102 protein-coding genes and 1 pseudogene (2 of these 103 running past the window's edge) are annotated in these 114,078 nt (G+C 72.4%); 52 read left to right on the top strand and 51 right to left on the bottom strand.

Annotation, left to right across the window (positions count from 1 at the left end):
- The 13 genes from AB0389_RS12120 to allB all read right to left on the bottom strand — a co-directional run.
- On the bottom strand, positions 1–487 hold the 5' portion of the coding sequence (locus tag AB0389_RS12120) for an MBL fold metallo-hydrolase (RefSeq protein ID WP_366395240.1). Its footprint begins 146 nt before the window's first position; only the first 487 of its 633 coding nucleotides appear in the window; the start codon lies at positions 485–487; its stop codon lies off the left edge, out of view.
- A 73-nt stretch (positions 488–560) separates the two neighbouring features.
- Positions 561–1,856, bottom strand: a complete 1,296-nt coding sequence (gene pcaC, locus AB0389_RS12115; RefSeq protein WP_366395239.1) for a 4-carboxymuconolactone decarboxylase — start codon at positions 1,854–1,856, stop codon at positions 561–563.
- A 65-nt stretch (positions 1,857–1,921) separates the two neighbouring features.
- Positions 1,922–2,416, bottom strand: coding sequence for a hypothetical protein (locus tag AB0389_RS12110; RefSeq protein WP_366395286.1), 495 nt, complete (start codon positions 2,414–2,416; stop codon positions 1,922–1,924).
- 152 nt (positions 2,417–2,568) lie between these two features.
- Positions 2,569–3,726 carry an ROK family glucokinase gene (locus AB0389_RS12105; RefSeq protein WP_366395238.1) on the bottom strand — a complete coding sequence of 386 codons (1,158 nt, stop codon included), beginning with the start codon at positions 3,724–3,726 and terminating at the stop codon, positions 2,569–2,571.
- A 297-nt stretch (positions 3,727–4,023) separates the two neighbouring features.
- A complete protein-coding gene (locus AB0389_RS12100; protein WP_366395237.1) occupies positions 4,024–4,869 on the bottom strand; it encodes an ATP-binding cassette domain-containing protein in 846 nt (281 codons plus the stop codon).
- The gene (locus AB0389_RS12095; protein WP_366395285.1) at positions 4,866–5,870 is read right to left on the bottom strand and encodes an ABC transporter permease; all 1,005 of its coding nucleotides are present in this window, start codon (positions 5,868–5,870) and stop codon (positions 4,866–4,868) included. The genes AB0389_RS12100 and AB0389_RS12095 overlap by 4 nt, the downstream gene beginning before the upstream one ends.
- A gap of 80 nt (positions 5,871–5,950) precedes the next feature.
- Entirely contained in the window at positions 5,951–6,967 is a 1,017-nt protein-coding gene (locus AB0389_RS12090) for a sugar ABC transporter substrate-binding protein (protein WP_366395236.1), read from the bottom strand.
- Positions 6,968–7,150: 183 nt separating this feature from the next.
- A complete protein-coding gene (locus AB0389_RS12085; protein WP_366395284.1) occupies positions 7,151–7,822 on the bottom strand; it encodes a GntR family transcriptional regulator in 672 nt (223 codons plus the stop codon).
- A 282-nt stretch (positions 7,823–8,104) separates the two neighbouring features.
- Positions 8,105–9,298, bottom strand: coding sequence for a cytochrome P450 (locus AB0389_RS12080; protein ID WP_366395235.1), 1,194 nt, complete (start codon positions 9,296–9,298; stop codon positions 8,105–8,107).
- A gap of 35 nt (positions 9,299–9,333) precedes the next feature.
- The gene (locus AB0389_RS12075) at positions 9,334–10,011 is read right to left on the bottom strand and encodes a response regulator transcription factor (protein ID WP_366395234.1); all 678 of its coding nucleotides are present in this window, start codon (positions 10,009–10,011) and stop codon (positions 9,334–9,336) included.
- A complete protein-coding gene (locus AB0389_RS12070; protein ID WP_366395233.1) occupies positions 10,008–11,234 on the bottom strand; it encodes a histidine kinase in 1,227 nt (408 codons plus the stop codon). The genes AB0389_RS12075 and AB0389_RS12070 overlap by 4 nt, the downstream gene beginning before the upstream one ends.
- A 101-nt stretch (positions 11,235–11,335) precedes the next feature.
- Positions 11,336–12,493, bottom strand: a complete 1,158-nt coding sequence (alc, locus tag AB0389_RS12065; RefSeq protein ID WP_366395283.1) for an allantoicase — start codon at positions 12,491–12,493, stop codon at positions 11,336–11,338.
- Between the two features lie 14 nt (positions 12,494–12,507).
- On the bottom strand, positions 12,508–13,851 hold the full coding sequence (gene allB, locus AB0389_RS12060; protein WP_366395232.1) for an allantoinase AllB: 1,344 nt from the start codon (positions 13,849–13,851) through the stop codon (positions 12,508–12,510).
- A 227-nt stretch (positions 13,852–14,078) separates the two neighbouring features.
- On the opposite strand from allB, the gene AB0389_RS12055 reads away from it, so the two are divergent.
- Positions 14,079–14,873, top strand: a complete 795-nt coding sequence (locus AB0389_RS12055) for an IclR family transcriptional regulator (RefSeq protein WP_366395231.1) — start codon at positions 14,079–14,081, stop codon at positions 14,871–14,873.
- A gap of 93 nt (positions 14,874–14,966) precedes the next feature.
- On the opposite strand, the gene AB0389_RS12050 is transcribed toward AB0389_RS12055, so the two are convergent.
- Complete coding sequence (locus tag AB0389_RS12050; RefSeq protein ID WP_366395230.1) at positions 14,967–15,287, bottom strand: DUF5955 family protein; 321 nt, start codon at positions 15,285–15,287, stop codon at positions 14,967–14,969.
- Between the two features lie 196 nt (positions 15,288–15,483).
- Between AB0389_RS12050 and AB0389_RS12045 the strand changes: the two genes are divergently transcribed.
- The 4 genes from AB0389_RS12045 (at position 15,484) to AB0389_RS12030 (ending at position 19,918) form a co-directional block, all read left to right on the top strand.
- A complete protein-coding gene (locus AB0389_RS12045; protein ID WP_366395229.1) occupies positions 15,484–16,170 on the top strand; it encodes a nucleotidyltransferase family protein in 687 nt (228 codons plus the stop codon).
- 62 nt (positions 16,171–16,232) lie between these two features.
- Positions 16,233–17,867: a malate synthase A gene (aceB, locus tag AB0389_RS12040; protein ID WP_366395228.1), complete on the top strand. Its 1,635-nt coding sequence runs from the start codon at positions 16,233–16,235 to the stop codon at positions 17,865–17,867.
- Between the two features lie 60 nt (positions 17,868–17,927).
- The gene (locus AB0389_RS12035; RefSeq protein ID WP_366395227.1) at positions 17,928–18,713 is read left to right on the top strand and encodes a MerR family transcriptional regulator; all 786 of its coding nucleotides are present in this window, start codon (positions 17,928–17,930) and stop codon (positions 18,711–18,713) included.
- On the top strand, positions 18,710–19,918 hold the full coding sequence (locus AB0389_RS12030) for a glycosyltransferase (protein WP_366395226.1): 1,209 nt from the start codon (positions 18,710–18,712) through the stop codon (positions 19,916–19,918). The genes AB0389_RS12035 and AB0389_RS12030 overlap by 4 nt, the downstream gene beginning before the upstream one ends.
- A gap of 24 nt (positions 19,919–19,942) precedes the next feature.
- Here the strand turns inward: AB0389_RS12030 and AB0389_RS12025 are convergent, their stop codons facing one another.
- Both AB0389_RS12025 and AB0389_RS12020 read right to left on the bottom strand, forming a co-directional pair.
- The gene (locus tag AB0389_RS12025) at positions 19,943–22,135 is read right to left on the bottom strand and encodes a hypothetical protein (RefSeq protein ID WP_366395225.1); all 2,193 of its coding nucleotides are present in this window, start codon (positions 22,133–22,135) and stop codon (positions 19,943–19,945) included.
- Between the two features lie 60 nt (positions 22,136–22,195).
- Positions 22,196–22,849 (bottom strand): XRE family transcriptional regulator, encoded by a 654-nt coding sequence (locus AB0389_RS12020; protein ID WP_366395224.1) that lies wholly within the window; start codon positions 22,847–22,849, stop codon positions 22,196–22,198.
- Positions 22,850–22,977: 128 nt separating this feature from the next.
- On the opposite strand from AB0389_RS12020, the gene AB0389_RS12015 reads away from it, so the two are divergent.
- Positions 22,978–23,781, top strand: coding sequence for a chitosanase (locus AB0389_RS12015; RefSeq protein WP_366395282.1), 804 nt, complete (start codon positions 22,978–22,980; stop codon positions 23,779–23,781).
- Between the two features lie 47 nt (positions 23,782–23,828).
- Here the strand turns inward: AB0389_RS12015 and AB0389_RS12010 are convergent, their stop codons facing one another.
- From AB0389_RS12010 to uraD, 3 genes are read right to left on the bottom strand one after another with little or no spacing between them, the layout of a single operon-like run.
- Positions 23,829–25,223, bottom strand: a complete 1,395-nt coding sequence (locus AB0389_RS12010) for an 8-oxoguanine deaminase (RefSeq protein WP_366395223.1) — start codon at positions 25,221–25,223, stop codon at positions 23,829–23,831.
- Positions 25,224–25,244: 21 nt separating this feature from the next.
- Positions 25,245–26,144, bottom strand: coding sequence for a factor-independent urate hydroxylase (gene pucL, locus AB0389_RS12005; RefSeq protein ID WP_366395222.1), 900 nt, complete (start codon positions 26,142–26,144; stop codon positions 25,245–25,247).
- 9 nt (positions 26,145–26,153) lie between these two features.
- Positions 26,154–27,101, bottom strand: a complete 948-nt coding sequence (uraD, locus tag AB0389_RS12000) for a 2-oxo-4-hydroxy-4-carboxy-5-ureidoimidazoline decarboxylase (RefSeq protein ID WP_366395221.1) — start codon at positions 27,099–27,101, stop codon at positions 26,154–26,156.
- Between the two features lie 1,021 nt (positions 27,102–28,122).
- Here uraD and AB0389_RS11995 point away from each other — a divergent pair.
- On the top strand, positions 28,123–29,142 hold the full coding sequence (locus tag AB0389_RS11995) for an LAETG motif-containing sortase-dependent surface protein (RefSeq protein WP_366395220.1): 1,020 nt from the start codon (positions 28,123–28,125) through the stop codon (positions 29,140–29,142).
- A 100-nt stretch (positions 29,143–29,242) separates the two neighbouring features.
- Here AB0389_RS11995 and AB0389_RS11990 read toward each other — a convergent pair whose 3' ends face one another.
- From AB0389_RS11990 to AB0389_RS11980, 3 genes are all read right to left on the bottom strand, one after another.
- The gene (locus AB0389_RS11990; RefSeq protein WP_366395281.1) at positions 29,243–29,590 is read right to left on the bottom strand and encodes a helix-turn-helix domain-containing protein; all 348 of its coding nucleotides are present in this window, start codon (positions 29,588–29,590) and stop codon (positions 29,243–29,245) included.
- A gap of 53 nt (positions 29,591–29,643) precedes the next feature.
- Positions 29,644–29,940: a hypothetical protein gene (locus tag AB0389_RS11985; RefSeq protein WP_366395219.1), complete on the bottom strand. Its 297-nt coding sequence runs from the start codon at positions 29,938–29,940 to the stop codon at positions 29,644–29,646.
- A gap of 114 nt (positions 29,941–30,054) precedes the next feature.
- A complete protein-coding gene (locus tag AB0389_RS11980; RefSeq protein WP_366395218.1) occupies positions 30,055–31,101 on the bottom strand; it encodes an amidohydrolase family protein in 1,047 nt (348 codons plus the stop codon).
- A 310-nt stretch (positions 31,102–31,411) separates the two neighbouring features.
- Here AB0389_RS11980 and AB0389_RS11975 point away from each other — a divergent pair, with 310 nt between their 5' ends.
- Entirely contained in the window at positions 31,412–32,566 is a 1,155-nt protein-coding gene (locus AB0389_RS11975; protein ID WP_366395217.1) for an oxygenase MpaB family protein, read from the top strand.
- 104 nt (positions 32,567–32,670) lie between these two features.
- On the opposite strand, the gene AB0389_RS11970 is transcribed toward AB0389_RS11975, so the two are convergent.
- Together AB0389_RS11970 and AB0389_RS11965 are read right to left on the bottom strand one after the other, a co-directional pair.
- Positions 32,671–32,949 (bottom strand): hypothetical protein, encoded by a 279-nt coding sequence (locus AB0389_RS11970; protein WP_366395216.1) that lies wholly within the window; start codon positions 32,947–32,949, stop codon positions 32,671–32,673.
- A gap of 155 nt (positions 32,950–33,104) precedes the next feature.
- Positions 33,105–37,226, bottom strand: coding sequence for an AAA family ATPase (locus AB0389_RS11965; protein WP_366395215.1), 4,122 nt, complete (start codon positions 37,224–37,226; stop codon positions 33,105–33,107).
- A gap of 211 nt (positions 37,227–37,437) precedes the next feature.
- On the opposite strand from AB0389_RS11965, the gene AB0389_RS11960 reads away from it, so the two are divergent.
- The 3 genes from AB0389_RS11960 to AB0389_RS11950 all read left to right on the top strand — a co-directional run bounded on the left by AB0389_RS11960 (position 37,438) and on the right by AB0389_RS11950 (position 40,768).
- On the top strand, positions 37,438–38,391 hold the full coding sequence (locus AB0389_RS11960; protein WP_366395214.1) for an aminoglycoside phosphotransferase family protein: 954 nt from the start codon (positions 37,438–37,440) through the stop codon (positions 38,389–38,391).
- A gap of 257 nt (positions 38,392–38,648) precedes the next feature.
- Positions 38,649–38,774 (top strand): hypothetical protein, encoded by a 126-nt coding sequence (locus AB0389_RS11955; protein WP_366395213.1) that lies wholly within the window; start codon positions 38,649–38,651, stop codon positions 38,772–38,774.
- Positions 38,775–38,890: 116 nt separating this feature from the next.
- Entirely contained in the window at positions 38,891–40,768 is a 1,878-nt protein-coding gene (locus AB0389_RS11950; RefSeq protein WP_366395280.1) for an ABC transporter ATP-binding protein, read from the top strand.
- A 72-nt stretch (positions 40,769–40,840) separates the two neighbouring features.
- Here AB0389_RS11950 and AB0389_RS11945 read toward each other — a convergent pair whose 3' ends face one another.
- Together AB0389_RS11945 and AB0389_RS11940 are read right to left on the bottom strand one after the other, a co-directional pair.
- Positions 40,841–42,010 carry an FAD-dependent oxidoreductase gene (locus tag AB0389_RS11945; RefSeq protein WP_366395279.1) on the bottom strand — a complete coding sequence of 390 codons (1,170 nt, stop codon included), beginning with the start codon at positions 42,008–42,010 and terminating at the stop codon, positions 40,841–40,843.
- A 35-nt stretch (positions 42,011–42,045) separates the two neighbouring features.
- The gene (locus tag AB0389_RS11940) at positions 42,046–42,366 is read right to left on the bottom strand and encodes a bifunctional 3-phenylpropionate/cinnamic acid dioxygenase ferredoxin subunit (RefSeq protein WP_366395278.1); all 321 of its coding nucleotides are present in this window, start codon (positions 42,364–42,366) and stop codon (positions 42,046–42,048) included.
- Positions 42,367–42,533: 167 nt separating this feature from the next.
- Here AB0389_RS11940 and AB0389_RS11935 point away from each other — a divergent pair, with 167 nt between their 5' ends.
- The 4 genes from AB0389_RS11935 (at position 42,534) to AB0389_RS11920 (ending at position 48,496) form a co-directional block, all read left to right on the top strand.
- Entirely contained in the window at positions 42,534–43,397 is an 864-nt protein-coding gene (locus tag AB0389_RS11935; RefSeq protein WP_366395212.1) for an IclR family transcriptional regulator, read from the top strand.
- Between the two features lie 323 nt (positions 43,398–43,720).
- Positions 43,721–44,821 carry an S-(hydroxymethyl)mycothiol dehydrogenase gene (locus AB0389_RS11930; RefSeq protein ID WP_366395211.1) on the top strand — a complete coding sequence of 367 codons (1,101 nt, stop codon included), beginning with the start codon at positions 43,721–43,723 and terminating at the stop codon, positions 44,819–44,821.
- Between the two features lie 43 nt (positions 44,822–44,864).
- Positions 44,865–47,333 carry an FAD-dependent oxidoreductase gene (locus AB0389_RS11925; protein ID WP_366395210.1) on the top strand — a complete coding sequence of 823 codons (2,469 nt, stop codon included), beginning with the start codon at positions 44,865–44,867 and terminating at the stop codon, positions 47,331–47,333.
- Positions 47,334–47,371: 38 nt separating this feature from the next.
- Positions 47,372–48,496 carry an aromatic ring-hydroxylating dioxygenase subunit alpha gene (locus AB0389_RS11920; protein WP_366395209.1) on the top strand — a complete coding sequence of 375 codons (1,125 nt, stop codon included), beginning with the start codon at positions 47,372–47,374 and terminating at the stop codon, positions 48,494–48,496.
- Positions 48,497–48,567: 71 nt separating this feature from the next.
- Here AB0389_RS11920 and AB0389_RS11915 read toward each other — a convergent pair whose 3' ends face one another.
- Together AB0389_RS11915 and AB0389_RS11910 are read right to left on the bottom strand one after the other, a co-directional pair.
- Positions 48,568–49,146 carry a hypothetical protein gene (locus AB0389_RS11915; protein ID WP_366395208.1) on the bottom strand — a complete coding sequence of 193 codons (579 nt, stop codon included), beginning with the start codon at positions 49,144–49,146 and terminating at the stop codon, positions 48,568–48,570.
- Between the two features lie 149 nt (positions 49,147–49,295).
- Positions 49,296–50,150: an intradiol ring-cleavage dioxygenase gene (locus AB0389_RS11910; RefSeq protein ID WP_366395207.1), complete on the bottom strand. Its 855-nt coding sequence runs from the start codon at positions 50,148–50,150 to the stop codon at positions 49,296–49,298.
- A 238-nt stretch (positions 50,151–50,388) separates the two neighbouring features.
- On the opposite strand from AB0389_RS11910, the gene AB0389_RS11905 reads away from it, so the two are divergent.
- Together AB0389_RS11905 and AB0389_RS11900 are read left to right on the top strand one after the other, a co-directional pair.
- The gene (locus tag AB0389_RS11905; RefSeq protein ID WP_366395206.1) at positions 50,389–51,234 is read left to right on the top strand and encodes a hypothetical protein; all 846 of its coding nucleotides are present in this window, start codon (positions 50,389–50,391) and stop codon (positions 51,232–51,234) included.
- Between the two features lie 60 nt (positions 51,235–51,294).
- Complete coding sequence (locus AB0389_RS11900; protein ID WP_366395205.1) at positions 51,295–51,804, top strand: GNAT family N-acetyltransferase; 510 nt, start codon at positions 51,295–51,297, stop codon at positions 51,802–51,804.
- On the opposite strand, the gene AB0389_RS11895 is transcribed toward AB0389_RS11900, so the two are convergent.
- A complete protein-coding gene (locus AB0389_RS11895) occupies positions 51,801–53,624 on the bottom strand; it encodes an AMP-binding protein (protein WP_366395204.1) in 1,824 nt (607 codons plus the stop codon). The genes AB0389_RS11900 and AB0389_RS11895 overlap by 4 nt on opposite strands.
- Positions 53,625–53,826: 202 nt before the next feature.
- Between AB0389_RS11895 and AB0389_RS11890 the strand changes: the two genes are divergently transcribed.
- Positions 53,827–54,654 (top strand): helix-turn-helix transcriptional regulator, encoded by an 828-nt coding sequence (locus AB0389_RS11890; RefSeq protein WP_366395203.1) that lies wholly within the window; start codon positions 53,827–53,829, stop codon positions 54,652–54,654.
- 96 nt (positions 54,655–54,750) lie between these two features.
- Complete coding sequence (locus AB0389_RS11885; protein ID WP_366395202.1) at positions 54,751–55,263, top strand: FBP domain-containing protein; 513 nt, start codon at positions 54,751–54,753, stop codon at positions 55,261–55,263.
- 107 nt (positions 55,264–55,370) lie between these two features.
- Here the strand turns inward: AB0389_RS11885 and AB0389_RS11880 are convergent, their stop codons facing one another.
- Positions 55,371–56,219, bottom strand: coding sequence for a hypothetical protein (locus tag AB0389_RS11880; protein WP_366395201.1), 849 nt, complete (start codon positions 56,217–56,219; stop codon positions 55,371–55,373).
- Positions 56,219–57,490, bottom strand: a complete 1,272-nt coding sequence (locus AB0389_RS11875) for a VWA domain-containing protein (RefSeq protein ID WP_366395200.1) — start codon at positions 57,488–57,490, stop codon at positions 56,219–56,221. The genes AB0389_RS11880 and AB0389_RS11875 overlap by 1 nt, the downstream gene beginning before the upstream one ends.
- 273 nt (positions 57,491–57,763) lie before the next feature.
- On the opposite strand from AB0389_RS11875, the gene AB0389_RS11870 reads away from it, so the two are divergent.
- A complete protein-coding gene (locus AB0389_RS11870) occupies positions 57,764–58,810 on the top strand; it encodes a LacI family DNA-binding transcriptional regulator (RefSeq protein ID WP_366395199.1) in 1,047 nt (348 codons plus the stop codon).
- Positions 58,811–59,416: 606 nt separating this feature from the next.
- Here the strand turns inward: AB0389_RS11870 and AB0389_RS11865 are convergent.
- The 4 genes from AB0389_RS11865 to AB0389_RS11850 are packed head-to-tail and all read right to left on the bottom strand — an operon-like array spanning position 59,417 to position 64,455.
- Positions 59,417–60,562, bottom strand: coding sequence for an XdhC/CoxI family protein (locus AB0389_RS11865; protein ID WP_366395198.1), 1,146 nt, complete (start codon positions 60,560–60,562; stop codon positions 59,417–59,419).
- A 19-nt stretch (positions 60,563–60,581) separates the two neighbouring features.
- A complete protein-coding gene (locus AB0389_RS11860) occupies positions 60,582–63,014 on the bottom strand; it encodes a molybdopterin cofactor-binding domain-containing protein (RefSeq protein ID WP_366395197.1) in 2,433 nt (810 codons plus the stop codon).
- Entirely contained in the window at positions 63,011–63,562 is a 552-nt protein-coding gene (locus AB0389_RS11855; protein ID WP_366395196.1) for a (2Fe-2S)-binding protein, read from the bottom strand. Before AB0389_RS11855 ends, AB0389_RS11860 begins: the two co-directional genes overlap by 4 nt.
- A 2-nt stretch (positions 63,563–63,564) precedes the next feature.
- Complete coding sequence (locus tag AB0389_RS11850) at positions 63,565–64,455, bottom strand: xanthine dehydrogenase family protein subunit M (RefSeq protein WP_366395195.1); 891 nt, start codon at positions 64,453–64,455, stop codon at positions 63,565–63,567.
- Between the two features lie 260 nt (positions 64,456–64,715).
- Between AB0389_RS11850 and AB0389_RS11845 the strand changes: the two genes are divergently transcribed.
- Entirely contained in the window at positions 64,716–66,515 is a 1,800-nt protein-coding gene (locus AB0389_RS11845) for a PucR family transcriptional regulator ligand-binding domain-containing protein (protein ID WP_366395194.1), read from the top strand.
- A gap of 312 nt (positions 66,516–66,827) precedes the next feature.
- The gene (locus tag AB0389_RS11840) at positions 66,828–67,610 is read left to right on the top strand and encodes a hypothetical protein (protein ID WP_366395193.1); all 783 of its coding nucleotides are present in this window, start codon (positions 66,828–66,830) and stop codon (positions 67,608–67,610) included.
- Between the two features lie 10 nt (positions 67,611–67,620).
- Here the strand turns inward: AB0389_RS11840 and AB0389_RS11835 are convergent, their stop codons facing one another.
- Positions 67,621–69,471, bottom strand: coding sequence for an ABC transporter ATP-binding protein (locus tag AB0389_RS11835; protein ID WP_366395192.1), 1,851 nt, complete (start codon positions 69,469–69,471; stop codon positions 67,621–67,623).
- A complete protein-coding gene (locus tag AB0389_RS11830; RefSeq protein WP_366395191.1) occupies positions 69,468–71,207 on the bottom strand; it encodes an ABC transporter ATP-binding protein in 1,740 nt (579 codons plus the stop codon). Before AB0389_RS11830 ends, AB0389_RS11835 begins: the two co-directional genes overlap by 4 nt.
- Before the next feature lie 626 nt (positions 71,208–71,833).
- On the opposite strand from AB0389_RS11830, the gene AB0389_RS11825 reads away from it, so the two are divergent.
- From AB0389_RS11825 to AB0389_RS11795, 7 genes are all read left to right on the top strand, one after another.
- Positions 71,834–72,982, top strand: coding sequence for an ATP-binding protein (locus tag AB0389_RS11825; protein WP_366395190.1), 1,149 nt, complete (start codon positions 71,834–71,836; stop codon positions 72,980–72,982).
- On the top strand, positions 72,979–73,389 hold the full coding sequence (locus AB0389_RS11820) for a roadblock/LC7 domain-containing protein (RefSeq protein ID WP_366395189.1): 411 nt from the start codon (positions 72,979–72,981) through the stop codon (positions 73,387–73,389). The genes AB0389_RS11825 and AB0389_RS11820 overlap by 4 nt, the downstream gene beginning before the upstream one ends.
- The gene (locus AB0389_RS11815; protein ID WP_366395188.1) at positions 73,386–73,766 is read left to right on the top strand and encodes a DUF742 domain-containing protein; all 381 of its coding nucleotides are present in this window, start codon (positions 73,386–73,388) and stop codon (positions 73,764–73,766) included. Before AB0389_RS11820 ends, AB0389_RS11815 begins: the two co-directional genes overlap by 4 nt.
- On the top strand, positions 73,741–74,331 hold the full coding sequence (locus tag AB0389_RS11810) for an ATP/GTP-binding protein (RefSeq protein WP_366395187.1): 591 nt from the start codon (positions 73,741–73,743) through the stop codon (positions 74,329–74,331). The genes AB0389_RS11815 and AB0389_RS11810 overlap by 26 nt, the downstream gene beginning before the upstream one ends.
- Before the next feature lie 11 nt (positions 74,332–74,342).
- Entirely contained in the window at positions 74,343–75,710 is a 1,368-nt protein-coding gene (locus AB0389_RS11805; RefSeq protein WP_366395186.1) for a cytochrome P450, read from the top strand.
- 99 nt (positions 75,711–75,809) lie between these two features.
- Positions 75,810–77,063 (top strand): cytochrome P450, encoded by a 1,254-nt coding sequence (locus AB0389_RS11800; protein ID WP_366395185.1) that lies wholly within the window; start codon positions 75,810–75,812, stop codon positions 77,061–77,063.
- 73 nt (positions 77,064–77,136) lie between these two features.
- Positions 77,137–77,544: an enoyl-CoA hydratase-related protein gene (locus tag AB0389_RS11795; RefSeq protein WP_366395184.1), complete on the top strand. Its 408-nt coding sequence runs from the start codon at positions 77,137–77,139 to the stop codon at positions 77,542–77,544.
- Between the two features lie 175 nt (positions 77,545–77,719).
- On the opposite strand, the gene AB0389_RS11790 is transcribed toward AB0389_RS11795, so the two are convergent.
- Positions 77,720–78,463 (bottom strand): GntR family transcriptional regulator, encoded by a 744-nt coding sequence (locus AB0389_RS11790; RefSeq protein ID WP_366395277.1) that lies wholly within the window; start codon positions 78,461–78,463, stop codon positions 77,720–77,722.
- 272 nt (positions 78,464–78,735) lie between these two features.
- On the opposite strand from AB0389_RS11790, the gene AB0389_RS11785 reads away from it, so the two are divergent.
- Positions 78,736–79,584, top strand: a complete 849-nt coding sequence (locus AB0389_RS11785) for a (2Fe-2S)-binding protein (RefSeq protein ID WP_366395183.1) — start codon at positions 78,736–78,738, stop codon at positions 79,582–79,584.
- A gap of 210 nt (positions 79,585–79,794) precedes the next feature.
- Positions 79,795–80,847 carry a DUF2637 domain-containing protein gene (locus tag AB0389_RS11780; RefSeq protein WP_366395182.1) on the top strand — a complete coding sequence of 351 codons (1,053 nt, stop codon included), beginning with the start codon at positions 79,795–79,797 and terminating at the stop codon, positions 80,845–80,847.
- Positions 80,848–81,016: 169 nt separating this feature from the next.
- On the opposite strand, the gene AB0389_RS11775 is transcribed toward AB0389_RS11780, so the two are convergent.
- The 3 genes and pseudogenes from AB0389_RS11775 to AB0389_RS11765 form a co-directional block, all read right to left on the bottom strand.
- On the bottom strand, positions 81,017–81,400 hold the full coding sequence (locus tag AB0389_RS11775; protein ID WP_366395276.1) for an ATP-binding protein: 384 nt from the start codon (positions 81,398–81,400) through the stop codon (positions 81,017–81,019).
- Between the two features lie 162 nt (positions 81,401–81,562).
- A pseudogene (locus AB0389_RS11770) lies at positions 81,563–82,132 on the bottom strand (thiamine pyrophosphate-dependent enzyme); the annotation flags it as partial.
- Between the two features lie 94 nt (positions 82,133–82,226).
- The gene (locus AB0389_RS11765) at positions 82,227–83,387 is read right to left on the bottom strand and encodes a protein phosphatase 2C domain-containing protein (protein WP_366395181.1); all 1,161 of its coding nucleotides are present in this window, start codon (positions 83,385–83,387) and stop codon (positions 82,227–82,229) included.
- A gap of 361 nt (positions 83,388–83,748) precedes the next feature.
- On the opposite strand from AB0389_RS11765, the gene AB0389_RS11760 reads away from it, so the two are divergent.
- The 3 genes from AB0389_RS11760 to AB0389_RS11750 all read left to right on the top strand — a co-directional run bounded on the left by AB0389_RS11760 (position 83,749) and on the right by AB0389_RS11750 (position 85,761).
- Positions 83,749–84,822, top strand: coding sequence for a helix-turn-helix domain-containing protein (locus AB0389_RS11760; protein ID WP_366395180.1), 1,074 nt, complete (start codon positions 83,749–83,751; stop codon positions 84,820–84,822).
- Positions 84,823–84,845: 23 nt separating this feature from the next.
- A complete protein-coding gene (locus AB0389_RS11755; protein WP_366395275.1) occupies positions 84,846–85,334 on the top strand; it encodes a DUF456 domain-containing protein in 489 nt (162 codons plus the stop codon).
- Between the two features lie 61 nt (positions 85,335–85,395).
- On the top strand, positions 85,396–85,761 hold the full coding sequence (locus AB0389_RS11750) for a PPOX class F420-dependent oxidoreductase (RefSeq protein ID WP_366395179.1): 366 nt from the start codon (positions 85,396–85,398) through the stop codon (positions 85,759–85,761).
- 48 nt (positions 85,762–85,809) lie between these two features.
- On the opposite strand, the gene rsgA is transcribed toward AB0389_RS11750, so the two are convergent.
- Complete coding sequence (gene rsgA / locus AB0389_RS11745; protein WP_366395178.1) at positions 85,810–86,916, bottom strand: ribosome small subunit-dependent GTPase A; 1,107 nt, start codon at positions 86,914–86,916, stop codon at positions 85,810–85,812.
- Positions 86,917–87,204: 288 nt separating this feature from the next.
- Positions 87,205–87,543, bottom strand: a complete 339-nt coding sequence (locus tag AB0389_RS11740; protein ID WP_366395177.1) for a hypothetical protein — start codon at positions 87,541–87,543, stop codon at positions 87,205–87,207.
- 199 nt (positions 87,544–87,742) lie between these two features.
- On the opposite strand from AB0389_RS11740, the gene sigJ reads away from it, so the two are divergent.
- A complete protein-coding gene (gene sigJ / locus AB0389_RS11735) occupies positions 87,743–88,714 on the top strand; it encodes an RNA polymerase sigma factor SigJ (RefSeq protein ID WP_366395176.1) in 972 nt (323 codons plus the stop codon).
- A 37-nt stretch (positions 88,715–88,751) separates the two neighbouring features.
- On the opposite strand, the gene AB0389_RS11730 is transcribed toward sigJ, so the two are convergent.
- The 3 genes from AB0389_RS11730 to AB0389_RS11720 all read right to left on the bottom strand — a co-directional run bounded on the left by AB0389_RS11730 (position 88,752) and on the right by AB0389_RS11720 (position 90,371).
- Positions 88,752–89,147, bottom strand: a complete 396-nt coding sequence (locus AB0389_RS11730; protein ID WP_366395175.1) for a GNAT family N-acetyltransferase — start codon at positions 89,145–89,147, stop codon at positions 88,752–88,754.
- 66 nt (positions 89,148–89,213) lie between these two features.
- Entirely contained in the window at positions 89,214–89,672 is a 459-nt protein-coding gene (locus AB0389_RS11725) for a PaaI family thioesterase (RefSeq protein WP_366395174.1), read from the bottom strand.
- Positions 89,673–89,753: 81 nt separating this feature from the next.
- Positions 89,754–90,371 carry a LysE family translocator gene (locus AB0389_RS11720; protein ID WP_366395173.1) on the bottom strand — a complete coding sequence of 206 codons (618 nt, stop codon included), beginning with the start codon at positions 90,369–90,371 and terminating at the stop codon, positions 89,754–89,756.
- A gap of 150 nt (positions 90,372–90,521) precedes the next feature.
- On the opposite strand from AB0389_RS11720, the gene AB0389_RS11715 reads away from it, so the two are divergent.
- The 5 genes from AB0389_RS11715 to AB0389_RS11695 all read left to right on the top strand — a co-directional run bounded on the left by AB0389_RS11715 (position 90,522) and on the right by AB0389_RS11695 (position 96,238).
- Entirely contained in the window at positions 90,522–90,974 is a 453-nt protein-coding gene (locus tag AB0389_RS11715) for an Lrp/AsnC family transcriptional regulator (RefSeq protein ID WP_366395172.1), read from the top strand.
- 139 nt (positions 90,975–91,113) lie between these two features.
- Positions 91,114–92,238, top strand: coding sequence for an SGNH/GDSL hydrolase family protein (locus tag AB0389_RS11710; RefSeq protein ID WP_366395171.1), 1,125 nt, complete (start codon positions 91,114–91,116; stop codon positions 92,236–92,238).
- A gap of 134 nt (positions 92,239–92,372) precedes the next feature.
- Positions 92,373–93,602, top strand: coding sequence for a cytochrome P450 (locus AB0389_RS11705; RefSeq protein WP_366395170.1), 1,230 nt, complete (start codon positions 92,373–92,375; stop codon positions 93,600–93,602).
- A gap of 133 nt (positions 93,603–93,735) precedes the next feature.
- Complete coding sequence (locus AB0389_RS11700; protein WP_366395169.1) at positions 93,736–94,395, top strand: helix-turn-helix domain-containing protein; 660 nt, start codon at positions 93,736–93,738, stop codon at positions 94,393–94,395.
- Positions 94,396–94,555: 160 nt separating this feature from the next.
- A complete protein-coding gene (locus AB0389_RS11695; RefSeq protein ID WP_366395168.1) occupies positions 94,556–96,238 on the top strand; it encodes a hypothetical protein in 1,683 nt (560 codons plus the stop codon).
- Between the two features lie 41 nt (positions 96,239–96,279).
- On the opposite strand, the gene AB0389_RS11690 is transcribed toward AB0389_RS11695, so the two are convergent.
- Together AB0389_RS11690 and AB0389_RS11685 are read right to left on the bottom strand one after the other, a co-directional pair.
- On the bottom strand, positions 96,280–97,479 hold the full coding sequence (locus AB0389_RS11690) for a S8 family peptidase (protein ID WP_366395167.1): 1,200 nt from the start codon (positions 97,477–97,479) through the stop codon (positions 96,280–96,282).
- Positions 97,480–97,635: 156 nt separating this feature from the next.
- Entirely contained in the window at positions 97,636–100,014 is a 2,379-nt protein-coding gene (locus AB0389_RS11685) for a M4 family metallopeptidase (protein WP_366395166.1), read from the bottom strand.
- Between the two features lie 371 nt (positions 100,015–100,385).
- Between AB0389_RS11685 and AB0389_RS11680 the strand changes: the two genes are divergently transcribed.
- Positions 100,386–100,730 carry a DUF805 domain-containing protein gene (locus AB0389_RS11680; RefSeq protein WP_366395165.1) on the top strand — a complete coding sequence of 115 codons (345 nt, stop codon included), beginning with the start codon at positions 100,386–100,388 and terminating at the stop codon, positions 100,728–100,730.
- Between the two features lie 69 nt (positions 100,731–100,799).
- Here the strand turns inward: AB0389_RS11680 and AB0389_RS11675 are convergent, their stop codons facing one another.
- From AB0389_RS11675 to AB0389_RS11665, 3 genes are all read right to left on the bottom strand, one after another.
- Positions 100,800–102,434 carry an alpha-amylase family glycosyl hydrolase gene (locus AB0389_RS11675; RefSeq protein ID WP_366395274.1) on the bottom strand — a complete coding sequence of 545 codons (1,635 nt, stop codon included), beginning with the start codon at positions 102,432–102,434 and terminating at the stop codon, positions 100,800–100,802.
- A gap of 209 nt (positions 102,435–102,643) precedes the next feature.
- Complete coding sequence (locus AB0389_RS11670; RefSeq protein WP_366395164.1) at positions 102,644–102,955, bottom strand: YkvA family protein; 312 nt, start codon at positions 102,953–102,955, stop codon at positions 102,644–102,646.
- Positions 102,956–103,042: 87 nt separating this feature from the next.
- Complete coding sequence (locus AB0389_RS11665) at positions 103,043–103,369, bottom strand: hypothetical protein (protein WP_366395163.1); 327 nt, start codon at positions 103,367–103,369, stop codon at positions 103,043–103,045.
- Between the two features lie 68 nt (positions 103,370–103,437).
- Here AB0389_RS11665 and AB0389_RS11660 point away from each other — a divergent pair, with 68 nt between their 5' ends.
- The 11 genes from AB0389_RS11660 to AB0389_RS11610 form a co-directional block, all read left to right on the top strand.
- Positions 103,438–103,950, top strand: a complete 513-nt coding sequence (locus AB0389_RS11660) for a CGNR zinc finger domain-containing protein (protein ID WP_366395162.1) — start codon at positions 103,438–103,440, stop codon at positions 103,948–103,950.
- A gap of 162 nt (positions 103,951–104,112) precedes the next feature.
- Positions 104,113–105,279, top strand: a complete 1,167-nt coding sequence (locus AB0389_RS11655; RefSeq protein ID WP_366395161.1) for a serine hydrolase domain-containing protein — start codon at positions 104,113–104,115, stop codon at positions 105,277–105,279.
- 658 nt (positions 105,280–105,937) lie between these two features.
- Entirely contained in the window at positions 105,938–106,858 is a 921-nt protein-coding gene (locus AB0389_RS11650; RefSeq protein ID WP_366395160.1) for a S1 family peptidase, read from the top strand.
- 169 nt (positions 106,859–107,027) lie between these two features.
- Positions 107,028–107,630 (top strand): sugar O-acetyltransferase, encoded by a 603-nt coding sequence (locus AB0389_RS11645; RefSeq protein WP_366395159.1) that lies wholly within the window; start codon positions 107,028–107,030, stop codon positions 107,628–107,630.
- Positions 107,631–107,656: 26 nt separating this feature from the next.
- Positions 107,657–108,550: a class A beta-lactamase gene (gene bla, locus AB0389_RS11640; protein ID WP_366395273.1), complete on the top strand. Its 894-nt coding sequence runs from the start codon at positions 107,657–107,659 to the stop codon at positions 108,548–108,550.
- 195 nt (positions 108,551–108,745) lie between these two features.
- Positions 108,746–108,937 (top strand): lysine biosynthesis protein LysW, encoded by a 192-nt coding sequence (locus AB0389_RS11635; protein WP_366395158.1) that lies wholly within the window; start codon positions 108,746–108,748, stop codon positions 108,935–108,937.
- The gene (locus tag AB0389_RS11630; protein ID WP_366395157.1) at positions 108,934–109,818 is read left to right on the top strand and encodes a RimK family alpha-L-glutamate ligase; all 885 of its coding nucleotides are present in this window, start codon (positions 108,934–108,936) and stop codon (positions 109,816–109,818) included. Before AB0389_RS11635 ends, AB0389_RS11630 begins: the two co-directional genes overlap by 4 nt.
- A 236-nt stretch (positions 109,819–110,054) precedes the next feature.
- A complete protein-coding gene (locus AB0389_RS11625; RefSeq protein WP_366395156.1) occupies positions 110,055–110,756 on the top strand; it encodes a DegT/DnrJ/EryC1/StrS family aminotransferase in 702 nt (233 codons plus the stop codon).
- Positions 110,753–112,072 carry a DegT/DnrJ/EryC1/StrS family aminotransferase gene (locus AB0389_RS11620; RefSeq protein ID WP_366395155.1) on the top strand — a complete coding sequence of 440 codons (1,320 nt, stop codon included), beginning with the start codon at positions 110,753–110,755 and terminating at the stop codon, positions 112,070–112,072. The genes AB0389_RS11625 and AB0389_RS11620 overlap by 4 nt, the downstream gene beginning before the upstream one ends.
- The gene (argC, locus tag AB0389_RS11615) at positions 112,065–113,105 is read left to right on the top strand and encodes an N-acetyl-gamma-glutamyl-phosphate reductase (RefSeq protein WP_366395154.1); all 1,041 of its coding nucleotides are present in this window, start codon (positions 112,065–112,067) and stop codon (positions 113,103–113,105) included. Before AB0389_RS11620 ends, argC begins: the two co-directional genes overlap by 8 nt.
- Positions 113,102–114,078, top strand: partial view of a M20/M25/M40 family metallo-hydrolase gene (locus AB0389_RS11610; protein ID WP_366395153.1) — the 5' portion only. 943 nt of this gene lie beyond the right edge of the window; the window shows 977 of its 1,920 coding nt (coding positions 1–977); its start codon is at positions 113,102–113,104; the stop codon falls past the right edge of the window. The genes argC and AB0389_RS11610 overlap by 4 nt, the downstream gene beginning before the upstream one ends.

Here is a 114,078-nt window from a genome sequence, read left to right as displayed (position 1 = left end):
CGTACTCGATCACCTCGGAGATCTTGCTCCAGGGCGCCTGTACGGGCAGCAGCAGCGTGTCCACCGGGTGATCGGGCACGGTCAGCGCGTCGCCCGGGTGGAAGACCGAGCCGTCAACGAGATAGCCGATGTTGGTGATCCGGGGGATGTCCGGGTGGATCACGGCGTGCAGTTCGCCGTAGACCCGTACGTCGAAACCGGCCGCCGAGAAGGCGTCGCCGTGGCCGACGGTGTGGACCCGGCCGGGGAACGCGGCGGAGAGCTGACCGGCGACGCTGCCCAGCGTCCAGAGTTCGGCGGCGGGACCGGCTTCGAGCGCGGCCCGCAGCCGGTCCTCGGCAAAGTGGTCGGCGTGCTCGTGGGTGACGAGGATGACGTCCGCGCCGATCGCGGCGTCCGCCTCGGTGAAGGCGCCCGGGTCGATGACGAGGGTGCGCCCGTCCTTCTCCAGCCGTACACAGGCGTGTGTCTTCTTCGTGAGCCTCATCGCCGCGCCCTTCTCTCGTTCCGTACCACTACTGCTACTGCTACCGCTGTCGCTGTCGCCCCCGTCCATCCTGCTACGTCTCCGGCGTCGTCTCCTCCCGGATCACGGCGCCCGCGACCCGGAACGCCGTGTTCGCGGCCGGTACCCCGCAGTAGACGGCCGTCTGGATCAGCACTTCGCGGATCTCGGTCGGGGTGAGGCCGTTGCGGAGCGCGGCCCTGGTGTGGAAGGCCAGCTCGTCCAGGTGTCCGCCGGCGATCAGCGCGGTCAGGGTCACCGCGCTGCGGGTGCGGCGGTCCAGACCGTCCCTGGTCCACACCTCGCCCCAGGCGTAGCGGGTGATCAGCTCCTGGAAGTCGCCGGAGAAGCCGTCGGCGGCGGCCGTGGCCCGGTCCACATGGGCATCGCCCAGCACCTCCCTGCGTACGCGCATGCCCGCGTCGTACGGGTCGGCGCGGCCGGTGGTGACCGCCTGCGGCTGTTCGGCGGCGGGGGCGATCTCGGCGACGGGTCCGGCCGGCGCGGAGGCCATCGGCCGGTCCATCCGGTCGGGCATCACCATCAGGCTCGTGGAGGTGTCGGAGGGGTTGAACCAGGCGGTGGCGAAGTGGTGCACGAGCAGATCAGTGACGGCGGCGGGCTGCTCGACCGGCGCCAGGTGGGAGGCGCCGGGGACCAGCGCGAGCCGGGCGTCCGGGATCCCGGCGACCAGCGTCCGCGCCTCGGCGGGCCCGGTGACCTGGTCCTCGGCGCCGACCAGCACGAGCGTCGGGACGGCGATACGGCCCAGCTCCGCCCGGATGTCGAAGGCGGCGAGCGCCTCGCAGGCGGCGATGTAGCAGCCGGGGTCGGTCGTCCTGACCATCTGCACGGCCCATTCGACGATGGCGGGCTGCGCGCCCGCGAAGCCCGGCGTGAACCAGCGCTCGGGCGCGGTACGGGCCATCGGGTCGAGGCCGTTGGCGCGGACTATCACCCCCCGCTGCCGGAACTCGTCGGCCGTACCGAACCGGGGCGAGGCCGCGACGAGCGCGAGCGAGGCGATCCGGTCCGGGCGGCGCAGCGCCAGTTCGGCGCCGATGGCCCCGGAGATGGAGCAGCCCACGTACCCGAAGCGCTGGACGCCGAGCATGTCGAGGGTGGCGAGCAGCCGCTCCGCCAGCTCGGACACGCTGGTCGCCGGGTGGGCGGGCGCGCCGCCGTGACCGGGGAGATCGAAGCGGAGCACGCGCCACTGCCGGGCCAGCTCGGGCACCTGGCGGTCCCACATGTGCCAGGTCGTGCCGAGGGAGGGGCCCAGAATCAGGATCGGCGCGTCTTCCGGCCCGTCCAAGCGGTACTGCAGGGTCTTTGTTGTCGTGTCGCTCACCTGCTCACGCTCCCATATCCGGCCCCGGGCCCGGCGCCCCACCCCGGCGCCCGGACCGCCGGTGGTCAGGGCGTGGTGGTCGAGACGACGAAGACCCGGGGGAATCCGGGGTCGGTCAGGTCCACGATGATGTCCTGGCTGGGACGCGGGGAGGGCTGGTGGTGGCTGGTGCCCGCCCAGGCGTGGCCGGGGATGTCGAAGTTCCAGCCGACGGCCGCCCGGTCGCGGGGCGGGATGGTGAGGGCGCCCGGCCTGAGCGCGGAGCGGTTGGTGCCCAGCTCGGTGAGGAACGTGTCGAGCCGTCCCGAGGTGACGTCGAACTGGACGTACAGCCGGCTGGTGCGCCAGTTGCTCGTCTCGTAGTAGCGCACGTCCGTGGCGCCCACCGGGACGGGCACCTCGAAGACGCGGCGCTTCATCTTGGACGGGCGCAGGTGCTGGAGGCCGGTGGCGGAGGACTCCACCTCCTTGTCCCGGCCGCTGTCGCGGCTCTGCGCGGCGGAGATCACCAGATAGCCGGCCGGGATGCCGATGAGCAGCACGATGACGATGGCCGTCAGCCAGCGGCGGCGGTTGCGGTGGCGCCGGTCCTCCGCCGGTCCCCCGCCGGGGCCGGGCGCGGAGCCCTGGCCCGGCACGGCCGGTGCGCCGGCGCCGCCGTCCCCCGTACCGGCGCCGCCGCCAGCGGTGAGGTGCGTGGTCGCGTTCCCGGTCACGACGGCGGGTCCTGGGGCGCTCGGGGGCTGCGGATGGCCTGCGCGTAGCGCTCGTACCGCTCGTACCGCTCCACGCGGCGGCGCTTGGCGCGGCGGAAGCGCCGGGCCACCAGCCGGGAGAGGTCGGCGGCGCCGACCATGCCGGCCTCGGGGCCGAGCTGCGCCTTGGCGATACGGGCCTCGGGACGGTAGCCGCGGCCGGTGAGGTTACGGCGGAACGCGTCGCGGGCCGGGCCGATGAGCAGATCGTCGGCGGCGCTGACCCCGCCGCCGATGACGAAGCAGGACGGGTCGAGCGCGGCGGCCAGATTGGCGATGCCGACGCCGAGCCACTGGCCGATGTCCTGGAAGAGCTCGATGCACATGGCGTCGCCCTCGCGGGCGAGTTCGGTGATGAGCGGGCCGGTGATCTCGTGGACGTTGCCCTTGACCCGGTCGATGATGTTGTACGCGACCGGGGAGTCGGCGGCGGCCAGTTCACGGGCCTCCCGGACGAGGGCGTTGCCGGAGCTGTACTGCTCCCAGCAGCCGCGGTTGCCGCACGGGCAGCGGTGGCCGCCCGGGACAACCTGCATATGGCCGAACTCGCCGGCCACGCCGAACTTGCCGCGCTTGACCTGGCCGTCCTCCAGTATGGCGCCGCCGATCCCGGTGCCGAGGGTGATCATCACCAGATGGTCCTCGCCGCGGCCGGCGCCGAAGCGCCACTCCGCCCAGGCGGCGGTGTTCGCGTCGTTGTCGACCATCACGGGCACCGCGAGCCGCGAGGAGAGCGCGTCCCTCAGGGGCTCGTCGCGCCAGGCGAGGTGCGGCGCGAAGAGGACCTTGGAGCGGTCGGCGTCGACCCAGCCGGCCGCGCCGATCCCGACGGCGTGCACATCGTGCCGGTCGGAGAGGTCCAGGACCAGCTCGACGATGGTGTCCTCGACGACCCGGGGGCTCTTGGACTTGTCGGGCGTCTCGGTCCTGAGCTTCTCCAGGATGTTGCCGTCCGGGTCGACGACGCCGGCCATCACCTTCGTACCGCCGATGTCGATACCGACGGTCGGTACGCGGGGGGCGGTGAGCAGGGAGCGGCGCTCACGGGTGCCGACGGTCCGCAGGACGGTGGCGCGGGCGGTGCCGCGGTGCGCGAAGTCGCGGTAGGTGCTCATCGGCCGGTCCCCCTCGTGTCCTTCGGCTCGGTCTGGCCGTACCGGGTGGGGCGGCGGCTGGGTGCTCGCACGAGTCGTGTCGTCCCTGCGGGGTCGGGGGCCGGCCGGCCCGGACGGGCGGCTGGCGGCGGACGGTGTCCACCCCGGCGATTGTGCCATCCGAGGAGGGCGGGGCGCCTGTGCGGCCCGGTGCGGGGCCGCGCAGCGCGTCGTCCGGGGCGGAAAGTGACGGCGGAAAGTGACGGCGGGAAGCGGAAAGCGGACAGGGCGGAGAGTTACGGGAGTCAGGACGCGGGATCAGGCTCCGGGGTTCCCCGCGCCGTCCGCGTCCCCGCCGTCCGCTGGGGCGGGCGCGGCCGGGGTCCGTGCCAGCTCGTGGCTCAGCTCCTCCAGCTCGGAGCCGCCCGCCATCTGGCGGGTCAGCTCGTCGAGGGTGACGGAGTCCTTGGTGTGGCTGCCGGCCATCGTGCCGCGCTTGAGCAGGACGAACCGGTCACCGACCAGATACGCGTGGTGCGGGTTGTGCGTGATGAGGACCACTCCGAGTCCCGCGTCGCGGGCGGCGGCCACGTACTTGAGCACCACCCCGGACTGCTTCACGCCGAGGGCGGCGGTCGGTTCGTCCAGGACGAGGACCCTGGCGCCGAAGTGCACGGCGCGGGCGATGGCCACGCACTGGCGCTCACCGCCGGAGAGCGTGCCGATCGGCTGGTCGACATCGCGCAGGTCGATGCCCATGCGCAGCAGCTCCGCGTGGGTGGTCGCGCGCATCCGGGCGACGTCGAGCCGCTTGAAGGGCCCGCGGCCGATCCTCGGCTCCGAGCCGAGGAAGAAGTTCCGCCAGACGGGCATCAGCGGGACGACCGCGAGGTCCTGGTAGACGGTGGCGATGCCGAGGTCGAGGGCCTCGCGCGGGGAGGAGAGGGCGACCGGCTCGCCCTCGATCAGGAACTCGCCCGCGTCGTGCTGGTGCAGACCGGCGATGATCTTGATGAGGGTGGACTTGCCGGCGCCGTTGTCGCCGAGGACGCAGCTGATCTCGCCCGCGTTGACCTCCAGCGACACGTCTTCGAGGGCGCGTACGTTGCCGTAGCGCTTGCTGATGCCGTCCAGCCGGATCAGGGAGTTCGTCGGATCCGTCATCGGGTCGCCTCCGCGCGCCTGCGCACCCACGCGTTGAGCAGGGTGGCCAGAAGGAGCATGGCGCCGAGGAAGAACTTGAACCAGTTCGGGTTCCACTCGGCGTACACGATGCCCTTGTCCGTCATACCGAAGATGAGCGCGCCGACCGCCGCGCCGATCGCGGAGCCGTAGCCGCCGGTGATCAGGCACCCGCCGATGACGGCGGCGACGATGTAGATCAGCTCCTTGCCGACGCCCTCGCCGGACTGCACCACGTCGAACGAGAACAGCAGGTGCTGGCCCGCGATCCAGGCGCTGAAGGCCACGCCCATGTAGAGCAGGATCTTGGTCCGGACGACCGGGACGCCGACCGCGCGGGCGGCGTCGGTGTTGCCGCCGACCGCGAAGATCCAGTTGCCGAAGCGGGTGCGCAGCAGGATCCAGGTGGCCACCGCGATCAGCACGGCCCACCAGAGGATCGTCACCTTCAGCTCGACGCCACCCAGGGTGAGCTGGGAGGCGAAGACCTTGCTCGCCGAGGGGAAGCCCTCCATGTCGGCGATGCTCTTGGTCGAGACGGTGCCGCTGATCTGCTTCGTCAGGCCCAGGTTGAGGCCGGTCAGCATCAGGAACGTGCCGAGCGTGATGATGAAGCTCGGCAGTTTCGTCCGGGTGAGCATCACCCCGTTGAAGGCCCCGATGGCGAGGGTGACCAGCAGCGACACCCCGACGCCGACCCAGACGTTCGCGGTCATCTGGAAGCTGAACATCGAGGAGATCAGCGCCGAGCTGGTGACCAGCACCCCGGCGGAGAGGTCGAACTCGCCGCCGATCATCAGCAGCGCCACCGGGACCGCCATGATCCCGATGGTGGAGGCCGCGTACAGAACGGTGCCGAAGCTGGCGGCGCGCAGGAACGAGTCGGCCGTCAGGGCGAAGAAGAGGAAGACCGCGGCGGCGCCGGCGACGGAGCCCAGCTCGGGCCGGCCGAGCAGTCTGCGCGGCAGGGAGGTACGGACCAGCCGCTCGTCGCCGCCGCCGCGCGGCCCGGGACCGCCGCCGTCCGCGGTGGGTGCGGCGGGTGCGGAGGACGCGGTCGGGGTCACCGGGTCCCCCGCTCGGTGTACTTCTCCAGCGCGCCGGCCTCGTCGCCGGTGATGATCTGCGGTCCGGTGAGCACCGGGCGCCCGCCGCCGAGCACATCGGCGTTGTAGCGGTAGAGCCAGAGCAGGTCGACCGCCTCGTACCCCTGGAGGTAGGGCTGCTGGTCGACGGCGAAGCCGAGGGTGCCGGCCTTGAGGGCGGCGGCGACCTTGGCGTTCAGGTCGAAGGTGTCGATCTCGGCCTTGCTGCCGGCGGACGCCTTGGCCTTGACTGCGGCGTCGGCGAAGGGGGCGCCCAGGGTGACGACGCTGTCGATGCTCTTGTCCGCCTGGAGCTTGGCCTCGATGGACGCCTGGACGTCGGGCATGCTCGTGCCGTCGACGTACAGGTTCTCCAGGCTGCCGCCGAAGGTCTTCTTCGCGCCCGCGCAGCGCGCCTCGTGGCCGACGTTGCCCTGCTCGTGGATGACGCAGAGGGCCTTCTTCCTGCCCCGCTTCTCCAGCTCGTCACCGACGGCCTCACCGGCGATGGTCTCGTCCTGGCCGATATGGGTGATCGCGCCGTACGCCTTGGACTCCTCCGTACCGGAGTTCACGGTGATCACCGGGATGCCGGCCTTGACGGCCTTCTCGACGACGGCCTTCATGGCGTCGGGCTTGGCGAGCGTGACGATCAGCCCGTCGACCTTCTTGTCGATGTAGGACTGGACGAGCTGCGCCTGCTGCTGTCCCTCGTCGCTGTAGGCGTACAGGAACTTGATGTTGTCCTTGACGGCCGCCTGCTTGGCGCCCTCCTGGACGATGTCCCAGAAGCTGTCGCCGTCGCCCGAGTGGGTGACCATGGCCACGGTCCACTCGGGGGTGTTCACCGCCGCCCTGCCCTGGGCGGCGGCGTCCCGGGCCCGATCCTCCGCGCGCTTGCCCCCGGTGCTGCTGCAGCCCGCGAGGGCCATCGCCCCGAGCGCCACCGCGAGCACCGCGCCTGTCGCGCGTACCCCTGTCCGAACCGTTGCCACGACGCCGTGCCTCTCGCTGTAAGTCCCTGGTGCGGCCGGTGGCGTTACGGAGAGTCGTGCAGACATGGCAGACAGACACTCGTGCGGACCCGGCCCGGCGCCCAAGTATCGGTCATGGACGACCATGACCGATTCATCGGGTACGGGAAGGGCAGCGGAGCGTGGCGGATAGGGATTAGGACGCTACGGGCGGACCAGGAGCTGGAACTCGAAGGCGTACCGCGAGGCGCGGTAGATGTGCGAGCCGAATTCCACGGCGCGGCCGGTGTCGTCGAAGGTCGTGCGCTCCATGGTGAGCAGCGGGGCGCCGAGGTGTTCGGTGAGCCGCTCGGCCTCCTCGGCGGACGCGGCGCGCGCGCCGACCTTCTGCCGGGCGCTGTGCAGGGTGATGCCGGCGGAGCGCATCATCCGGTAGAGGCCGGTGCTCTCCAGGCGTTCGGTGTCGCAGTCGAAGAGTCCGACGGGGAGCCGGTTGCGGAGGAAGGCCATCGGCTCGTCGTGCGCGTACCGGAGGCGTTCGACGAGGAGCACCTCGGCGCCCTGGGGGATCCCGAGCGCGGCGGCGACCTCGGCGGTGGCCGGTTCGACGGTGTTGCGCAGGACGCGGGTGGCGGGGCGCTGGCCGGCCGCCTCCAGGTCGTCGTAGAGGCTGCTCAGCTCCAGCGGGCGCTTGACCTGGCTGTGGACGACCTGGGTACCGACGCCGCGCCGGCGTACCAGCAGCCCCTTGTCGACGAGCGACTGGATGGCCTGGCGGACGGTGGGGCGGGACAGGCCCAGCCGGCCCGCCAGTTCGATCTCGTTGCCGAGCAGGCTGCCCGGCGCGAGTCCACCGCGTTCGATGGCCGCCTCCAACTGCTGGGCGAGCTGGAAATAGAGCGGGACCGGGCTGGTGCGGTCGACGCCGAGCTGGAGCTGCGGGGGCGAGGTCGGGGTCGGGGGCGGGGTCGGCGGGGCGCTGTCCGGCCGCTGGGCGCTTTCCGGCTGCTGAGAGGACACGTGCCGAGGGTAGTCGGCATGCCATGTTGACGGGAAGTCGGGAGGTTAGATTGTCCGGACAAATAATCGGCGGAGTGCGAGGCCGTCGACACGGCGGGCGGGCGGCGGGCGGACGCGGCGGGTGTTTCCACCACCGCTCTACCACCGTACGGGGAGCCCGCGCACCCCTCTGATCAGCAGGCCGGGCAGCCACTCGTAGGGGCCCGCGTCCGGGTCGAGGGCCAGGTCGGGGCAGCGCTCCAGCAGCGTACGGAGGGCGACGCGGGCCTCCAGCCGGGCCAGCGGGGCGCCCACGCAGAAGTGGATGCCGTGGCCGAAGGCGAGATGGCCGGGGCCGCGGCCCGCGGCGGCGGAGCGGCGGATGTCGAAGGTGTCCGCGCCGGGGAAGCGGGCCGGGTCGCGGTTGGCCGAGGCGATGCTGACCAGGACCGTCTCCCGCGCGGGTATCTCCACGTCCCCGTAGGAGACCGCTTCGCGGGCGAACCGTACGGTACTGGTCTCGACCGGGCCCTCGAAGCGCAGCACCTCCTCGACCGCGCTGTCGATCAGCCCGAGGTCGGCACGGAGCGCGGCCAGCTGTTCCGGGTGGCCGAGCAGGGTCCTGACCGCGTTGGCGATCAGGTTGACGGTCGTCTCGTGGCCGGCGATCAGCAGGATGTACGCCCAGGCGCGCAGCTCGGCGGCCGACAGTTGGTCGCCGTCCTCCGCGCGGGCGCGCAGCAGCGAGGAGAGCAGATCGTCGGCGGGACCCGCGGCGCGTTTGTCCTCGATGAGCGAGTCGAGATAGGCGACGAGTTCGACGGTGGCGCTGTGCGCCCCGGAGGGTGCGGTCGGGGCGACGATCTCGTTGGTCCAGGCGCGGAAGGTGTCGCGGTCGGCGAGCGGGACGCCGAGCAGCTCGGAGATGACCGTGATGGGCAGGGGAAAGGCCAGCGAGTCGACCAGATCGCCGCGGCCGGCCGGGATCATCGCGTCGAGGAGTCCGTCGGTGATGTGCTGGATACGCGGCAGCAGCCGCTCGGCGCGGCGCCCGGTGAACTCGGGGGCGACGAGCTTGCGCAGCCGGGTGTGGTCGGGCGGGTCGAGACCCAGGACGTGCGGGCCCACCACGAGATCGACCGGCGCGTCGCGGCCACGGGTGGCCACGTCCTTGGAGAACCGAGGATCGGCGAGCGCCTCGCGCGCCTCCTCGTATCCGACGATCAGCCAGAACCGCCAGCCGTCCCGGGCGATCACCTCGTGCACGGGGCCCGCCTCGCGCATCTTCGCGTAGTACGGGTAGGGGTTGACGTTGAAGTCCGGTCCGTAGTCTGCCAGTTCGATAGCCGCCATCGATTCAGCGTACGTCGCGGCCCGGACCGCCCCACCTATTCGCGCGGCCTCTGATTCGCGTCATGCACCAACAGGGCGATCTGGACCCGGTTGTTGAGGCCGAGCTTGGCGAGGATCCGGGAGACATGCGCCTTGACCGTGGGGACGCTCATGTAGAGGCGCGCGGCGATCTCCGCGTTGGAGCTGCCCTCGCCGACCGCGTGCGCGACCTCCCTTTCCCGCTCGGCGAGCGCGGCGAGCCGGTCCGCGGCGGCGTCCCCGCGCGCCGCCCCGACGGGCTCCTCCCCCGCCACATGGCCGATCAGCTGGCGCGTCACCGCGGGCGAGAGCACCGGATCGCCGGCCGCCACCCGCCGTACGGCCGCGACGATCTCGGCGGGCGGGGTGTCCTTGAGGACGAACCCGGCCGCGCCGGCGCGCAGCGCCCGCAGCACCTGCTCGTCGGCGTGGAAGGTGGTCAGTACGAGGACCTCGGGGGCGCCGGGGCGAGCCCGCAGCGCCTCGGTCGCGGTCAGTCCGTCCACGGCGGGCATCCGGATGTCCATGAGCACCACATCGGGCGCGACCCGCTCGACCAGCGCCGGCACCTCGGAGCCGTCGGCCGCCTCCCCCACGATCTCGATGTCCCCCGCGCCGCCGAGCATGAAGGTGAGCCCGGCACGGACGAGCGCGTCGTCGTCGACGATGATCAGTCGGATGGTCCTGGTGGTCATGGGGTCCACGGTAGCCAGGCCCGTACGGCGAATCCGCCGTCCCCCGTCGGGCCGTGCTCGAACCGGCCGCCGGCCAGCGCCGCCCGTTCGGTGAGCCCGATGAGCCCCTGCCCGGATCCCGGCACCTCGGTGACCTCGCCCGGGGGCGCGGCGTTGCGCACCTCGATGGTGAGGCCGTCGCCTGGACCGCCGCTCACCTCGACGGCCGCGCGGGCGCCGGGCGCGTGCTTGCGTGCGTTGGTCAGGCCCTCCTGGGCGACGCGGTACGCGGTACGGCCGGTGGCGGCGGTCACTGCGGCCGGGTCGCCGATCCGGCTGTCGAGCGTGACGTCCATGCCGGCCAGCCGGACCTCGTCGACCAGCGCGTCCAGGGTGGCCAGCGTGGGCTGCGGCCGGTCGCCCTCGTCGCCGTCCGGGGCCCGCAGCACCCCGATGATCATGCGCAGGTCCTGGAGCGCCTCGTGCGCGCTGTCCCGGATGACCCCGGCCGCCCGGGCGACCTCCGGGGCCGGTGCGTCGGGCCGGAATTCGAGCGCGCCGGCGTGCACGCTCAGCAGCGTCAGCCGGTGCGCCAGTACGTCGTGCATCTCGCGGGCGATGGCCTCGCGGGCGAGCCGCTGCGCCTGTTCCGCGCGGAGCCCGGCCTCGGCCTCGGCCCGCAGCGCCCGTTCGCGCAGCGCGACGACGAGCTGGCGGCGGGCCCGTACGAGCAGGCCCCAGCCGGTCGCGAGGAGGACCAGGATCACGGTCGCGATCAAGGCGGTGATCAGCGACTCGGAGGGATCGGGCCGGAAGACCGCCGCCACCACCCCGCACACCGTCATCAGCCCGGCCACGACGGCGACGGGCCGGTAGGAACGGTGGACGGCGACGCCGAACAGCGCCGCGAGCCCCGCCCCGCCTGCGGCCGGCGCCACCGCGTTCAGCAGCGCCAGCGCGACCGCGATCCCCACCGGCCAACGCCGGCGCGCCCACAGCGCGCAGCAGGCGAGCAGGCTCGCGACGAAGTCGAAGATCACGACGGCGTCCGTGTTGCCCGCCTGCTGGCCCGCCTCGACGGTGACCAGCGCGACCAGGACGGCGAACAGGAACATCAGTGTGTCGGTGATCCAGTCGCGCACGGTACGGCGGGGCCCGGCCCTGCCGCGGTCGCCGGGCAGCTCGGGCCCTCGGGGGCCGATCATCTCCGAGGGGAGCAGCCAGGGGTATTCCGTGCGTGTCATACCGCCCAAGCTACGCAGGCGGGAGGCGGCGCGGAGGGCCCCGCCGCCGGGCCGCTACCAAAGTCGCGGCATCGCCGACTTCGGTCCCCGGCGGGCGCCGTTCAGCCGCCCAGCTCCCGGTGGCGGGCGGCCAGCCGCTCCGCGCCCCGGCCGGTCAGGGAGCCGAAGAGCCGCAGCCGCGAGATCCCGCCGTCGGGGAAGATGTCGATCCGTACCTCCGACGCGACGACGGCGGCGGGCAGGACGAAGCGGTGGTTGGTGTCGGGCTGGAGGGCGGTCCTGGGCAGGATCTCGGTCCAGTCGCCGTCGCCGCCGTCGCCGTCTCCCTCCCGTACGAGCAGGGTGGCCCAGCCCGCCACGTTGCCCTTCAGATACGCGGTGTCGATCTCGACCGCGCGGATCTCGGACGTCTCCACCAGCCGGTAGCGGATCCAGTCGTGGCCCAGGTCGCGGCGGCGCCGGGTCTCCCAGCCGTCGTCCATCCGGCCTGAGCGGCCCGGCCTGATGGTGTTGGCGGCGGGCGAGTAGAAGCGGTCGGAGGCGTCCTCGACCCGGCCGCCGTTCTCCAGGGCGACGAGGTCGAACGTGCCGAGTGTGCCGAGCCACGCCGGGTCGGGCGCCACCTCCCCGTACACGCGGAGCCGGGCGATCCCGCCGTCGGGGTGCTGGTTGACCCGCAGATGGGTGAAGCGGCGCTCGGTGTCGACCGCGAAGCCGTTGGCGGCGTGGCCGCCGATGGCCGTACGGGGCACGAGGACCGTCCACTTCACCCCGTCGGCGAGGAGGTCCTCCGGGGACGGGGTGCCGGGCAGGGAGGTGGCCTCGACGGAGACGGCCCGCGGGTAGTTGCCGCGGAAGTGCGCGGTGTCGACGACGATGCCACGGATCACCCCGGGCGCGCCGAGCCGGACGAGCGCCCAGTCGTGGTCCTCGGCGGTGGGGTGGGGGCGCGCGGTGCCGGCGCCACGGCGGCGGCGGGTCTCCCAGCCGTCCATGATCTTGCCCTTGTGGCCGAACCGCTCCGGCTCGAAAGCGGCGGGCTCCGGGTTGAGCAGGTTCTCCCGCTCGGCGAAGAACTCGTCGTTGGCGGCCGTCACCCCGGCACCGAGGCGCCGGTCCGCGAGGTCGGTGAGGTGGGTGAAGGGGAAGTCGGTGGTGCGGTAGTCGGCGTACGGGTCGCCACCGCCGTACGGCCGGGCGTCGCCGGTGAACTGGGCGGCGGGGAGCCCGTCATGGACGGAGCGGGGGGCGTCGGACACGGTCGGATCGTCCTTCACGGTCGGTGGTTCCTTTCGAGCAGACGGCCGGACGGCGAGGCGAAGACGCCGTCCCGGACGACCGGGACACCGCGCAGCCAGGTCGACCGTACGACTCCGTACAGGGTGCGGCCCGCGTAGGCCGTCACCCGGTTGCGGTGCTGGAGTGCCGCCGGGTCCACCGTGAAGGACTCCTCGGGCGCGAGGACCGCGAAGTCCGCGTCGCGGCCTGCCTCGATGGCGCCCTTGCGGGTCAGTCCCGCCAGCGCGGCGGGGCCCGCCGACATCCAGCGGACGACGTCCTCCAGCGGCAGGCCGCGGCGGCGCGCCTCGGTCCACACGGCCGGGAGGCCGAGCTGGAGGGAGGAGATACCGCCCCAGGCGGTGGCGAAGTCGGGCGTCTTGAGATCGGTGGTGCAGGGCGAGTGGTCGGAGACCACGCAGTCGATCGTGCCGTCGGCGAGTCCCTGCCACAGCGCGTCCTGGTTGGCGGCCTCGCGGATCGGCGGGCAGCACTTGAACTCCGTGGCGCCGTCCGGGACTTCCTCGGCGGTGAGGGTGAGGAAGTGCGGGCAGGACTCGGCGGTGATCCGGACGCCCGCGCGCCGGGCGTCGGCGATGAGCGGCAGGGCGTCGGACGACGACAGATGCAGGACGTGCACGCGTGCGTCGAGCCGCTGCGCCTGTGCGACGAGGGCCGCGATCGCCGCGTTCTCGGCGCCGCGCGGCCTGGACGCGAGGAAGTCGGCGTAGGCGGGCCCGCCCCGCTGGGGCGCGGTGTCCAGGGTGTGCGGATCCTCGGCGTGCACGATCAGCAGTCCGCCGAAGCCCGCGATCTCGGCGAGCGAGCGGCCCAGCCGCGCCTGGTCCAGCTCGGGGAACTCCTCGACGCCGGACGGGGAGAGGAAGCACTTGAAGCCGAAGACCCCGGCGTCGTACAGCGGTCTGAGGTCCTTGACGTTGTCCGGGATCGCGCCGCCCCAGAAGCCGACGTCGACATGGACCTGACCGCGCGCGACATCCCGCTTGACGTCGAGATGAGCGACGGTCGTGGTGGGCGGCAGCGAGTTGAGGGGCATGTCGAGCAGCGTGGTGATCCCGCCGGCCGCGGCGGCTCGGGTGGCGGTCCAGAAGCCCTCCCACTCGGTCCTGCCGGGGTCGTTGATGTGCACGTGCGTGTCGACGAGACCGGGCAGTACGGCGTCGTCCCCGACGTCCTCCAGCCGGGCGCCGGGCGGTACGTCGGCCTCGTACGGCAGGACGGCCGCGACCGTGCCGCCGGAGACGGCGATGGAGGCGGGGCGCGTGCCGTCGGGGGTGAGGACGCGCGTCGAACGCAGGATCAGGCTCACATCGGACACGCGGGCCCCTTCTTCGCTCTTCGCTTGCTTCAGCTCTTCGCTTGACTTCAACGAACTGTTGAACGGACTGTTCGAGGAGTCTTCACTCCGGGCCGCGACCCCGTCAAGGGCACCCGGGGCCGACGCGCGTGGCCGGTAGGCTACGCGACGGCCGGTCACCGCCCCCCTGTCCCGCCGCCGCGCAACCCAGCACCACCCAGCACCACCCAGCCGAAAGGACCGTTGCCGTGCCGTCGTCCAGCGCCAGCGCCACCGACTCCGCCAAATCCGCCTCGGGCGGCGGCGTCCAGTCCCTGGAGCGCGCCTTCGACCTGCTCGAACGGATGGCGGACGCGGGCGGCGAGGTCGGCCTGAGCGAACTGTCGGCCAGCAGCGGTCTGCCACTGCCCACCATCCACCGGCTGATGCGCACCCTGGTCGTCTGCGGGTACGTACGCCAGCAGGCCAACCGGCGGTACGCGCTCGGGCCGCGCCTGATCCGGCTCGGCGAGTCGGCGTCGCGGCTGCTGGGCACCTGGGCGAAGCCGTATCTGGCGCGGCTGGTCGAGGAGACCGGCGAGACCGCGAACATGGCGCTGCTCGACGGCGACGAGGTCGTCTATGTCGCGCAGGTCCCGTCCAAGCACTCGATGCGGATGTTCACCGAGGTGGGCCGCCGGGTGCTGCCGCATTCGACGGGGGTGGGCAAGGCGCTGCTCGCCCATACGCCGCCGGAGGAGGTGCGCGCGCTGCTCGCCCGGACGGGCATGCCGGCCGCCACCGAGAAGACGATCACGACGCCCGACGGCTTTCTGGCGGCCCTGGAGCTGGTGCGCGGTTCGGGGTACGCGATCGACGACAACGAGCAGGAGATCGGCGTGCGCTGCCTGGCGGTCCCGGTCCCCGACTCCCCCACGGCCGCCGCGATCTCCATCTCGGGCCCGGCGGGGCGGGTGACGGAGGAGGCGACGGAGCGGATCGTGCCGGTGCTCCAGGAGGTGGCGCGGGAGCTGTCCGCGGCGCTGGCGAACACCACGGGCTGAGGTCCGGGGCCCGGCGCGACGGCGGCCCGATGGCGCGACGGCGGCCCAACGGCACCGCGGCCCGACGGGACCACGCCTCAACGGGACCGCGTCTCAACGGGACGGCGGCCGGTGCTCACCGAAGAGATCGACCGCGTTCCGTACGTCCATCAGCGGCTGCGCGAGCGCGCTGACCGAGCCGATCGAGCCCACGATCAGCAGCAGCGAGCGGCGCATCCTGGCGGCCTCCGGCGCACCGGCCGCCACCATCGCTGCGAGCGCCGCGAGTTCGTCCTCGGCGATCGCCCGGTCCCTGAACTCGGTCTGATACCCCGCGAGTTCACGCCGGAGCCGGGACACGGCGGCGCCCAGCTCCATGGTTCTCGGGTCCGCACCCTGTTCGGTCACCGACGTCTGCCCCACGCTCCGCAACACAGCTCTCCCCCTCACCCCTCCGCCCCGGACACGCCGTTGTGCCGGGTACGACTCCGCGCAGATATAGCGATTCCCTCTTGGACGATGGTCAATCGCCAAGGTTCGCGGGCAAGTTAACGCCATACCGGTCGGTACGCGCCACTCCGCGTCCCGGGGTGACGAGGCCGCGCGGCGCGGCGAGTGGTAAGCAGGGAGCATGGAAGGCACACCGCCGACGCCCCCCGGGGCCGCGTCTCCCGCCCCGCCCCGCCCGCCCGTGGCCGGGCTGCTGCTGGCGGCGGGCGGTGGCCGCAGGCTGGGCGGGCGCCCGAAGGCGCTGCTGCCGTACCGGGGGCGCCCCCTGGTCGAGCACGCGGCGCGGGTGCTGCGGGCGGGCGGCTGCGGTCCTGTGCATGTGGTGCTGGGCGCGGCGGCGCACGAGGTACGGGAGCGGGCCGCGCTGCCCGGCTGCGTACTGGTCGGCAATCCGCGGTGGGCGGAGGGCATGGGCTCGTCGCTCCGCGCGGGGCTGGACTCGCTGGCCGGTACGGACGCGCGGGCGGCGCTCGTCCTCCTGGTGGACCAGCCGGGGATCGGCGCGGCGGCGGTGGCCCGGGTCGTGGCCGCGTACCGCGACGCGAACGCGGACGCGGATTCACTCGTATCGGCGTCGTACGGCGGCCGGCGTGGCCATCCGGTGCTGTTCGGCGCCGGGCACTGGGCCGGGATCGCGGCGGCGGCGCACGGCGACCGGGGGGCGCGGGGCTATCTGGGGGCGCGCGAGGGGGAGATCACTCCGGTGGAGTGCGGGGATGTCGCGGAGGCGTTCGACATCGACACGGAGGAGGATCTGTGGCGCCTGGACCCGCCCTCGGGCCCTCCCTCCACTTCAACAAAGCATTGAACTTCCACCATGAGGAAACTACTATCCACGGGTCAGAAGCGTCCCTGAAGGAGTGACCGCTCATGTCCGCACCGGCGCCCACCCCGCTGGCCATCGTCGACGCCGAGCCCCTGCCCCGGCAGGAGGAGGTACTCACCGAGGCCGCGCTCGCCTTCGTGGCGGAGCTGCACCGGCGGTTCACCCCCCGCCGTGACGAGCTGCTGGCCCGCCGTGCCGAGCGCCGCGACGAGATCGCCCGTACCGCCGCCCTGGACTTCCTGCCGGAGACCGCCGCCGTACGGGACGACGGGAGCTGGCGCGTCGCGCCGGCGCCGGCCGCGCTGAACGACCGCCGCGTCGAGATCACCGGCCCCACCGACCGCAAGATGACCATCAACGCCCTCAACTCGGGCGCGCGGATCTGGCTGGCCGACTTCGAGGACGCCTCGGCCCCCACCTGGCGGAACGTGATCGGCGGCCAGCTCAACCTGCGCGACGCCTACCGCCGCCGTATCGACTTCACCGACCCGGGCTCCGGCAAGTCGTACGCGCTGAAGGACGCGGACGCGCTGGCCACCGTCGTGATGCGCCCGCGCGGCTGGCATCTGGCGGAGCGCCATCTCCAGCTGGACGGCGAGCAGGTGCCGGGGGCGCTGGTCGACTTCGGGCTGTACTTCTTCCACAACGCGAAGAAGCTGATCGAGCTGGGCAAGGGCCCGTACTTCTATCTCCCGAAGACGGAATCGCATCTGGAGGCGCGCCTCTGGAACGACGTCTTCGTCTTCGCCCAGGACTATGTGGGCATCCCGCAGGGCACCGTCCGCGCGACGGTGCTGATCGAGACGATCACCGCCGCGTACGAGATGGACGAGATCCTCTACGAGCTGCGCGACCACGCGTCCGGGCTCAACGCCGGCCGCTGGGACTATCTCTTCTCGATCGTGAAGAACTTCCGTGACGGCGGCCCCAAGTTCGTCCTGCCGGACCGCAACGCGGTGACAATGACGGCTCCCTTCATGCGCGCCTACACCGAACTCCTCGTCCGTACCTGCCACAAGCGCGGCGCGCACGCGATCGGCGGCATGGCGGCCTTCATCCCCTCCCGGCACGATGCCGACGCCAACCGAATCGCCTTCGAGAAGGTCAAGGCCGACAAGGACCGCGAGGCCGCCGACGGTTTCGACGGCTCCTGGGTCGCCCACCCGGGCCTCGTCCCCGTCGCGATGGCCTCCTTCGACGCGGTCCTGGGCGACCGCCCGAACCAGAAGGACCGCCTCCGCGAGGACGTCTCCGTCGCCCCCGGCGACCTCACCGCCATCGACTCCCTCGACGCCCGCCCCACCTACGAGGGCCTGCGCAACGCCGTCCAGGTCGGTATCCGCTACATCGAGGCCTGGCTGCGCGGCACGGGCGCCGTCGCGATCTTCAACCTCATGGAGGACGCGGCGACCGCCGAGATCTCCCGTTCCCAGATCTGGCAGTGGATCAACGCCGGCGTTGAATTCCCCTCCCCCGACGGCACCGACGTACGGGTCACCCCCGACCTCGCCCGCCGGCTGGCCGCCGAGGAACTCACCGCCCTCCGCGCCGAACTCGGCGAGGAAGCCTTCGCCGCCGGCCGCTGGCAGCAGGCCCACGACCTCCTGCTGACCGTGGCCCTGGACGACACCTACGCCGACTTCCTGACCCTCCCGGCGTACGAACAGCTCCGCGGCTGACCGCGCTTGACCCTCTCGTCACGTCAGGCCGGAGACTTGACGTGACGAGAGGTGGTTTCGATGAGCTACTCGGTCGGACAGGTCTCCGGCTTCGCGGGTGTCACGGTGCGTACGCTCCATTTCTACGACCGGTCCGGGCTGCTGACGCCCAGCGAGCGCAGCCCGGCGGGCTACCGGCTGTACAGCGACACGGATCTGGCCCGGCTGCGGCGGATTCTGTTCTACCGGGAGCTGGGGTTCCCGCTGGAGGAGATCGAAGCCATCCTGGACGATCCGCGGGAGAACGTGCTGGACCGGCTGCGTGAGCGGTCCCGGCAGCTCACCGCGCAGGTCGACCGGCTGCGCGAGCTGATCAGGATGGCCGAGCACGCGATCGAGGTGCGGCAGACCGGGGTACGGCTGTCCCCGGAGGATCGCTTCGAGATCTTCGGGAACGTCGAAGCCGACCTGAGCTACGCCACTGACGCCGACCTCAAGTGGGGGCATCTGGAGGGCCAACGGCGATCGATGGCGCGGGCCGCCGCGCACACCAAGGAGGACTGGCGGCAGCTGATGGCCGAGTCCGGCGAGTGGCGGCGGCGACTGATCGCGGCCTTCGACGAGCGGGAGCCGGCCGACGGCGAGCGGGCGGCGGCGCTCGCCGAGGAGCACCGGCAGCACATCGGCCGGTGGTTCACCCCCTGCTCGCCCGAGACGCACTGCCGGATCGCCGACGACTACGTCGAGGACGCCCGTGCCTTCGCGCTGGTCGTTCCGGCGGCCGAGCAGCGCCCGGGGCTGGCCGGGTTCCTGCGCGCCGCCGCGCACGCCAACGCCGCGCGCGGCCGGCTCCAGAACGCGTCATGAGGATCCTCGTCATGGCCGCCGGGTCCTACGGCGATGTCGCGCCGTACACGGGTCTCGGCGTACGGCTGCGGGAGGCCGGGCACGAGGTGGCGCTGGCCGCGCCCGAGACGTTCGCCGCCCTGGTCACGGGGTGCGGACTGGACTTCCGTCCGCTGCCCGCCGATCCGCGCACCCGGTCCGCCAGCGGCGGCGGGTCCCTGATGGGCCGGGCGGCGGCCTTCATCCAGCAGCTCGCGCGCGGGGTCGCCGACGCGGCGGAGCCCGGCGCGGATCTCCTGCTGCTCTCCGCCACCACCGCCCCGCTGGGCTGGCATGTCGCCGAGGCGCTGGCGGTCCCGAGCCTGGACGTCTATCTGCAACCCGTGGCACCCACGGGCGCGTTCCCGCCGGTCGTCGGCGCGCGGCGGTCGCTGGGCGGCTGGGGGAACCGGGCCGTCGGGAGGCTCGGCCTCCGGGTGGTGGACCGGCTGCACGCCGACGGGGTACGGCAGTTGCGCGCCCGGCTGGACCTGCCCGGCCTCGGCCCGCGTGCGGCCCGGCGCCGCCAGGAGGACGCCGGCTCGCGGGTCCTGCACGGCTTCAGCCCGGCCGTCGTACCGCGCCCCTGTGACTGGCGGGCCGGGCTGGACGTGGTCGGCAACTGGTGGCCCCATGTCCCCGCAGGCCAGGCGCTCCCCGCCGCGTTGGAGGACTTCCTGCGGGCCGGGCCGCCGCCCGTGTTCCTCGGCTTCGGCAGCATGGCGGGCTCCACCGGCGAGCGGATGAGCGAACTGGCCGCCGAGGCGCTGCGGCTGGCGGGCGTACGCGGGGTGGTGCAGGCCGGCTGGGCGGGGCTGGCGGTCTCCGGCGCGGACGTGCTGACCGTCGGTGAGGTACCGCACGCCCTGCTCTTCCCGCGTACGGCCGCGGTCGTGCACCACGCCGGGGCCGGCACGGCGGCGGCCGGACTGCGGGCCGGGGTGCCCGCGGTCCCCGTCCCGGTCATGGCCGACCAGCCGTTCTGGGCGGGCCGCCTCACGGATTTGGGCGCGGCCACCGCCCCGATCCCCTTCCGAGGGCTGACCGCCGAGCGGCTCGCCGACGCGATCCGCCGTGCGGTGACCGAGCCGTCCTACCGGCGGCGGGCCGCCGAGGTCGCCACGCTGCTCGCGGCGGAGGACGGCTCGGCGCGGGTGGTCGAGGCCGTGTCGGCCCTCGCCCGCTGAGCGGGAGCCGCGCTGAGAACCGCCTCAGGCCGTGCGGGTGCGCAGGAGGGTCTGCGCTGTCTCGCGGAAGTGGGCGTCGGCGTGGGCCGGGCGGGGTTCCATTGCGGTGATCAGGACGCGGCGGTCGCGGGTGGCGAGGTCGGTGAGGCGGTGGAGCTGGGGGGTGGTGAGGGCGTCGGCGCCCAGGGCGGTCAGGGCCTCCAGTGCGCCCATGGGGTCGGCGTTGGTCTCGGCGGAGGTCAGGAGTGCGTCGGCCAGGGCGGGGTGGGGTCCGTTCCGCTCGGGCGGGGTCGTGGCCGTTGCCAGGAGGGCCAGGGCCATGGCGGGGGCCATCTCCGGGTGGGCGAGGCCGCGTTCCAGGAGGGGGCGCAGGGGGGCGGCGGCCGGGCCGAGGAGGGCGGCGGCGCGGGCCGCGTGAACCGCCGGCCAGCGGATCCACTCGTCGTCCACCGCCGCCAGGACGCTCTCGATCACCGGCAGCGCCTCGGCCGGGTCGCCGGTCAGACGGTGCAGCGCCAGGACGATGGCAAGGTCGGCCTCCATCCTCGGATGGGTGGTGCGGTCCTCCGCCGTGCCCAGGGCCGCCCGCAGGTGCGGCAGTAGTACGGCGGCGGGCCCGCCCTCGGCATGGCCGAGCGCCTCGATGGCTTCCGCGGCCTGCCGCACTTGGTAGGTCTTGCCGGAGGCGAGGTCGGCCGTGATGGCCGTCAGCAGCGGTTCGGGGGTACCGGTGAGGCCGAAGAGCGCGCGGGCCGCGGGAAGCCGGGCCGCCTCCGGCCCGCTGACAGCCGTCCCGGTCAGCGGGCCCACGGCCCACTCGGGGCTGAGGGACGCCAGCGCGGGGGCCACGGAGAGGGCGAACCCGTCCAGGTACAGAGCCAGTTCGGGCGCCGCCGCCGCGGCCCGCTCGCCCCAGGGGGTGAGCAGCAGCGCGAGGTGGATCGGCTCGTTGCCGTCGAGATCCGGCGTGGTCAGCCGGGCGCGTACGGCCGTCAGCAGATCCTCGTCGAACGGAAGCGGGGCCTGGGCCGGTGTCCGGCCGCCGAGGAATCCGACCGCCGCGCCCAGGGCGTGGGGACGGTCGCCCAGGTCGCGGGCGAGCAGGGGTGCGGCCTGCGCGGGAGCCAGTCGGACCAGGGCCTTCAGCGCGAGATCCGCGAGGGCGCCCTGGTGGGAGGTGAGCGCCACCAGCTCGGGAACGGCAGGGCCGGCGAGCGGGCCGAGCTTGTCGAGGACTCCCAGGGCGGAGCGCGCCGAGGCCCGGTCCGCCAGCAGCGCGATCACCGCGTCCGCGAGCCGCGCCGGGGCGGCCCGCGAGAGCAGGCACGCCTGCTCGGCCGCCCACAGCGCCTCCGCGCGGGCCTCGGTGTCCGTCGTCCTCAGCGCGGCGTCGAGCAGATCGAGGGCCGCTTCGCGGTCGGCGGGCGTACCGCGGCGGAGCAGGGCGTCGGTGACGCACTGGAGCGGTTCCGTGCGTTCGGTGTCGAGCCGGCCGGCGACCAGCCGGTCGGCGGGGAGCAGCGCCAGGACCGTGTCGTGGTGCGCGCCGGTCCACGGCAGGCCGAGGTCGAGACAGCCGAGGACCGCGGCGATCCGCAGCTCGGCGGGCTCCTCGCCGTCGAGCGACGCCGTCGCGAGCGTCCGCGCGGTCTCCGCCGCGCCCATGCTCGCGTCGGCCAGTCTCACCAGCCCCGCCAGCAGCTCCGCCCGTACGAGCGGCTCCTTCTCCCGGGTCCAGCGGCCCGCCAGCGCGGGAAACACCGCTTCCGCGGCTCCCGTGCACGCCGCCGTCCAGGCCGCCGCCTGCCGTACGTCCACCGCGTCGGACTCGATCAGCGGCAGGATCAGCCGGAGTTGTGCCACGGCCGCCGCCTGGCAGTCGCCGGGCGGCGTCCCGTCGTACACGCCGTCCCCCTCGGCTATGCCGCCGACGAAAGCGACCAGTTCGGCGGTGCGCACGCCGGCCGCGGCCAGTCCGGCGAGATACCGCACGGCGCACGCCGACGCGCTGTACACCGACCCCTGGTGGAGGATGCTGCCGTACAGCTCGCCGATGGCCTCCTCCGCGTCGGCCGCGTCCTCGCTCGCCAACGCCCGCAGCAGGTCCGGCACATCGTCGGCGTCGCCGTAGGCGTGGTCCAGCTCGGCCCACGGGCGGTCGTCCAGATCGGCGAAGACCTGGGCGACGGACGGGACGTCACTCTGTGTGAGATTCATGTTCCGGATACTGCCATGGGGGTCTGACAATGCCCCCGGACCGCCGAGGCTCACCGCTCGTCACTGCCCGGCCGGGCGCGCGCGTGCGTGCATCCGCTCGCCCTGCGGCCCGAACAGGCTGAGGACTTCCGCCGCTCCCGGTCCCGCGCTGGTCCACACGTGCGGAGTACGGGTGTCGAACTCGACCACCTCGCCCGGGGTGAGGATCAGATCGTGCTCGCCGAGGAAGAGCCGCAGCCGTCCGGCGAGGACGTATATCCACTCGTAGCCCTCGTGCACCTGCTGTTCCAGCTCCCCCAGCCGCAGCCGCCCGGCAGGGATGATCAGTTTGTACGCCTGCATACCGCCCAGATGGCGGGTCAGCGGCAGGAAGGTCATGCCGTGCCGGGTGAAGGGGCGGAAGTGGACACGGGGGTCGCCGGTGCGCGGCGCGTTCACCAGCTCGTCCAGCTGTACCCCGTACGCCTTGGCCAGCGGGAGCAGCAGTTCCAGCGTGGGTTTGCGCTGCCCGGACTCCAGACGCGAGAGCGTGCTGAGGGAGATCCCGGTCACCTCGCTGAGCCGGCTCAGGGTGGTGCCGCGATCCCGGCGGATGGCCCGCAGCCGGGGGCCGACCCCGGTCAGTACGGTCTCGAAGCCGCTGTCGTCCGTCTTCGGGTGGTCGGCTGTGCCCGCGCCCGTGCCTGTTTCCGTGCCTGTTTCCGTGTCCGCCATCCTTCCATTGCCGTATCGGCAACTCCGTTTGTCAAGTGAGGGTTGTCCACAGGCCGGCCCGGGCCGTCGCGGCCTCGCGTAATGTCATGCCAGGCCGGTGCATACCACGGGGAAAGGGCCGAAACGTGATCCACGCGCTCCGCCGACTGCTGCTGATCCTGCTGCTGCCGGTGCTCGTCCTCTGTGCGGGCTGCACGCCCTCGGCGTCGGGTGCCTCCGCCGGGCTGGACGACCCCGCGAAGAAGGACATCGCCATGCGGCTGGTCTCCAGCGCGGAGAACTCCTCGCTGGACTGGCGGGCCCAGTACGGCTACATCGAGGACATCGGCGACGGCCGCGGCTACACCGCCGGCATCGTCGGCTTCTGCACCGGCTGCGGCGACCTGCTGCATGTCGTCGAGCGCTACACGAAGGCACGGCCGGACAACGCGCTGGCGCCTTTCCTGCCCGCCCTGCGGGCCGTCGAGGGCAGCGACTCCCACGAGGGGCTCGGCAGCGCCTTCACCGCCGCGTGGAAGAAGGCGGCCGAGGACATAGCGCTGCGCGCGGCGCAGGACGCGGAGCGCGACCGTATCTACTTCACCCCGGCGGTCTCCCGGGCGAGGGCCGACGGGCTCGGGGCGCTGGGGCAGTTCATCTACTACGACGCGTATGTGATGCACGGTTACGGCGACGCGAAGGACTCGATCGGCTTCCGTACGATCCGGGAGAACGCCCTGCGCAAGGCCAAGTCGCCCGAGCGGGGCGGCGACGAGACCGAGTATCTCGACGCGTTCCTCGACGCGCGCGTGGCCGCGATGCGCCGCGAACCGTCCCACAAGAACACCAGCCGGATCGACACGGAGCAGCGCGTCTTCCTCGACCGGGGCAATCTGGACCTCGACCCGCCGCTCGACTGGAAGACGTACGGCGACTCGTACCACATCGGCTGAGCCCCGCGCGGGGCCGCGCGGCCCGGACGAAAGACCCCACGGGAGTCCTACGGGCGGCCGTCCGCCGTGATCCGCGCCAGCCGTCGCGCCTCGCTCCGTGTCGCGCGCGCGAGGGCGTCCTCGTCGACCGTCGTCAGTCTGCCCTCCTCGACCACGGTCCTGCCGTTGACGAGGGAGAGCGTGATGGGGGCCGCCGCCCCCAGGACCAGCGCGGCGACCGGGTCGGCGATGGACGCGTGGGCCAGGGTGTCCAGCTTCCAGAGCACGAGATCGGCGAGCTTCCCCGCCTCGATCGAGCCGATCCGGTCGGCCCTGCCCAGCACCTGGGCGCCGCCGTACGTACCGAGGCGCAGCGCCTGCCGCACCGTCAGGGCCGTCTCGCGGTGTGTGCCGAGGCGGTTGATGAGCAGCGCGTTGCGCAGTTCGGTGTGGAGTTCGCCCGACTCGTTGGAGGCGGTGCCGTCCACACCGAGGCCGACCGGGATGCCCGCCGCCAGCATGTCGGGGACGCGCGCGATCCCGGCGGCCAGACGGGCGTTGGAGGACGGGCAGTGGGCGACCCCGGTGCCCGTACGGCCGAAGGCGGCGAGGTCGGAGTCGTTCATATGGACGCAGTGGGCCATCCACACGTCGGAGCCGAGCCAGCCGGTGGACTCGAAGTAGTCGGTCGGGCCCATGCCGAACAGCTCCTTGCAGAACTGCTCCTCCTCCACCGTCTCACTGCCGTGCGTATGCAGCCGTACTCCCCTGCGCCGGGCCAACTCCGCGCCCTGACGCATCAGTTCGGTGGAGACGGAGAACGGCGAGCACGGCGCGACGGCGATCTGGGTCATCGCGTCCGGCGAGGCGTCGTGGTGGGTGTCGATGGTCTCCTCGGTGGCGGCGAGCGCGCCGTCGAGCGACTCGACCGCGAAGTCCGGCGGCAGCCCGCCGTCCGACTCGCCGCGGTCCATGGACCCGCGGGCCAGGGTGAACCGTACGCCCGTCTCCGCCGCCGCCCCGATGATCGCGCCCGACAGATCGCCCGTGCCGCGCGGATAGACGTAGTGGTGGTCCATGGCCGTGGTGACGCCGCCGCGGGCCATCATCGCGAGCGATCCGCCGGCCGCCGCCCTGATCATGGGCTCGTCGATCCGCGCCCACGTCGGATAGAGCGCGACGAGCCAGTCGAAGAGGTGGTGGTCGGTGGCGAGTCCGCGGGTGATCCACTGGTAGAAGTGGTGGTGCGTGTTGACCAGCCCCGGGGTCACGAGATGCCCGGTGCCGTCGATCCGGCGGACCACGTTCTCCAGCCCGGCCGGGGCGGGGCCCGCGCCGACGGACTCGATCAGCCGGTCCGCGACGACGACATGGCCGGAGGCGTACTCGGTGTCGTGCGCGTCGACCGTCGCTATGGCGCAGTTCTCAATGACGATGCGCGAGGGGGTTCGCGGAGCCATCATGGCGGACTTCCTCTTCCTCGGTCAGAGCGTGGTCGTGTCGACCGGGATCCGCGCGTCCGCCCCGTCCCGCAGCACGGTGGCCTCGATCAGTCCGTACGGGCGGTCGGCCGCGAAGTAGACCGCCCCGTCGGCGACATCGTTCGTCAGGCCGAACGGCTCCAGGTCGACCAGGAAATGGTGCTTGTTCGGCAGCGAGAAGCGGATCTCGTCGATCTCGTGGCAGTGGTCGACGACCCGCGCGCCCATCGCGTACAGGGTCTGCTGGAGCGAGCGGGAGTAGGTGCCGGCGAAGGCGTCGAGTATGTGGCGTCTGGCCTCCTCGTACGACCGGTTCCAGTCGGGCGTGGGCGCCGGTCCGTCGGGGCCGCCGTCCCAGCCGTACCGCCACCTGGCCGACACATCGGTGGCCAGTATCCGGTCGTACTCCTCCTTGAGCGTGGTGTAGCGGTCCTTGGCGTATCCCCAGAACTCGGAGTCCGTCGAGTTCAGTACGGTCAGGTCCTTGAGCCCCGAGACGACCTGCCACCGCGCGCCGTCGTAGGTGATCTCGGCGACGCGTGTCTCCTGGCCCTTACGGGCGAAGGAGTGTCCTGCCAGCCGCTCCCAGGCGTACTCCTCGATCCGGACGCGCGCCCGGTGGATCGACTCCTGGCTGGTCACGAAGTGCCGGGCCAGCTCGATGCCGAAGTGCTCGGCCGACTCCGTGCCGCGCTCCTTGGCGAACGCGTACACCGTGTTCTTGGTGGTGTCGGTCGGCAGGACATTGGCGTTGTCGCCGGAGTAGTGCACCTCGTCCATGTCGCCCGAGAGCGCGACGGAGACGCTGAGGTCCTTGATGTGGTGGGTGTCGCCGTCCCGGACGACCTTGACGACGCGCGTCTCCGCCTTGCCGTACTGGTTCTGGCCAAGAATCGTGGGCATGTCTGTGCTCTAGCTCCCTCGGTATACGGAGTAGCCGAACGGGTTGAGGAGCAGCGGTACGTGGTAGTGCTCGCCGGGGCGGACGCGGAACGTGACCGTCACCTCCGGGAAGAACGGCGCACCGCCGTCGTCGCTGCCGTCGACGCCGTCGGCGTTCTTGGCGGTGAGATACGGATCGGTCTCGAAGTCCAGGCGTACGCGTACGGTGCCGGCCGGCAGCGCGGGCAGCTCCCCGCACCGGCCGTCGCCGTCGGTCAGCGAACCGCCGAGGTCCGTCCAGCGCGCGCCGGGGCCGCCGCCCAGGGCCGCGAGGGTGACGGGGACACCGGCGGCGGGGCGGCCGAGGCTGGTGTCGAGGATGTGCGTGGAGACGGAGGCGGGTGCCGCCGCCTCGGTCTCCTGCCCGGTCTCGTCCGTCGCCGGCGCCGCGAGGCGGGCCAGCCGGATGCGGTTGATCTTGCCGAGTTCGGTGCGCGCGATCTCCCGCTCCCGCTCGGGCGGGTGGCCGAGGCGGGTCCGCAGCGCGTCGCGCATGTCCTCCGCGCTCGCGCCCGTGGCGCAGATCAGAAAGACATGCCCGAACCGCTCCTGGTAGGCGAGGTTCAGATCGAGCATCTCGGCCCTGAGCGCGTCGGACGCGTCCGCCATCCCGCGCTGCTCGCGGGCGGAGGCCGGGTCGCCGGGCCGGGGGCGGCCGATCGGCGGGTGGCCGGCCATGGCCTCGTCGAGCTCCGCGCCGTCCAGTGCGCCCGTCGCGGTGTCGCCGGCGGCGAGGAGGTCGTCCGCCGTGGCGTACGGGCGGCGGGCGAGCAGCGCGTTCCCCCACGCCGTGCTGGCGCACACCTCGCGGAGCGCGGCCAGGGCCTCGGTGTCGGGGGCGGCGTTGAGGCGGGCCAGACCCGGCGGCGGAGTGAGCGGATCGCGCGGGGCGGACGTATCAGAGGGTGGCGACGGCACGGGAGCCTCCGTGGTTGCGCTGGGCGGGGCTGTGCCTTAGCTAACGCCCTGCGCGACACCACGTCAACAGTTTGTTGAATTTCGCGGCCCGGTCCCGGCCCGGGTCCAGTTCGGTCCCGGAGGCGCCCCGGACGCGCCCCGGGTCCGCCCCGGGTACGGCCACGGCTCCCATTCCGATCGCAGTTAAGACCACAACCCCTCACCACTCGGCTGGACTTCACCGCAACCTTCGGGCAACGCGTTGATCATGGAGCTCGGCGCCGTCGACCGCCACCCGGTCCCGCTGCGGCGCCCGCACCCGGCCGGACCGTACTGGCCAGTACCCCTCTTGGTGGCGGCCCGGGGGCCCCGTACGGCCGCACGGCCACCCGGCGCCACCCCCGCGGCCCGGCGCGGCGCGCTCCGTCCACTCCCGTCCAGGGATCCGAACCGCGCACCGCGCCGCTCCCCCTCCGATGCCGCCCGTACCGCTCCGACAACCGTCTGACCTGCGACGTCTCACGTCCGATTGGAGCATCGACACCCGTCGCAGCCCCCGGCCGGCACCACCCTCGGCGGTGCACGCGGCACCCCGGGGCGCGCGGCGAGCGGCGCGGGCCCGCCCGTCCGGGGAGGCCCGGCGCGGCGCCGTCCGCTCCGAGCGGAGCCAGTCGCACCGGTTGTGAGGCCGATGTGGAGAGTGTGGACGAGGGGTGGGCGAGGAGCGTAGAGGGAGTGGACATAGCGGCCGATGTCGCCACGGTCTCCCATGTGGACCCCACGCGCCGGTATGCGGGATCTGCCCCACCTGATGGAGCGTCCAATTCCGGCCACCGTGGCAGATTGACATGGCGGCGGCGGCGCCAGCACGATGCGTCATGCCGCCGAGGGCCCCACTGACCGGCGCGCAACCAATCACTTCAGCCCGGCCCTGTTCCGGCCTGCCCCGTTTCCAGCGTGCGGCGGGCGGCGTCGTGTTGTGCGACCTCTGTGACACCACGAGGCGCGGAACGGACCGGGCACAGCAAAAGATGGGAAACGCATGGCCATATCGAGACGTGTCACGGCGTTGCGTCTGCTCGGGATCGGCGCCGCCGCCCTGGCCTTCACCACCGCCGCGGCGGGCTCCGCCTGGGCGGGCGACTGCCCCGGCGGCAAGGGCTGGGACAAGGGCAACCACGGGGGCTACAAGCCCGGTACGGGTGCCGGTACGCCGGTCACCCCGGTCTCCACGGCCGACAAGTGTGAGTTCTCCCTGGACGGCCGTGACTGGTACTCCCAGATCAAGGTCGACGACATCAACCTCAAGGCCGCCGACGACGGCAAGGTCCACGTCAAGGTCCGCACCGCGTCCGACGCCGCGAAGTGCACGGTGTCGCTCGCCTCGTACCGTACGCACGGCCCCACCTGGAACACCTCCGGTGAGCAGGTCTTCCACGACTTCGACAGCGTCGAGATCAAGCACGGCGGTCAGGACACGCTCGACGTGGCCTTCCCCGATGTCACCTGCTACGCGCAGGTCGACCTCTACCGGGGCAAGGTCAAGTACGACGGTCTCAAGGACGCGAACGACGGCTTCGAGCACGGCGACCTGCCGATCGGGCCCAGCCGTCCGGTCATCAAGGACAAGCTGATCGCCGCCTGGAACGGCGGCACCAAGGACTGCACCGCGCAGGAGATCCCCCCGGCGCCGGAGCCCTCCACCGAGACGCCGTCGGAGGAGTCGACGCCGCCGGCCGAGGAGACGCCCTCCACCGAGACGCCGTCCGAGCCGACCACGCCGGAGGAGACGGCTCCGGAGAGCCCGAAGCCCTCCGCGAGCGAGCCCACGCCGGCCACCTCGGAGCCCACGCCGACCGCGTCCGAGCCGACCGACGAGGCGTCCTCGACGCCGCCCAACACGCCGAGCCAGGCGTCCACCGGCGGTTCCGGCGGCGGAGACCTGGCGGAGACCGGTGGCGGCAATGTCGTCCCGCTCGCCGCGGGCGCGGCCGTGCTGCTGGCCGCCGGTGGCGCGGTCGTGATCATGACCCGTCGCAAGAAGGCCGCCGCGAGCAGCTGATCCAGCCGCACGTGACGGAAACCGCCTCGCGCGGCCGGCGCCCCTCCTCCGAGGATGCCGGCCGCGCGAGGTGTTCTGTTTCTGAGTGGGTGCGCCCGCTTCAGCCGGTGGTGGTGTCGCCGTCCAGGGCCCTGGCGCGCTGCTCGTTGGCGTAGTTGATGTAGTTGTAGACGGTGAAGCGGCTGACCCCCAGGGCGCTCGCCACCGTCTCGACACCGTGCCGTACGGAGAACGCGCCGCGCGCCTCCAGCCCCCGGACGACCGACTGCTTGGTCCGGCGGTCCAGTTCGGCGAGCGGCCTGCCGTGCCGGCGCTCCAGGGCCGCCAGGATGTGGTCGAGGGACTCCGACAGCTGCGGCAGCCGTACGGCGAGCAGCTCCTCGCCCTCCCAGGTCAGCACGACATCGTCGGGCTCGGCGGCGGCCGGGGCCAGCAGTTCGCCGCCCATGGCGTCGACGAGCGGCTTCACGGCCAGGACGAAGGGGTGCTCCGGCGGTACGGTCACCGGGCACCGCCCCCGTCGGCGCCCCCGTCGGCGTCGGCGACCGCCGTCCCGCCCCCCTCGATCACATTGACCTGGAGCGAGATCCGGGTGGCGCCGACGGCCAGTGTCTCCCGCAGCATCGCGCCCACGGCGGCCAGTACGGCGTCCGCGCCGCCCTCCGCCGTATTGCCGAACGGCCCGACATCGACGGCGTCCAGCTCGGCCCCCCGGATGACCTCCCGGGCGACCACCGCGTGCGCGGGCGCCTCGTCGAGGTCGAAGGGTTCGGTCGTGAACTCGACTCTCAATCGCACTGTGTCCCCATGGCGTCGGCTCCGACCTGTACGCTCTCCCGGCCCTGCGGCGGGGAGGGCGCATCGCTCGGAGACGACCTTAACGGAACTCCCCGGCGGCGGCCCCGCCTCACCTCACCGCACCTTGCACACCTTCGGGGGCGTCCGGTCGATGCCGAGCAGCCTGAAGTAGTTCCGGCCGAGGGCGATGTCCCGGAACGCCTCGTCGCCCAGCGCCTTGTTGATACGGCTGGTGACCTCCAGCTCCTCCGCGTAGACCTGGTAGTCCTTGTTCGCGGCCGCCACGAAGTCGGTGCCGGGAATGGCCCTGGTCGGATAGCGGTCGAGGAACGCGGCGTACTTCTGCCGTACCCCCGGCCTGCTGAAGTACTGGTCCTCCAGCACCCGCCAGCTGAGGTCCAGCGTCAGCCGGGGGTAGCGGTCGAGGAGCCTCTCCAGGATCCCGATGTGCTGGTCGGGGTCCATCGTGGAGAGTTCCTTCGACAGCCCCATGTGCGCCCATACGATCTTGTTCTTCGGGTAGCGCCGGAGTGTCTCCTCCATCAGCGGGAGATACTTCGTCCGCTCGGCGTCGCTCCCGAGGTCCGAGTGGATGGTGATCGGAATGCCCCGGTCGCGCAGCACCTTCATGAACGGCGCCCAGTCCTTGATGTTCTCGCGCGTCGCGGGCTCGTGCTGGTTGGGGAAGAGCGCCTGCTTGACGAGGTTGACCTCGCCCGCCCACCGGAACGCCCCGGGGAACTCCTTGTCGTAGAGGTCGATCCCGCTCGGAATGGTCTCCGGGTGGTTCAGGTCCATGAAGGTCATGGAGAGTGCGAGTCCGGGGTCCTCGGGCCTCTCCTCCAGGTAGTTCGCGGCGTTGACGAAGTCGTTCTTCATGCTCGGCACCACGGGGACCCCGGGACAGTCCAGGTAGTACGTGCACCCGGAGTCCACGGGCAGGGTCTGGCCGATGCCGTACATGCTCGCGTAGCGGACACCGCTCTTGTGCAGATAGCCGGTGAGTTCCTCGAAGGGAATCGCCTTGCCGCCGAACGGGCGCGTGTGGAGGTGGCTGTCGACGACCGAGGTGTAGGGCTCCTTCGCCCGGTCGAAACACGCGTCCAGAGCCAGAACCGGCCCCGCCCCCGCCGGGGACGCGCCGATGGCCACCGCCGTCACCACGGCCCCCGCGACCGCGAACCGCCTGCTGATCCGAAATGTGCGATTGATGATAAACCTCCGCCGACACCAGGTGAGTTGGTGACCGAGATTCTCGCGGCGCGGCATCCGGCGTTCCCTGGAACCGGGCTGCCGACGGACATAAAACACTCGGATAGGTGAACGGTCCGTGACTGAGTCAAGGGGCCGGGGGATTGGTTCTCCTTCGAGTGGTCCGCCCCCGTAAGGACACACCTTCAGGGTTCCCGAGGCGTTCTCAAGCCGTCCGGCCGGACGGCGGCCGGGGTGCGAGAAGTGAGGGAGTGTTCCTGTGGCATTGACGACGGCATCGGCCCGGACGGAGCTGGAGGCCGCGAACGCGGTCGGGGATCCGGTCGCCGATACGCTCGTGTCCGACATGATCGCCCATCAGGAGGTCGACGGGGTCAACGCCCTGTTCCGGACGATCGGCAAGCTGGGCCCCGGCCAGGACCTGTCGCAGCTTCCCGAGCGGCTGGCGCAGTTCCTCCGGGAGGCCGCGGCCCCGCCGCCGGACTGGAGCGAGGCCGATGTCAAGGCGGCCGAGGGGTTCTTCGCGCACCACCACGGTGAGGCGTCCATGCTCCAGGGCACCGTCGGCCTGATCGGCACCTATCTCTCCCCCACCGGGGCGTTCACCCTGCGCTCCACCGGCCGCCTCGGCGGGGTCGAAGGGCCGGGGCGCCGGCTCTCGCAGTCCTCGCGGCTGTTCCTCGACATGGGCGACAAGAACGCTCTGCGGGACGGCAGCCTGGCCGCGACCGTCACCAAGGTCCGGCTGGTCCACGCCTCCGTGCGGCAGCTGCACAAGAAGAGCGGCGTGTGGGACTACGCGAAGTGGGGGGAGCCCGTCTCCCAGAAGTACACCACCGGCGCCGCCTGCGTCTTCAGCACCCAGATCCTCCAGGCGATGCGCAATCTGGGCCTGGACGTCTCCCGCGACGACGCCCGCGGCTTCGTGGGGGCCTGGCACTACGTCAGCCACTACCTCGGCACCCCAGAGAAGTGGCTGCTGCCGAAGAACGCCGACGAGACCGAGGCGATCTGGAACCAGGAACGCGACAGGGAGTGGGCCAGGACCGACGACGGCGTCTTCATGACCGAGCAGGCCATCAACTTCTACAAGAAGTTCCTGCCGCCCGGCATCCACGACGCGTACGTCGCCATGGTCCGCACCGCGCTCACCGACAAGTACGCCGACATGGCCGGCCTCAAGCGCAGCGTCCTCGACGCGGCCGGCAAGCCCCTCGCCGCCGGTCACGGACTCTTCAGCGGCGCCGCGGGCGGACTCCTCGGCGGCGCCGCCAAGAACGTCGTCGGCGTCAACCCGTACAAGGAAGTCCTCGGCATCGCCTCGAAGGCGTTCAACGACGTCGAACGCCACGCCCTGACGCACGACCAGGACGACCAGCCCCAGATGCACCAGGAACTGGCCGACAACCGCTGACCGGCCACCGCACCCGGCCGCCCGGCGTGGCTCGCACCACGCCGGGCGGCCGGGGAGAGCAGGCGGGGAGGGCCGGCGGGCCCCCGGCCGCTACCCGGCTCCGGTCACCTGTTGGTCCACAGGTGCCAGTAGACGTCGCCCGAGGCGCACTGGTACCGGTCCCAGTGACCGCGGTCCACACCCTGCTGGCCGGCCCCCACGCAGTTCCCGTAGGTCCAGTACCAGTCGCGGTAGACCGGGAGGTTGTCCGCGGCGGCGGACGCCACGGGCGCAGCCGCCGCCTCGGCGACCGTCCCGGCGACCGCCTCGGACGCCCCGAGGCCGAGCGGCGCCGCGAGGGCGGCTGCCGCGACGAGGGCCGTCAATGACTTCCTGAACTTCATCTGGCTTCTCCCACTGTCGTGTTCACAGGTGCCGGACGGCCGGATCCTGGCCGGCCGCCGACTCAAGGAATACGGCCCCCGCGTTGTTCACGATCGGTGCGCCGCGGTGAACAGACGGATGCTGAACAACGCGGTACGGCAGAACTCCCGCCGGTTCAGCGCGGGATGCCGCACGGCGGCCGGTACGGCAGTCCGGGCAGGAAGCGGCGCGCCTCGGCACGCGAGAGGCCCGAGCCGCCCGTCATCCGGCAGATCCGGTCGGCGACCCGTTCCGTGTCGAGGTCCCGGAGCAGCGCCGTCCAGTCCTCACCGGCCGTCGCCAGCGTCCGGCCGTCCGGGGCGAAGGCCAGCGCGTCGACGGGCTTCGTATGCCCGGTCAGGACGGCCAGTTCGACGGGGTGGCGGGGGTCGGCCAGGTCCCACAGCCGTACGGGACGGTCCGCGCTCGCGGTCGCCAGTGTCCGGCCGTCCGGACTGAAGGCGAGGGCCTTGACCGCGTCGGTGTAGCCACCGGGCGCGGAGAGCTGGATGGGGGCTCGGGGGTCGGTGACGTCCCACAGCCGCAGCGCGCGGTCGTCGCCCGCCGTCGCCAGGATGTGGCCGTTCCGGGGGCTGAACGCCACGGCCTTGACCACGTCCTGATGCGCGGTCAGCACGGCCCGCGCGCGCGGTCGGCGCGGGTCGGTGACGTCCCACAGCCGTACGGTACGGTCCGCGCCGCCCGTGGCGAGGAGCCGGCCGTCGCGGCTGAACGCCACCGATTCCACCTGGTCTCCGTGGGCCGTGAAGACGGTGAGCTGCTTCGGGCGGAGCGGGTCGGCGGTGTCCCACAGCCGTACGGTACGGTCCGCGCCGCCGCCCGCCAGGACCCGGCCGTCCGGGCGGTACGCGACCGAGTTGACGGCGTCGCGGAAGCCGGTGAGCGGGGCCCGGGGGCGTGGCGTCCCCTGCCCCGGCATGTCCCAGAGGCGCACCGTACGGTCGAGGCCGGCCGACGCGAGGGTGCGGCCGTCGGGCGCGAAGACCACTTCGTTGACGGCGGCGGTGTGCCCGGCCAGGACGGAGCGGGGCACGGGCCGGTACGGGTCGCGCACGTTCCACAGCCGTACGGTGCTGTCGTAGCTGGCGGTGGCGACCGTACGGCCGTCGGGGCTGAACGTCACGCCGTACAGCGAACTGGTGTGGCCGAGGAGAACCGGCCCCGGCAGGTCCCAGAGCCGGGCCGTACGATCGGCGTCGCCCGCGCTGACGAGGGTGTGGCCGTCCTCGCCGAAGGCGAGCGAGGCGACGATTCCGGTGTGGCCGCCGAGCGTGTTCAGGAGGCGGGCCCCGGCCGGGGCGGTGAGGTCCCAGAGTCGGATCCTCGCGTCCACACCGCCGCTGGCGAGGGTGCGGCCGTCGCGGCTGAAGGCGAGGGCGCGGACGGCGTCGGTGTGCCCGGTGAGGACGGCGCGCGGAGTGCGGCTCGCCGGGCCGCCTGATCCGGTGGCGCCGGCAGATCGGGTGACGTCAGCGGATTCGGTGACGTCAGCGGATCCGGTGACGTTCCAGAGGCGTACGGCGTGGTCGCGGCCGGCCGTGGCGAGGGTGCGGCCGTCCGGGGAGAGCGCGAGGGCCCGGACCGGAAGCGTACCGACGCGGATGGGGCCGACGGCCGGTGCAACAGCGGAACGCGGCGTCTGGACCGCCGCGTCGCAGGGCGGCCGGTCCTGGGCCGGCCGCGCGGGGGCCGGATCGGCCTGCGCGGGGGCCGGATCGGCGAGGCCCCACAGCCAGGCGCCCCGCTCGCCGCCGGCGGCGAGCGTGCGGCCGTCGCGTCCGAACACGAGTGAGTCCAGCCGGTCCCCGTCGCCCGGCAGCACCCCGGCCGGGGTGAGCGCCGGGGCCGCCCGGCACCGGCGCGCCGTGTGCCACAGCCGTACGGCGCTGTCGCCGCCCGCCGTGGCGAGGGTGCCGCTGTCCCGGCCGAACGCGACCGCGACAACGGCGCCCCGGAGTGCGGCCGGGGGCCCGGTGTGCGCCGGGTCGGAGACGTCCCACACCCGTGCGCGCCCGTCCTCGTCGGCCGCCGCGAGCAGCCGCCCGTCGGGGCTGAACGCCATCGACCGGACCGTGCCCGGCCGCCCGTCGAGCGTGGCCAGCGGGCGCGGCCGGTACGGATCGGCGATGTCCCACAGCCGTACGGCACGGCCGCGTTCGGCGGTGGCCAGCACGCGCCCGCCGGGGCGCGGGGCTACGGCGTCGACCCGGCCGGCGGCGACGAGCCGGGTCGCGTACGGCGTGGCGAACGAACTGAGCAGTGCGCCGCGCGCGGCGACGGTGGGGCGCAGTCGGTACGCGCTCAGGCCGAGCTGGAGCGCGCCCGCGGGGTCGGTCGGCCGGAGGGCGGCGGCCTGTTCCGCGATGCGCTGCGAGACGGCCGTGTCGCGCTCCCCGGTGGCCTGGCGCTGGGCGTGGACGGCGAGTCCGGTGGCGGTCGCCGTGCAGACGAGGAGGAGGGCGAGCAGCAGCGTGAGGTGGCGCAGCCTGCGGGTGCCGCGCCTGGCCGCCCGTTCCGCGGCCTCGTGTGCGGCCACGCTCGCGCCGAGGAACGCGCGCTCCCGGTCGCTCAGCACGCCTCCGGCCCCCGGCCCGGCACCGTGCCCGGCCGCCCACTGGCGGGCCCCGGCCAGCCTGACACCCCGGTAGAGCGCGCCGGGATCGCGCCCCACCGCCTCCCACGCGTGCGCCGCCTCGGTGAGCGCGCGGTGGATCCGCTGCCCCTCACGGTCCTCCAGCAGCCAGCTCCGCAGCCGGGGCCAGCAGCGGATCAGCGCCTCGTGCGTGATCTCGACGCTGTCGCGGTCGAGTGTCAACAGCCGTGCCCGCGCGAAGCGTTCGAGGACGTGGGCCGTGTCGGTGGCGCGGCCGGCACTCCGTGGGGGCGGCACCGTACACGTTGAGCTTCCCGGCGGCGTGGTGTGCGGGTACAGGTCGAGTTCGGCGCGGGTGATGCGGCGCTTCGTGTCCTCGGTGCCCTCGCCCAGCGCGGTCAGCCTCAGCAGCAGGTCGCGGGCCGCGCGTTGCCGCTCGGGCGAGAGCGCGCCGTACAGGCTTTCGGCCGTGTGGGCCAGGGCGCCGTCGATGCCGCCGGTGGCCTGGTAGCCGGCCAGTGTCAGGGTGGTGCCGCGGCGGCGGTGCCAGGTTTCCAGGAGGGCGTGGGAGAGCAGCGGGAGGACCGCTGCCTGGCCCTTCGCCTGGCTGACGAGTTCGGTGACCAGCGCGCCTTCGACCTGGTGACCGGCGCCCACCGCGGGCCGGACGACGGCCCGGCGCAGCTCGTCCGTGGTCATGGGGCCGACCGGCAGCTGCGCCCTGCTCATCGCGCGGCCCAGCTCGGCGTGGTCCGTACAGTGCGCGTAGAAGTCGGCGCGTACGCCGACGACGACGCGGCAGCGGCTGTTCTCCGCGGTGGCGGCGGTGAGCAGCGCGTCGATGAACCGGGCGCGTTCGGCGGGATCGTGGCAGAGGGTGAACACCTCCTCGAACTGGTCGACCACCAGCAGCAGTTCCGTCCCTTCCGGCCGCTCCGCGAGGATCTGGCGTACGGCGCGGTGCAGGGCGCGGGGCGAGTCGGCCAGGTCACGGACGAGTGCGCCGGGCGAGGTGCCGGCCGGTCCCGCGAGCCGGGTCGCGGTCTCCTCCAGCGGGCAGGGCCCCGGGGTGAGGACCACCGCCGGCCGGTCGGGGGTCCCCCGTAGCCAGGCCGGTACGACGCCCGCGCGCAGCAGCGACGACTTGCCCGCACCCGACGCCCCGACCACGGTGACGAACCGCCTCGACTCCAGCAGGTCCGTCATCTCCTCGATCAGCCGCTCGCGGCCGAAGAACCTGCTCGCGTCCTCGGCCCGGAACTCCGTCAGTCCCGCGTACGGCGCGGAGTCGGCCCGGGATTCCGCCGCGGATTGCGCTGGGGACCGTACTGAGGTGCGCGCCGGGGTGCGCGTTGGGGAGCGCGCCGCCTCCTCCCGCGCGTGCTCCGCCGCCAGCGCGTGCCAGCGCCGCTCCCACTCGGCGCGATCGCCCCCGCAGGCCGTCGCGTAGGCGACCGTCACCGCCAGGCTGGGCAGCTTGGCTCCGGCGGCGGCCGAGGAGAGCGCGGCGACCGAGTAGTGGGAGATGCGGGCGAGTTCGCGGTAGGTCGGGCTGCCCGCCCGCTGCCGTAATCGCCGCAGCTCCGCCGCCAGCCGGAGCGGCGCGCCCTCCCCCTCGCCCAGTGGGCGTTCCCCTCTCGGCACTGTGGCCCCCCCTCATCACGCGGTGGTCGGGCCCCGCCCCGCGGTCGGAGCAAGGCCATGCGTACCCGGAGCAACCGGGGCGGGCCCGTGCCGGTTGCTCCCGGTGCCGGGAACTCACCCGGACGAGACGCACGCACGGACGGATCCGCGCGGGCGGTAGGGTCCTGGCGGCAAGGCCCGGACGGGCCACCGCGCGGCCGGAGGAGGCGCGATGAGCGACCGGAACGACGACGCGGCGATACGTGCTCTGCTGGCGGAGGCCGGGTTGCCGGCGGACCGTACGGTCCGTATCGAGCCGGTCGGCGGCGGTACGTACAACGCCGTGCACCGCGTCGTGCCGCCGGAGGGCCCGCGCCTCGTCATCAAGCGTCCGCCGCCGGCCGCGGCCCCCGCGATGACCTACGAGCAGGGGCTGCCGGCCGCCGAGGCGCTGTACTACGAGCTGGTCGCCCGGCACACCACGGTCCCCGTCCCCGAGGTGGTGCGGTTGAGTGGCGAGTGGCTGCTGATGACGGAGTGTCCGGGCCGTCCCTGGCACGAGGCCCGCCCCGCGCCGGCCGACGAACCCCGGCTGCGGCGCGAACTGGGCGCCCTGGTGGCGCGGGTGCACCGGATCACCGGGACGGTGTTCGGCTATCCGTCCCGTCCCGCCGCCGACTGGCGGACCGCGTTCGGCGGGATGCTGGAGGCGGTGCTGTCGGACGCCGATCGCTACGCGGCGCGGCTGCCCGTGCCGACCGGCCGGATCCGCGCGCTGGCCGCCGCCGCGGCGCCGGTCCTGGACGAGGTGACGGTGCCGGTGCCCGTCCACTTCGATCTGTGGGAGGGCAACGTCCTCCTCACCGGCGCGGGCGCGGACACCCGTATCGGCGCGCTGATCGACGGCGAGCGGATGTTCTGGGGCGATCCGATCGCCGACTTCGTCTCGCTCCAGCTCCTCGGCGACCCGGACGACGATCCGGATCTGCTGCGGGGGTACGGCATCGACGGCTTCTCGGAGAGCGAGTCGCTGCGCCTCGCGCTCTACCAGACGTATCTGTATCTGATCATGCTGGTGGAGGCGGTGCCCCGCGGCTGCCCACCCGGCCACCACGACTGGCTCCGCCAGGACGTCGCCCCGCGACTGACGGCCGCCCTGGTGGACGTGGAGACGTACGGCGGCTGATCACCGCCCTGCGCCGAGCCCCTTCCCGCCCTCGAAGCGACGGTCGTGAGAGCGCGTTTGTCACCCTGCCGACACCCCCGGAGGAGTGACACAACCTGATCGAACGAGTTTGAAACCGGGCCACCAGAGCGCGCACGCCCAATCCGCCGTATTAGAACTCACGTTCACCAAATACCCCCCGATCGGGCCGTGACGGGACCGGATCCGGCGCGTTTTTAGAGCATCAGTGCCACTTCACCGCCCAGATGGAGGACGCCATGCATCCCACCCCCGCTCCCGCGCAGCAGCCGCCCAGAATCGAACAGCAGCTCAGCTCGCGCACGCAGCGCGTTGACAGCAGCGCCATCGACTCGGCACGTCCGGATACGGGACGGGCGGCATGAGCGAGCCCACCGATGATGCGTCAGCCGACAGCTTCCCGGGGCCGCGCACCGCCCCGCCGACGCCCGCCGCCACGGCCGTGGCGGCGGAGGCGGAGGCGAACACCGCCGCGGCGCGAATGCGGTACGTGGATCTGACCGGCAGCCGTGAGGCGGCCGGCCGCTCGATCCGGATGCGCGACATGGCCCGGCGTCTGCCGCAGTTGGTACGGCGGTCGCTGGCGCTCGCCTGGCGGGTCGACCCCCGGGCGACCGTCGGCCTCCTGCTGTGCCAGGCGGTCGCCGGCGCGACGCAGGCCCTGGGCCTGGTCGCGATCAGCGGCACCCTGACCGCGCTGCTGACCGGCGGAGACATCTACCAACGGCTCCTGCAGGCATGGCCGTCCGTCGCCCTGCTGGCCGGCGCGTCCGGCGTACGGGCGCTCCTGGGAATCACCGTCAGCTGGCTCTCCTCCCGGCTGGGCCCGCTGATGTCGCGCGAGGCCGAGCAGATGCTGCTCACCGGCTGCGCCGAGGTGGAGCTGTGCGCCTACGACGAGCCCGACTTCAACCGCGACCGCGAGGCCGCCGACCGCGGGGCGCAGGTCACGGGAGACCTGATCAACGAGGGCCAGGACCTGATCGCCTCGGCGGCCTCCTTCCTCGCCGGCGCCGTCGTACTGGCCGGGGTCCACTGGGTGCTCCTTCCCCTGCTGGTGGCGGCCAGCCTGCCGCAGGCGCTGTCCCAGGTCGGCGCCGCCCGGGTGCGCTACCTGGCGAACCTGCGCAGCAACGGCGACAACCGGATGCTGTCGGTGCTGCGCTGGCACATCTACACGAAGGCCGCCGCCGACCAGATCCGGGCCGGCACCATGGCCGGCTTCCTCTCCGGCCGGTACCGGCAGACGGTCGCCCGGATCAACAGCGAGGACCGGGCCGCGGCCGACAAGGGGGCGCGGATGTCCCTGGTCGGCGCGGTGTGCGGAGGCGTGGGGTCGGCGGTCGTGTGGGGGGCGGTCCTGTGGCTGCTGGCCACCAGCCGTATCACCGTCGGGTACGCCGGGACGGCCGTCTTCGCCCTGCAGACGGTAGGGCAGTCGGTCCGCGGGCTGGTCGCTGTCGGGGCGCGAGCCGTGCGCACGGGCCTGTACATGGACGACTGGAACGGATTCCTGGAGAAGGCCGGCGGATTCCGTATGCGCCGGGGCCGGCGGCGGCCCGGGCCGCCGGAGAGGATCGAGGTCAGGTCGGTCTCCCACCGCTACGCCGGCAAGGACCGGGACGCGCTGTCCGATGTCTCGCTGACCCTGCGCCGAGGCGAGGTCACCGCCCTGGTCGGCTTCAACGGCTCCGGGAAGTCGACGCTGTCGAAGCTGGTCAGCGGCCTGTACCTGCCCACTGAAGGGCAGGTGCTGTGGGACGGCACCCCTACCACCGACGCCGACCCGCAGGCGCTGTGGCGACAAGTGGCCCTGGTGCCGCAGGACTACGCCCACTGGCCTCTGACGGTGCGCGAGAACATCACCCTCGGACAGCCCTCGCCGCGCGGCGACGCGGCGGTGCGCGAGGCGTGCGAGGCCGCCGGCGCCGACGAGGTCGTCGACAGGCTCGGCGCCGGTCTGGACACCCTTCTCGCCCGCGAGTGGCTCAACGGGGAGGAGCTGAGCGGCGGCCAGTGGCAGCGCATCGCCCTCGGGCGCGCGTTCTTCCGCGAAGCGGGGCTGCTGGTGCTCGACGAGCCGACCGCCAACCTCGATCCCCGTGCGGAGTACCGGATCTTCCAGCGGCTGCGGGACCTGGCACGGGACCGGGTGGTGCTGCTGGTGACCCACCGCATCACCAACGTCGCCGTGGCCGACCGGATCATTGTCCTCGACGAAGGAAGGATCGTGCAGGAAGGCACCTACCAGGAACTCGCCGGGCGGGAGGGCCTGTTCCAGCAGCTGCTGTCCTATCAGGTCACCTCCGATCCAGCTCCAGCCCCGAGTGACGGCGAGAAACACGGCACACACGCATAGCCGACCCGGCGCCCGGGGAAGCCGCCACCGCGGCCGGGCTCCTCCGACCGGTCCCCGGCCCTCCCCTCGGGTTCAGCGGGCCGCGCGGGCCAGCTCGCGGCGGAGCCGGGTGAAGGGGCGTGGCCGGTTGGCGGCGAGGGCGGCGACGGGGTGGCCCGCGCGTTCGTAGACCGCCAGGAAGCCGTCGCCCGCGGCCAGGGGGCCGTCCGCGAGCGCACCGTCGGCGATCCGGACGGTGTCGCCCGGCCGGGTGCGGCCGGCGAACTGGAGCCGTACGCCGTACTGGTCGGACCAGAAGTACGGCACCCCGGTGACCTCCGCGACCGTACGGCCCGCCAGCAGGTTGCGGACCGCGACGGCGGGCTGTTCCGTGGCGCTGGTCCAGTGCTCGGCGCGGTGGCCGTCGAGGCGGGCGACATCGCCCACGGCCACCACCGTCGGCAGCGGGGTCGCGCCGCCCGCGTCGCACCGTACGCCGTCGTCGAGCGGCAGCCCGCTGCCCGCCAGCCAGCCGGTGCGGGGGCGGACCCCGACGCCGACCACGACCACCTCCGCGGGCAGCACCCGGCCGTCCGTCAGCTCCACCCCGTGCACCCGGCCGGCCGCTCCGCGCAGCGCGGTCACGCCCGTACCGGCGAGGAGTGGCACCCCGTGCGCGGCGTGCAGTCCGGCGCAGAACGCGGCCATGTCCGGGCCGAGTTGCGGGACCAGGGGTACGGCCGCCGCCTCCACGACGGTCACCTCGTGGCCCAAGGAGCGGCAGGAGGAGGCGACTTCGGCGCCGATGAAGCCCGCGCCGATCACCACCACCCGTACCGGGCCGCCGGACAGCTCCGCGCGCAGCGCCTCGGCGTCGTCCAGGGTGCGCAGGGTATGGACGCCGGCGAGGTCGACTCCGCCCAGGGTCCGGGGAGTCGCTCCGGTGGCGATCACCACCGCGTCCGTGCGCAGCTCCCGGCCGTCGGCGAGCCGCACCGCGCGTCCGCGCGGGTCCAGGCCGGTCGCCCGTACGCCGAGGAGCCAGGTCGCGTCGAGTTCACGCTCCTCCTCCGGGTCGGACAGCTCCAGCGCGGCCCGGTCGGCGGCACCGGTGAGGAAGTCCTTCGACAACGGCGGCCGGTCGTACGGGCGGTGGGGCTCGTCGCCGACGATCACCAGCCGGCCCTCGTACCCCTGGCCGCGCAGCGCCCGCGCCGCGTACAGCCCGGCGAGCGAGGCGCCGACCACGGTGACCGTCGACAGCGCGGCGGCGCGACCCCCGGCGGGGCTCGCGAGGCTCACGCGGCGTCCTCCTCGGCGGCCGGGTGCACATGGATGACGCCGTCGTCGACGGTGACGCGGTGGACACGTACGGGACGGCGCGCCGGCAGACAGGTCGGCTGCCCCGTACGGAGATCGAATGAAGCGGCGTGGAGCGGGCATTCGACCAGACAGCCCTCCAGCCAGCCCTCCGCGAGGGAGGCGTCCTGGTGGGTGCAGGTGTCGTCGATGGCGTACAGCGCGCCCTCGGCGTGGAAGACGGCGATCGGTGGCTGGGTGGTGTCGATGCGCATGGCCTCGCCCTCGGGGAGGTCCTCAAGGCGGCAGACGGGGATCACTGGCCCCCCTCTCACTCATCGGTATCCTTGTGTTCCATATCGGTGTTCCGCATCGCGCGAACAGGGAGCGTGATGCGCAACAGAATCGGCAATGGGGGGCTGACTCGTCAAGACCTCCCCGACGACGACGGCCGGGATCAGGCCGCCAGGTGGGTGAGAAAGACCCGATGACCAACAGAACCGAGAAGGCCGACAGAACAGGCAGGAATCACGGGAATCAGCGGAGGGACGGCGTCGTCACGGCGGACGACGAGGGAAAGGCGCAGCCCAGAGGGGCCGCGAGCGCGGTGCAGTCCGTCGACCGCGCGGTGAGTGTGCTGGAGATCCTCGCCCGCCACGGCGAGGTGGGCGTCACCGGGATCGCCGATGAACTCGGCGTCCACAAGTCGACCGCGTTCCGGCTGCTCGGCGTGCTGGAGAACCGCGGACTGGTCGGGCAGGCGAAGGAGCGCGGCAAGTACTACCTGGGCGCGGGGGTGCTGCGCCTCGCGGGCGCCGCCGCGGTACGGCTCGACATCTCGCAGGAGAGCGCGCCGCTCTGCCGGGAACTCGCCGACGAGGTGGGCGAGACCGTCAATATCGCGGTGCTGGACGACGACGCGGCCGTCAACATCATGCAGGCGCGCGGCGCCGCCTCGGTCACCGCCCACAACTGGCTGGGCCGGCGTACACCGTTGCACGCGACGTCCAGCGGCAAGATCCTGCTGGCCCATCTGCCGCCGTCGGGCCAGGAGCACGTGCTGGCACGGAAGCTGGCCCGCTTCACGCAGCGGACCGTGACGGATATCGGCGAGCTGCGCGCGCAGTTGCAGCTGGCCGTGGAGCGGGGCTACGCCTGCACGGTCGAGGAGCTGGAGATCGGGCTGAACGCGGTGGCCGCGCCGGTGCGGGCGCACGACGGGTCGGTGATCGGCACGATCAGCGTCTCGGGACCGGCGTACCGGCTCGGCGAGGAGAAGTTGCCCGTCCTGGCGGAACGTACGCTCGGCGCGGCGGCGGAGCTTTCCCGGCGCATGGGGTACGCCTTCTGAAGCACGCGCGGCGGGCACGCGGCACGAGGCGGGTACGCGGAGGGGGCGGCGGCGGAGCGATCCGGCCCGCCCCCTCCGCGTGCCCGGCGCACCCACCCCTCCGCGCGCCCGCCCGTTTCGCTCGCCCGCCCGTTTCGCTTGCCCGCCCGTTTCGCTTGCCCGGAGGCCCTTTTACCGGAGGTTAACTCGGCGCTCTTGACGCTGCGACGGCCCGTTCCCAAGATGTCTCTCATCACGCAATCGATAGTGCGATACGCAACAGGGCGTGTGGGTGTGTGGGTGCTGTGCTGGGCTACGCAGGGCTACCGCGGAGGAGTCAGGCCGTGTCACACGAGGTCCGCGCGGTTGTCGCGATGAAGAAGGACGCACCCGTCGAGGTGACGACGATCCTGGTCCCTGACCCGGGCCCCGGTGAGGTGCTCGTCTCCGTCCAGTCCTGCGGGGTGTGCCGCACCGATCTGCGGTACCAGGAGGGCGCGATCGGCGGTGGCGACGGGTTCCCCTATCTGCTCGGGCACGAGGCCGCCGGCACCGTCGAGTCCGTCGGCGAGGGCGTCACCGATCTCGTCCCCGGCGACTCCGTCGTCCTGGCCTGGCGGGCGCCCTGCGGTCGCTGCCGCTCCTGCCGCCGGGGCCGTCCGTGGTACTGCTTCGACAGCCGGGGCGCCCAGCGGTCCATGACGCTGCTCGACGGCACCCCGCTCACCGCCGCCCTCGGCATCGGCGGCTTCGCCGAACTGACCCTGGTCGCCGCCGGACAGGCGGTGAGGGTGGACCCCGCGGCCCGGCCCGAGGCCGCCGGGCTGATCGGCTGCGGGGTGATGACGGGATACGGCGCGGCCGTGCACACCGCCGGGGTGCGCGGCGGCGACACCGTCGCCGTGATCGGCTGCGGCGCAGTGGGCAACGCGGCCGTCGCCGGGGCCTCGCTGGCCGGGGCGCGGCGGATCATCGCCGTCGACACCGACGACACCAGACTCGACGGCGCGCCGCGCTTCGGCGCCACCCACACCGTCAACTCCCTCGGTACGGATCCGGTCCTGGCCGTCCGCGAGCTCACCGGCGGGTTCGGGGCGGACGTGGTGATCGACGCGGTGGGCCGGCCGGAGACGTACCGGCAGGGCTTCGCCATGCGGGATCTCTCGGGAGTGCTGGTGCTGGCCGGGGTGCCGGAACCGGACGCCACGGTCACCCTGCCGCTGCTGGAGGTGTTCTCGCGCGGCGGGGCTCTCAAGTCCTCCTGGTACGGGGACGCGCTGCCCAGCCGCGACTTCCCGGTGCTCGTCGATCTCTATCTGCGCGGCAAGTTCGATCTGGGCGCCTTCGTCTCCGAGACCCTCGCACTGGACGAGGTGGAGTACGCCTTCGCCCGGATGCGCGCGGGCGGCAGCGGCGACGAACCGCGCTCCGTAGTCACTGTCTGAACGCTCTCGCCCGCTCGCCCCTTCGGCCCGAACGAGGAGTGGTATGTCCGCAACCCCCCGCGATATTCCCCGCGTTGTCATCATCGGTGCCGGAATCGTCGGCTGCTCGCTGGCCGACGAACTCACCGCGCGCGGCTGGACCGATGTCACCGTTCTCGACCAGGGCCCGCTGGACGCGCCCGGCGGCTCCACCTCGCACGCCCCCGGGCTGGTCTTCCGTACCAGCCCCTCCAGAACGCTCACCGCGTTCGCCCAATACACCGTGGAGAAGCTGGGATCGCTCTCCGTGGACGGGGTCTCCTGTTTCCAGCCGGTCGGCGGCCTGGAGGTCGCCACCACCACGGAGCGCCTGGCCGAACTGCGCCGCAGGGCCGGCCTCGCCTCCTCCTGGGGAGTGCGGGGTGAGTTGATCACCCCTCAGGAGTGCCTGAAACTCTGGCCGTCGCTGAACGAGGAGCGGATCCTCGGCGGCTTCCACACCCCCGGCGACGGGCTGGCCCGCGCCCTGCTCGCCTGCCGCGCCCAGCGCGAGCGCGCCACCGCGCGCGGCGCCCGCTTCCTGGGCCGGCACACCGTCACCGGAATCGGTCAACTGGGCGGCCGGGTCACCGGCGTTGTCACCGACCGGGGCGACTTCCCCGCCGACCATGTCGTCTCGGCGGCGGGCTTCTGGGGGCCGGTGATCGGGCGGCTCGCCGGGGTGCCCGTACCGCTGCTGCCGCTCGCCCACCAGTACGTGAGGACCGCTCCGCTGCCCGAGCTGTACGGAGCGGTCGCCCCGCGCGCCGAGGCGAGCCGGCCCATCCTGCGCCACCAGGACCGGGACCTCTACTTCCGGGAACACACCGACCGGATCGGCATCGGCTCGTACGCCCACCGCCCGCTGCCCGTCGACCCGTTCACCGTCCCGGCGTTCGACGACGCGCCGGTGATGCCGTCCTCGCTGCCCTTCACCGAGGAGGATTTCGCGCCCAGTTGGCGCGACGCCACCGAGCTGCTGCCGCCGCTCGCCGCGAGCCGGGTGGAGGAGGGCTTCAACGGGGTCTTCTCCTTTACCCCGGACGGGATGCCCCTGCTCGGGGAGAGCCGTGAGCTGACGGGATTCTGGCTGGCCGAGGCGGTGTGGGTGACCCACTCCGCCGGGGCCGCGCGGGCCGTCGCCGAGTGGATGACCGGGGGAAGGGCCGCCACCGACCTCCACGAGTGCGACATCGACCGCTTCGAGGACGTCCAGCGCTCCCCCGCCTACGTCGAGGAGCGCGGCGCGCGGAACTTCGCCGAGGTGTACGACATCATCCATCCGCTCCAGCCCATGGAGCGCCCGCGCCCGCTGCGCACCGGCCCCTTCCACGCCAGGCAGCGGGAGCTGGGGGCGTACTTCCTGGAGGGCGGCGGCTGGGAGCGGCCCCACTGGTACGAGGCGAACGCGCCGCTCGCCGAGGGGATTTCGCTGCCCGGGCGGGACGCCTGGTCGGCCCGCCACTGGTCGCCGGTCGCCGCCGCAGAGGCGCGGGCGACCCGCGAGGGGGTCGCGCTGTACGACATGACCCCGCTGCGCCGCCTGGAGGTCACCGGGCCCGGCGCGCTCGCCTTCCTCCAGCGGATGACGACGAACAACCTCGCCAAGAAGCCCGGCGCCGTCACGTACACCCTGCTGCTGGACGAGGCGGGCGGGATCCGCTCCGATCTCACGGTGGCCCGGCTGGGCCCCGACCACTTCCAGATCGGCGCCAACTCCCCTGCGGACATGGAGTGGTTGCGGCGCCACGCACCCGACGCGCCCGGCTCCGTACAGATCAGGGACATCACCTCGGGCACCTGCTGCGTCGGGGTGTGGGGACCGCTGGCCAGGGCGCTGGTGCAGCCGCTGACCCGGGACGACTTCTCGCACGAGGGGTTCGGCTACTTCCGTGCGAGGCGGACCCATCTCGGCTTCGTCCCGGTGACGGCGATGCGGCTGAGCTACGTCGGGGAGCTGGGCTGGGAGCTGTACACCACCGCCGATCTGGGCGCCCGGCTCTGGGACACCCTGTGGGAGGCCGGGCAGCGGCACTCGGTGGTGGCGGCCGGCAGGTCCGCCTTCAACAGCCTTCGGCTGGAGAAGGGTTACCGCGCCTGGGGCCACGACATGACCACCGAACACACTCCCTACGAGGCGGGTCTGGGCTTCGCCGTACGGATGGACAAGGGCGAGTTCACCGGCCGGGCCGCGCTGGCCGCGCTCGGCGACCGGGCCGAGCGGCCTGAGCGCCGGCTGACCTGTCTGACACTGGACGACCCGGCCGCCGTGGTGCTGGGCAAGGAGCCCGTACGGGTGGACGGGGCGATCGCCGGATACGTCACCAGCGCCGCCTACGGATACACCGTCGGGCGGTGTGTGGCGTACGCCTGGCTGCCGGGCCGGCTGACACCAGGGACCGGGGTGCGGATCGAGTACTTCGGCGAACAGTTCGCGGCGACGGTCGCCGAGGAGCCGCTGTACGACCCGCGCATGACCAGGATCCGCAGCTGATACCGGAAGCCCCCTGCCGCCGTGAGGAGCACTCAGCCGTGACCATCACACCCCCCGTCCCCTCCCTGATCCCCACCCTCCCCGGGGCCGCCTACACCGACCCCGGGATCTTCCGGCAGGAGCAGGAGAAGATCTTCGAGTCGCTCTGGTTCTGCGCCGTCCGCTCCGCCGATCTGGCCGCCCCCGGCGCGTTCCGTACGGTCCGGATCGGCCGGGAGAGCGTGCTCGTCACCCGCTCCCGTACGGGCGGGCTGCGGGCCTTCCTCAACGTCTGCCGGCACCGGGGCGCCCGGCTGTGCACCGAGGAGTCGGGGCAGGTCAGGCGTAACCTCCAATGCCCGTACCACGCCTGGACGTACGACCTGGACGGCAAGCTGATCGCGGCGCCCAACCTGGTGAGAATGCCGGACGTCGACCGGGTGGCGTACGGGCTGATCCCGGTGCGGCTGCGGGAGTGGCTCGGGTACGCCTGGCTCTGTCTCGCCGAGGACCCGCCGTCGTTCGAGGAGCAGGTCATGGGCGCGGCGGTGGAGCGGCTCGGTGACGCCGCGTCGATCGAGCGCTACCGCACCGAGGGGCTGTCGCTGGGCCGGCGGATCAGCTACGACGTACGGGCCAACTGGAAGCTGATCGTCGAGAACTTCATGGAGTGCTACCACTGCGCCACCATCCACCCCGAACTCACCGATGTACTGCCGGAGTTCGCGGAGGGATTCGCCGCCCAGTACTACGTGGGGCACGGCGCGGAGTTCGCCGAGGAGGCGCGCGGTTTCACCGTGGACGGCAGCGAGGGCTTCGGCCGGCTCCCCGAGGTCTCCGACGACCAGGACCGCCGCTACTACGCGATCACGGTCAAGCCGCAGGTCTTCATCAATCTCGTGCCCGACCATGTGATCGTGCACCGGATGTTCCCGCTCGCGGTGGACCGTACGGTCGTGGAGTGCGACTGGCTGTACGCGCCCGAGGTCGTCGCGTCGGGCGCGGACGTGTCGAAGTCCGTGGAGCTGTTCCACCGGGTCAACGCCCAGGACTTCGAGGCGTGTGAGCGGACGCAGCCGGGCATGGACTCGCGCGCGTACCGGGCGGGGGGTGTGCTGGTCCCCAGCGAGCACCACATCGGCGCCTTCCACCAGTGGGTGACGGACCGGCTGGGCGGCGCCTGAGCGGCGTCCGCCCGGGGTGGTCAGGTCCCCGGGCGGACGCCCCGGCCGTTCGGTACGTAAGCGGGGAACGGCTACCAGGTGTGGGCCACGTCCACGACCACCCGGTCCGGCAGGGTCAGCACCCGGAAGGGCAGCCGCGCGCGGACGCCGAGGCCGATGGTGGTCTCGCCGTGGTAGTAACCGGCGTACCGGGCGTCCCGGAACGTCTCGTAGCCGGTGAGGTTCACCCCGGGGAGTGGCGCGGCGAGCGCGCTCACCGGGTACGCCGGGGTGGTGGTGCCGGGCAGGAACACGGGTGTGGCGATCCTGACGGCGAGGATCGCGCCGCCGCCGACCGGGATCGGCGTCTCGGAGACATGGGTGATCCTGTCGACGTATCCCACCCGGTGCCCGGCCGGGTCGGCCGTCGTCATCCCCGGTACGTCGAAGACCATCCGGTCGTAGCAGTCGTGCCGGCCGGTCCTGACGTTCGTCAGCGGCTCCTCGGAGTGCGTGGCCAGTGCCTTGTCCAGGCTTCCCCAGCCGGCCTCGCAGGCGAAGGCGGTGCTCTGCGTCGCGGCGCTCGGTGCGGCGGCGGCCACGGTCGGCGCCACCCCTCCCGCCGTCACGGCCAGCCCCAGTGCGGTCAGTACGATTCCCCAGCGTTTCATGTGCGGACAACCCCCTTTTTGTCGTGGCTTGTTGGCCACACCACCCCAGACAGGCGGGACACCGCATTGGTTGTACGGATGGATCAGGAGAAGCCGCACCGGGCGGCGGCGGGTGGGGCCGCCGCCGCCCGGCGTGGGGAACACCCGTATCAGGCGCGCGAGTTCACCCCCAGGGTCAGGGTGCCGGTGTAGCCGGCCGACGGGGTGGAGCCGAGCGCGGTCAGTGTCATCAGCCCCGAGGTCGCACCGCCGCCGTCATAGATGGAGTCGTTGCCCAGCTGGGTCTCGGGGGTGGTGTTGGCGCTGTACGGGGACAGCGCCTGGATCCGGGTGTTGAGGGTGGGGTCGTAGAAGAGCTGACCGGTGTGGACGAGGTTGCCGCCGGTGTACGAGTTGTTGGTGAGCGTGACATTGGTGTGGACGCGCAGATGGGTGTGGACCGCCCGGCCCCGGTAGTGGCCGGGCCAGATGGAGGTCAGCCGCACCACACCGTCGCTGCCGGTGAGCTGGGCGCCGCGCAGGAAGGTGCCGTTGTCCGCGCCCGGGTGGCCGTTGTTGCCGACGAACCCGGAGTACTCGCCGAGCGCGTCGCAGTGCCAGATCTCCACCAGCGCGTTCGCGAGCGTGGCGCAGGAGTTGGCGAGGTCGACCACGGTCAGCACGAACCTGACCTCGAAGCCGGCCCTGTCCTCACGGTTGTCGACGCGCACCAGCGCGCCCGGGAGCGAGTACGGCCCCTCGGTCACCCGGGCGGTGAGGGAGCACACCGCGGCGGCGGCGACCGGGGCGATGGCCGTCGCGTCGTCCGCGCCGGCCGTACCGTCGCCGCTCGCCGTGCCGGGTGTGGCCGTGGTGACTCCGGTGGCCGCCAGGGCCGCGGTGGCGGCGAGGGCGGCGCCACCGACGACGACGTTCCGCCGGGTGACGGGGGAGGTGGGGGTGGCGCTTTCGGGGGCGGCACCTGTGGGCGTGGCGCCTGTGGGGGTTGCGCTCTCTTCTGTCATGACGGGGGAGATTGCTGGAGAAACCTGTCATGCACATATCAGTAGACTGTGCGTCCGATAACGAAAGAGCAAAGCCCGTTTACCTCAACTCACCTACTGTACAAGCAAGTTGACTGGCCATCAGGTCACCTCCTCCAGGGCGACGGGAAACCCGACCCACGAGGCCCGCTCCTGGTGGACGATGGGGGGCGACCACCGGGCCGATCGGGCCCACCGGAGAGAGCCGGGGAGGCCTGCGATGGCAGAGAGTGTTTCGGTGTGCTGTCCGTCCTGCGGCAGCTCCCACGCCTTCACGGCGGCGGCCTACCCGTGCCCGTGCGGCGCTCCCGTGGTGCCGCCGCTGCTCGGGGGCGCCCCCGCGGCACCCGTCACGCGCCGCGCCTGGGCCGACGAGTGGGTGACGGTCCGCTGCGCGGCGTGCGGGTGCGAGGGCGACTGGCCGCGGCCCGAACTGGGCTGCCCGTGCGGCACGGTGCTACGGCTCCCCGTACACCCGGCCGGCGGTACGGAGACGACGCCACCGCCGGACGCCCAGGAGCCGGCGCCGGCCCCGGTCACGACCGCGACACCGGTGACACCGCTGACACCACTGACACCGGCTCCCGCCACCGGACCGGACGCCTCGGCACCCGGGGAACTCGCCTCACCGCGACCGCCGTTCCGGCCGATGACGATCCGTACGTCCCACGACGCGGTGGCGACCGCGGCGCTCTATCTGCGCTGGCTGGGCTTCAAGAGCGTCGTCCGCACCGGCGGACCCCCGTCCGCCGACGGCCCCGACGGCCCCGGCGGCCCCGGAATCCCCACCGGCCCCACCGACCCCGGCGTCGAGCTGCGCGGTCCCGATGTCGTCGCACAGGTCGACCCGACGACCACCCCCGCGTCCGTACGCTCCGTCGAGTGCCTCTGGCTCAACGGCCTCAACGCGTCGGCCCCGGGTGTCCACTTCGCGCTGGCGGGATACGCCGAGGACGCCCGCGCCCGGGCCGACGAACTCGGCATCCCCCTCTTCGTCCTCGACCTCACCGGCACCCCACGACCCGTCAACGGCCCGGCCGAGGAGCTCCTCCCGTCCGGCGCGTGACACCGCGGACATGCGGCGAAAGGCGTGGCCGCGCACCCGTCGGCCCGTCACACTGTCCCCATGCCGATACGCCCCGCGGTCCCCGCGGAACTCCCCGTCCTCCAGGACATCGAACGAGCGGCCGGCCGGCCCTTCCGCGCGCTCGGAATGGCCGCGATCGCGGACGACGAGCCGCCCGGCCTCGCCCTGCTGGAGCAGTACCGCGCCGTGGGCCGCGCGTGGGTGACGGACGACGGCACCGGCCGGCCCGTCGCGTACCTCCTCCACGACACGGTGGACGGCGCCGCGCACATCGAGCAGGTCTCCGTCCATCCGGACGCGGCCCGCCGCGGCCTCGGCCGCGCGCTGATCGAGCATCTCGCCGAGCGTTCGCTGCGCGCGGGGCTGGACGCCCTCACCCTGACCACCTTCGCCGAGGTGCCGTGGAACGCGCCGTACTACGAACGGCTCGGCTTCCGGGTGCTCGCGGACGGCGAACTCACCGACGGGCTGCGGGAGATCCGCCGTACGGAGACCGGGCACGGACTCGACCGCTGGCCGCGCGTCTGCATGCGCCGCGGGCTCCGTTAGCGCAGGTCCGCCTCGTCGTACTCCTCCCCCGACCGCGCCGACGAACCCTCCGCCGTCCGCTCCCGCAGCTCGATCCGGCGGATCTTCCCCGACACGGTCTTGGGCAGCGCGGCGAACTCCAGCCGGCGGATGCGCTTGTACGGCGCGAGCACCGCCCGCGCGTGCGCGAAGAGCACCTTCGCCGTGTCGGGCCCCGGCTCCCAGCCCTCCGCCAGTACGACATACGCCTTCGGCACGGTGAGCCGCAGCGGATCGGGCGCGGGCACCACGGCGGCCTCGGCGACCGCCTCGTGCTCCAGGAGCGCGCTCTCCAGCTCGAACGGGGAGATCTTGTAGTCGGAGGATTTGAAGACATCGTCGGATCGCCCGACATAGGTGATGTATCCGTCAACGTCCCGGGCGCCGATGTCACCGGTCCGGTAGTACCCGCCGGCCATCGCCTCTCCCGTACGGTCCGGATCGCCGTGGTACCCCGTCATCAGGCCGACCGGGCGGGCGGAGAGATCCAGCGCGATCTCCCCCTCGGCCGCGCCCGGCGCCCCGGTGACCGGGTCGAGCAGCTCGACCCGGTAGCCGGGCATCGGGCGCCCCATGGACCCGGCCTTCAGCAGCTGCCCCGGCGAGTTGGCGACCTGGACGGCCGTCTCCGTCTGCCCGAAACCGTCCCTGATCACCACCCCCCACTCGCGCCGGACCGTCTCGATCACCTCGGGGTTGAGCGGTTCGCCCGCCGCGACGGCCTCGCGCGGCGGGGTGCGCAGCAGGGACAGATCGGCCTGGATGAGCATGCGCCAGACGGTCGGCGGGGCGCAGAAACTGGTGACGCCCGCGCCGTCCATCTCGGCCATGAGCCGGGCCGGATCGAAGCGGGTGTAGTTGTGGACGAAGACGGTCGCCTCGGCGTTCCACGGCGCGAAGAGGTTCGACCAGGCGTGCTTGGCCCAGCCGGGCGAGGCGATGTTCAGATGGACGTCGCCCGGCTTGAGGCCGATCCAGTACATCGTCGCCAAGTGGCCGATGGGGTAGGAGACATGGGTGTGCTCGACGAGCTTGGGGCGGGCGGTCGTGCCGGAGGTGAAGTAGAGCATCAGCGGGTCGTCCGCGTGGGTGACGCCGTCCGGCTCGAAGACCGCGGACCGCCCGTACGCCTCGCTGTACGGCAGCCAGCCGGCCACCGCGCCGCCGACCGCGATCCGGGTGAAGCGGCCCGGGACGTCCGCGAACTTCGCCGTGTCCTCGGCGCGGGCGATCACATGGGAGGCCCGGCCGCGCTCGATACGGTCCCGCAGGTCGACGGGGCCGAGCAGCGTGGTCGCGGGGATGACGACGGCGCGCAGCTTCATCGCGGCGAGCGCGGTCTCCCAGAGCTCGACCTGATTGCCGAGCATGACGACGACGCGGTCCCCGGCCCGTACGCCCTGCTCGCGGAGCCAGTTCGCGGCGCGGTTGGAGCGCGCGGACATCTCGGCGAAGGTGACCCGGAGGTAGCGGCCGTCCTCCTCGGCGATGTGCAGGGCCACCCGGTCGCCGCCCCGCCCGCCCGGCGCGTCCGCACCGCCCCGCCCGCCCGGCGCGTCCGCACCGCCCCGCCCGTCCGGCACTTCCGCACCGCCCGGTCCGTCCGGACCCTCCTCCGTACCACCCTGATCCGTCGCGATCCGGTCGAACCAGTCGAGCGCCCAGTTGAACCGCTCGGGGCGTGGCCAGGAGAACCCGTCGTACGCCGCCCGGTAGTCCTCCCGGTGCGCCAGGAGGAAGTCCCTGGCCGCCCTGAACCGCTCGGCGGGTCCGGCCGGGCCGTCCGGCGTCCATGCCGTCATGTGTCCTCCTCATTGCGGGACCGTGCAGTGGCATCGTGTACTGAGTGACGCAGGTCTCACCACCCCCGGACGGGGGTGGCGGTTTCCGACAGGAGGAAGACGGATGGCCGGAGCCACCGGTGCCACGGGAGCCACAAACGCCCCCGGAGCCCCCGGTACCCCTGGCGCCCCGGGAACCACCGGAGCCACCGGAGCCACCGAAATGCGGGCGGCGCTGCTGCGGCTGCGCCGGCTGACCGGGCTGCCGGTGGCGTTCGGCGGGCTGCTGCACGAGACGGGGCGGCTGCGGATCGCCGAGCTGACCGGCGCGGCGACCGGCGCGCTGCGCGGTCTCGGCGTCATCGCGGGCAACGGCCTGGGCGGCAAGACCATCGCCCTCGCCCGGCCCTGCGCGGTCACGGACTATCCGGTGGCGCGCCACATCAGCCACGAGTACGACCCGGCCGTGGCGGCGGAGGGGCTGCGCTCGGTGGTCGCGGTGCCCGTGGTCGTCCGGCGCGAGGTGCGCGGGGTGCTGTACGGCGCCCTGCGCAGCGCCCTGCCGATCGGCGAGCGCGTCGTCGACGCGGCGGTGGCCGCCGCGCGGGACGTGGAGCAGGCCCTGGCCGTCGGGGACGAGGTGCGGCGGCTGCTCTCGGTGACCCGGGAGCCGGTGGCGGGCGCCGGCGCCTGGGAGGAGGTCCGCGCGGCCCACGGCGAGCTGCGGGCACTGGCGGCCCGGACCGTCGACGCGGAGCTGCGCGGGGAGCTGCTCGCGGTCTGCGGGCGGCTGGCGGGTGCGGCGGACCCGGTCGCGGCCGCGGCCAGCGCCGCCGGCCGCCGGGGCGGCTTCCCGGTGGCGCTCGCCCCGCGCGAGGTGGACGTCCTGGCCTGCGTGGCCTCGGGCTCGACCAACGCGGCGGCGGCCGAGCTGCTGGGGCTGCGGCCCGAGACGGTGAAGAGCTATCTGCGGGCGGCGATGCGGAAGCTGGGCGCGCGCACCCGGCTGGAGGCCGTGGTGGCGGCCCGGAGGGCGGGTCTGCTGCCTTAAGCCCGACCGGCGCGGCCTTGGACCGACCGGCGCGGCGTCGGCCGCGCGGCGGAAAATCCGGCGACACGCCGTCCCCGCGCTTGTTAGTTTCCGGGGATGAAGGCCCTCACCGAGCAAGAGATCCGTGGATCGTTCGTCAACTGTTCCAAGGGCGAGGCCCGCCGGCTCGGGCTCCCCCGGGATCTGGCGGATCTTCCCTGGGCGGATCTCGACTTCCTCGGGTGGCGCGATCCCGGGGCGCCCGAGCGCGGCTACCTCGTCACCGAGCGCGGCGGCGTCTGGACCGGCTTCGCGCTGCGCGGGACGGCGTCCGGCCGCCGGAGCCTTCTCAAGTCGAGCATCTGCTCGATCTGTGTGACGCCCCACAACGCCTCGGGCATCGATCTGATGACCGCGCCCAAGACCGGCGCCGCCGGCCGGCAGGGCAACTCCGTGGGGATGTACATGTGCGCCGATCTGGCGTGCTCGCTGTATGTGCGGGGCAGGCGGAAGCCCGTGTTCAGCCGCCGGATGGAGGAGTCCCTCACCGAGGAGGAGCGCGTCGCCAGGACGCGCAGGCACCTCGACGCGTTCCTGGACAAGCTGTACGAGGACACCGCCGCGGCCTGACGCGCGTCAGGTGCCAGGGCGGGGGCCGGTACGCGGACGGGCCGGCGGGCCGGGGGGACACCCCGTACCGCCGGCCCGTCGGCCCGTCGGCCTGTCCGCACCCGTCGCTACACCGCCGCGTTACGCCGTGCGGGCCGCGCCAGGGTGTAGCCCGCGATGCCCGCGAGCGCGCCGAGCACCCCGCCGGCCACGGTCCACAGCCAGCGGTCCGTCCACCAGCCGGAGGCCCAGCCGTCCTCGGGTTCAACGCCGGACGCGGCCAGTTGGGCCCCCGCGCTCGACGCGCCGCCGCCGCTCTGCGAGACGGTCGTACGGCCCGGGGTGAGCGGGGTGGTCAGGCTCCCGCCGACCGCGTGGGCGCCGCCCTGGCCGGGGGTCTCGGCCTCGATCTCGGTCTGCACGGGCAGGCCGAGGTCCTCCTGCTTCGCGTCGAGGACGGTCAGCCGGACGAAGTAGCTGCCCGGCAGCGGGTCGTTGGCCCACGGCTCGGCCCACGCCCGTACCGTACGCAGCACACAGCGCAGCTCGACCGACGACTTGTCCGCCGCGAGCGACTTGGTCTGGGTGCCGTACACGCACGGCTGGCGGCGGCGCAGTCCGTCGTAGACGTCGACCTGCCAGGTGACCGGGCCCTTCCGCGCGGCGGCCGAGTCGGGCAGGGTGACCTTGGCCTTGACCGTGGCGCGCTGGCCCACGTCGACGGGGAACACCCAGTACAGGTAGTCCCCCGTGGAGCCGCCGGCCGTGGCCCGCTGGCCGGGCCGGAAGGCGGTGGCCGTACGGAACGACGTGCCGGCCTCCGTCGGCGCCTCGGCGCTGTCGGAGGAGCCGGAGGAGGCCGAGCCGCCCGGGGTCGGGGTCTCGTCGGCCACCGCGCCGCCCGCCGTACCGAGGAGCAGGACGGCGGCGAGCAGGGTGCCCGTGGCACCGCCGGTGAACTTGCCGGTGATACGCATCAGTTGCTCCAGACGAGACGCAGGCGGGAGATCCAGCCCCACAGCAGTCCGGCGATCAGCCCGGTGAGGACCATGGTGCCGAGCAGCCACCAGCCGCGGCCCAGGCCGAACGCCGCGACGTCGGACGCCGTGTCGGGCGCGTCCACGAGGTCGACGGTCAGCTCGACGGGCAGGCCCGGGGTGGTCTGGACGGAGTCGGGCGCGGAGAACGAGTTGCTGATCTGGAGGCAGACGGTCTCCGGGGTGTCCTTCTCCTCGTCATCGTCGTCGACATCCGCCTTGGGGTAGCGGAGTCCTGACGAGATCACGTCGGTGCGTCCGTCGCCGGACTCGGCGCCGCGGACGAGCTCCCGGCCGTGTACGGTCACGGCGCGCAGCAGGACGCCGTAGTCCTTGTCGACGGCCCGGTCGGCGCCGACGCTGACCGAGGCACGCAGCTCCTGGCCAGGCAGGACGTCCACGCGGTACCAGCGGTGCTCGGAGAACTTCTCGCGGTCGCTGTAGAGACCGGGCTTGATCTGCGGGGCGTTGGCGCAGCTCGCCGCGCCCTCGGTGGCGACCGGGTTGACGACCGGGTCGGCGGTGCGGTCCACCAACTGGGTGACTCTGCGGGAGAGTTCCTCGGTGTGCTGGATGGCGGTGAAGGTACCGCCGGTGGCCTCGGCGATGCAGGTGAGCTGCTGCCGGGTCTTCTCGTCGGGTACGAGGCCCAGCGTGTCGATGGTGAGGTGGATGCCCTTGGCGGCGATCTCGCGGGCCACCTCGCAGGGGTCGAGCGGCGCGCAGGTGTCCTCGCCGTCGGTGATGAGGACGATCCGACGGGTGGCGTCACCGTCCTCGCCGAGGTCCTCGGCGGCACCGAGGAGGGCCGGGCCGATCGGCGTCCAGCCGGTGGGCACGAGCGTGGCGACGGCGGTCTTCGCCTCCGTACGGTCCAGCGGCCCCACCGGGTACAGCTGCTTGGTGTCCTTGCAGCCGACCTTGGTGTCCTTGCCCGGATAGTCGGCCCCGAGGGTGCGGATGCCCAGCTCCACCTCCTCGGGCACCGCGTCCAGCACATCGTTGAACGCCTGCTTGGCCGCCGTCATCCGGGACTTGCCGTCGATGTCCCGGGTCCGCATGGACCCGCTGACATCGAGGACGAGATCGACCTTCGGCACCGGCTTCCCGGCGGGTTCATCGGCGGCGGCAGCTGCGGGAGGGAAGAGCCCTACGGCCAGGGTGGCCACCAGACCGCACACGGCGGCTGCCGACCGTCTACTTATGATCATCGCCGGATGATAATGAGAACGCCCCCACGGGAACAAACGAAACATGACGCACCGTCAACTGCCGTTCTGTCAAACGGGCGGCGGCGCTGACCGTACGCAACAGGCCACCCGGGGGCGCGCATCGGGCACGGAACGCGCTTCCGGGCTTCTCACGCCCCTCTTGACCGGCCTTTTCTGTGCATGGGAGCGCTCCCAGTGGTTGGATGGCAGAGAGCCCCACCCTGTACACCGCTCGCCGACCGGGCCGGGGATCGGGCCGAGGGAGGTCGCAGGATGGTGACGAAGGTGACGAAGGCGCGTACGGGCCAGCCCACCCTGGAGGAGGTCGCCGCCCTCGCGGGCGTCGGCCGGGGCACGGTGTCGCGCGTCATCAACAACTCGCCGCGGGTCAAGGACACCACCAGACACCTGGTCGAGCAGGCGATCGCCCAGCTCGGCTACATACCGAACCGGGCCGCCCGCGCGCTCGCGGGGAGCCGTACCGACGCGGTGGCGCTGGTGATACCGGAGACCGAGAAACGGTTCTTCGCCGAGCCGTACTTCTCCGACATCGTGCACGGCGTGGGCGACGCGCTCGCCGACACCGATCTCCAGCTCCTGCTGACCCTGGTCAGGAACGAGAAGGAGCGGCAGCGCTTCCTCCAGTACGCCCGCGCCCGCCGGATCGACGGCGTCCTGCTCGTCTCCGTCCACGGTGACGACCCGCTGCCCGATCTGCTGGCCGGAATGGAGCTGCCGACCGTGCTGAGCGGCCGGCGGTCCGGGGACGAGTCCGTCTCGTACGTCGACTCGGACAACGTGGGCGGCGCGCGGGCGGCGGTCCGGCATCTGGCGGAATCCGGCCGCCGCACGATCGGGACCATCACCGGGCCGCTGGACATGTATGTGGCCCAGTGCCGGCTGCGCGGGTACGAGGAGGCGGTACGGGCCGCCCCGGGCGCCGGCGGCCACGGCCCCGGCGGCCCGCTGGTCGCCCACGGCGACTTCACGGAGGAGAGCGGACGCCGCGCGATGGCCGAGCTGCTGGCCCGCGAGCCGGACCTGGACGCGGTGTTCGCCGCGTCCGACGTGATGGCGGTGGGCGCCCTGCACACCCTGCGGTCGCTGGGCCGCCGGGTCCCGGAGGACGTGGCGGTGGTGGGGTTCGACGACTCCCCCATCTCCCGCCACACGGATCCGCAGCTGACCACCGTGCGCCAGCCCGTGGAGGAGATGGGCCGCACGATGGCCCGGGTGCTGCTGGAGACGCTCAACGACTCCTCGGCGGCCTGGCAGCACGTGGTGCTCCGTACGGAGCTGGTACGGCGCGCCTCGGGCTGAGCGTCCGGTCTGGACCGGTCGGACCTGCCGGACCGGCCGGCCGGGACCGTCGTCGGCCCGACGCCGCCCCGGTGCCGCCCCGGGCCCTACTGCCTTTTCGGCCAAGCGAGTTCGGCTCCGCACCCGCCCTTGACGTGGGGTGGGCTGCTCGACAAGACTCATGGGAGCGCTCCCACACCGGAGGAGGCGGCTCCTCCATTGCCGCCCCGCTCGGGCTGCCGCAACCCGGCGCGGGAGCGCCGCCCCTGCCTACAGTGCCGCGACCGGCAATGTTTGCCCCGAAAGGAGCGTTGTCCAGTGCGTGCGATCGCAAGGCGGACAGAAGTTCTGGTAGCGGAGCTACCTGGGCTTCTGGCCAACGCGGCGAGCGTGCGTGCTGGGCGGCGCGACGGGGCAAAGCTTGCCGGGAGGGGCACTTAGCGGGCGAGGGTCTGTGCTGTCGGCGCTCCGACGGCACGGGCCCCCGGGCGCTGTCCGGTGCCGCATCCGTGGGGGACACGGCATCGGACGGCGCCTCATAGCGCCGGTACGCGTCCGCGCCCCGGGCGGAGTGCGCGGGCGCGTACCGGTCCGGGCAGGCAGGCGGGCAGGAAAGCCAGGAGACGGTCAGGCGACCGAGCCGAAGCGGCGGGGCCGGGAGGTGTCGTGGTGGATCGGGGTGTGGGCGCCGGTCAGGGAGGCGCCGGTACCGCCGTGGCGGGTGGCGACGATCTCCGCCGCGATGGACAGGGCGGTCTCCTCGGGGGTGCGGGCGCCGAGGTCCAGGCCGATCGGTGAGTGGAGCCGGGCGAGTTCGGCCTCGGTGACGCCGGTCTCGCGCAGCCGCCTGCCGCGGTCCTCGTGCGTACGGCGCGAGCCCATCGCGCCGACGAACGCGACCGGCAGCCGCAACGCCCGCTTCAGCAGCGGCACATCGAACTTGGCGTCGTGCGTGAGCACGCACAGCGCCGTACGGCCGTCGACCTCGGTGGACTCCAGATAGCGGTGCGGCCAGTCGACGACGACCTCGTCGGCGTCCGGGAAGCGCGCACGGGTGGCGAAGACGGGGCGCGCGTCGCAGACCGTCACGTGGTAGCCGAGGAACTTGCCCGCCCGGGAGAGCGCGGCGGCGAAGTCGACGGCACCGAAGACGATCATGCGCGGGGGCGGTGCGCTCGACTCGACCAGCAGCGTCACCGGCCGGCCGCAGCGCGCGCCGCGCGCGCCGATGGTGACCGTGTCCGTACGGCCGGCCTCCAGCAGGGCGCGCGCCTCGGCCGCCGCCGTACGGTCCAGCTCGGGGTGGCCGCCGAGGGCGCCCTCGTACGAGCCGTCCGGCCGTACCAGCAGCGCCCGTCCGCGCAGGGTGTCCGGGCCCTCGACGACCCGGGCGAGCGCCGCCGTCTCCCCGCGCGCGGCGGCGGCGAGCGCGGCGGCGAGTACCGGCCGCTGGGGCGCGTCGGACCGTACCGGCGTCACCAGGATGTCGATGGTGCCGCCGCAGGTCAGCCCCACGGCGAAGGCGTCGTCGTCGCTGTACCCGAACCGTTCCACGACGCTGCGGCCGTCCCGCAGGGCCTCCCGGCACAGCTCGTACACCGCCGCCTCCACGCACCCGCCGGAGACCGAGCCGACCGCCGCGCCCGCGCCGTCCACGGCGAGCGCGGCTCCCGGGCGCCGGGGCGCGCTGCCGCTGACCGCCACGACCGTGGCGACGGCGGCATCGCGGCCCTCGGCGAGCCAGCGGTTCAGCTCGTCGGCGATGTCCAGCATGCGCGTCTCCTTCTCATCGTCAGCCCGTGCCCGTCAGGTGTTCCGGGCGGACCGGCGTCCTGGTCAGCTCCAGCCCTGTCGCGGCCCTGATGGCCGCGAGGACGGCGGGGGTGGACGAGAGCGTGGGCGCCTCGCCGGCCCCGCGCAGCCCGTACGGCGCGTGCTGGTCGGCGAGTTCGAGCACATCGACGGGGATGGCCGGGGTGTCGAGGATCGTCGGGATCAGATAGTCCGTGAAGGACGGGTTGCGCACCTTCGCGGTCACCGGGTCCACCACGATCTCCTCCATGACCGCCACCCCCAGGCCCTGCGTGCTGCCGCCCTGGATCTGGCCGACGACGGAGAGCGGGTTGAGCGCCTTGCCGACGTCCTGCGCGACGGCCAGCTCGATGACCTTGACCAGGCCCAGCTCCGTGTCGACCTCCACGACGGCCCGGTGCGCGGCGAAGGAGTACTGGACATGGCCGTTGCCCTGGCCCGTACGGAGATCGAACGCCTCGGTCGGCCGGTGGCGCCACTCCAGCTCCAGGTCGACGGCCTCGTCACCGAGCACGTCCGCCAGGTCGGCCAGCACCTCGCCGCCGTCGGTGACGACCTTGCCGTTCTCCAGCAGCAGTTCGGCGGTGGCCCACGCGGGGTGGTACGTGCCGAACCTGCGCCGGCCCAGCTCCAGCACCTTCGCCCGGACGTTCTCGCAGGTGTGTTTCACCGCGCCGCCCGTGACGTAGGTCTGGCGGGAGGCGGAGGTGGAGCCCGCCGAGCCGACCCGGGTGTCCGCCGGCCGGATGGTGACCCGGTCGACGCCGAGTTCGGTCCTGGCGATCTGCGCGTGGACGGTGACGCCGCCCTGGCCGACCTCGGCCATCGCCGTGTGGACGGTGGCGACGGCGTCCCCGCCCACCACTTCGAGCCGCACGCGCGCGGTGGAGTAGTCGTCGAAGCCCTCGGAGAAGCCGACGTTCTTGATGCCGACCGCGTAGCCGACGCCCCGTACGACGCCCTCGCCGTGCGTGGTGTTCGACAGCCCGCCCGGCAGCTCCCGTACGTCCGCCGCCTCGCCCGCCGCGAGCCACTGCCGCTCGGGCGGCAGCGGCCTGGCCTTGACCCGGCGCAGCAGCTCGGCGACGGGCGCCGGCGAGTCGACCACCTGGCCCGTCGGCAGCACGGAGCCCTGTTCCATGGCGTTGAGCCGCCGGAACTCCACCGGGTCCATCTCCAGCGCCGCCGCCAGCTTGTCCATCTGGGCCTCGTACGCGAAGCACGCCTGGACGGCGCCGAAGCCGCGCATCGCGCCGCAGGGCGGGTTGTTGGTGTAGAGGCCGACCGCCTCGATGTCGACGTTGTCGACGACGTACGGGCCTGCCGACAGGGACGCGGCGTTGCCGACGACGGCCGGGGTGGAGGACGCGTACGCGCCGCCGTCCAGCACGATGCGGCACTTCATGTGGGTGAGCCGGCCGTCGCGGGTCGCGCCGTGCTCGTAGTGGAGCCTGGCGGGGTGGCGGTGGACATGGCCGAAGAAGGACTCGAAGCGGTTGTAGACCATTTTGACGGGCTTGCCGGTGCGCAGCGCGAGCAGACAGGCGTGGATCTGCATCGACAGGTCCTCCCGGCCGCCGAACGCGCCGCCGACGCCGGAGAGCGTCATCCTGACCTTGTCCTCGGGCAGGCCGAGGACGGGCGCGATCTGCCAGAGGTCGGAGTGCAGCCACTGGGTGGCGACGTACAGTTCGACGCCGCCGTCCTCGGCGGGCACGGCGAGGCCGGACTCCGGGCCGAGGAACGCCTGGTCCTGCATGCCGAAGACGTAGTCGCCGGTGACGATCACATCGGCGCGCCCGGCGGCCTCCGCGGCGTCGCCCCTGACGATCGGCTGGCGGTGGACGATGTTCGGGTGCGGGACGTGGCGGCCCCCGGGGGGCGGGACATGGCCGTAGTGGTGGTCGTCGCGGCCCTCGTGGATCACCGGCGCGCCGGGCGCTGTGGCGGACGCCTCGTCGGTGACGACGGGCAGCCCCGCGTACTCGACGCGGATCCTGGCGGCGGCGCGGCGCGCGGTCTCGGGGTGGTCGGCCGCGACGAGGGCGACCGGCTCGCCGTGGTGGCGGACCTTGCCGTGGGCGAGGACCGGGGTGTCCTTGATCTCCAGGCCGTAGTTCTTGACGCTCGCGGGGAGGTCGTCGTACGTGAGGACCGCGTAGACCCCGGGGACGGCGAGGGCCTCCGCGATGTCGAGGGAGCGGATCTCGGCGTGCGCGACGGTGGAGCGCAGGGTGTGGCCCCAGAGCATGTCCTCGTGCCACATGTCGGAGGCGTACGCGAACTCGCCGGTGACCTTGAGCAGGCCGTCGGGGCGGAGGGTCGACTCTCCGATGCCGCCCTTGGTGGTGCCCTGGGTGGCGGTGCCCTGGGTGAGGTGGCCGGGGGCGCCGACGGGACCGGTCGTGGTCATGATGCGATCGCCCCGCCCTCGTGCGTGCCGCCGTAGGGTGCCCGGCGGGCGGCGGCGAGCCGGACCGCGTCGAGGATCTTCTCGTAGCCCGTGCAGCGGCAGAGGTTGCCGGAGAGCGCCTCGCGGATGTCGCCGTCGGTGGGCGACGGGTTGTGTTCGAGCATCTCGTCGGCGGCGACGAGGAGTCCGGGGGTGCAGAAGCCGCACTGCACGGCGCCGGCGTCGATGAACGCGCGCTGGACGGCGGACAGCGGGTCGCCGTCGGCCGCCGCGCTGCCGGTTGCCGTGCCGTCGCGCCGACGCGCGTGGTCGGCGAGCCCTTCGACCGTGAGGACGTCGCGCCCCTCGGCCTGCCCGGCGGCCACCAGGCAGGAGCAGACGGGGACGCCGTCGAGCCGTACCGTGCAGGAGCCGCATTCGCCCTGCTCACAGGCGTTCTTGGAACCGGGGAAGCCCAGGCGCTCGCGCAGTACGTAGAGGAGGCTCTCGCCCTCCCAGACGTCGTCGGCCTCCTGCCGGCGCCCGTTGACCGTGAAAGTGACCCGCATGATCAGGCAGCTCCTTCGAGAGTGCGCCGGGCGCCGCGGTACCGCTCCCAGACCCAGCCGAGCTGGCGGCGGGCCATGACGCCGACCGCGTGACGGCGGTAGGCAGCGGTGCCGCGTACGTCGTCGATGGGGTTGCAGGCGGCGGCGGAGAGGGTGGCGAACTCCTTGACCACCGAGGGCGTAATGACTTTGCCGTTGTCCCAGAAGCCGCCCTCGTCGAGCGCCGCGTTCAGGAACGACTCGGCGTCCCGCGCCCGGACGGGCGTGGGCGCCGCGGAGCCGATTCCGGTCCGTACGGTCCGGGTGGCGGGGTGCAGGGCGAGGCCGAAGGCGCAGACGGCGATGACCATCGCGTTCCGCGTGCCGACCTTCGAGTACTGCTGCGGTCCGTCCGCCTTCTTGATGTGTACGGCCCTGATCAGTTCGTCGGCGGCGAGCGCGTTGCGCTTCACGCCGGTGTAGAAGTCGTCGATCGGGATGCGGCGGCTGCCCCGTACGGACTCGACCTCGACCTCGGCGCCCGCGGCGAGCAGCGCCGGGTGCGCGTCCCCGGCCGGTGACGCGGTGCCGAGATTGCCGCCGACGCCGCCGCGGTTGCGGATCTGGGGCGAGGCGACGGTGTGCGAGGCGAGCGCGAGCCCGGGGAGCGGCGTCCTGAGGTGCTCCATGATGCGGGCGTACGGGACGGACGCGCCGAGCCGGACGTACTCCTCGCCGACCGTCCAGTCGTACAGCTCTTCGATCCTGTTCAGATCGAGCAGATACTCCGGCCGCCGGTGATCAAAATTGATCTCGACCATGACGTCCGTGCCACCCGCGATGGGCACAGCGGTGGGATGCTCGGCCTTGGCGGCGAGCGCGTCCCCCCAACTGGCGGGGCGAAGGAAGTCCATGAGGGGCCTCTTTTTGATTGATTCCGCTGCTTCGATCTCCGGAAACGGCCGGTCCTTACCAGTACACAAGCAGTGCTTCCGCCTGGTGCAGTCACCGAAACCATGAAGGAATTGGCTGGCCGCCATCCGAGTCTTGTAGATTCGAACGAAAGGCGAAGCCCCGGTAACCGAACGGTCTTCCGCCCGAAACACGCGGCGTTCCCACGCCCCCGTGGGCCCGCCGGGGCCCGGAAACCACGAAGAGATCGACGAGGCGAGACATGCGGCTGCGCGCACTGCTGGAGACCGACGCGCTGGGGCTGCGGCTGCTCGGTGGCGCGGACGAACTGGACCGGACCGTGCGCGGGGTGATGACCACCGATCTGCGCGATCCGAGCCGCTATCTCTCGGGCGGTGAGCTGGTGCTCACCGGCCTCGCCTGGCGGCGGGCGGCGGAGGAGTCGGAGCCGTTCGTCCGGATCCTCGCGGGCGCCGGGGTGGCCGGGCTCGCGGCGGGCGAGGCGGAGCTGGCCCAGATCCCCGACGATCTGGTCGAGGCGTGCGCGCGCCACCGGCTGCCGCTCTTCGCGGTCGACGAGAACGTGGCGTTCGCGACGATCACCGAGCATGTGGTGCGCCAGGTGTCCGGGGAGCGGGCCGGGGATCTCGCGGCGGTCGTCGACCGGCACCGCAGGCTGATGTCCCCTGGCCCGGCGGGCGGCGGCCCGGAGGCGGTCCTCGACCTCCTCGGCTCCGATCTCGATCTGCGGGCCTGGGTGCTCTCCGCCACCGGCCGCCGGATCGCGGGCGCCGGGGAGCCGCTGACGGCCGCGCGCGCCGCCGTGCTCGCGGGCGAGCAGCTGGCCGCCGTACGCGCGGGCCGCCGCAGCCCGTACCGCACGGCCGTCGAGGGGACGGTCTACTCGCTGTTCCCGGTCGGCGGGCCGGACGGCGGCCGGAGCGGCGCTCCGGGCGGCGGAGCGGGGCGCGCCGCCGCGCTCTCCGGCTGGCTGCTCGCGGTGGAGGCGGACGCGGCGGACTGGCCGACGGAGCGGCTCGATCTGCTTCGGGGCGTGACCCAGCTGATCGCGGTCGAGCACGACCGCAGGGAGGCGTCCCGTGCGGTCCGGCGCCGGCTCGCCCAGGAGGTCGTGGAGCTGGTCCAGGCGGGCGCGGCGGCCCCCGAGATCGCCGCGCGGCTGCGGGCGGCGGCCCCGGTGCTGCTGCCGGGCGCGGCGCCGGCGCCGCTGTGGCAGGTGGTCGTGGCCAGGGTCGACTGGACCGGTCCCGGCTCCGGCTCCGGGGCGGCCGACGGGACGGACGGGGCGACGACCGGGGACGGTCCGGTGGCGCAGGCGCTGCTGGAGGAGATCCTGCTCGGCGCGGCGGGTACGGGTGCCGGGGCCGGGGCCGGTGTGGACTCCGAGCGGATCGCGGTGGCGCGGACGGGGGACGAGGCGATCGCGCTCGTACCGCTGCCTGCGCCGGCTCCCCCGGTACGGACGGAGCCGGACGCGGGTGCGGACGGCGCGGGGCCGAGCGCGGGGCCCGGCGCGGGGCTCGCTCCGGAGGCCGAGGCGCCCCCCGCACTGCGCGCGGAGGCGCTCCTCGCCGCCGTACGGGCCCCGCTGACCGCCGGTCTCGCCGCCGACGGCCGGCTGACCCTGGGCGTCAGCGCGGCGGTCCACTCGGCGGACGGGCTGCGCGGCGCCCTGGAGGAGGCCCGGCACGCCCGGCGGGTCGCGGCGGCCAGGACCGGCCGGGTCTGCGCGGCGGACCACCACGAGCTGGCCTCGCACGTCCTGCTGCTGCCGTTCGTGCCGGACGACGTACGCCGGGCCTTCACCGCGCGGCTGCTCGACCCGCTGCGCGCGTACGACCGGCGCCACCGCGCCGAGCTGATCCCGACGCTGGAGGCGTTCCTCGACTGCGACGGCTCATGGACCCGGTGCGCGGCACGGCTGCATCTGCATGTGAACACACTGCGCTACCGGGTGGGCAGGATCGAACAGCTGACGGGCCGTGATCTGTCACGGCTGGAGGACAAGCTCGACTTCTTCCTGGCCCTGAGGATGAGCTGAGGACGGGCTGGCGGCCTTGCCGTCGCCCGCGGTTGACCGCCGTCACCCGGAATATTCACGCCAAGGTCCACAGCGCGCGGGACCCGGTGCGCGGTACGGCCGCCGCGGACCGCCGGAGAACCGTCGGCGCAGGTGGCGGCCGTACCGTCGGCACCCGCACGCGCCCCTTACCCGCCGTACGCACCCCGGACAACCGCCTCCGGACACCGGATGATTGTGAATTTTTTCACCTGAGCTACTGGCCCCACGTGCCGATCCATGCTGAGATGCGTCCACACCCAACAGCACAATGGCGCGCTCGGGGAGGGCAATGTGGCGCATTCCGCCATGTCTGGTTCCGGAACCATCTCTGGTGACGACCCTCTCCAGACAGCCATATGGCGGCTGCGCTCGCGCGGCTGTTGGTCGGAGGCGGCGGCCCTGCTCGACGCGCACAGCACCGCTCCCGACCCGGCGCTCCAGCGTGCCGCGCTGCTCGTGGAGCGCTGTCTCTTCACCGGCATCGGCTGGCCCGAGGCGGACAAGGCCCTCCGGGAGGCGGAGGCCGTGGCCCGCTCGGACGACGAACGCGGCGCCGCCGCCTGCGAGCGCGGTCACCTCGCGTACGCCTCGACCGTCCTCGGCGTACGGGACCGCGCGGACGAGGCGCGCGCGGCGCTGGGGCGGGCGGCGGCCCTGCTCGATCCGACGGCGCGCGGCCGGGCGCTGCTCGACTTCCGGCGCGGGCTGATCGCCGAACACCTGTCGGAGTCGCCCCAGTCGGCCCGGGCCGCGTACCGCCGCGCCCACGCCGCCGCGACGGCGCACGGCGAGACGCTGCTGCTCTCCTTCACCTGGCGCCATCTGGCCGGTCTCGCGCTGCGCGAGGGCGAACTGGCCGAGGCGCGGCACGGCTTCGGCGAGTCCCTCCGTATCCGCGAGGAGCTGGGCTACCTGGTCGGTACGGCCCCGGCCCTGGCGGCCCTCGCCGAGGCCGAACCGGAGCCGGAGGCCACCCGCCTGCGCGCGGAGGCCGCCCGCCTCTTCCGGCTCCTGGGCGGCGTCCCCACCTGGCTGGCCCACCAGCTGACACCACCGCCGGCGCCCGTCGTCTAGAGCACGGCTCTCACACCGCCGGTGGCGGCGGGCCGTGCCAGGTGTGCCACAGCTCGGCGTACGCGCCGCCGCGTGCCACCAGCTCGTCGTGCGTGCCCAGTTCCGTCAGGAGGCCGTCGTCCATCACCGCCACCCGGTCCGCGTCGCGGGCGGTGTGCAGGCGGTGGGCGATGGCGATGACCGTGCGGCCTTCCAGTACGGCCGCCAGCGCGCGCTCCGCGTGGCGCGCGGAGGCGGGGTCGAGGAGCGCCGTCGCCTCGTCCAGGATGATGGTGTGGGGATCCGCCAGCACCACGCGCGCCAGGGCCAGTTGCTGGGCCCGCGCGCCGTCCAGGGACTCCTCGCCGGCGCCGAGCACGGTGTCGAGGCCGGCCGGCAGCGTGTCCACCCAGTCCGCCCCCACGGCGGCCAGCGCCGCGCGCACCTCGTCGTCGCTCGCACCGGGCGCGGCGATCAGCAGGTTGTCGCGGACGGTGTCGATGAAGACGTGGTGTTCCTGGGTGACCAGCACGACCTGACGGCGCAGCTCGCCGGGGCCGAGTTCGGCGATCGGCACCTGACCCACCGTCACCTCGCCCTCGCGCGGCCGGTCGATACCCGCGAGCAGCCGTCCGAGGGTGGACTTCCCGGCGCCGGACGGGCCGACGACGGCCAGCCGTTCGCCCGGCCGCACGGCCAGGTCGACACCGCGCAGCACATCGCGTCCGCCGTCGTAGGCGTACCGCACTCCGGAGACCTCGATCCGGTCGTCGGCCGGTACGGGCCCGGCGGGCCGGTCCGCCGGCGCCGTGTCACCGGTACCCACGCCCTCGACGCGTGCGAACGACGCTCCCGTGCCCTGGAGTTGGTCCATGTACTGGAGTATCTCGTCGAGCGGCTGGGCCAGTTGCCGCATGTAGAGCGCGCAGGTGACCACGGTGCCGAGGCTCACCGCGCCGTGGTCGTGGAGCAGGCTCCCCGCGAGCAGGACCCCGACCACCGGCACGACGTACGACACGTCCACGGCCGGGAAGAGGACACTGCGCAGGAACAGCGTCCGGATCCGGGTGCGCCTGCTCTCCTCGACGGCCTCCTCGCACGCCGCGATCCGGCGCTCCTGGAGGCCGAACGCCTCGACCGTACGGGCGCCCGTCGCCGTCGCGGAGAGGACCTCGGCGAGGACCGAGTCCGCGTCGCCCTGCGCCAGATACGCGGTGCGCGCACGGCGCAGATACCAGCGGGCGGCGACCCAGATGCTCGTCAGGCCCAGCAGACCGGCGAGGCCGAGCGGTGGCGCGAGGACCAGGACCGCGCCGACGATGAAGAGCACCTCCAGGCTCGCGATGAAGATCGCGGGGCCCGCGTCCCGCAGCGTCGTGCCGACCGCGGCGACATCGGTGGTGCCACGCGCGGTCAGATCGCCCGCGCCCGCGCGCTCCACGGTCGCGGTGGGCAGGGCGAGCGCCCGGTCGACGAGCCGCTCGCGGATCCGGGCCGAGGCGCGTTCGCCGACGCGGTACGCGAGGAGCCGGGCGTACCGCGCGAGCAGGAACTGGACGAGCACACACACCAGAATGACGAGCGCGTACCGGTCGACGTCCGCGACCCCGCCACCGGCCCGGACCGTGTTGATGATGCGGCCGACCAGCCAGGGGCCGACCAGCCCGGCCAGCGTCGCGAGCACACTGAGAAGTACGGTCGCGGCGAGCGCGCGCCCACCGTTACGTACCAACTCACGTGCGGCGGCGCGCACTTGGCGCGGTCCGGCCACGGGGAGCCGGGTGGACGCGGCGGACTGTGCCGATGCCGGCTCCGCCGGAACCGGGTCCGCCGGAGCCGGCTTCGTGGCTGTCGCATCCGCGGTTGTCGGGTCCGCTGTCATCGTGCCGCCTCCTCGTACCGGTCCCGCTCGTCCTCCGCCGCTCCGCGCGCCACGAGGTCGCGGTAGCCGCTCTGTCCGGTCAGCAGCTCCCGGTGGGTGCCGACCGCCGCCGTCCGCCCGTCGACCAGGAAGCAGACCCGGTCCGCCTGTTCCAGCATCAGCGGCGAGGTGCTGGTGACGACGGTGGTCCGGCCCGCGCGGGCGGTACGGAGCCGGGACGCGAGGGCCGCCTCGGTGTGGGCGTCGACCGCCGAGGTGGGTTCGAGCGCGATGAGCACCTCGGGGTCGGCGAGGAGCGCCCGCACGAGCCGGACGCGCTGGCGCTGGCCGCCGGAGAGGTTACGGCCCTGGGCGAGCACCGCCGAGTCGAGTCCGTCGCGCAGCCCGAGGACGATGTCCTGGGCCGCCGCCGCGTGAACCGCCTCGGCGACCGCGTCCGGGTCACGGCCGGCGCGGCCGGCGACGGTCTCGCGCAGCGTCCCGGCGAAGAGGTCGGCCTCGTTGTCGGCGACGAGGATACGGTCGCGGAGCACCGGCAGGGCGATCGCGTCGAGGCGTACGCCGCCCCAGGTCGCGTCCGAGGCGGTGAACCGGCCGAGCCGGTCGGCGACCTCGGCGGCCTCCGCAGGGCGGGCGCAGACCAGCGCGGTGAAGAGGCCGGGCGGGATCTCGACGCCGGAGGCGGGGTCGCGCAGCACTCCCGCGGCACCAGCACCGGCACCGGAGTTGCTCTCCGGTCCGGTGAGTTCGGGCTCCAGCTCCAGGAACCGGACCACCCGCCGCGCGCACACCAGACCGCGGCTCAGGTCGTACCCGCCCTCGATGAAGAACCAGACGGGGACGGTGAGTACGGCGACATATCCGTACACGGCGACCAGTTCGCCGAGCGAGATGGTGCCCTGCGCGGCCAGCCGGGCGGCCAGCCAGGTCACGGCGGCGAGGAACAGCGCGGGCAGGCCGACCGCCAGCGCGTCGATCCAGCTGCTCACCGCGCCGACCCGGTATCCCTCCGCCCGCAGTTCGGCCGAATCCCGCCGGTAGCGCGCCGCGTACACGTCCTTGCCGCCGAGCCCGCTCAGCACGCGCAGCCCGCCGGCGATGTCCACGAAGCGCGCGGCGAGGACGCCCTGCCGCTCGCGGTAGACGGTCTCGACGCGCTGGAGCCGGCCGAGCAGCGGGCCCACCACCCCCACCAGCAGCGGCACTCCGACCAGTACGACGGCCGCGAGGAGCGGCGAGACGGACAGCAGCAGGGCCGCCACGACGACGTACGCCGCCACCGCGCCGACGCCGGGGCCCGCGATGGTCAGCACCTGGCTGATCGCCTGGACGTCGCCGATGCCGATGGTGACGACCTCGCCCGCGGTGACCCGGCGGGGCAGGGTGGCGCCGAGCCGGGTCGCCTGGCGGATCACGACCCGTACCGTGCGGAATCTGGCGTCCATCCGGACCCTGGTCATGGTCCGGTGCCGCATCATGCCGATCCACGCGTTCACGGTCCCGGCGGCGAGCAGCAGTCCGGTCCAGCCGAGGAACGCCGCGCGGTCGCCGGGCGCCAGCCCGTCGTCGACCGCGCGCGCCAGCAGATACGGGGGAAGCGTCAGTCCGACCATCCACGCCGTGCCCCAGAAGGATCCGGCGGCCACCCGGCCCCGCTGGCTCGTCACCAGCCACCACAGATACCGCGGAGCACCGCGCCGGTCGGGGGTACCCGGTTCCACGTACAAGTCGCCCATTCCTCGCACCCTAACGACCGCACCCCGGCGCCGCGCGGCATTATCCGGCGGCCCGACGGTCCCGGAAAGACGCCGGGAAAGGCCCCGGAAAGACGCCGGGCTCCCGCCGGTGGGAGCCCGCCTTCCCCGCCACATCCCCACCGGCCCCGCACGACCTCATCACGACCTCATCACGACTGTGCCCGTGGCACGTGCCAACCGGACCGCCCGAGGGGATGATTCGCCCGAAAAATAGGCAACGCCACCTGACCCGGACCGCCTTGCGGGGGCCCGTAACGATCACCAACAACCCTAAAAGGTAAGCTTCGCTGAATTACCGTCAGACGTCCGAAAGGGAACAGATCGCCCCACTGCCGGACGACCCCGTGGTGATAAGATCGCATAGCTTGCCAAGCGGTGCCGAACCCGCTATGGAATACAGGAAAGTCAGCGCATCGGCCCAGAAATCCGCCACCCCGGGGGAGAACTATGCCATCAGCCGGGCCATTACAGGCTGTCCGGCCGGGTGAGTATGCGCGGCCGATCCCACACATCTGCGGCCGCGAGATGTCTGCACCTTCGGACGCGCTCACCCACGTCCGCCAGACATTCAGCACCCGGCGGCCCAGTCGCCCGAAGAGAGCCTTATGACGCAATATCTCCAGGATCCAGCGCTTTGGGGTCTGATCGCTGGTACTCCTGTCGCCGCGGCCGCGATAGTGCGCGGCCGAAAATCCATCGCCGAGCTACGGAAAGAGAAGGAAGAACTCAAGGCTCATTACACCAACCTCGAGAACCACTACGCCGAGGCCGTGGAAGAGGCCAAGGACCGGGCCGAGGAAGCGACGAAAACCGCTCTGAAGTCCGCCATGCGTACGCTTCAGGGTCTCGCCAGCGAACAGCAGCTGGCCATCACGAAGTTGCAGGACAAGTACGGAGAACTCCAGATTCTCCAGGACCTCCTCGACATCGACCACATGAATTCGCAGTTCGCACGGCGCGCCCAGTCGATCGCCGTACTCTGCGACGGCTGGCTCGGCCGGCAGCGCGCCGCCGCGTCGCTCTACGACGTGGTCCGGAGCGCCAAGGGCCGTATCCGTCACTTCACACGGGTCGAGATCCGGGCCCAGAGCAACTTCGCCATTGTCAGCCGGGCCGTCGAGCCGGTCGCGCTCACGCTCGCCGAGCTGCTGGACAACGCGACGAGTTACTCCGCGCCGGAGACGATGATCGAGATCAATATCCGGCCCGTGCCCAAGGGTGTCTGCATCATCGTCGACGACGCCGGTGTCGGCATGAACGAGGAGGAGAAGAGCCGGGCCGCGAAGCTCCTGTCGAGCGAGCGCTCCCCCGGTGTCTCGGGGCTGGGCAACCCGCCGCAGTTCGGGTTCACCGTGATCGGTGTCCTGGCCGCCAGGTACGGCTTCACCGTGTCCGTGGACTCCACCTCGCCGTACGGCGGTGTGCGAGCGGTCGTGCTGCTCCCGGAGGATCTCCTCACGGCCATGCCGGCGCCCGAGCCCGAGCCCAAACCCACACCCAAGGAGTTCCCCACGGTGGCAGCGTCCTCCCCGATGCCGCCCGAGGAGAACCCGGTGGCTCCCTCAACCACGTTCGGCGGCCTCCCGAAACGCCGGCGCAGAGGGGCGATTTCCATCGTCCCGACCGCCGACACGACGGACACCCCGGTCCGCTCCAGCGAACAAGCCGCCTCTGTCATGGGCGCGTTCCAGCGCGGGACCCAGTCGGGCCGTCGTTCCCACAACGCAAGCAGCGAAGGGCATGAGACGCAGTGAATTACGACCTGTCATGGATGCTTGACAGTGCTCTGGAAGTGCCCGAGGCGCAGCACGCGATCCTGGTCTCCGCGGACGGTCTCCTCATGGCCAGGTCCAAGGATGTCGGCAAGGACCAGGCCGATACCGTCGCCGCCGCGATGAGCGGAATACAGTCGCTGAGCCGCACGGTGGTGGACTTCTGCGGCGTGCCGGGCAACCACCACCGGCAGTGGCGCCAGACCCTCGTCGAATTCGATCACGGCTGGGTGTTCCTCATCTCCGCCGGCGAAGGCGCCTATCTCGCGGTCTCCGCGACACCCGAGGTCGACATGGCCGAGATCACGTTCCGTATGCAGCAGCTCGTCGGCCAGCTCGGCAAAGCCCTGACCGCCCCCCCTCGCGAGATTGCTGACACCAAGGCATGACAACACCGGATGAACCGGATCAGGAACAGGCCACCACGCCCTTAGTCCCGGCGTATGTCATCACGAACGGGCGCAGCCTGCTGGACGACGACGAGTTCTCGCTGATCACCCTGGTGACCACAGCGCACAACTCGCCGCCGACCCAGCATCTCGACCCGGAGAAGCGCAGTCTTCTCGAACTGTGCGCCGGGGGCCATCTCTCGGTCGCCGAAATCGCCGGGCACACCCAGTTCCCGGTGGGCGTCGTCAAGATCCTGCTGTCCGATCTCACCCAGGGCGGGTACCTCATCACGCGGGCCCCGATCCCTGCCGCGAAGCTTGTCGAACGGAACATATTGGAGGAGGTGCTGCATGGCCTTCAAGCCCGCTTTGGATGATGGTGTCTATCTGCGCGAATCGGTGCAGACCGCGGCGAAGATCCTGGTGGTCGGGCATTTCGCCGTCGGAAAGACCACCTTCATCGGGACGATGTCGGAGATCCCTCCGCTGCGCACCGAAGAGGTCATGACGCAGGCGGGCGAGGGAATCGACGACCTCAAGGGCACGCCCGGCAAGACCACGACGACGGTGGCGATGGACTTCGGCCGGCTCACGCTCAGCGAGCAGCTGGTCCTCTATCTCTTCGGCACGCCGGGGCAGCAGCGCTTCGTACAGGTCTGGGAGGACATGTCCCGGGGCGCGCTCGGGGCGCTGGTGCTGGTGGACCCGGAGCGGCTCGAAGAGTCCTTCCCCGTCATGGACCTGGTCGAGCACTACGGCATTCCGTACGCCATCGCGGTGAACCGATTCGACGACCGGCCGAATCACGCGGACGACGAGATCCGGGAGGCGCTCGACCTGCTCCCCGAGACACCGCTCGTGAACTGTGACGCGCGTGACCAGCGTTCCTCGGCGAACGCGCTCATCACTCTCGTCCGCTACCTCCAGTCACGTCTCACCTAGGAGCACGGCCCATGTCATCCCCATCGGAATTCCCCTCCCCGCCACCGGGCTGCCCGGCGCACGGCAGCGGCAGGGGCGCCCCGCTGTACGGTCCCGAATTCGCCGCGGACCCGAACGCCTACTACGAGTACCTGCGGCAGTCGGGCCCCGCCGGGCCGGTCGAGCTGTCTCCCGGTGTGGAGGCCTCGCTCGTCACGGACTACGCGGCGGCGCTGCACGTCCTGCAGAACCCGGAGACGTTCGTCCGTGACTCGCGGCACTGGCGCGCGTTCAACGCGGGCGAAATCCCCCTGGACAGCGCGATCCTCCCCATGATGCTCTACCGGCCGAACGCGCTCTACTCGGACGGCGCCGAGCACATGCGTCACCGTCAGGCGGTGACGGAGACGTTCGCCAGGATCGACACGCACCGGGTGAGCCGGCATGTCGACCGGGTGGCGGACTACCTCATCAACCAGGTCAGCGGCCGGGGCAGAGTGGACCTGATCGCCGATTACGCCCAGCTGGTGCCGCCGCTGGTCTTCAACGAACTCTTCGGCTGCCCCCCGGACGTGGGCGACCAGCTGGTCTACAGCATCTCCTGCCTCATGGACGGCATCGAGACGGACAAGGCCATGGAGTCGCTGGTGGAGACGCTGATGGAGCTGATCGCTCTGAAGCGTGCCCAGCCCGGCGAGGACATCACGTCCTGGCTGATGCAGCATCCGAGCCGGCTGACGGACGAGGAGCTGATATCCGAGATCATGACCCTGATCGGAGGCGGCGCCGAGCCCACCCAGAACCTCATCGGCAACGCGCTGCGGCTCCTGCTCTCCGACGAGAGGTACTCCGGCGGCCAGCACGGCGCGAGCCTGCTGGTCGAGGACGCCATCAACGATGTGCTCTGGAACAACCCGCCCATCGCCAACTGGGCCGGCCACTATCCGCTGTACGACGTGGATCTCTCGGGGACGAAGCTGAACGCCGGAGAGCCCGTGCTCATCAGCTTCGCGGCCGCCAACAGCGATCCGAGTCTCTCCACGAGCCGTCAGACACTCAGCAAGCGCGCCCATCTGGCCTGGGGCGCGGGCCCGCACGCGTGCCCCGCCAAGGATCTCGCGATGCTGATCTCCGTCCTGACGATCGAGAAGCTCCTCAACAGGCTGCCGGACGTCGAGCTGAGCGTTCCGGTCGAGTCCCTGACGTGGCGGCAGGGGCCGCTGCACCGCGCGCTCACCGCGCTTCCCGCTCGGTTCACCCCGGCAAGAAGGGTAAATCCGGTGAATACACAATTCCCCGCCGATGCCCGTTCCGCGCCGACATCCTCGACGACCGAACAGCAGCGCCGCCCTCCAAAGGGGACTTTCTGGAGCGGATTCCTCTCCTGGTGGAAGGGGTGACATCTGCAACACCACGGTAACGGCCGGAGCCGCATGGGCGTTGAGCCCGAGGGGTAGTCAGGGTTGGACACTCCGTAATCCCCTGAGAGAAAGATTCTCGTGGAACCCACCCTGACCATCCCAGCCGTCGACCGCCGCACTGTGACCTCTCTTTTCTCTCGACTGCGCACCAGGAAAGGCCAGTCCAACCCGCTGCCACTCTATGCCGAAATGAGAAATCTCGGCGATGTCATCCCCTCCCCCTGGGGCGGACACCTCATCACCTCGTACGCGCTGTGCGACGAGGTCATGAGGAGCAGAAAGTGGAGAGTGCCGGATACGCAGTGGCGGACCAGCCAGCACAACTCCGCCCGCTGGAACACGCCGGCCTCGCTCCAGACAGCGAAATCACTTCCCATGCTCAATCCGCCGCTCCATACGCGAGTGCGGCGTTCGGCGGGGAAGATGTTCGGCCGGCGGACACTGGCGGAATTGAAAGAGTCGATCGCAAGGAATATCGAGAGCGTTCTCGACCAATTCGAGAGGAATCTGCTCGAAGGTGCGGCCGATTTCAATTCTGTGGTCGCCAACCAGTTGCCCGTCATGTCGATCGGGCAATGGCTGGGGCTGCCCGCCTCCGATTATTCACTGCTGCGCTCCCTGACCAACGATCAGACCCTCAGCCAGGAGTTCTTCCCGTCTCCCAGCCAATTGGCACGGGCGGACGCGGCGGCCCTCGGCCTCCAGGAGTACTTCACCGAGGTGATACGGGAGCGTCGCGAGGCCCCGGGGGACGACCCGGTCTCCCAGTGGATAGCGGCCTGGGACACCCTGGAACCGGACCGGGAGAAGGCCGACGCGGAGGCCCACTCCATGGCGGTCTTCGTGATCGTCGCCGGGCTGGAGACCACGGAGCATCTGCTGTCCAGCATGGTCCGGCTGCTGGCGCACCACCCCGAGCAGGCGGACCTGCTGCGCGCCCACCCCGAATACGTACCGCACGTGGTCGACGAGACTCTGCGGTACGACCCGGCGATCCACTCGATCAGCCGGCTGGCACCGCACGACACCACGCTGGGGGACACCCCTGTACGCGAGGGTGAGATGGTGCAGTTGATGGTCGGGGCCGCCCAGCACGATCCGCGGCAGTACACCGGCCCCGAGAACTTCGACGTCCGCCGCAGGCCGTCCCATTTCGGCTTCGGCGGCGGAATTCACTACTGCCTCGGTGCGCCACTGGCCCGGTTGGAGGGGGAGCTGCTGCTCACCTCGATGCTCAAGCGGATACCCCGGCTGCGGCTGAGCGAACTGCCCTCCTGGGAGCCCCGGGTCTCGTTCCGCCGGCTCAACCATCTTATGGTGACGGCGGCCTGAACCGAGTCCGACCGTTGTGACGAATCGTTTCTACGTCACCCGCCTCCAGAAGCGTCCGTCAGGAATCAAGCGAATGATGATCGATGATCTGAAAACCCTGCACGTCGAGTACGACGATGCGGTGGTGAAAGTCCGGCTGAACAGGCCGGAGACCGGAAGTGCGGTATCCGGGCCACTCCTCGACGAACTCCTCGCCGTCCTCGGCACGCTGGACGACCACCCCACCCCGCGCGTACTGGTCCTCTCCGGAGAGGGCGCCGACTTCTGCCGCGGCGGAGGCATGGCCGAATACGAGACGGGGCGGCCCGCAGCCGGGAACTGCTCCTCACCGCCGAGGAGTTCGACGCCGCCAAAGCCACCGAGCCGGCCTTTCTGTACAGAGTCGTACCGGAGGACCAGCTCGACGCAACCATCGACCGCTGGATCGAACCGCTGCTCAACCGCCCTCTCTCGGCCCTGCGCACCACGAAGGCCATGCTGAACGCCTACGCCGGAGCCCACCGCATGGCCGACGCCCCCCTGTTCGACGCCGAGCTGACGACCTCCGCCATCGCGGACCAGGAAGCTCGGGCGGCCCGGACCCGCTGAACCCGCGCCCGCCACGTGCCCGCCCCCGTCCGCACCGTCGCCGACGGGGGCCGGGTCACAGCGGCTCCTCAGCCCGCCGCACCCGTGAAGTGCTCCCGTACCAGGCACTGCACCGCCGTCAGATCCTGGGCGATCAGCGCGTCCAGCAGCGCCGAGTGCTCCGCCGCGTCCGCCACCAGATCGGCCTGGCGCGGCGCGGGCGCGCCCGTCAGCGGCCACTGGGACCTGCGGTGCAGGTCCTCGGCGATCGCGACCAGCTGCCCGTTGCCGGCGAGCGCGAGCACCGCCCGGTGGAACGCGCGGTCGCTGTCCGCGTACGCGGCCCGGTCCCCCACCGCGGCGGCGACGCCCGTGGCCCGGGCCAACGGCCGCAGCGCGGACCACTGTTCGGCCGTGACGGTGCGGGCGAGCCGCAGCATCACCGGCACCTCGATCAGGGCCCGCACCTCCGCCAGCTCGGCGAGTTCACCGGCGCCGCGCTCGGTGACCCGGAAGCCCCGGTTCGGCACGACCTGTACGGCGCCCTCCAGCGCCAGTTGCTGCATCGCCTCCCGTACGGGGGTGGCCGAGACGCCGAAGCGCTCACCGAGCGCGGGGGCCGAGTAGATCTCGCCGGGCACCAGATCGCCGCCGACGAGCGCGTCGCGCAGCGCGTCGAGGATCTGCCCGCGCACGGAGTGACGGCGTACGGAGGCGTGTCCCCCGAACGGCCCTGCCGCGCCCGTCGCCGGGGGCCCGGCGGGCTCACTGTGCGTGTGCTCCCCGCGCGCCCGTTCCGGCGCCGGACCGGTGCCGGGACGCTGCTCCGGCACCCGGTCGGCCGGTGGTACGGGGCCCTCCGCGCCGGGCGCCGGGCCGTACCGTACGGCCGGGCACGCGCCGTCGGCGGGCCCCCGCGGCACGGCGGCGTCGTACGCTGCGCCCTGCTCCACTCGGGTCCTCCTCCGCCGTCCGGTCGGCGCCGCGTCGGGCGGGCCTGCTGCCTCACGTGCACGATAGGCCGACGGGGCCGCAGTTCAAACCTCGATCACATCCGGTAAGGTAAGGCTTACCTGCAAACGATCCCGATTCGGTGGTCCCCTGCATGACCGTCCCCACAGTGCTGACCGGCCTCCGGACCTCTCCGGTGTCGGACGCGTACGCCCGGCTGACCGAGGTCTTCCCGTCGTTGAGCGTCGATGTGCTCACCGAGGGTGAGCGCGCCCCCTTCGGCAGTGGCTGGGTGGGCGCCGCCGATCTCGCGTCCGGGGGGCCCGCCCTCGACACGTTCCTCGGCTGGGACGAGGAGCAGGTGCGCCGGGACTACGGGCAGCAGGGGCGCCCCGATGTGATCGCCAGCTTCGCGCTGCACCGCTATGCCTGGCCGGCCTGTCTGCTGATCACCATGCCGTGGTTCCTGCTCCGCCGGGTGCCGCGGGTGCCGGTCGAGGGCGTCTCGTTCCAGCGCGCGCTGGGCCGGATGACCGTACGGCCCGGCACGTTCGCCTGTCTGCCCGACGACCCCGCGGCGGCGCTGCCGGAGGCCCGGGTCGTGGCGGACGAGGAGGCCCTGCGGGCCGAGGTGCGTACGGCCGTGGCCGAACACCTCGAACCGATCCTGGACGGGTTCGCCCCGCGTATGCGGCGCGGCCGGCGGGCGCTGTGGGGCATGGCGACCGACGAGATCGTCGAGGGGCTCTGGTACATCGCCCATCTCCTCGGCGAGGAGCGGCGCGCGATGGCGGAGCTGGAGCTGCTGCTGCCCGGCACCACCAAGCCGTATGTGGGGACGGCCGGTTTCCGCGAGCTGACGGGACCCGACGGCGAATCTTTGCCGACCCGTGACCGAGCCAGCTGCTGTCTCTTCTATACCCTGCGTCCCGAGGACACCTGCGTCACCTGTCCGCGTACCTGCGACGACGACCGGGTTCGCAAGCTCAGCACGCGCTCCTGACCACGCGTCACCACGGATCCCACGCCACCCGCCGGGGTGATATTAATCGAACATGACAGCCACCTGCCGAACGGTAGCGCTAGCCGATCGTGCATATTTGTGTGCCGCACCGCCTCGTTGGTGTTCTCTTGTCCCGAAAGCACCTGACGGGCACCGCACTTCCGCCAAAATGGCGTCCCAAACGCCCTACTGCGATGCAAGGAACACCGCATGCGACTGACCGACATATCGCTGAACTGGCTGCTTCCCGGCGTCGTGCTGATCGTCGGAATCCTGGTGGCGGTGGCTCTGCTCGCGCGCGGCAAGCGCGCAAGTCAGAAGTCCTCGGCCGTTGAGGACTCCTGGGAACGCAGTGAGGAGCGCCGCAGACGGAAGGAAGCGATCTACGGCATCGCCTCCTACGCCCTGCTGTTCTGCTGTGCCGCCGTGGCGGCCGCGCTCTCCTTCCACGGCCTGGTCGGCTTCGGCCAGGAGAACCTCGGCCTCTCGGACGGCTGGGAGTACCTCGTCCCGTTCGGCCTCGACGGCGCGGCCATGTTCTGCTCCGTCCTCGCGGTCCGCGAGGCGAGCCACGGCGACGCGGCCCTCGGTTCGCGTCTGCTCGTGTGGACGTTCGCGGGTGCCGCCGCCTGGTTCAACTGGGTGCACGCGCCCAGGGGTCTGGGCCACGACGGTGCTCCGCACTTCTTCGCCGGCATGTCCCTCTCGGCCGCGGTGCTCTTCGACCGCGCGCTGAAGCAGACCCGGGTCGCGGCGCTGCGCGAGCAGGGGCTCGTCCCCCGCCCGCTGCCGCAGATCCGGATCGTCCGGTGGCTTCGGGCTCCCCGTGAGACCTTCGCCGCCTGGTCGCTGATGCTCCTCGAGGGCGTCCGCACGCTGGACGAAGCGGTCGACGAAGTCCGCGACGACCGGCGGCAGAAGGAGCAGAACCGGCGCACCCTGCGCGAGCAGGAGAAGATGGAGCGCGCTCAGATCAAGGCGCTCAACCGGCAGCACCGGGCCTGGGGCCGCGGAGGCCGTCAGGTAGCTCTTCCTCCTGCCATGAATGGAGGTTCGGGCTCCCAGCCGGCCGTCGAGGCCGCCGCGGAGCCTGCTATACCCGAGCCGGGACAGCTGCCCCAGCGATCTCGGCTCTCCCTCCAGCCCGTGCAAGGCACTGAGACCCGCACCGTCGATCTCACCGCCGAGGACGACACCCAGGCTCTGCCGCGGCTCGACTCCCTGGAGCGCAAGCTCAAGGAGATGGAGCAGCAGTTCGGCTGAGGCCGAGAAACAGCAGCACGAGCAGTACCCGTACAAGCAGCACCGGAACCATCAGCAACACGAGCGTAGGGAACACACCGACCGGTGTGGCGGGCGACCGTCACACCGGTTCGTTCGTCCTTCACCGGGCTCATGCCCTACCCGTACCCACTGACGTGCGCGTTCATCCTCATGCCGCCGCTCCGTTCAGTTCGAACCAGATCACCTTGCCGACGGGCCTGGACCGTATCCCCCAGTCGTCCGCCAGGCTCCGTACCAGCGCCAGACCCCTGCCGTGCGTGGCGTCGTCGGGGACCGGCCTGCCGGGTAACGGTGGCCGGGGCAGCACCGCGAGGAAGTCCCTTACCTCCACCCGCAGCCGGGTGTCCGCCACCGTCGCCGTGACGACCGCTCCGGTCTCCGTGTGGACGAGCGCGTTGGTGACCAGCTCGCTGATGAGCAGTTCGGCCACCTCCGCGGAGTCCCGCTCCCGCCAGTGCCCCAGCATCTCCCGGAGCGCGTGCCGTACTTCGGGGACGGCCGCCAGATCGGCGCCCCCGACTCTGCGTCGAATCCCTCGTGTCACTCTGTCCCCCCGGCCGTTCGTGGCCGGCCGCGCCGGTGGCGCCACCGTGTTCAAGAGATGCATTCCCCTCCCGTATGGGACCACTCATGGCATGCGGCATCTCTGGGTGAGCGGGCCGTCACACCGCCCCGGGCGGGAACCTTGGGAGCGTCAGGGACGGGGCACGTTCCGCAGGTTGGCGCGGGCCATGCGCGCCATCCGGCCCACCCCGCCGTCCAGGACCATTTTGCTCGCGGAGAGGGCGAAGCCGGTCACCATGTCCGCGCTGATCCGGGGCGGGATGGAGAGCGCGTTCCGGTCGGTGACCACATCCACCACGGCGGGCCCCCGGTGCCGGAAGGCGTCCTTCAGCGCGCCGGCCAGCTGCCGCGGCTTCTCGACCCGTACGCCGTACGCCCCGGCGGCGCGGGCGATGGCCGCGAAGTCGGTGGGGTGGTTGTCCGTCCCGTACGCGGGCAGCCCCGCCACCATCATCTCCAGCTCGACCATGCCCAGCGCGGAGTTGTTGAAGACGATCACCTTGACCGGCAGGTCGTACTGGACGAGCGTGAGCAAGTCCCCCATCAGCATGGCGAGTCCGCCGTCACCGGACAGCGAGACGACCTGGCGGTCGAGGTCGGTGAACTGCGCGCCGATGGCCTGCGGAAGCGCGTTGGCCATCGAGCCGTGGCTGAACGAACCGATGACGCGGCGCCGTCCGTTCGGCGTGAGGTAACGGGACCGGGACCCACCCGCCGCGGCCGGAGCCCGTCCCGGCTCCCATCAAGCCACGGCGGGCCGGGGCGCGCACACGCGGTTACGCCTGCCGGACGGGTTACGCCTCCCAGACGCCGACGGCCGTACGGTCGTCCGCGTACCCCTTCACACGGAGGCCCGCGTCCGCGAGGAACTCGCCCAGCCCCGGCGGCTCCGGGGACGCCCAGCGGCCGGCCAGCTCCTCGGTCAGGGCCGGCACGCCGCGCATCGGGTCCGCGAGCCCGGGGCCGCACAGCAGCAGTGTGTCGCCGGGCCTGGCCACCGAGGCGCGGAAGCGGAACGGGTCGGGCGGGGGCGGCAGCGGGCCCTCGATGTACGGGGCCTGGAGCTGTGCGATGTCCAGGTCCACGGTGAGCCGGTCGCCCGGGGCGGAGGCGGCGGACGTGGTAGGCGCCGCGGACGCCACGGTGTCCTGCGGCTTGCGCGGCGGCGAGCCGTAGCCGACGACCGGCCCGCCGGTGGCGCCGGCGGCGGGGGCCGGGAGGAGCGGTTCCAGGTCCTGCCAGGCGCCGTCCCTGAGCCGGAAGAGGCCGCCGTCGCCGATCCCGAAGAAGACCCGGGTCCGGCACTCGGGGTCGGCGGAGAGCAGCAGACAGCGCAGGCTCGTGGTGTACTCCCCCGGCTCCACTCCCCGTTCCGCGGCGCGGGCGCGCAGCATGCCGAAGGTGCGGTCGGTGAGCCGGTGCAGCCCGGACTTGAGGTCGCCCCTGCGGCCGGCCCTTATGTCGTCGGAGAGCCGGCCGTGGCTGCGTCCGACGGCGGCGGCGATCCACTGGCAGGCGTCCGCCGCCGCCCGGTGGGCGCTCCCGGCGGCGGCGCGGGAGCCAGTGGCGACGGAGACGAGGACGAGGGCGCCGGTCCCGGTCCCGAAGCGCGCGGTGAGCAGCGCGTCGCGCCGGGGGTCGCCGCGGTGGCGCGCGGAGTCGCCCCGTACGGACATCGCCCGCAGGGTGTACGCGCCGTAGGAGGCGCCGTCGAGGACCGTGTCGGGGACGATCTCGTGGATCAGGTCGGCGTCGGCGGCGGGCAGCGCGGTCGGCTCGGGGCCGTAGGTGGGCGGCCGGTCGCCGATATGGGTACGGCGCGCGTCCGCCCGCCCGGTCGCGCCGGCGTCCGGTGGAGGCTCGGCCTCCGGTGGGGATCCGGGCTCCGGTAAGGACTCTTCGTACAGCCGGTTCCACCAGTCGTCGCCGGTGGGCCGCTGCCCCTGCTGGTTCATGCCCCCATTGTCGGCCGGGCGGGCGTCGCGGGACCGGACATCGCGGAAAAGAGTCCGCCGGGCGACCCCACCCCCCACGGGAAGGACGCCCGGCGAACCGTCACAGGTTCAGCCGGCGCGGACGCGGCGGCACGAGGCCGGGTGCGTCATCGCTGCCGGGCAGAGCCTGGTCACGAATACCCGAAGGGCATATGACCACGGTCTGTCGCTGCTGTGATGGCGCCACCTTCGCATGACTGCCGGGCCGTACAGGGATGATGGGGGCGGCGGGTTTACGCCGTGGCCGGTATCCGCCACGGACTCCTGTGGAATCATCGCGTCCGGATCGGCCGCGCAGGGCGTACAGGGAGGGGTCGCAGGGGTGCTGGGGCTGGGAGCGATAGGTCTCGACGAGAGACAGGAGTCCGCGTATCGCGCGCTGGTGGCGATCGGCGCCGCGGAGGTCGCGGATCTGGCACACCGGCTCGCCCTCCCGGAGCCGGACACCGAACACGCGCTGCGCAAGCTGGAACGGCACGGGCTGGCCGCCCAGTCCTCGTCCCGTACGGGCCGGTGGGTCGCGGCGCCGCCCGCGGTCGCCCTCGGGGCGCTGCTCACCCAGCACCGCCACGAGCTGGAGCAGGCCGAACTGGCGGCGGTGGTGCTCGCCGAGGAGTACCGGGCGGAGGCCACCGAGCCGGCCGTGCACGATCTGATCGAGGTGGTGACCGGCGCGAGCGCGGTGGCCCACCGCTTCCGCCAGCTCCAGCTGGGCGCCACCGAGGAGGTCTGCGCCCTGGTCACGGGGCAGCCAGTCGCGGTGACCGGCCTGGACAACGAGGCGGAGGAGCGGGCGGCGGCGCGCGGGGTCGCGTACCGGGTGGTGATCGAGCGCGAGGTGCTCGCGCTGCCCGCCGCGCTCAGCGAGCTGTCGGCGGCCCTCGGCCGTGACGAACAGGTACGCGTCACCGAGCGGGTGCCGACGAAGCTGGTGATCGCGGACCGCTCCCTGGCGATGGTCCCGCTGACCGGCCCTGGCGCCGAGCCGGCCGCGCTGGTCGTGCACGCCAGCGGGCTGCTGGAGTCGCTGATGGGGCTCTTCGAGGCGGTCTGGCGCGAGGCGCTGCCCCTGCGGCTGCGCACGGACCACGGCGGGAGCACGGAGCGTCCTGACGGAGGGGGCGGAGGGGACGGCGGTGCCGAGGCCGTCGGCGGTATCGGCGGCAATGTGACCGAGGGGCGTCTCCCCGGCCCCGACGCCACCGATCTGGAGATCCTCTCGCTGCTGCTCGCCGGGATGACGGACGCCCGCGTCGCCAAACAGCTCGACCTGGGGCTGCGGACCGTACAGCGCCGGGTGCGCGGGCTCATGGAGCTGAGCGGGGTGACCACCCGGCTCCAGCTGGGCTGGTACGCGTACGAAAAGCAGTGGGTGGCGCGCGACCTGCGTAAATGACCGCAATCCTGCACAGTTGGCGCATGGACGTGTGGCAGCTCGTGCTGGTCGGCCTGGTCATGCTGCTCGGTCTGCTCGGCGTGCTGGTCCCGGGGGTGCCGGGACAGGCGATCGTCTGGGCCGCGGTGCTCTGGTGGGCGCTGACCGACACCAGCCGACCCGCCTGGGGCGTGCTGATCGGCGCGACCGCCCTGCTGCTGCTCAACCAGGCGCTGCGCCCGCTGCTCCCCGGGCGCAGGACCCGCAGGACCGGCGCCCCGCACCGCACGCTGGTGGTGGGCGGGGTGACGGCCATCGCCGGCTTCTTCGTGGTGCCGGTGGCGGGCGGGATCCTGGGGTTCGTCGGGGGGATCTACGGCGCGGAGCGGATCCGGCTGGGCAGCCACCGGGACGGCTGGGCGTCGACCCGCACGGTCATGCGGGCGGCGGGCTACTCGCTGCTGGTGGAGCTGTTCGCGTGCCTTCTGGTGGTGGGCGCGTGGCTGGGCACGGTGATCTGGGCCGGGTCGTAGGACCGCGGACCGGTACGCGCGGCCGATGCGGGCCCCCGCGGAGCCGTGTGAGGGTGGGAACATGACGGAATTCAGTGAGGCCGAGCGCGCGTATCTGCGGACCCAGCGGCTGGGCAGGATGGCGACCGTGGATCCGAAGGGGCAGCCGCAGGCCAACCCCGTCGGTTTCCATCCGCAGGACGACGGGACGATCCTGATCGGCGGTTACGCCCTGGGCACCACCAAGAAGTGGCGCAATCTGCGGACCAATCCACGGGTGGCGCTCGTCGTGGACGACATTGTGAGCACCGACCCGTGGACGGTCCGCGGTGTGGACATCCGGGGTGAGGCGGAGCTGCTGACGGGCCCGCACGATCTCGGCCCGCACTTCAGCGAGGAGCTGATCCGTATTCACCCGCGCAAGATCCACAGCTGGGGCCTGGACTGACCGTACGCCCGCCGGTGGACCGGACGCCCGCCGGCGGACCCCGCGCCGCTACCGGACGCGCCCGCGCTTGGCCTCCACGGCCGCACGCCCCTCCGCGCCCTTGCGCTTCCAGTCGCGCCGCAGCTCACTGCGGAGCCGGGCGTCGGTCTTGGCGACGATGTACCGGTTCTCCCGCAGCAGCTTGCGGTAGCTGTCCAGCCGCCGCTCGGGCAGCGAGCCGTCCCCCACCGCCGCGAGCACGGCACAGCCGGGCTCCGCGCCGTGGGCACAGTCGTGGAACCGGCACTCCGCGGCGAGCGCCTCGATCTCCGCGAACGCCTGGCCGACGCCGGCCTCCGCGTCCCAGAGCCCGACCCCGCGCAGCCCGGGTGTGTCGATGAGCACCCCACCACCCGGCAGGGCGAGGAGATTGCGCGTCGTGGTGGTGTGCCGCCCCTTGCCGTCCACGTCGCGGGCGGCCCGTACGTCCATGACCTCGGCCCCGAGCAGGGCGTTGGCCAGCGACGACTTGCCCGCCCCCGACGTACCGAGCAGCACACTCGTACCGCCGGACAGGACCGCGGAGAGCACATCGACGCCCTCCCCCGTCAGCGAGCTGACGGCCAGCACCTGCACACCGGGCGCGGCGGTCGCGATGTCCTCGGCGAGATGTCCGAGGACGGCGGCGGTCACCAGGTCCGCCTTCGTGAGAACGACGAGCGGGAGCGCGCCGCTCTCCCACGCCAGGGCGAGGAAGCGTTCGGTACGGCCCAGGTCGAGTTCGAGGGCGAGGGAGATCACGAGGACGGCGTGGTCGACGTTGGCGGCGAGGATCTGGCCCTCGGACCGCTTGGACGACGTGGAACGCACGAAGGCACTGCGGCGCGCGAGGAGGGCGCGTACGTACCGTGGATCGCTGTCCGCCGGGTCGACGGCGACCCAGTCCCCCGTGCACACCACCTTCATCGGATCGCGCGGCACGACGAACTCGGTGTCGGCCCGTACGGTGCCGTCCGGGGTGACGACATCGCAGAGTCCGCGGTCCACCCGTACGACGCGACCGGGCAGCAGCCCCCGCGCGCCGTACGGAGCGAACTCGGCGTCCCAGCCCGCGTCCCAGCCATGGGCGGCGAGGGGATGCGGAGCGGAGGAAGCCTGAGGAGAGGAGAAAGACAAGGGGAAACCCTTCAAGGGGTGGCCCCGGCACAGACGCACGCGCGCACAGGCGCGGAAGTGAAACGGAACGGTCAGCCGGAGACCACAGGGATGGGAACGATGAACCTCTGAACCTGGGAAACACCCAGCACAGTGACCGTCATCAATGTCCTCACCCCCTGCTTCTCCACACGCCGACAACGCCCCGGAAGCGGCACGTTACGGCCGCCTACGGCCGACGCTCCCGGACGACGCCCACCCTAACCACACCCCGCACGCCGCCGCGAACCCTTTTTTTCCCGCCTCGGTCTACGTCCACACCACGGCCACGACAGCTGCGGCCGCCGTGAACGTCGCCACGGCGAAGAAGGCCCACGGTTGTCTGTTGCGCATGCCCACCAGCGCTGTCACCGCCACCAGGACGTCCAGGGCCAGCTTCACCCCCATCTTCGCGTGGGACAACGGCAGGTCCAGGGAAACGCGAGTCCAGATGAGTCCCGCGCCGGTGACCAGCTGAACGACCGCGCTGCTCACCATGTAGCCGCCGGTCACCGGGTCCTTTCCCCGCAGCTGGTAGAAGACGCCGCCCAGGAGCGCGGCGAACCCGAAGAGGTGGAAGACGAGGAACACGTAGCGAAGGATCTCCATGCCAGTGATCTTTCTGTCGAGTCGGACGAGTTGATGTTGCGCACAGGAGCCACCTGGACCGGGGCGATGCTCCGGCTGTCCTGTCGTCGTCTGTACGGCCATGACGCGCTCCCCCCCTGTTCTGCCGTGCGGCGGTGGCTCGGTAGTGTCTCGGTGGTCCGACAGCACGGGCCCTCGAAATGTGAGGTGAAGCGCCGCGATGAGCACTCCGACCGAGCCCGGGCACGATCGGTCCGAGCCGGGCCTGAGCGCGGTCCTCGGCGAGCGGCGCCGACTGACCAACCTCGCCTACCGGCTGCTCGGTTCGCTGGCCGAGGCCGAGGACGCCGTACAGGAGACGTACACGCGCTGGTACGGGATGTCGCGGCAGAAACAGGAAGCGATCGAGTCGCCGGGTGCCTGGCTGACGACGGTGGCCGGCCGCATCTGCCTCAACACGCTCAGCTCGGCGCGGGTCCGGCGCGAGCGCTATGTCGGCACGTGGATACCCGAGCCGCTGCCCGACCGTACGGAGTGGATCGGCGGGCGGACGGGCGGCGGCGGAACCGAGCCGGCCGACCCCGCCGACCGGATCACCCTCGACGAGTCGGTGAACATGGCGTTCCTCGTCGTACTGGAGTCGATGACGCCGGCGGAACGCGTGGCGTTCATCCTGCACGACGTCTTCCGGTACCCCTTCGCCGAGATCGCCGCGATCGTGGACCGGACGCCGGCGGCCTGCCGGCAGCTGGCGTCCTCGGCCCGCCGGCGGGTACGCGCCGCGCGGGTTCCTGAGGTTCCGAGGGCCGGGCAGCCGGGGCGGGCCGGACAGGCCGCTCTGGTGCGGCACTTCAAGGAGGCGTGGGAGGCCCGGGACATCAAGGCCCTCGTCGCACTCCTCGACCCCGACGCCACCATGACCGCCGACGGCGGCGGCCTGGTCGGCACGGTGCTCCGCCCGGTCGAGGGCAGCGGGCCCATCGCCCAGTACCTGATCCACATCGCCGACAAGGCCCCCGGCCTGACCCTCCTGGAGCGCACGGTCAACGGCCGGCCCGGCCTGGTCGCCCAGCGCGCCGGAGTCACCGTCACCGTGGCGGCGTTCAGCCTCTCCGCCGACCGCGTCACCCGCATCTGGGCGGTCCGCAACCCGGAGAAACTCCGCGCGTGGACCGAGGGCGGAGGCAACTGACGCGTCGCCGGGGCCCCGGTCACCGGAGGCCGGGGCGTCAGAGGGCGATCAGCCCGGCCGCCGTCTCCCTGAAGCCGCAGACGTCGGCGTAGAACGAACGCAGATGCTCCTCGAAGTCGACGTGGAGCCACTCGCACTTCGCCGCGCGGGCCCCGCCGGCCGCGGCAGCGACAAGCGCGGCACCCACTCCTCGCGACCGGCGGTGCGCGGCGACCACGGTGTCCAGGAGGAACGCGTGCGCTCCACCGTCCCAGACAACGTTGACGAAGCCGATCAGAGAGCCGTCCTCCCGGGCACAGACCCAGCCGAGGCTGTGGCGGCTCACGCGTGTGCGCCAGTCGGTCCGGGCAACCGGGGAGCCGAAGCCGTCCGCGTGCAGGGCGTTGAGGGACGCGTTGTCGAAGTCGCCCCGCCACTCGTACGTGATCGTCACGCCCGGATCCTAAGGCGTCCGCGCCTGTCCGCTCGCGTCCGCGCCCGGCCGCTTCCGGGAACGGGCCTACCGGTCCGGTCTGTTCACGCGGATCAGTGTCTGCTGGCCGTTGGCGACGAGGGTTCGTCGGTCGTCCTGGGCGGCGAAGACCTCCAACTGGCAGACGGTCAGTGTGCGTCCGGACTTCACGACCGTGCCGACCGCCTCGATGTGGTCGCCGGCGGCGGGGGCCAGGAGGTTGATCTTGTACTCGACCGTGAGCACCTCGGCGTGCTCGGGGAAGAGGGTGAGCGCCGCGTAGCCGCCCGCGGTGTCCGCGATCGCGCTGGTGCCGCCCGCGTGGAAGTAGCCGTGCTGCTGGGTCACTTCGGGCCTGGCCGGGAGGACGATGTGCACACTGCCCGGCGCGATCCGGGTCAGCCGGGCGCCGAGGAGTGCCATCAGCCCCTGACGGTCGAAGCTCGCCCGGACACGCGCCTGCACCTCGGGGCTCGCCTGTTCCGGCTGCCGCGCCTGCTCCGCCATGTGTTTCTCCTTCGGCCAACAACGTGGATGGCGTACATCGTGGATTCCGTACATCGTGGATTCCGTACATCGTGGCTGCCGTCAGCTCGCCAGGCGTTCCAGCAGCAGGAACCCGCCGATGACGATCATCATGGCGCCGGAGACGCGTGTGACCGCCCTCGCCGCCGACGGCCGGGTCTTCAGTACCGTACGGGCGAGCACGCCGACCGTGAGGTAGACGACCGCGCAGGCGGCCATGTGGAGCCCGCCGAGCAGGCCGGTCTGGGCGGCGACGGGCCAGCCCGTGCCGGGGTGGATGAACTGCGGGAAGAGGGAGAAGTACAGCAGCAGCGCCTTGGGGTTCAGGCCGCTGATCCCGGCCCCCTTGAGCATGATCCGCGTCCGCGAGGAGGGCATCGCCTCCGCCGACGCGCCCAGGACCGCCGGCCGTGACAGCACGCCCCAGCCCAGCCACATCAGATAGCCCGCTCCGGCGACGGTCAGCGCGGTGAGTACGGTCGTGGAGCTCGCCACGATCACCACCAGGCCGGCCACGGCGAGCGCGGTGTATCCCGCGTAGCCGGCTATCAGCCCGGCGACCGCCGGGACGACCGACCGGTCCCTGAGCCCCGCCGTGATCGCGTAGGCCCAGTCCGCGCCCGGTGTGAACACCAGCAGCAGGTCCACTGCCAGAAAAGCCGCCACCGTCGTCGTATCCATCGCTGCCCGTTCCCTCTTGCTCTCTCTTGCTCTCTTACCGGTTCTGCTCTCTTACCGGCTCCCACCCCCAGAGGAAGATTAGGGTCGTTCTGCCCGAAAGTGCTTCCATGTTTTACCCGTATTGGCTCCCCATGAGGGAGAATCCTTCCCATGGATGCCCTTGACCGGAAGATTCTTGCCGAGCTGCAACGGGACGGCCGTCTGACGGTGACCGAGCTCGCCGCCCGCGTGCAGCTCAGCGTCTCGCCCTGCCACCGCCGTCTGCGCGACCTCGAACGGGCGGGCGCGATCCGCGGCTACCGCGCGGTCGTCGACCCGGCCGCCGTCGGCCTGAACTTCGAGGCGCTCGTCTTCGTCACACTGCGCTGGGAGGACCGCGACACCGTCACCGCGTTCGAAGAGGCCGTGGCCGCCGTCCCGCACGTCATCCAGGCGCAGCGCCTGTTCGGCGAGCCCGACTACCTCCTGCGCGTCGCCGCCACCGACCTGGCCGCCTTCCAGCAGCTGTACGACCACCGGCTGGCCACCCTCCCGGGCGTCCAGCGGCTGACCTCCACCCTTGTCATGAAACACGTCGTGGATGAGCGGCCCCTGCCCGGGTGATCCCCCGCGCGCGGGGCCACACGGGGGGCCGCGAGGGGTTGACGGCGGCCGGTCTGGCCATCACCTTCAACAGCGGGCGCGCATTGGGAGCGCTCCCATACGGCCTCACCCCCCGCACCGCCACCCGAAGGACGGCCAGATGAAGACATTTCCGCGCACCTCCCCGATATCCCGCAGGACGCTGCTCACGGCCGCCGCCGCGGGCGTGGTGACCGCCGCCGCCTCCCCCGCGCGGGCCTCCGGCCCGCAGGGGCGGTTCCACACGGTGGGCCGGGTCAGCCCGGCCGCCGACGGCGCGGTGCGGTACACCTGGCCCGGTATCGCCTTCGAGGGCCGGTTCCGCGGGACCGGGGTGGGCATCGTGCTCGATGACTACGACAACGACTACGACGTCCAGATCGACGGTACGACGACCACCACGCTGGTGACCCCCGGCCGGACCACCTCCTGGGTCGGCGGGCTCCCGCACGCCGAGCACAGCGTACGGATCGTCAAACGTACGGAGAGCCCCTGGGCCGCCGGCCTGTTCGGCGGGTTCGTGGCGGCTCCCGGAGGCGCGATCCTCGCGAAGCCCCGGGCGCGGAGCAGGCAGATCGAGTTCATCGGCGACTCCTTCACCGCCGGATACGGCAACGCCTCCGGCACCCGCGACTGCTCGGGCAACGGCGGAGTCAACCGGAACAGCAACGCCGACCTCGCCTTCGGCGCCCTCACCGCCCGCGCCCTCGGCGCCGACCACCAGCTCAACGCCTTCTCCGGCCTCGGCATGGTCCGCAACTACAACGGCGGCAACCCCACCACCGATTTCCGCACGTACTACGACCGGGCCCTGCTGAACGTCGAGGGTGACGTCTGGCAGCGGCCGATCACCTGGCAGCCCCAGGTGATCGTGGTGGGTCTCGGCATCAACGACTTCTCGACCGCCCTCAATCCGGGCGAGCGCTGGGCCACGGAGGACGAGCTGGCCGCCGCCTACGCGACCGCGTACCACGGCTTCCTCGACACACTGCGCGCCCGGTACGGCCGCGAGACGTTCATCCTGGTCAGCGCCACTCCGCTCGGCAACACCACCGCCTTCACCCGGACCGCCGAGCGCGTCGTCCAGGAGCGCGGAAGCGGCGGCGACCACCGGACCGGCTACTGGGTCTACGACGATCCGGGGCTGGACCGTCTCGGCTGCGACTGGCACCCCTCGCTCCACGACCACCGGATCATCTCCGGCCTGCTCATCAGCCGTCTCGCCACCCTTCCGCTGCGCTGGTGACCGGGCCGCCGGCCAGGGAAATCCAACGGGTAAGTCGGTCGAATTAATGTGTGGCTTGAATGCGGCAGTCGCCTGATTGACCCACTAAGTCAAGCGACTTACCGTGATGCCTCCCCACACCGAGCGGAGGCACCATGGCTGCCGATCCGACCCCCGACACGGCCCCCGACCCGACCCCCGACTACCCGTTCGACCGCGAGACGACCCTGGAACCCCCGCACGCCTGGGCCGAGTTGCGCGAACGGTGCCCCGTGGCCCACGTACGGCTGCCGAGCGGTGACGAGGCCGCCCTGCTGACCCGGTACGACAGCGTCCGGTCCGTGCTGGCGGACCCCCGGTTCACGCGTACGGGGGACGGCGCGGCCCGGATCGCCACCACCGACGACGGCGGCATCTTCCTGCGCGACAGCCCCCTCGCCACGCACGGACCCGAACACCTCCAGTGGCGGCGGCTGCTGACCCGCTGGTTCACCGCGCGGAAGATCGAGGAGTGGCGGCCCAGGGTGCAGGCCATGGCCGACGACCTGGCGGACGGTCTGATCGCCGGCGGATCCCCGGGGAACCTCTCGGCGGACTTCGCCCTCCCGCTGCCGGTACGGGTCATCTGCGCGCTCGTCGGCGCCCCGGACAAGGACCAGGACAAGTTCGCGCACTGGTCGGGCGTCATGCTCACCCTGACGCGCTATACGCAGGCCGAAGTGGACGCGGCCTACCGGGACTTCAACGGCTATGTCACGGATCTCGTGGAGCGGCGCCGGGCGGATCCCGGCGACGATCTGCTGAGCGAGCTGACCAGGGTCTCGGACAGTGGTGACGGCCGTCTCGACACACCGCAACTGGTCGCCACCGTCCGGGGCATCCTGCTCGCCGGGCACGAGACCACCTCGAACATGATCTCCATCATGGCGGCGCTGCTGCTGTCGGAGCGGTCCCGGTTCGAGGCGGTGGTCGCGGATCCGGCGCTCACCGCGAACACCGTCGAGGAGGTCCTCCGGATGGACACCACCCTGGGGGTCGTCGGCGTCCCCCGGTTCATCACGGAGGACATCGAGGTGGCGGGCGTCACGGTGCCGGCGGGGACGACGGTGCTCCCCAACAACGCCGCCGCCAACCGGGATCCGCGTAAGTTCCCGGACCCCGACCGGTTCGACGAGAAGCGGGAGAACAGCGCCCAGCATCTGACCTTCGGCGCCGGCGCGCACTTCTGCGTCGGCCAGCCGCTGGCCCGGATGGAGCTCCAGGTCGCCCTCGGTACCCTCGCCCGCCGGCTGCCGGCGCTCCGGCTGCGCGACGGGGCCGACGCCCTCAAGCTCCGTACCGGCGGCATGACCGGCGGCCTCCAGGACATCTGGGTCACCTGGTGAACCTCCGCACCGGCCGGGAAGACCGGGGCACCCGTCACCTCCCGGCCGGTGCGGCCCGTGCGGCCCGTGCGGCCCGTGCCGTCGGGGTGGCCGGCGTGGCCGGCGGTATCGCGAGGTGTGATATCTCAAGTTCATGCAACCGAGAAAGCCGGCGGCGGGCGCCCGGCTGCCCACACCGGAGATACTGCTGCACACGGCGGAGTGCCTCTTCGCCGAGCACGGCATAGCCACGGTCTCGAACCGGCGGGTGGCCGAGGTGGCGGGGGCGGCCAACAACTCCGCCGTCCTCTACCACTACCGCAACAAGACCGGGCTGCTGCTCGCCATCGTCCGCAGACACCACACGGAACTGGAGGAGATCCGCAGCCGCATGCTGGCGGACGCGGAGGCGGCCGGCTCGGACGATCCGCGCGACTACATCGCCTGTCTGGTGCTTCCCCTGACCGAGCACCTCCGGCGCCTCGGCCCGCCCACCTGGTACGCGCGCTTCAGCCTCCAGGCCATGACCGACCCGTCCTTCGTCGAGGAGCTGGCCCGTGAGCTGGCCGCCTCCCCCTCGACCCAGCGGCTCTGGACGCGGCTCACGGCGCTGGCCGACCGGGTGGACCACGAGGTGCTGCGGCACCGGAGCCGGCTCGTCTGGCTGGTCATCGTGCACGCCTGCGCCAACTTCGAGCGGGATCTGGCCGACGGCGAGGGGCGCGCCGGAAGCGGTTGGGACGATGTCGGCCGCTTCCTGGTGGACGCGGTCGCCGGCATGCTGCTGGCCCCGGTCACCCGCCCGCCGGAGTGACGGCCCGCCGGACCGCCGACGCACCGCCGCCGCACCGCCGCCGCGCCCGCGTCGTCAAGGACGCCTGCCCAAAACGGCGTTGACGGGCAACCCCGACCCGGCATGGATCATCTGACCGTAAAATCAGAGATCCACGGCAGTCGAGGCACTGGGGGCAGTAATGCGGGCGAACGGGCTGACGAGCGAGGCACCGCGGGACAAGCGTGGTGCGGTGGCCCTGCGCCGTGCCGCCGCCCTGCCCGACCGTGCCGCGGCGGCTCTCGCGGCCGGGCGTGGCGACACGCTGCCGACGGCGGATCTGCTGACGGCGCAGCAGCTCGCCGGGAACACCGCCGTGTCCTCCGCCCTCGGGCGTCCGGCGGCCGGGCGCGGAGGACACGGCGGTATGCGAGTCCAGCGGGCGCGTCAGGAGGAGCGCGAGAAGACGCCTTCCGCCCCCTCGCGTGCCGCGCGGGCCGTCGCCGAGACCGGCACGGGCACGCTCGGGCTGGGTTCCGATCTGGCGGCCCCGGCGGCCACCGCGACCATCGCCGGGCAGTACGACGTACCGACCTTCAGCACCACGGAGTCCTACAACGTGGGCATCGCGGGCCCCGCGGGCACCGCCGTGGCGGCGGGTGCCGGGCTCTACGGGAACGTCCGGGCGGGCCGCGCCGCGCACGAGGGGCGCAAGAAGGCGCCGGAAGGCAGCGGGCAGCAACACGGTTTCACCCGCGATCTGCGCGCCGCCCGGGGTGACGGTGCGCAGAACAGCGCCGCCATGGTGGGCGGTGTGCTCAACGCCGCCGGTGGCGCGATGAACCTCTCCGGGAACTTCACCCCCGCCGTCTACAACGCCGTCCTCTCCGGCGGCGGCGCCGCGGCCCTGCCGGGAGCCGCCGTGCAGACCGCGCGGTACGGCCGCAAGGCGGCCAAGGCGCGGAAGCGGGTGAAGAGCCTGGAGGCTCTGATGCAGGCGCAGGACCAGCAGCCCGCGGTGGCGCTCAAGGCCGCGAACGATGAAGTGCAGGCGCGCCTCGAACTCGTACACACACTTGACGGCGAGTTCGAGGCCGCGCACGCCGATTACAAGGCCCGGGTCCAGGACATGGCGAGGCCGGAGGCCAACCGGCGCTTCCCGGACACCACGATCGAGCTGCTGGGCAGCCTCAGGCTCACGTACGAGGGTCTGGAGACCCAGCTCCAGGAGGCCGTACGCGCCCACTCGGCCGCCGTGCAGCAGGTCACCGTGCGCGAACAGGCGCAGGAGGCGATGACCAAGGCCCTGAACGAGTTCGCGCGGATGGTCGGTCAGCACGACAGCGGTGGTGCCGACGAGCAGATCACCCTCCAGCAGATCCAGCTCTACGCGATCCGGAAGAACAAGCGGGGTGTCCACAAGAAGATGGTGAGCGCCCTGGGCGGGGCGCTGGGCGTCTCCGCCTCGGTCGCCTCGCTCATCTCCACGATCGCCATCGCCGCCGGGGCCACCGCGGGCGCCGCCGTACTCGTGACGACGCCGGTGGGCTGGGGGCTGGCCGCCGCTGCGGCGACGGTCGCGCTGGGGCTCGCCTCGTACAAGTCGTGGAAGACGATCGCCAAGCGCTGGGAGCAGTCCGGGGCCGCGTCGCCGGAGGACGGGACCCTGGAGCATCTGGGGAAGACCCTGGCCTTCTGGCGGAAGACGGGCCCCAGCAAGCGTGAGGAGTACGCGGCGGCGCTGTACCGGTACGCGCGCGGCACGGACGAGACGCAGGCGGAGATCGCCCGCAACACGGTGCGGAGCCTCGGGCTCGACTGGGGCCGGATCAGGAACGACGAGGCGAGCGCCACCCAGTTGATCGCCGCCAAGATGGCCTCCTGACCCGGCCGCCCGGGCGGACTCGTCGAGGATGGCCGGGCCGGCTACAGGCCGTCGGTGTGGAGGAGCAGGTTGGGCGAGTTCGGGTGGATCGGGGACACGACATCCTCGGTCGCGTTGCTGATGATCCAGCGGGCCACGTCCTGCGGCGCGGCGTCCGGGTAGGCCTCCTCGTAGAGGGCCGCGACCCCGGCGGCATGCGGGCTCGCCATCGACGTACCGCTCAGGGTGGTGGAGCCGCCGCCGAGCTTCGCGGAGACGATGCCGACGCCGGGGGCGTAGAGCGACAGGCAGGGGCCGAAGTTGCTGAAGTACGCCTCCTGGTCGTTCCGGTCGGTGGCCCCGACGGTGAGCACCTTGTTGGCCCGCGCGGGTGACGCGTCACAGGCGTCCACCGTGCTGTTCCCGGCCGCCGCGACGGGCAGCACACCCGCGTCCGCGACGCCGTTGGCCGCGGAGTCGAGCGCGGGGGAGACGGGTCCGCCGATGGACGCGTTCAGGACCGCGGGCTGAGTGGCGTGGCTCGCGACCCAGTCGAAGCCGGCGATCGCCTCGGCCGTACTTCCGTCGCCGGTGCAGTCGAGTACCCGGACGGCGACGAGGGAGACCTCGCGCGCCACTCCGTATGTCTTTCCACCGACGGTGCCCGCCACATGGGTGCCGTGCCCGTGGCAGTCCTGGCCGTTCCGTCCGTCGTTGACGGCGTCGAAGCCGACGGTCGCGCGGCCCTCGAACTCGCTGTGCGCGGTCTCGATGCCGGTGTCCACCACGTACGCGGTGACGCCCCGGCCGGTGCCCGTCACGTCGTACTGGCCGTCAAGGGGCAGATAGCGCTGGTCGATCCGGTCGAGGCCCCAGCTCGCGGCCGGCACCCGCGCCGCGGACCGCGTTCCGGAGGCCGGTGGCAGACCGAGACCGACCTCGGCGTTCTCCTCGACGGCACGGACGGCGGGCAGGGTGCGTACGGTACGCAGCTGGCTCGCCGAGAGCCGGGCCGCGAAGCCGCGCAGGGCGGTCCCGTACGTGTGGAGCGGGGTGACGCCGAGCTGCCGGACCACCGCGTCGGGGGCGAAGGCGGGCTTGACCGTGACGATGTACTCGCCGGGGATCGCCCGGTCGGCGCGCTGCACCGGGACGAGGTCCCGCGCGGGCCCGTCCGTGGCGTCGGCGCCGTTCGCGCCGGTGAGCAGGGGAACGAGCAGCAGTAGAAGAGTGGTGGGTGCCCAGCGCGCGCTCAAGCGCATACGTGCTCCTGTGTCGGGGAACTGGATCGGGACCGGGTCGTGGACGAAGGGGACAGAGCGGGTGAAGAGGATCCGCGTGGTGCGGCGGACCCGTACTTCCTTCGTCCACGACCCGCCCGTTGCTTGAGCGATGTCACCCGGATGGCACAGGCCGGGTCAGAAGCGCATGCTCCAGAGGTCGAGATAGCCGGGGTCGACGCTGAAGATGCCGGGGGTGTTGTCCGTGACGCGGAGCTTCCAGACGCCGTCGGCGGGGAACGCGGACGCGTCGATGGTGTAGGTGTCGCGCAGTTCGGGGTCGCCTCCCCAGACGAAGTCCTTCAGCAGGATCGTCGTACCGTCCGGCGCGATCAGACTGATGATCTGGCCTCCGGAGAAGGGGTGGTAGAGCTCGACCGAGATCTTGAGGGCGCTGGACGCGTTGCCCTGGCGGCCGGTGACGGTGAGCGGGGACTCGATGGTCTTCCAGTTGGGGATGTCGACGCGGTCGGGGTTGACGAAGAAGTCGCCGCCGGAGACGAGGACGGTCCAGTTGTAGGCGAATGTACGGACCTCGGCCGCGGAGTTGCGGATGGCGACGACGGGGGTGAAGTCGCCTGCCTTGGTGGGGCTTCCGGCGATCAGTCCGGTGTCCGCGTCGATCGTCAGGCCGTCCGGCAGTCCGGTCGCGGAGTAGGCGAGCGGTCCTGGCCGGGTGGAGGTGGCCTCGATCGGCCGGCTGACCGGCTGGCCGACCGCCGCGTCGCGGTTGGACGGCGCCTTCGCGGCGATGTGGTTGACGTAGTTCGCGCCGACGTTGACGGCCGCCCAGGCGTTGCCGATCGCCTCGTACGCCTCGCTGCTCGTCCCGTACAGATCGGCGGCGGCGCTGAGGGTGGCGGTGCGGGCGCCCGCGTAGTCGGTGGTGGACGTCATGTAGAGGGTCAGCGCCCGGTACCAGACCCGGAGCGCCTCGCCCTGCCCGATGCCGGCGACCGGGGTGCCGTCGAAGGTGGGGCTGTCGTAGTCGATGCCGTTGATGGTCTTGCGCCCGCTGCCCTCGGAGAGGAGGTAGAAGAAGTGGTTGGCGGGTCCTGAGCTGAAGTGCGGGTCGAGCTTCTTGGTCCCGGAGGTCCAGTGGTCCTGCGAAGTCCCCACGGCCGAGGCGTCCCTGGAGGGCCGGTCGAGATAGCGGAGCGGCTTTCCGGTGCCGCGGATGTCGGCGAGTTCCCCCATGAAGTAGTCGGGGACGTCGTGGGCGTTGTTGGCGTAGAACTCCACTCCGGTGCCCATGATGTCGCTGGTGGCCTCGTTCAACCCGCCTGCTTCACCGGTGTACTTGAGGCCGGCGGTGGCGGAGGTGAGGCCGTGGGACATCTCGTGGCCGGCGATGTCGAGGGAGGTGAGCGGCCTGTTGTTGCCGATCCCGTCGCCGTACGTCATGCAGAAGCAGGAGTCGTCCCAGAAGGCGTTGGCGTACGCGTTGCCGTAGTGGACGCGGGAGTACGCGGCGACGCCGTTGTTCGCTATGCCGTTGCGGCTGAACCGGTCCCGGTAGAAGTCCCAGGTCTGCTGGGCGCCGTAGGCGGCGTCGACGGCGGCGGTATGACGGTTCGTCAGGGTTCCGTCGCCCCAGGTGTCGTCCGGGCTGGTCATCAGTGTGCCCCGGACCGCGGTGTTGTCCGCGTCGTAGGTGCGGTGGCCGCCGCGTCCGGTGTCGGTCATCTCGAAGGTCTGGCCGTTGTGGGTGGTGCCGATCTCGACCCGGCCGTTGTACTTGCCCACGCCGGCGCCGGCGTGGACCGTGTCGAAGGTCTCCAGCAGTTCACCGCTCGCGGCGTCGGTGATGATGTGCAGGCTGCTGGGCGTGCCGTCGTCCCGTACCCCTTCGACGACGGATTCCCAGGCCAGCGTGGGCTGTTCGGACTCTCCCAGCCGGACGACGAGCCGGGGCGCTCCGTCCGGGGCCGCCTCGTCGGTGCCCTCCGCCTTCGCGGTGGCGAGGGCGGACTTCTTCGCCGCGGCGGCGGGGACGGCGGCTTCGGTCGTGGGCAGCGTGAGCGTCGCGTCCGACGCCTTGGTGACGGTACGGGCGGCGGCGCCCGCTGCCGTACTCCCGGCCGCGCGGTCGTGGACGACCAAGTCGCCGCCGAGGACCGGGAGTCCGGCGAAGGTGCGTTCGTAGCGGGTGTGCACGGTGCCGTCGGCGTCCTTGACGACGTCCTTCGGTATGAGCTTCTCCCGGGCACCGAGCTTCAGCGAGCGGGCGGTGGCGCCCGACGCGTCGGCGGCGGCCCTGATGAGCTTCTCCCGTCCCGCCGGTGTGAGCGGGACGGCGGCGGCGCCGGGCCTGGGTTCGGCGGTGATGCGCGGAGGCGCCTGGTGGGAACCGGTGGGTTCCGGGGCGGCGGCCGAGGCCGGCAGGGCGGGCAGGAGGAGCGCGGCCAGGGTGGCGGCGGCGAGGGCGGCCGTGTTGCGGCGCGCGGCGGGTCGGAGCCGGGATCTGCGGACGGGGTGGGGCGACGCTGCCCTGGTGGTAAGGAAGTTGATCGTCACTCCAGTGACTCCTTGGGCGTCAGCATGGACCGGCGGGCAGTGGCTGCCCCACCGGCTGAGGAGAGTTGTGCGTTGACGTCCGTGCGGTGATCAGAGCGTCGCAACCGGGAGCCGCCGTTGTCAGCACTGCGGAGACCGTTGTCCGAAAGCCGGTCGGGACCTTCGCCGTGGGAGCGCTCCCATTCGTAGTGGATCACATGGGGCTTTACCGCGCGGCAACACTCCGTTCAGCGGACCACTTTGGCCACTTTCAGCCCCCGGACACCAACTCCGGCATCGCGCTTGACCTGTGCAGTTCAAGCCACCTATGTTCTGCACCCTGGCTCGAACGCATACGGCGAGCCCTCTTCACCACTCCTCGGGGGAAGCACATGAACTGGTATCTCGACGTCCTCAAGAACTACGCCGGCTTCAGCGGGCGGGCGCGTCGCCAGGAATACTGGATGTTCTTCCTGTTCAACATCATCGCGGCGATCGTCGTCGCGATCATCGGCAGCGTTCTCGACCTGGGGATCCTCTCCACGATCTACGCCCTCGCGGTCTTCATCCCCACCCTCGCCGTGGGCGTGCGCCGGCTGCACGACACCGGCAAGAGCGGCTGGATGCTGCTTCTCGGCCTCATCCCGCTGGTCGGCTTCATCATCCTGATCGTGTTCTTCGCCTCCGAGGGCGAGAAGGGCCCGAACGCCTACGGCCCCGACCCCAAGCAGGCATAACGCCGCGCCCGGTCGCTCCCGGGCTGCATCGGTGCCCGTCGGCCCACACGGCCGGCGGGCACCCGGCGTTCAGCTCACGGACCGGCCCTCGGGTCGGCCGTCGCGCGCGTCCAGCCACACCGCTGTGTCCGGCGGCAGCACGGTACCGCCGGGCAGCTCCCCGCTCGCGAGCAGCGGCGTGACGGGTACGGAACCGGACGACGGCTCCAGCGGGATCGGCGCGCCGGAGAGGTTGACCCGGCAGACCAGGCCCGCGCCCTTGCGGAAGGCGAGTTCGCCGGGGGCCGACGGCAGCCAGGTGAAGCGCTCGTCGCCGCGGAAGCCCCGGCGCAGGGCCAGCGCCGTACGGTACAGCTCCAGGAAGGAGCCGGGCCGGCCGGTCTGGGCCTCGACCGACCGCTCGCCCCAGCCGTCCGGCTGCGGAAGCCAGCTGCCGCCGGGGCCGAAGCCGTACGAGGATCCCGTCCTGGTCCACGGCAGCGGCACCCGGCAGCCGTCGCGGCCCTTCAGCGCGTGGCCGGTGCGCTCCCACATCGGGTCGCGCAGGGCGTCCGCCGGGAGGTCGGCCACCTCGGGCAGGCCCAGCTCCTCGCCCTGGTAGAGGTATGTCGTACCGGGCAGCGCGAGCGTCAGCAGGGCGGCGGCCCGCGCGCGGCGGCGGCCCCGCTCCCCGTCGGCGGCCGGGCTCCGGCCGTCGGTCAGCAGCCAGCCGGGTATGTCGGCGCCGTCGGGCAGCGCGTACCGGCTGCGATGGCGCACCACGTCGTGGTTGGAGAGCACCCAGGTCGGCAGCGATCCGGTGGTGGCGGCGCCGGCCAGCGAGGTGTCGATGACGTCCCGGAAGGCCCCGGCCTCCCACGGACAGCGCAGATGGAAGAAGTTGAACGCCTGGTGCAGCTCGTCGGGCCGGGTGTAGAGCGGCAGCCGGGCCGCGCTGACACCGGCCTCGGCGACCATGATCCGGGCCGGCGCGTACGAGTCGGTGACCTTGCGCCACGTCCGGTAGACGTCGTGCACCTCGTCGCGGTCCCAGAACGGGTGGTTCTCGCCGCTCGGCGGGGCGTTGAGCGAGACGGAGTCGGCGCCCCGGGTGTTGCGCAGCGGCGGGGTGAGGTCCTTGCGCAGCCCGTGGGCGACATCGATACGGAAGCCGTCCACGCCGAGGTCCAGCCAGAAGCGCAGGGTGCGCTCGAAGTCGGCGGCGACGTCCGGGTTCTCCCAGTTCAGATCGGGCTGCTCGGCCGCGAAGATATGCATGTACCACTGGCCGTCGGGGACCCGGGTCCAGGCCGCCCCGCCGAACTTCGACCGCCAGTCGGCGGGCGGCTCCGCGCCGCCGGGACCGGTGCCGTCCCGGAACACGTACCGGTCGCGGGCCGCCGAGCCGGGCGCGGACGCGAGGGCCTCGGCGAACCACGGGTGCCGGTCGGAGGTGTGGTTCGGCACGACGTCGACGATGGTACGGAGCCCGAGCGCGCGGGCCCGGTCCAGCAGCGCGCGGAAGTCGCCGAGGGTGCCGTGGCGGGGGTCTACGTCCCGGTAGTCGGCGACGTCGTAGCCGCCGTCGGCCAGCGGGGACGGGTAGAACGGGGTGAGCCAGACCGCGTCCGCGCCCAGCTCCGCGACGTGGCCGAGCCGGTCGGTGATGCCCCGGAGGTCGCCCATCCCGTCGCCGTCGGCGTCGGCGAAGCTGGGGACGTACACCTGGTAGACGACGGACTCGCGCCACCAGTCACCCGCGCCTCCGCCACCGCCACTGCCCGCGCCTCCGGCGGGGAGATCGCTGCTGCCGTGGGGGTCGGCGCCGTTGCCGTCCGGGTGCGCGTGCTGAGTCACTGGTGCCTCTCGTGCCGGATGAGCCTCACCCGAAACTGTAGTGGCGGGGCAGTCAGTGGTGCGATCATCCGACTGAATCAGCCTCGGATCGACGGCTTGCCCGGGCCCGTATCCGCATCCGTATCCGGCTCGACGGCGGCGCGCATCGACCTCAGCGCCAGCAGCAGGACTCCGATGTCGTCGAGGTAGACCGGGTCGGGCAGCAGGTCGACCGGCAGCACCAGATAGGCGATGGCCGCCCAGAACACCCAGCGCTTCCCGGTGGGGAGGCCCGCCGCGCGCAGCGCGCCGCGCGCCCGGACGAGCCGGACGGTCAGCGTGATCGCCGCGCCCAGGGTGAGCGCCGCGAGCACGGCGCCCACGGCGAGGACGATCTGGAGGTCGCTCATGGCGGTCCTCCTCCTTCGGGTCCTTCGGGCTTCGGAATCGTACGGCGCCGGTACCCGCGCTCCGGTACCCGCGCGCCGGTCGTCCGCTTACCCCCGTACCGGCGCCTCAACGGAATCAAGGGAATCGTCATCCGTCCAGTCCGGCACCGGGTGGGCGCCCCGGCGGCCGAGGACCTTGTCGATCCGGCCGTCGATCAGGACCGCGACCACCCCGCAGCGGCAGCCGCAGTACTCCACCACCCCGGCCGACGTGGTGTGGCAGGACAGCAGGGTCCAGCGGCACGCGTCGGCACCGGGCCGGTCGCACACCGCGCACCGGTCGTCCTCTCCCCCGGGCCCTCCACCGCCGCCGTCAACGCCGCTGTCACCGCCGCTGTCACCGCCGCCGCCCTCGCCACCGCCGCACGTCCGCATGGACTCAGGCTGACGTCATCACCTAGATATATTCAACCCTTACATCGATTCGCCTTTACATTGGCCCGATGCAGTTCAACCACTACGGCGGCGAGGCCGCGCTGCTCGCCGCCGATCTGGCCAACGCGGAGACGCCCTTCACCCCGGAGGGGATGGAGGCGCTCCTGATCGCGCGCGGTATCGTCCGGCGCTCCCTCTCCGTCCCGGGGACCGCCGCCATCGAGGTCTGGAGCCGCCGGCTGGCGCCCTGCTTCGGGCCGCAGGAGCTGGAGGTACGGCGCGACCGGGTCAACGCGCTGCTGGCCGACGCGGCGAGCCGGCCGTACATCAGCACGCACGACGGCCACGGTCCCCATCTGCACTACGCGGACCCCGGGCTCGGCGCGGTCGCGCACATCCGGGCGGCGACGGCGACCGGGCTCGCGTACGTCGTCTGCTTCGCCAGCCACACGCGGCTCGGGAGGTGTGCCCGCGCCGGGTGCGGGCTGGCGTTCGTGGACACCTCCCGCAACGGCAGACGGACGTACTGCTCGGTGCGGTGTGCCAACAACGACGCCGTCGCACGTCACCGGAGGCGCTGACACGCGCGGAGGGACCCGGGTATCCGGCCTCGGTGTCAGACCCCGGTGTCCGCGTCCGGCGTCCGTGTGCCGTGTCTTCCGGCCGCCGCGCCCCGTCGGTACGTTGCCGGGAACCGGATCTCTGCGGACCGACCCGGTCCGCCCGGGGCGACGGAGGGTTCCATGACACCACGTGTACCGCGGATCCAGGGCCACTGCGACGCACGGTTCGCCGGCGTGCGCGCCGCGTTCGAGCGGAACTTCGACGTGCACGACGAACTCGGCGCCGCCGTGACCGTACTGGCCGGCGGGGAGGCCGTGGTCGATCTGTGGGGCGGCTGGGCCGACGGCGCGCGCACCCGGCCGTGGGAGTGGGACACCCTGGTCAACGTGTGGTCCACGACGAAGGGCGCGACGGCGCTCTGCGCGCATCTGCTCATCGACCGCGGGCTGCTGGACCCGGACGCGCCGGTCGCCGCGTACTGGCCGGAGTTCGCGGCGGCGGGCAAGGAGTCCGTCTGCGTACGGGAGTTGCTGTCACACCGCGCGGGGCTCGCCGCGCTGCGCGAGCCGCACTCGCTGGAGCAGTTCTACGACTGGGAGTTCACGACCGCGCGGCTCGCCGCGACGGAGCCGTGGTGGGAGCCGGGCACCCGGTCCGGCTACCACGTGCTGACGTACGGCTTCCTGGTCGGCGAGCTGGTCCGGCGTATCACCGGGCAGCTGCCCGGCGCGTTCCTGCGGTCGGAGGTGACCGAGCCGCTCGGCATCGACTTCACCATCGGGCTGCCGGAGAAGGAGGTCGGCCGGCTCGCCGAGCTGGTGCCGTCGTCCACCGGCCCGACCCCCGAACAGGCCGCGGCCTTCGCCCGGTTGGAGCCGGTGGGGGTGGTGGCGCTGACCAACCCGGCGATCGGCATGGCGGAGGCGAACAGCGCCCGGTGGCGGGCCGCCGAGGTCCCCGCGGCGAACGGCCACGGCACGGCCCGCGCGGTCGCCGCGCTGTACGGGATCTTCGCCACCGGCGGCCGGGCGGGCGAGCACCGGGTGCTCTCCGCCGAAACGGTCGAGCGGGTACGGGAGGGCCAGGGCCGCTGCCGGGACCTGGTGCTGGGCGTGGGCTTCCCGCACGAGACGGAGGTGGGCCTCGGGCTCTGGCTCAGCGGCGAGAACCGGTCGTACGGGCCCAATCCCCGGGCGTTCGGGCACGAGGGCGCCGGCGGCTCCTGCGGGCTCGCCGATCCGGAGGCGGGCATCAGCCTCGGGTACGTGATGAACCGGATGGGGACGCGGATCGTGGACGATCCCCGCCGGATGGCGCTGATCGACGCGGTGTACGCCGCGCTGTAGCCAAGGGGCCGCGCGCGCCCGCGCGTTCCGGCGCGCGCCGCTCCCTCCTCCCTCCTTCCCCTCCCCTGCCACCCCCTTCCCTTTGCACGGATCCAGGACATCCCACAAGGGGAGCTATTCGGCCATGATCAACATGCGCGCATTTCGGGGGTACCTCGCACAAGCGGACGAGCTTCGCGCGTAGACCCGTCCGTCCGACCCGTCCCACCGCCGGATATCGAACTCATCGCGCCACGTGCCGCCTGCCGACCGTGGCGCATATGCATTCCTGCCGCACCGACCGTTCACCCGTTGGAAGCCAACCGGCAATTCCCGTGCTCGGAGGTGTTTCTGACGCTCACTCAGCGAAGTCACCGGCTCACCGGCGCGGGCGTCGCGAGCGGGACCGGGCGACGCCGGCCGGGACCCGGCCGGACCGGCACAGCGCCCGTCACGCGTGCCCTCGCACGTAACTTCGCCCCGAAATGCGGGCCCTGACGGTCCGTCCTGACCCGGCGGTCCAGAAGTGGGCCTTGCCCGGAGGCCGGGCTGACCTAAAGATTCAGTCAAGCGATTGACAGGACACGGCCAAAAAAGCGGCCGCAGACTGCCACGCCCACGCCCCATCGCGGTCCACCACCCAATGGACCGCGCGCTCCCCCCACTCATGGAGGATTCTGTGACCTTCAAGCGCTTCTCCCCCCTCGGTTCGATCTCCCGGCGCGTCCGGCTCCTCGCCGTCACCTCCGGTATGGCGACCGCCGTCGCGCTCGCCGCACCCAGCGCCGTCGCCGCCCCCGCCCCGGCGCCCCTCCCGTCGGCCGCCGCGCTGGCGGTCGCCGACCAGGCCGTCCTGGACGCCGACATCGCCGGTACGGCCTGGTACACGGACAAGGCCACCGGCAAGATCGTCGTCACCGTCGACAGCACGGTCACCGACGCCGAGATCGCCACCATCAAGAACTCCGTCGCCGACACCGAGGCCGGCCTCACCATCAAGCACACCGAGGGCCGGTTCACCGAGCTGATCGCCGGCGGCCAGGCCATCTACGCCGGCGGCGGCGGGCGCTGCTCCCTCGGCTTCAACGTGCGCAGCGGCTCCACGTACTACGCGCTGACCGCGGGGCACTGCACCAACATCGCCTCCGCCTGGTACACCAACTCGGCGACCACCACCTCGCTCGGCACCCGCGCCGGCTCCAGCTTCCCGGGCAACGACTACGGCCTGATCCGGCACACCAGCTCGGCCAACGCCGACGGCCGGGTCTACCTGTACAACGGCTCGTACCAGACCATCACCTCGGCCGCCAACCCCAGCGTCGGCCAGACCGTCCGGCGCAGCGGCTCCACCACCGGTGTCCACAGCGGTACGGTCACGGCCCTCAACGCGACCGCCAACTACGGCAGCGGCAACGTCGTCACCGGCCTGATCCAGACCAACGTCTGCGCCGAGCCCGGCGACAGCGGCGGCTCGCTGTTCAACGGCACCGTCGCCTACGGCCTGACCTCGGGCGGCAGCGGCAACTGCACCTCCGGCGGGGTCACGTTCTTCCAGCCGGTGGTGGAGGCGATGAACGCGTACGGCGTCAGCCTCGCCTGACCGCACACTCCCCATTGACCGCACACTCCCCATTCCCCCCACGGAACACCGACGGGCCGCGCACCTGGTGCGCGGCCCGTCCCGTGTGTCCGACCCGTGTGCCCCGCCCGCTCCCCGCGCGGCGAAACATAGGCTGTGCTCAGGAGTCCGACGAACGGGGTGCACCGCAGTGTCACAAGGTCATGAGGAAGAGGTCCTGGCCCGCATCGCCAAGGGGCTGGTCTACACCGAGTCGGAAGCGGCCTTCCAGGCCCCCCGGCGCCGCACCGACCAGATCTTCGCGTACAACCACACACCGCCGGGCGAGACCGAACGGCAGCGGTCGCTGCTCGTCGAGATCTTCGGAACGGTCGGCGAGCGCACGATCCTGCTGGCGCCGTTTCACGCCGGGTTCGGCAGCAACGTCCACATCGGCGACGACTTCTTCGGGAACGTGAACCTCACGTTCGTCGACGACGTGGACATCCGGATAGGCGACGGTGTCATGATCGCCCCCAGCGTCACCCTCACCACCACCGGGCACCCGGTCCATCCCTCGCGGCGCGTGGACTTCGGGCGGTTCTCGGAGCCGATCGTGATCGAGGACAAGGTCTGGATCGGCAGCAATGTCGTCGTCCTCCCGGGCGTCCGGATCGGATACGGATCGGTCATCGGCGCCGGCAGCGTCGTCAGCCGCGACATTCCGCCGATGAGCGTCGCGGTCGGCACCCCGTGCCGGGTGCTCCGCGCCATCACCGACGAAGACCTCACCACCCGGACGGCCACGCCGTGACCGGGCGCCCGGGCCGCCGCGCGGTACTGGCCCTCGGCGCCGGTACGGTGCTGACGGCCGCCGCCGCGGCCACGGGCGGACCGGCCCACGCGGCGGGTAGTGTGCCGGCGGGGGAGAGCACGGTCACCCGGGCGCTGGCCGGCCTGGAGCGCGCACACGGCGCCCGGCTGGGGGTGTTCGCGCGGAACACGGTCACGGGCAGGAGTGTGGCGTACCGCGCCGGTGAGCTCTTCCCGGTCTGCTCGGTGCACAAGACCCTCACCGCCGCCGCGGTCCTGCGGGACCTCGACCGGCACGGCGAGTTCCTCGCCCGGCGGATCAGGTACACCGAGAAGGACGTCACGGACGCGGGCCACGCCCCGGTCACGGGCGCGCCCGAGCACCTCGCGCACGGGATGACCGTCGGTGAGCTGTGTGCCGCCGCCATCGCGTACAGCGACAACGCCGCCGGCAACCTGCTGCTCCGGGAGCTCGGCGGCCCCACGGCGATCACCCGCTTCTGCCGCTCCATCGGTGACACCGTGACGCGGCTCGACCGGTGGGAACCGGAGCTGAACTCGGCGGAACCGGGGCGGGTGACGGACACCACCAGCCCGGCGGCCATCGGGCGGAGCCATCTGAAACTGCTCCTCGGGGACGCGCTCGAGCCACGGGACCGGCGGCGGCTGACCGCGTGGCTGCTCGCCAACACCACCGGCGCCGCCCGTCTGCGCGCCGGGCTCCCCGCGGACTGGACCCTCGCCGAGAAGACCGGCACCGGCGGCTACGGCACCACCAACGACGTCGGCGTCGCCCGGACCCCGGACGGGGCGCCCGTCGTCCTGGCCGTACTGTCCACCCGGCAGGACGACGCCGGTGCTCCGGCGGACGAACCGCTGGTCGCCGGGGCCGCCGCCCTCCTGTCGGCGGCCCTCGCCTGAACAGCGGTGCGGAGCAGGGCGGTTGACCCCACGCGCGGTGCGACGCGATGGAGTACGTGATCCCGTAGTGCGGCCTGCGTCGGCAGACCCTAACTTCGTGAGTGCCGGAAGAAATGGTCCGGACCAGAGGGAAGGGAACGCCGGGGGATCCCCGCGGTGAACCACTCCCCGTCAACCGATCAGAAGGGTGAAACCATGTCGACGACCGTCACAACGGCAGTGGTGTGCCTCGTGTGTGACAGCGCCCTGGACATCGAGAGCGGCTCGGAGAAGGGCGAGATCGTTGAGTGCGGCACATGCGGCCAGGAGCACGAGCTGACCAACGCCTCGGCGAGCGGCTACGAGGTCTCCCTGGCCCCCGAGGTCGAGGAGGACTGGGGCGAATGACGACCGCAGCCACCGATGTCCTGCTGTCGGTGACCGTGCTGCGCCCCGACGAGCGTCGGCTCCTGGACGCACTGCGCGCCCAGGGGCTGACGGCCCGTCCGGTCCTTCCGCCCGATCTGGCGGACGTACTGGCGGCCGGGGGCGAGCGGCCACGGCTGACCGTCATCAGGAACCTGTCGCACCGCGAGGCCATCGGCACCGCCCGCCGTCTGGAACAGGCCGGGGTCGCCACCCTGAACAGTCCCTCCGCCATCGAGATCTGCAACGACAAGGGCCTTCAGGCGCTGCTCTTCGCCCGGCTCGGCATTCCCCACCCGGCCACCCGGCACGCGTTCACCTACGGCCAAGTGCACGACGTCGCCACCGAGTTCGGCTGGCCCGTGGTGGTCAAGCCGGTATCGGGATCCTGGGGACGCGGGGTGACCCGTCTCTCCCACGAGGAGGAACTGGAGGCATGGACCGGCGGACGGGAGTCCGCCGACGCGGCGGGGAAGCTCTTCCCCGTCCTGGTGCAGCAGTACGTCGAGAAGCCGGGCCATGACCTGCGTGTCGTGGTCGTCGGCGCGGAACCCGTCGTCGCCATCCGCCGGAAGTCCGACAACTGGCGCACCAACACCCATCTCGGCGCCCAGGTCGAGCGGGTCGAGATCAGCGACGGCATGCGCCGGCTCTGCGACCGTGCCGTCGAGGCGCTCGGCCCCGGCTTCTACGGCGTGGACATGATGGAGGACCGGCACACCGGCGAGATGACGGTGGTGGAGATCAACGCCAACCCGGAATTCGCCCGTTCGTCGGAGACCCACGGCGTGGACATCGCGGGGCTCTACGCCCGGTACGTGGTCGGGCTGCTGGACGCGGACCGCTCGCTGCTCACCGTCTGACCAGCGGCCGTCCCACCGTCACAGCCTCACTCCAGCACACCGGCGCTCCGACACACCGGCTCTCCAGCACACCGGCGCTCCGGCACACCGCCGCTCCCCACACCCCCACCTCACGGCGCCCCCGGCCCGTGCGCCCCGGCACGCCTCATGGACCTCCCCCGCGCCCGGACCTCCCCCCGGCGCGGGGGACCCCGGGGCTGCCGCGAAGGGCCTTCCCCAGATCGAGGAGACACCTCATGGAACAGTACGACACCGCGCTCGTCCTCTCCCGGGTACTGACCTCCGGCATCGTGATGAGCATCGAGAAGAACGACAAGGAACTTCCCGCGCTGGAACGGCTGTTGACCAAGCGCAGCCGCCGGGCCCGCGCCGTCCTCGTCAACAGCGGGAGCGCGGCCGTGCACGCCGCGCTGACCGGCCGGGGCATCGGCCACGGCGATCGGGCGGTACTCCCCGCCGGTCTCGACGAACGTACCCGCAGGTTCATCGACTGGCTCGGCGTCGAGGACGACGCCGCACCGCCCGGCCCGGCGACCGTCACCCCGTCCGTCACCGCGTCCGTCACCGCGTCCGTATCCCCGTCCGTACCCGCCTTCGACCTGCTGAGGCTCACCCCGGAGAACGCCGGCGAGTTCGCCGCCTCGGCCGCCGCCGCCACGGCGCCCGCCCTGGTGGTGGACCTCACCGGACTCGGATTCGGGCCCGCGGGAGCGGTGCTCACCGACGACGAGCAGATCTGGGCGCGGGCCGAGCGGCTGAAGATCTTCGGCGCCTTCGACCTGCGGACCATGTGGACGCAGGAGGAGGCCGAGCCCGGGATGGCACCGGGTGTGCAGTTCAACTACCGGCTCAGCCCCCTGGTCGCCGCCTGTGCCCGGATGGCACTGGCGCAGGCCGGTTCCCGTACCCCCGCGACGACCGGAGGCACCTCCCGATGATCACCGACTTCCCCACCACTCCGCTGGCCCTGCCCGACCCGGCCGAGATCGCGGCCGAACTCGCCGGCTTCGGCGGCGCCGCGATGATCCCCAAAGAGGTACGGCGCACCATCTTCCCGGTGATCACCAAGGAAGACGTCTTCACCATGCTGCTGGCGCAGCGGTCCGCCCCGGACAAGGTCGTGGCCGACTTCGCCGAGGAGTACCGGTCCTACGTCGGCGCCCACCGCGCCCTGCCGACCGCCAGCGGTACGTCAAGTCTCCATCTGGCGCTGATCGGTGCCGGTGTGCGGCCGGGTGACGAGGTCATCGTCCCCGGGTTCACCTTCATCGCCACCGCTCAGGCCGTGGTCGCCGCCAAGGCGGTGCCGGTCTTCGTGGACATCGACCCGCTGACGTACTGCATGTCGCCCGGGGCGGCCGAGGCCGCGATCACCGAGCGGACCCGGGTGATCATGCCGGTGCATGTGCACGGGCTGCCCGCGGACGTGGCCGCGCTGCGCGGGGTCTGCGACCGGCACGGGCTGGCGCTGGTGGAGGACGCGTCCCACGCGCACTCCGCGAAGATCGGCGGCCAAGTGTGCGGCTCCCTCGGGGACGCCGCGGGCCAGAGCCTGATGGCGGACAAGAACTTCCCGCTCGGCGGCGAGGGCGGCATCGCCTTCTTCGGGAGCGACGAGGCGTACGAGCGGACCGTGGACTTCCTGGACCGCACCGGCATCGACTACGGGATGTCCTGGGTCGCCGCCTCGTTCGGCGCCAGCCAGCTCAAGCGGCTGCCGTACTACGACGCGATCCGGGCCAGGAACGCCGCCCTGCTGGCCGACGCGCTGCGGGAGACCGGCCTGTTCACCCCGCCGCACGTACCCGAGGGCCACATCCACGCGTACAACATGTACCGGATCGGGCTTGCCCCTGAGGCCGTCGACCTGGCGGACCTGCCCGTCTGGGCGGTCAAGGAGGCGGTGCACGAGCTGCTCACCGCCGAGGGCGTGCCGGCCCGCGAGTGGCAGAACACCCCGATCCCCTGCCACCTGCCGTTCCGGGAGCGGACCGGCTTCGGCAACGGCTATCCGTTCACCCTCAACCCGGGGGCGGTCAGGGACCACGAGCCGACGGACTTCCCGAACATCGTCGCGATGCTGGAGAGCACCGTCGTGCTCTGCCGCGAGCTGCGCTCCCCCGTGGAGTACGAGCGGGTCACCCGCTACGCGGACGCCTTCCGCAAGGTCGCCGCCCGCCCCGATGCCATCCGCAAGCTGGTCGCCGAGCGCGCTTACGTGCGGCCCTACGAGAAGGCGGCCCGCCTTGGCTGACAACGACCGCGTACGGGTGGCAGTGCTGGGCGCCAGTGGTTACACCGGCGGCGAGCTGATCCGGCTGCTGCTGGGCCACCCGAACGTCGAACTCACGCATCTCTCGTCCGAGCGGCACAGCGGCGAGACGATCGCCTCCGTCCTGCCCGGTATCCGCAACCATCCCGCCGCCGCGAAGCTCCGGTTCGCCCCTCTGGAGTCGTACGACGAGGTCGACGTGGCCTTCGCGTGCCTGCCCACCGGGGCGCTGCCGCCGCTCATGCCGAAGCTCTCCGAGCGGGCCGGCCGGGTGATCAACCTCGCCGGTGACTTCCGGCTCACCGACTCCGAGGAGGCCACCCGCCACTACCCGGGGTCCGCCGAGTGGACCGACGCCTTCTCGTACTTCGTACCGGAGTTCTCTCCGCCGCCGGGCGACTCCCGGTTCCTCAATCTGCCCGGGTGCATGGCCGTCGCCTCGCTCTACGCCCTCCAGCCCCTGATGGCCGCCGACCTCGCGGACGGGGACGTCGTCGTGGAGGCCAAGACCGGCGCCAGCGGGGGCGGCAACAAGTCGACCGAGCCCCCCGCCGAGCGGATCGGCAACTTCCGGGTGCACAAGCCGTACGGTCACCGGCACGCGCCGGAGATCTCGCAGGCGCTGCGCACCTTCGCGGGGCGGGCACCGCGGCTGCGGTTCTCCACCTTCAGCCTGGACGTCTCCCGGGGGATCCTGGTCTCGGCCTACGGTCTGCTGCGCCCGGACGTCACCCGGCTGGACGTCAAGCGCGCGTACGGCGTCGCCTACGCGCACACCCCCTTCGTCAAGGCGCGCTCGCAGCTGAAGACGCCGGCGGACTTCCCGATGCTCAAGAGCGTCATCGGTTCCAACATGGCGGAGGTGGCGGTCGCGGTCCGCGGTGACCAGTACGTGGCCGTCACCGCGATCGACAACCTGATCAAGGGGGCCGCGGGACAGGCGGTGCAGGCGTTCAACCTCGTCCAGGGCTACGAGCAGTCCACGGCGCTTCCCTTCACGGCGGTGACCCCATGAGCGAACGGCCGCTGTATGTGATCAAGGTCGGCAGCAGCACGCTGCTCCATCCGGAGATCTTCGCCGAGATCGCCGCCGTGCGCGGCCGGGGCGCCCGCGTCCTGGTCGTCGCCGGCGGGGCCGAGGGCATCGAACGCCACTACGGCTCCATCGGCCGGACGATGCCCTCGCTCACCCTGCGCAACGGCGACACCGTACGGTACTGCCCGCCCGAGGAGATGCCGCACATCGCGGACGCCTACCGCCGGGTCACCCTGCCCGCGGTGGAGGCCGGACTCGCCGGGCACGGCCTGACCGTCCTCGCCCGGGTCGCGGCGTACGAGGGGCTGGTCACCGGGACCGTCAACAAGCCGCTGCGGGTGGCCGAGGACGGCCGCTCCAAGGTGGTCAGGGACCACCGCGCGGGTACGGTGCGCGCGGTCGACGCCGAGCGGCTCGGCACCCTGCTCACCGCCTACGACGTGGTGTGCCTCTCCCCGCCGGTACGGGACGCCGACGGCGGCAGCGATCTCAACGTGGACGCCGACGTCCTGGCCGCCACACTGGCGAACGCGCTGGACGCCGACCATCTGCGGCTGGTCACCGGGACCGCGGGAATCCTCACCGATCCCGCCGACCCGGCCTCCACCCTGCGCGACGCGTTCCCCGGTACGGCGGGCGTGTACGCGGGCGGCCGGATGAAGCAGAAGGTGCGGGCGGCGGAGCTGGCGCTGCTCGGGACCGCGGACGTCGCGGTGACCGGGCCGCACACCATGGCGGATCCGGAGGGCTGGACGCGGTTCTGGGCCGCCGGGGAGCCCGCGGCGGATCTCGCCCTGCTCAGCCGGGCGGTGCAGATCCCGTCCACCTCCTACGACGAGCACGAGCTGGTGCGGTATCTGGTGGGGTGGTGCCGGGAGCGGGGCATCGAGGCGCGGGCTGACGAGGCCGGCAATCTGGTGGCCGAACGCGGCGAAGGGCCGCGTACGCTGCT

This window comes from Streptomyces sp. NPDC093109, from assembly GCF_040701725.1.
In the GTDB taxonomy this organism is placed as follows: Bacteria; Actinomycetota; Actinomycetes; order Streptomycetales; family Streptomycetaceae; genus Streptomyces.
Note: the sequence above shows the minus strand (reverse complement) of the source record. Positions and strands in the feature narration are given on the sequence as shown.

Excerpts from the sequence above, each read along its gene's own strand:
- AB0389_RS12105 (WP_366395238.1), bottom strand. The coding sequence starts at position 3,726 with ATGAGCACCTACCGCGACTTCGCGCACCGCGGCACCGCCCGCGCCACC.
- AB0389_RS12100 (WP_366395237.1), bottom strand. The coding sequence starts at position 4,869 with ATGACGGATCCGACGAACTCCCTGATCCGGCTGGACGGCATCAGCAAG.
- AB0389_RS12080 (WP_366395235.1), bottom strand. The coding sequence starts at position 9,298 with ATGGCGGCTATCGAACTGGCAGACTACGGACCGGACTTCAACGTCAAC.
- AB0389_RS12075 (WP_366395234.1), bottom strand. The coding sequence starts at position 10,011 with ATGACCACCAGGACCATCCGACTGATCATCGTCGACGACGACGCGCTC.
- AB0389_RS12070 (WP_366395233.1), bottom strand. The coding sequence starts at position 11,234 with ATGACACGCACGGAATACCCCTGGCTGCTCCCCTCGGAGATGATCGGC.
- AB0389_RS12045 (WP_366395229.1), top strand. The coding sequence starts at position 15,484 with ATGGAAGGCACACCGCCGACGCCCCCCGGGGCCGCGTCTCCCGCCCCG.
- aceB (WP_366395228.1), top strand. The coding sequence starts at position 16,233 with ATGTCCGCACCGGCGCCCACCCCGCTGGCCATCGTCGACGCCGAGCCC.
- AB0389_RS12035 (WP_366395227.1), top strand. The coding sequence starts at position 17,928 with ATGAGCTACTCGGTCGGACAGGTCTCCGGCTTCGCGGGTGTCACGGTG.
- AB0389_RS12030 (WP_366395226.1), top strand. The coding sequence starts at position 18,710 with ATGAGGATCCTCGTCATGGCCGCCGGGTCCTACGGCGATGTCGCGCCG.
- AB0389_RS12025 (WP_366395225.1), bottom strand. The coding sequence starts at position 22,135 with ATGAATCTCACACAGAGTGACGTCCCGTCCGTCGCCCAGGTCTTCGCC.
- AB0389_RS12020 (WP_366395224.1), bottom strand. The coding sequence starts at position 22,849 with ATGGCGGACACGGAAACAGGCACGGAAACAGGCACGGGCGCGGGCACA.
- AB0389_RS12010 (WP_366395223.1), bottom strand. The coding sequence starts at position 25,223 with ATGATGGCTCCGCGAACCCCCTCGCGCATCGTCATTGAGAACTGCGCC.
- pucL (WP_366395222.1), bottom strand. The coding sequence starts at position 26,144 with ATGCCCACGATTCTTGGCCAGAACCAGTACGGCAAGGCGGAGACGCGC.
- AB0389_RS11995 (WP_366395220.1), top strand. The coding sequence starts at position 28,123 with ATGGCCATATCGAGACGTGTCACGGCGTTGCGTCTGCTCGGGATCGGC.
- AB0389_RS11990 (WP_366395281.1), bottom strand. The coding sequence starts at position 29,590 with ATGGGCGGCGAACTGCTGGCCCCGGCCGCCGCCGAGCCCGACGATGTC.
- AB0389_RS11970 (WP_366395216.1), bottom strand. The coding sequence starts at position 32,949 with ATGAAGTTCAGGAAGTCATTGACGGCCCTCGTCGCGGCAGCCGCCCTC.
- AB0389_RS11960 (WP_366395214.1), top strand. The coding sequence starts at position 37,438 with ATGAGCGACCGGAACGACGACGCGGCGATACGTGCTCTGCTGGCGGAG.
- AB0389_RS11955 (WP_366395213.1), top strand. The coding sequence starts at position 38,649 with ATGCATCCCACCCCCGCTCCCGCGCAGCAGCCGCCCAGAATCGAACAG.
- AB0389_RS11950 (WP_366395280.1), top strand. The coding sequence starts at position 38,891 with ATGCGGTACGTGGATCTGACCGGCAGCCGTGAGGCGGCCGGCCGCTCG.
- AB0389_RS11935 (WP_366395212.1), top strand. The coding sequence starts at position 42,534 with ATGACCAACAGAACCGAGAAGGCCGACAGAACAGGCAGGAATCACGGG.
- AB0389_RS11925 (WP_366395210.1), top strand. The coding sequence starts at position 44,865 with ATGTCCGCAACCCCCCGCGATATTCCCCGCGTTGTCATCATCGGTGCC.
- AB0389_RS11915 (WP_366395208.1), bottom strand. The coding sequence starts at position 49,146 with ATGAAACGCTGGGGAATCGTACTGACCGCACTGGGGCTGGCCGTGACG.
- AB0389_RS11910 (WP_366395207.1), bottom strand. The coding sequence starts at position 50,150 with ATGACAGAAGAGAGCGCAACCCCCACAGGCGCCACGCCCACAGGTGCC.
- AB0389_RS11905 (WP_366395206.1), top strand. The coding sequence starts at position 50,389 with ATGGCAGAGAGTGTTTCGGTGTGCTGTCCGTCCTGCGGCAGCTCCCAC.
- AB0389_RS11900 (WP_366395205.1), top strand. The coding sequence starts at position 51,295 with ATGCCGATACGCCCCGCGGTCCCCGCGGAACTCCCCGTCCTCCAGGAC.
- AB0389_RS11895 (WP_366395204.1), bottom strand. The coding sequence starts at position 53,624 with ATGACGGCATGGACGCCGGACGGCCCGGCCGGACCCGCCGAGCGGTTC.
- AB0389_RS11890 (WP_366395203.1), top strand. The coding sequence starts at position 53,827 with ATGCGGGCGGCGCTGCTGCGGCTGCGCCGGCTGACCGGGCTGCCGGTG.
- AB0389_RS11885 (WP_366395202.1), top strand. The coding sequence starts at position 54,751 with ATGAAGGCCCTCACCGAGCAAGAGATCCGTGGATCGTTCGTCAACTGT.
- AB0389_RS11880 (WP_366395201.1), bottom strand. The coding sequence starts at position 56,219 with ATGCGTATCACCGGCAAGTTCACCGGCGGTGCCACGGGCACCCTGCTC.
- AB0389_RS11875 (WP_366395200.1), bottom strand. The coding sequence starts at position 57,490 with ATGATCATAAGTAGACGGTCGGCAGCCGCCGTGTGCGGTCTGGTGGCC.
- AB0389_RS11870 (WP_366395199.1), top strand. The coding sequence starts at position 57,764 with ATGGTGACGAAGGTGACGAAGGCGCGTACGGGCCAGCCCACCCTGGAG.
- AB0389_RS11865 (WP_366395198.1), bottom strand. The coding sequence starts at position 60,562 with ATGCTGGACATCGCCGACGAGCTGAACCGCTGGCTCGCCGAGGGCCGC.
- AB0389_RS11860 (WP_366395197.1), bottom strand. The coding sequence starts at position 63,014 with ATGACCACGACCGGTCCCGTCGGCGCCCCCGGCCACCTCACCCAGGGC.
- AB0389_RS11855 (WP_366395196.1), bottom strand. The coding sequence starts at position 63,562 with ATGCGGGTCACTTTCACGGTCAACGGGCGCCGGCAGGAGGCCGACGAC.
- AB0389_RS11850 (WP_366395195.1), bottom strand. The coding sequence starts at position 64,455 with ATGGACTTCCTTCGCCCCGCCAGTTGGGGGGACGCGCTCGCCGCCAAG.
- AB0389_RS11845 (WP_366395194.1), top strand. The coding sequence starts at position 64,716 with ATGCGGCTGCGCGCACTGCTGGAGACCGACGCGCTGGGGCTGCGGCTG.
- AB0389_RS11835 (WP_366395192.1), bottom strand. The coding sequence starts at position 69,471 with ATGACAGCGGACCCGACAACCGCGGATGCGACAGCCACGAAGCCGGCT.
- AB0389_RS11830 (WP_366395191.1), bottom strand. The coding sequence starts at position 71,207 with ATGGGCGACTTGTACGTGGAACCGGGTACCCCCGACCGGCGCGGTGCT.
- AB0389_RS11825 (WP_366395190.1), top strand. The coding sequence starts at position 71,834 with ATGACGCAATATCTCCAGGATCCAGCGCTTTGGGGTCTGATCGCTGGT.
- AB0389_RS11815 (WP_366395188.1), top strand. The coding sequence starts at position 73,386 with ATGACAACACCGGATGAACCGGATCAGGAACAGGCCACCACGCCCTTA.
- AB0389_RS11810 (WP_366395187.1), top strand. The coding sequence starts at position 73,741 with ATGGCCTTCAAGCCCGCTTTGGATGATGGTGTCTATCTGCGCGAATCG.
- AB0389_RS11805 (WP_366395186.1), top strand. The coding sequence starts at position 74,343 with ATGTCATCCCCATCGGAATTCCCCTCCCCGCCACCGGGCTGCCCGGCG.
- AB0389_RS11795 (WP_366395184.1), top strand. The coding sequence starts at position 77,137 with ATGATGATCGATGATCTGAAAACCCTGCACGTCGAGTACGACGATGCG.
- AB0389_RS11785 (WP_366395183.1), top strand. The coding sequence starts at position 78,736 with ATGACCGTCCCCACAGTGCTGACCGGCCTCCGGACCTCTCCGGTGTCG.
- AB0389_RS11780 (WP_366395182.1), top strand. The coding sequence starts at position 79,795 with ATGCGACTGACCGACATATCGCTGAACTGGCTGCTTCCCGGCGTCGTG.
- AB0389_RS11765 (WP_366395181.1), bottom strand. The coding sequence starts at position 83,387 with ATGAACCAGCAGGGGCAGCGGCCCACCGGCGACGACTGGTGGAACCGG.
- AB0389_RS11755 (WP_366395275.1), top strand. The coding sequence starts at position 84,846 with ATGGACGTGTGGCAGCTCGTGCTGGTCGGCCTGGTCATGCTGCTCGGT.
- AB0389_RS11750 (WP_366395179.1), top strand. The coding sequence starts at position 85,396 with ATGACGGAATTCAGTGAGGCCGAGCGCGCGTATCTGCGGACCCAGCGG.
- AB0389_RS11740 (WP_366395177.1), bottom strand. The coding sequence starts at position 87,543 with ATGGAGATCCTTCGCTACGTGTTCCTCGTCTTCCACCTCTTCGGGTTC.
- sigJ (WP_366395176.1), top strand. The coding sequence starts at position 87,743 with ATGAGCACTCCGACCGAGCCCGGGCACGATCGGTCCGAGCCGGGCCTG.
- AB0389_RS11725 (WP_366395174.1), bottom strand. The coding sequence starts at position 89,672 with ATGGCGGAGCAGGCGCGGCAGCCGGAACAGGCGAGCCCCGAGGTGCAG.
- AB0389_RS11720 (WP_366395173.1), bottom strand. The coding sequence starts at position 90,371 with ATGGATACGACGACGGTGGCGGCTTTTCTGGCAGTGGACCTGCTGCTG.
- AB0389_RS11715 (WP_366395172.1), top strand. The coding sequence starts at position 90,522 with ATGGATGCCCTTGACCGGAAGATTCTTGCCGAGCTGCAACGGGACGGC.
- AB0389_RS11710 (WP_366395171.1), top strand. The coding sequence starts at position 91,114 with ATGAAGACATTTCCGCGCACCTCCCCGATATCCCGCAGGACGCTGCTC.
- AB0389_RS11705 (WP_366395170.1), top strand. The coding sequence starts at position 92,373 with ATGGCTGCCGATCCGACCCCCGACACGGCCCCCGACCCGACCCCCGAC.
- AB0389_RS11700 (WP_366395169.1), top strand. The coding sequence starts at position 93,736 with ATGCAACCGAGAAAGCCGGCGGCGGGCGCCCGGCTGCCCACACCGGAG.
- AB0389_RS11695 (WP_366395168.1), top strand. The coding sequence starts at position 94,556 with ATGCGGGCGAACGGGCTGACGAGCGAGGCACCGCGGGACAAGCGTGGT.
- AB0389_RS11690 (WP_366395167.1), bottom strand. The coding sequence starts at position 97,479 with ATGCGCTTGAGCGCGCGCTGGGCACCCACCACTCTTCTACTGCTGCTC.
- AB0389_RS11680 (WP_366395165.1), top strand. The coding sequence starts at position 100,386 with ATGAACTGGTATCTCGACGTCCTCAAGAACTACGCCGGCTTCAGCGGG.
- AB0389_RS11670 (WP_366395164.1), bottom strand. The coding sequence starts at position 102,955 with ATGAGCGACCTCCAGATCGTCCTCGCCGTGGGCGCCGTGCTCGCGGCG.
- AB0389_RS11665 (WP_366395163.1), bottom strand. The coding sequence starts at position 103,369 with ATGCGGACGTGCGGCGGTGGCGAGGGCGGCGGCGGTGACAGCGGCGGT.
- AB0389_RS11660 (WP_366395162.1), top strand. The coding sequence starts at position 103,438 with ATGCAGTTCAACCACTACGGCGGCGAGGCCGCGCTGCTCGCCGCCGAT.
- AB0389_RS11655 (WP_366395161.1), top strand. The coding sequence starts at position 104,113 with ATGACACCACGTGTACCGCGGATCCAGGGCCACTGCGACGCACGGTTC.
- AB0389_RS11635 (WP_366395158.1), top strand. The coding sequence starts at position 108,746 with ATGTCGACGACCGTCACAACGGCAGTGGTGTGCCTCGTGTGTGACAGC.
- AB0389_RS11630 (WP_366395157.1), top strand. The coding sequence starts at position 108,934 with ATGACGACCGCAGCCACCGATGTCCTGCTGTCGGTGACCGTGCTGCGC.
- AB0389_RS11625 (WP_366395156.1), top strand. The coding sequence starts at position 110,055 with ATGGAACAGTACGACACCGCGCTCGTCCTCTCCCGGGTACTGACCTCC.
- AB0389_RS11620 (WP_366395155.1), top strand. The coding sequence starts at position 110,753 with ATGATCACCGACTTCCCCACCACTCCGCTGGCCCTGCCCGACCCGGCC.